The organism is Sphingobium sp. VMM, assembly GCF_056790315.1.
The window spans coordinates 1-110,834 of sequence record NZ_JBXGSI010000008.1; the positions used below are offsets into that span (position 1 = coordinate 1).

The 110,834-nt window shown below is 65.1% G+C and carries 113 protein-coding genes (1 of these 113 running past the window's edge); 55 read left to right on the top strand and 58 right to left on the bottom strand.

All coding sequences use genetic code 11. From position 1 onward, the window contains the following. Positions 1–100: 100 nt before the first annotated feature. From ACUCV3_RS11630 to ACUCV3_RS11640, 3 genes are read right to left on the bottom strand one after another with little or no spacing between them, the layout of a single operon-like run. Positions 101–532 carry a hypothetical protein gene (locus ACUCV3_RS11630; protein ID WP_279729620.1) on the bottom strand — a complete coding sequence of 144 codons (432 nt, stop codon included), beginning with the start codon at positions 530–532 and terminating at the stop codon, positions 101–103. Next, entirely contained in the window at positions 529–2,712 is a 2,184-nt protein-coding gene (gene uvrB, locus ACUCV3_RS11635; RefSeq protein WP_048936254.1) for an excinuclease ABC subunit UvrB, read from the bottom strand. Before uvrB ends, ACUCV3_RS11630 begins: the two co-directional genes overlap by 4 nt. A 50-nt stretch (positions 2,713–2,762) precedes the next feature. After that, entirely contained in the window at positions 2,763–3,212 is a 450-nt protein-coding gene (locus tag ACUCV3_RS11640) for a hypothetical protein (protein WP_279729619.1), read from the bottom strand. 189 nt (positions 3,213–3,401) lie between these two features. Here ACUCV3_RS11640 and ACUCV3_RS11645 point away from each other — a divergent pair, with 189 nt between their 5' ends. The 4 genes from ACUCV3_RS11645 to ACUCV3_RS11660 all read left to right on the top strand — a co-directional run bounded on the left by ACUCV3_RS11645 (position 3,402) and on the right by ACUCV3_RS11660 (position 5,792). Then, complete coding sequence (locus tag ACUCV3_RS11645; RefSeq protein ID WP_482240643.1) at positions 3,402–3,968, top strand: DUF3617 domain-containing protein; 567 nt, start codon at positions 3,402–3,404, stop codon at positions 3,966–3,968. Beyond that, positions 3,965–4,915, top strand: coding sequence for a hypothetical protein (locus ACUCV3_RS11650; protein WP_482240644.1), 951 nt, complete (start codon positions 3,965–3,967; stop codon positions 4,913–4,915). Before ACUCV3_RS11645 ends, ACUCV3_RS11650 begins: the two co-directional genes overlap by 4 nt. Further along, on the top strand, positions 4,915–5,205 hold the full coding sequence (locus ACUCV3_RS11655; protein WP_375284681.1) for an HNH endonuclease: 291 nt from the start codon (positions 4,915–4,917) through the stop codon (positions 5,203–5,205). The genes ACUCV3_RS11650 and ACUCV3_RS11655 overlap by 1 nt, the downstream gene beginning before the upstream one ends. 80 nt (positions 5,206–5,285) lie before the next feature. After that, positions 5,286–5,792 carry a DUF3617 domain-containing protein gene (locus ACUCV3_RS11660; protein WP_004209910.1) on the top strand — a complete coding sequence of 169 codons (507 nt, stop codon included), beginning with the start codon at positions 5,286–5,288 and terminating at the stop codon, positions 5,790–5,792. Between the two features lie 25 nt (positions 5,793–5,817). Here the strand turns inward: ACUCV3_RS11660 and ACUCV3_RS11665 are convergent, their stop codons facing one another. Continuing rightward, positions 5,818–6,498 (bottom strand): HPP family protein, encoded by a 681-nt coding sequence (locus ACUCV3_RS11665; protein WP_048936258.1) that lies wholly within the window; start codon positions 6,496–6,498, stop codon positions 5,818–5,820. Between the two features lie 101 nt (positions 6,499–6,599). Beyond that, positions 6,600–7,817 carry an MBL fold metallo-hydrolase gene (locus ACUCV3_RS11670; RefSeq protein ID WP_279729622.1) on the bottom strand — a complete coding sequence of 406 codons (1,218 nt, stop codon included), beginning with the start codon at positions 7,815–7,817 and terminating at the stop codon, positions 6,600–6,602. A gap of 198 nt (positions 7,818–8,015) precedes the next feature. On the opposite strand from ACUCV3_RS11670, the gene ACUCV3_RS11675 reads away from it, so the two are divergent. Beyond that, positions 8,016–9,368: an arylsulfatase gene (locus ACUCV3_RS11675; RefSeq protein ID WP_279729616.1), complete on the top strand. Its 1,353-nt coding sequence runs from the start codon at positions 8,016–8,018 to the stop codon at positions 9,366–9,368. A gap of 185 nt (positions 9,369–9,553) precedes the next feature. Continuing rightward, positions 9,554–10,186, top strand: a complete 633-nt coding sequence (locus ACUCV3_RS11680) for a MarC family protein (RefSeq protein ID WP_048936442.1) — start codon at positions 9,554–9,556, stop codon at positions 10,184–10,186. 56 nt (positions 10,187–10,242) lie between these two features. Here ACUCV3_RS11680 and ACUCV3_RS11685 read toward each other — a convergent pair whose 3' ends face one another. The 4 genes from ACUCV3_RS11685 to ACUCV3_RS11700 all read right to left on the bottom strand — a co-directional run bounded on the left by ACUCV3_RS11685 (position 10,243) and on the right by ACUCV3_RS11700 (position 14,952). Continuing rightward, entirely contained in the window at positions 10,243–11,331 is a 1,089-nt protein-coding gene (locus ACUCV3_RS11685; RefSeq protein ID WP_048936261.1) for a T6SS phospholipase effector Tle1-like catalytic domain-containing protein, read from the bottom strand. A gap of 114 nt (positions 11,332–11,445) precedes the next feature. Continuing rightward, a complete protein-coding gene (locus tag ACUCV3_RS11690; RefSeq protein ID WP_048936262.1) occupies positions 11,446–12,807 on the bottom strand; it encodes a methyl-accepting chemotaxis protein in 1,362 nt (453 codons plus the stop codon). 138 nt (positions 12,808–12,945) lie between these two features. After that, entirely contained in the window at positions 12,946–13,863 is a 918-nt protein-coding gene (locus tag ACUCV3_RS11695; RefSeq protein ID WP_048936263.1) for a DMT family transporter, read from the bottom strand. Between the two features lie 30 nt (positions 13,864–13,893). After that, positions 13,894–14,952, bottom strand: a complete 1,059-nt coding sequence (locus tag ACUCV3_RS11700; protein WP_279729614.1) for a DUF3667 domain-containing protein — start codon at positions 14,950–14,952, stop codon at positions 13,894–13,896. Between the two features lie 230 nt (positions 14,953–15,182). Here ACUCV3_RS11700 and ACUCV3_RS11705 point away from each other — a divergent pair, with 230 nt between their 5' ends. After that, a complete protein-coding gene (locus tag ACUCV3_RS11705) occupies positions 15,183–17,474 on the top strand; it encodes a TonB-dependent receptor (RefSeq protein WP_482240645.1) in 2,292 nt (763 codons plus the stop codon). Positions 17,475–17,560: 86 nt separating this feature from the next. On the opposite strand, the gene ACUCV3_RS11710 is transcribed toward ACUCV3_RS11705, so the two are convergent. The 3 genes from ACUCV3_RS11710 to ACUCV3_RS11720 all read right to left on the bottom strand — a co-directional run bounded on the left by ACUCV3_RS11710 (position 17,561) and on the right by ACUCV3_RS11720 (position 20,200). Next, entirely contained in the window at positions 17,561–17,812 is a 252-nt protein-coding gene (locus tag ACUCV3_RS11710; RefSeq protein ID WP_017499126.1) for a hypothetical protein, read from the bottom strand. A 109-nt stretch (positions 17,813–17,921) separates the two neighbouring features. Beyond that, a complete protein-coding gene (locus ACUCV3_RS11715) occupies positions 17,922–19,442 on the bottom strand; it encodes a fumarate hydratase (RefSeq protein WP_214863715.1) in 1,521 nt (506 codons plus the stop codon). A 101-nt stretch (positions 19,443–19,543) separates the two neighbouring features. Further along, the gene (locus ACUCV3_RS11720) at positions 19,544–20,200 is read right to left on the bottom strand and encodes a glutathione S-transferase family protein (RefSeq protein WP_279729612.1); all 657 of its coding nucleotides are present in this window, start codon (positions 20,198–20,200) and stop codon (positions 19,544–19,546) included. Between the two features lie 614 nt (positions 20,201–20,814). Here ACUCV3_RS11720 and ACUCV3_RS11725 point away from each other — a divergent pair. From ACUCV3_RS11725 to ACUCV3_RS11750, 6 genes are all read left to right on the top strand, one after another. Continuing rightward, complete coding sequence (locus ACUCV3_RS11725; protein ID WP_010336832.1) at positions 20,815–22,701, top strand: ribonucleoside-diphosphate reductase subunit alpha; 1,887 nt, start codon at positions 20,815–20,817, stop codon at positions 22,699–22,701. 61 nt (positions 22,702–22,762) lie between these two features. After that, complete coding sequence (locus tag ACUCV3_RS11730; RefSeq protein ID WP_279729611.1) at positions 22,763–23,131, top strand: endonuclease domain-containing protein; 369 nt, start codon at positions 22,763–22,765, stop codon at positions 23,129–23,131. Between the two features lie 63 nt (positions 23,132–23,194). Then, positions 23,195–24,247, top strand: a complete 1,053-nt coding sequence (locus tag ACUCV3_RS11735; protein WP_004209931.1) for a ribonucleotide-diphosphate reductase subunit beta — start codon at positions 23,195–23,197, stop codon at positions 24,245–24,247. A gap of 241 nt (positions 24,248–24,488) precedes the next feature. Then, positions 24,489–24,743: a hypothetical protein gene (locus ACUCV3_RS11740; RefSeq protein WP_010336834.1), complete on the top strand. Its 255-nt coding sequence runs from the start codon at positions 24,489–24,491 to the stop codon at positions 24,741–24,743. Positions 24,744–24,797: 54 nt separating this feature from the next. Further along, the gene (locus tag ACUCV3_RS11745) at positions 24,798–24,992 is read left to right on the top strand and encodes a hypothetical protein (RefSeq protein WP_278983449.1); all 195 of its coding nucleotides are present in this window, start codon (positions 24,798–24,800) and stop codon (positions 24,990–24,992) included. Positions 24,993–25,255: 263 nt separating this feature from the next. Next, positions 25,256–25,942, top strand: coding sequence for a glycine zipper 2TM domain-containing protein (locus ACUCV3_RS11750; protein ID WP_482240646.1), 687 nt, complete (start codon positions 25,256–25,258; stop codon positions 25,940–25,942). Between the two features lie 31 nt (positions 25,943–25,973). Here ACUCV3_RS11750 and ACUCV3_RS11755 read toward each other — a convergent pair whose 3' ends face one another. Then, positions 25,974–26,582 carry a thermonuclease family protein gene (locus ACUCV3_RS11755; protein ID WP_279729609.1) on the bottom strand — a complete coding sequence of 203 codons (609 nt, stop codon included), beginning with the start codon at positions 26,580–26,582 and terminating at the stop codon, positions 25,974–25,976. A gap of 151 nt (positions 26,583–26,733) precedes the next feature. Between ACUCV3_RS11755 and ACUCV3_RS11760 the strand changes: the two genes are divergently transcribed. Further along, positions 26,734–27,150 (top strand): globin domain-containing protein, encoded by a 417-nt coding sequence (locus ACUCV3_RS11760; RefSeq protein ID WP_279729608.1) that lies wholly within the window; start codon positions 26,734–26,736, stop codon positions 27,148–27,150. 3 nt (positions 27,151–27,153) lie between these two features. Here ACUCV3_RS11760 and ACUCV3_RS11765 read toward each other — a convergent pair whose 3' ends face one another. Then, complete coding sequence (locus ACUCV3_RS11765; protein ID WP_004209937.1) at positions 27,154–27,468, bottom strand: hypothetical protein; 315 nt, start codon at positions 27,466–27,468, stop codon at positions 27,154–27,156. A 166-nt stretch (positions 27,469–27,634) separates the two neighbouring features. Between ACUCV3_RS11765 and ACUCV3_RS11770 the strand changes: the two genes are divergently transcribed. From ACUCV3_RS11770 to ACUCV3_RS11790, 5 genes are all read left to right on the top strand, one after another. Continuing rightward, a complete protein-coding gene (locus tag ACUCV3_RS11770) occupies positions 27,635–28,015 on the top strand; it encodes a RidA family protein (protein WP_004209940.1) in 381 nt (126 codons plus the stop codon). Positions 28,016–28,048: 33 nt separating this feature from the next. Continuing rightward, complete coding sequence (locus ACUCV3_RS11775; protein ID WP_004209945.1) at positions 28,049–28,405, top strand: ArsC family reductase; 357 nt, start codon at positions 28,049–28,051, stop codon at positions 28,403–28,405. Further along, on the top strand, positions 28,402–29,448 hold the full coding sequence (locus tag ACUCV3_RS11780) for a glycerophosphodiester phosphodiesterase (RefSeq protein ID WP_279729607.1): 1,047 nt from the start codon (positions 28,402–28,404) through the stop codon (positions 29,446–29,448). Before ACUCV3_RS11775 ends, ACUCV3_RS11780 begins: the two co-directional genes overlap by 4 nt. A gap of 94 nt (positions 29,449–29,542) precedes the next feature. Next, positions 29,543–29,968 (top strand): RrF2 family transcriptional regulator, encoded by a 426-nt coding sequence (locus tag ACUCV3_RS11785; protein ID WP_004209947.1) that lies wholly within the window; start codon positions 29,543–29,545, stop codon positions 29,966–29,968. 335 nt (positions 29,969–30,303) lie between these two features. Further along, complete coding sequence (locus tag ACUCV3_RS11790) at positions 30,304–30,960, top strand: MBL fold metallo-hydrolase (RefSeq protein ID WP_482240675.1); 657 nt, start codon at positions 30,304–30,306, stop codon at positions 30,958–30,960. Here ACUCV3_RS11790 and ACUCV3_RS11795 read toward each other — a convergent pair. Further along, a complete protein-coding gene (locus ACUCV3_RS11795; RefSeq protein ID WP_026108754.1) occupies positions 30,957–31,385 on the bottom strand; it encodes an MAPEG family protein in 429 nt (142 codons plus the stop codon). The genes ACUCV3_RS11790 and ACUCV3_RS11795 overlap by 4 nt on opposite strands. Positions 31,386–31,591: 206 nt before the next feature. Here ACUCV3_RS11795 and rpmF point away from each other — a divergent pair, with 206 nt between their 5' ends. The 5 genes from rpmF (at position 31,592) to ACUCV3_RS11820 (ending at position 34,677) form a co-directional block, all read left to right on the top strand. Next, positions 31,592–31,771, top strand: a complete 180-nt coding sequence (gene rpmF, locus ACUCV3_RS11800; RefSeq protein WP_004209950.1) for a 50S ribosomal protein L32 — start codon at positions 31,592–31,594, stop codon at positions 31,769–31,771. Positions 31,772–31,837: 66 nt separating this feature from the next. Continuing rightward, a complete protein-coding gene (gene plsX, locus ACUCV3_RS11805) occupies positions 31,838–32,863 on the top strand; it encodes a phosphate acyltransferase PlsX (RefSeq protein ID WP_010336845.1) in 1,026 nt (341 codons plus the stop codon). Further along, positions 32,860–33,828 (top strand): beta-ketoacyl-ACP synthase III, encoded by a 969-nt coding sequence (locus ACUCV3_RS11810; protein WP_037490861.1) that lies wholly within the window; start codon positions 32,860–32,862, stop codon positions 33,826–33,828. The genes plsX and ACUCV3_RS11810 overlap by 4 nt, the downstream gene beginning before the upstream one ends. A gap of 125 nt (positions 33,829–33,953) precedes the next feature. After that, positions 33,954–34,250: an integration host factor subunit alpha gene (gene ihfA / locus ACUCV3_RS11815; RefSeq protein WP_004209953.1), complete on the top strand. Its 297-nt coding sequence runs from the start codon at positions 33,954–33,956 to the stop codon at positions 34,248–34,250. A gap of 82 nt (positions 34,251–34,332) precedes the next feature. Then, the gene (locus tag ACUCV3_RS11820; protein ID WP_010336848.1) at positions 34,333–34,677 is read left to right on the top strand and encodes a MerR family transcriptional regulator; all 345 of its coding nucleotides are present in this window, start codon (positions 34,333–34,335) and stop codon (positions 34,675–34,677) included. Positions 34,678–34,683: 6 nt separating this feature from the next. Here the strand turns inward: ACUCV3_RS11820 and ACUCV3_RS11825 are convergent, their stop codons facing one another. The 4 genes from ACUCV3_RS11825 to ACUCV3_RS11840 form a co-directional block, all read right to left on the bottom strand. Further along, the gene (locus ACUCV3_RS11825) at positions 34,684–35,208 is read right to left on the bottom strand and encodes a GNAT family N-acetyltransferase (RefSeq protein WP_214863694.1); all 525 of its coding nucleotides are present in this window, start codon (positions 35,206–35,208) and stop codon (positions 34,684–34,686) included. A 2-nt stretch (positions 35,209–35,210) separates the two neighbouring features. Continuing rightward, a complete protein-coding gene (locus ACUCV3_RS11830; RefSeq protein ID WP_279729604.1) occupies positions 35,211–35,753 on the bottom strand; it encodes a SixA phosphatase family protein in 543 nt (180 codons plus the stop codon). Positions 35,754–35,843: 90 nt separating this feature from the next. Then, a complete protein-coding gene (locus ACUCV3_RS11835; RefSeq protein ID WP_279729603.1) occupies positions 35,844–38,597 on the bottom strand; it encodes an ATP-dependent DNA helicase in 2,754 nt (917 codons plus the stop codon). Between the two features lie 49 nt (positions 38,598–38,646). Beyond that, on the bottom strand, positions 38,647–39,018 hold the full coding sequence (locus tag ACUCV3_RS11840; protein ID WP_010336853.1) for a PilZ domain-containing protein: 372 nt from the start codon (positions 39,016–39,018) through the stop codon (positions 38,647–38,649). Positions 39,019–39,149: 131 nt separating this feature from the next. On the opposite strand from ACUCV3_RS11840, the gene ACUCV3_RS11845 reads away from it, so the two are divergent. Next, complete coding sequence (locus ACUCV3_RS11845) at positions 39,150–40,742, top strand: lysine--tRNA ligase (protein ID WP_279729602.1); 1,593 nt, start codon at positions 39,150–39,152, stop codon at positions 40,740–40,742. Positions 40,743–40,926: 184 nt separating this feature from the next. Here ACUCV3_RS11845 and ACUCV3_RS11850 read toward each other — a convergent pair whose 3' ends face one another. The 3 genes from ACUCV3_RS11850 to ACUCV3_RS11860 form a co-directional block, all read right to left on the bottom strand. Continuing rightward, positions 40,927–41,397, bottom strand: coding sequence for an RcnB family protein (locus ACUCV3_RS11850; protein WP_279729396.1), 471 nt, complete (start codon positions 41,395–41,397; stop codon positions 40,927–40,929). Between the two features lie 173 nt (positions 41,398–41,570). Further along, positions 41,571–42,248, bottom strand: a complete 678-nt coding sequence (locus ACUCV3_RS11855; protein WP_017499101.1) for a 2OG-Fe(II) oxygenase — start codon at positions 42,246–42,248, stop codon at positions 41,571–41,573. A 100-nt stretch (positions 42,249–42,348) separates the two neighbouring features. Continuing rightward, on the bottom strand, positions 42,349–43,275 hold the full coding sequence (locus tag ACUCV3_RS11860; RefSeq protein WP_432215164.1) for an RcnB family protein: 927 nt from the start codon (positions 43,273–43,275) through the stop codon (positions 42,349–42,351). Positions 43,276–43,588: 313 nt separating this feature from the next. On the opposite strand from ACUCV3_RS11860, the gene ACUCV3_RS11865 reads away from it, so the two are divergent. The 3 genes from ACUCV3_RS11865 (at position 43,589) to ACUCV3_RS11875 (ending at position 47,506) form a co-directional block, all read left to right on the top strand. Next, complete coding sequence (locus tag ACUCV3_RS11865; RefSeq protein ID WP_279729454.1) at positions 43,589–44,074, top strand: biliverdin-producing heme oxygenase; 486 nt, start codon at positions 43,589–43,591, stop codon at positions 44,072–44,074. Then, complete coding sequence (locus ACUCV3_RS11870) at positions 44,067–46,631, top strand: HWE histidine kinase domain-containing protein (protein ID WP_279729401.1); 2,565 nt, start codon at positions 44,067–44,069, stop codon at positions 46,629–46,631. The genes ACUCV3_RS11865 and ACUCV3_RS11870 overlap by 8 nt, the downstream gene beginning before the upstream one ends. Before the next feature lie 65 nt (positions 46,632–46,696). Further along, on the top strand, positions 46,697–47,506 hold the full coding sequence (locus ACUCV3_RS11875; RefSeq protein WP_279729403.1) for a DODA-type extradiol aromatic ring-opening family dioxygenase: 810 nt from the start codon (positions 46,697–46,699) through the stop codon (positions 47,504–47,506). A 9-nt stretch (positions 47,507–47,515) separates the two neighbouring features. Here ACUCV3_RS11875 and ACUCV3_RS11880 read toward each other — a convergent pair whose 3' ends face one another. From ACUCV3_RS11880 to ACUCV3_RS11890, 3 genes are all read right to left on the bottom strand, one after another. Further along, a complete protein-coding gene (locus ACUCV3_RS11880) occupies positions 47,516–48,067 on the bottom strand; it encodes a (2Fe-2S)-binding protein (protein WP_270092070.1) in 552 nt (183 codons plus the stop codon). Then, complete coding sequence (locus tag ACUCV3_RS11885) at positions 48,064–48,540, bottom strand: DUF2721 domain-containing protein (protein ID WP_037507334.1); 477 nt, start codon at positions 48,538–48,540, stop codon at positions 48,064–48,066. The genes ACUCV3_RS11880 and ACUCV3_RS11885 overlap by 4 nt, the downstream gene beginning before the upstream one ends. Before the next feature lie 138 nt (positions 48,541–48,678). After that, positions 48,679–49,890 (bottom strand): LL-diaminopimelate aminotransferase, encoded by a 1,212-nt coding sequence (locus ACUCV3_RS11890; RefSeq protein ID WP_004209971.1) that lies wholly within the window; start codon positions 49,888–49,890, stop codon positions 48,679–48,681. 143 nt (positions 49,891–50,033) lie between these two features. On the opposite strand from ACUCV3_RS11890, the gene ACUCV3_RS11895 reads away from it, so the two are divergent. The 9 genes from ACUCV3_RS11895 to ACUCV3_RS11935 all read left to right on the top strand — a co-directional run bounded on the left by ACUCV3_RS11895 (position 50,034) and on the right by ACUCV3_RS11935 (position 61,191). Further along, positions 50,034–51,773 (top strand): PHA/PHB synthase family protein, encoded by a 1,740-nt coding sequence (locus ACUCV3_RS11895; RefSeq protein WP_037518608.1) that lies wholly within the window; start codon positions 50,034–50,036, stop codon positions 51,771–51,773. 141 nt (positions 51,774–51,914) lie between these two features. Then, entirely contained in the window at positions 51,915–52,778 is an 864-nt protein-coding gene (locus tag ACUCV3_RS11900) for a phasin family protein (RefSeq protein ID WP_279729412.1), read from the top strand. Between the two features lie 177 nt (positions 52,779–52,955). After that, a complete protein-coding gene (clpS, locus tag ACUCV3_RS11905; RefSeq protein WP_004209974.1) occupies positions 52,956–53,327 on the top strand; it encodes an ATP-dependent Clp protease adapter ClpS in 372 nt (123 codons plus the stop codon). A gap of 143 nt (positions 53,328–53,470) precedes the next feature. Continuing rightward, positions 53,471–54,076, top strand: a complete 606-nt coding sequence (locus tag ACUCV3_RS11910; RefSeq protein ID WP_279729414.1) for a hypothetical protein — start codon at positions 53,471–53,473, stop codon at positions 54,074–54,076. Positions 54,077–54,219: 143 nt separating this feature from the next. Beyond that, complete coding sequence (locus ACUCV3_RS11915) at positions 54,220–55,728, top strand: glycerol-3-phosphate dehydrogenase (RefSeq protein WP_279729416.1); 1,509 nt, start codon at positions 54,220–54,222, stop codon at positions 55,726–55,728. Continuing rightward, on the top strand, positions 55,725–57,197 hold the full coding sequence (locus ACUCV3_RS11920; protein ID WP_279729418.1) for an FGGY family carbohydrate kinase: 1,473 nt from the start codon (positions 55,725–55,727) through the stop codon (positions 57,195–57,197). The genes ACUCV3_RS11915 and ACUCV3_RS11920 overlap by 4 nt, the downstream gene beginning before the upstream one ends. A 114-nt stretch (positions 57,198–57,311) precedes the next feature. Next, entirely contained in the window at positions 57,312–58,811 is a 1,500-nt protein-coding gene (locus ACUCV3_RS11925; protein WP_037507341.1) for a catalase, read from the top strand. 129 nt (positions 58,812–58,940) lie between these two features. Continuing rightward, the gene (locus ACUCV3_RS11930; protein ID WP_482240647.1) at positions 58,941–60,722 is read left to right on the top strand and encodes a sensor domain-containing diguanylate cyclase; all 1,782 of its coding nucleotides are present in this window, start codon (positions 58,941–58,943) and stop codon (positions 60,720–60,722) included. 91 nt (positions 60,723–60,813) lie between these two features. Then, on the top strand, positions 60,814–61,191 hold the full coding sequence (locus ACUCV3_RS11935) for a MerC domain-containing protein (protein WP_004209982.1): 378 nt from the start codon (positions 60,814–60,816) through the stop codon (positions 61,189–61,191). 95 nt (positions 61,192–61,286) lie between these two features. On the opposite strand, the gene glpX is transcribed toward ACUCV3_RS11935, so the two are convergent. Then, positions 61,287–62,270, bottom strand: a complete 984-nt coding sequence (gene glpX, locus ACUCV3_RS11940) for a class II fructose-bisphosphatase (protein WP_004209983.1) — start codon at positions 62,268–62,270, stop codon at positions 61,287–61,289. A gap of 220 nt (positions 62,271–62,490) precedes the next feature. Between glpX and ACUCV3_RS11945 the strand changes: the two genes are divergently transcribed. Further along, the gene (locus ACUCV3_RS11945) at positions 62,491–62,928 is read left to right on the top strand and encodes a hypothetical protein (RefSeq protein WP_010336870.1); all 438 of its coding nucleotides are present in this window, start codon (positions 62,491–62,493) and stop codon (positions 62,926–62,928) included. A gap of 20 nt (positions 62,929–62,948) precedes the next feature. On the opposite strand, the gene ACUCV3_RS11950 is transcribed toward ACUCV3_RS11945, so the two are convergent. Together ACUCV3_RS11950 and ACUCV3_RS11955 are read right to left on the bottom strand one after the other, a co-directional pair. Then, positions 62,949–64,253, bottom strand: a complete 1,305-nt coding sequence (locus ACUCV3_RS11950; RefSeq protein WP_010336871.1) for a homoserine dehydrogenase — start codon at positions 64,251–64,253, stop codon at positions 62,949–62,951. Between the two features lie 109 nt (positions 64,254–64,362). Then, positions 64,363–65,241: a hypothetical protein gene (locus tag ACUCV3_RS11955; protein ID WP_279729425.1), complete on the bottom strand. Its 879-nt coding sequence runs from the start codon at positions 65,239–65,241 to the stop codon at positions 64,363–64,365. Positions 65,242–65,490: 249 nt separating this feature from the next. Here ACUCV3_RS11955 and ACUCV3_RS11960 point away from each other — a divergent pair, with 249 nt between their 5' ends. The 5 genes from ACUCV3_RS11960 (at position 65,491) to ACUCV3_RS11980 (ending at position 68,532) form a co-directional block, all read left to right on the top strand. Further along, positions 65,491–66,153 carry an energy transducer TonB gene (locus ACUCV3_RS11960; protein WP_004209989.1) on the top strand — a complete coding sequence of 221 codons (663 nt, stop codon included), beginning with the start codon at positions 65,491–65,493 and terminating at the stop codon, positions 66,151–66,153. A gap of 71 nt (positions 66,154–66,224) precedes the next feature. Further along, positions 66,225–66,980 (top strand): MotA/TolQ/ExbB proton channel family protein, encoded by a 756-nt coding sequence (locus tag ACUCV3_RS11965; RefSeq protein ID WP_004209990.1) that lies wholly within the window; start codon positions 66,225–66,227, stop codon positions 66,978–66,980. 113 nt (positions 66,981–67,093) lie between these two features. Beyond that, complete coding sequence (locus ACUCV3_RS11970) at positions 67,094–67,582, top strand: ExbD/TolR family protein (RefSeq protein WP_482240648.1); 489 nt, start codon at positions 67,094–67,096, stop codon at positions 67,580–67,582. Positions 67,583–67,606: 24 nt separating this feature from the next. Then, positions 67,607–68,029 carry an ExbD/TolR family protein gene (locus tag ACUCV3_RS11975; protein ID WP_004209993.1) on the top strand — a complete coding sequence of 141 codons (423 nt, stop codon included), beginning with the start codon at positions 67,607–67,609 and terminating at the stop codon, positions 68,027–68,029. A 179-nt stretch (positions 68,030–68,208) separates the two neighbouring features. After that, complete coding sequence (locus ACUCV3_RS11980) at positions 68,209–68,532, top strand: PilZ domain-containing protein (RefSeq protein WP_099232017.1); 324 nt, start codon at positions 68,209–68,211, stop codon at positions 68,530–68,532. 24 nt (positions 68,533–68,556) lie between these two features. Here the strand turns inward: ACUCV3_RS11980 and ACUCV3_RS11985 are convergent, their stop codons facing one another. Beyond that, entirely contained in the window at positions 68,557–70,344 is a 1,788-nt protein-coding gene (locus tag ACUCV3_RS11985) for an ABC transporter transmembrane domain-containing protein (RefSeq protein WP_279729430.1), read from the bottom strand. Between the two features lie 57 nt (positions 70,345–70,401). Continuing rightward, complete coding sequence (locus tag ACUCV3_RS11990; protein WP_279729432.1) at positions 70,402–71,694, bottom strand: class I SAM-dependent methyltransferase; 1,293 nt, start codon at positions 71,692–71,694, stop codon at positions 70,402–70,404. 103 nt (positions 71,695–71,797) lie between these two features. Here ACUCV3_RS11990 and dgcA point away from each other — a divergent pair, with 103 nt between their 5' ends. Further along, entirely contained in the window at positions 71,798–72,772 is a 975-nt protein-coding gene (gene dgcA, locus ACUCV3_RS11995; RefSeq protein ID WP_279729434.1) for an N-acetyl-D-Glu racemase DgcA, read from the top strand. Between the two features lie 387 nt (positions 72,773–73,159). On the opposite strand, the gene ACUCV3_RS12000 is transcribed toward dgcA, so the two are convergent. The 6 genes from ACUCV3_RS12000 to ACUCV3_RS12025 form a co-directional block, all read right to left on the bottom strand. Then, entirely contained in the window at positions 73,160–73,558 is a 399-nt protein-coding gene (locus ACUCV3_RS12000; protein ID WP_010336879.1) for a hypothetical protein, read from the bottom strand. Between the two features lie 114 nt (positions 73,559–73,672). Then, positions 73,673–74,830, bottom strand: a complete 1,158-nt coding sequence (locus ACUCV3_RS12005) for a mechanosensitive ion channel family protein (RefSeq protein ID WP_279729437.1) — start codon at positions 74,828–74,830, stop codon at positions 73,673–73,675. A 32-nt stretch (positions 74,831–74,862) separates the two neighbouring features. Beyond that, positions 74,863–75,870, bottom strand: a complete 1,008-nt coding sequence (locus ACUCV3_RS12010; RefSeq protein ID WP_279729440.1) for a DNA topoisomerase IB — start codon at positions 75,868–75,870, stop codon at positions 74,863–74,865. Between the two features lie 78 nt (positions 75,871–75,948). Continuing rightward, on the bottom strand, positions 75,949–76,662 hold the full coding sequence (locus ACUCV3_RS12015) for a hypothetical protein (RefSeq protein ID WP_125989980.1): 714 nt from the start codon (positions 76,660–76,662) through the stop codon (positions 75,949–75,951). After that, positions 76,659–78,023, bottom strand: coding sequence for a putative O-glycosylation ligase, exosortase A system-associated (locus tag ACUCV3_RS12020; RefSeq protein ID WP_010336883.1), 1,365 nt, complete (start codon positions 78,021–78,023; stop codon positions 76,659–76,661). The genes ACUCV3_RS12015 and ACUCV3_RS12020 overlap by 4 nt, the downstream gene beginning before the upstream one ends. After that, positions 78,016–78,153, bottom strand: coding sequence for a hypothetical protein (locus tag ACUCV3_RS12025; protein WP_004210005.1), 138 nt, complete (start codon positions 78,151–78,153; stop codon positions 78,016–78,018). Before ACUCV3_RS12025 ends, ACUCV3_RS12020 begins: the two co-directional genes overlap by 8 nt. Positions 78,154–78,254: 101 nt before the next feature. On the opposite strand from ACUCV3_RS12025, the gene ACUCV3_RS12030 reads away from it, so the two are divergent. After that, positions 78,255–79,478 (top strand): TIGR04063 family PEP-CTERM/XrtA system glycosyltransferase, encoded by a 1,224-nt coding sequence (locus ACUCV3_RS12030; RefSeq protein WP_482240649.1) that lies wholly within the window; start codon positions 78,255–78,257, stop codon positions 79,476–79,478. Positions 79,479–79,529: 51 nt separating this feature from the next. Next, positions 79,530–80,612, top strand: coding sequence for a hypothetical protein (locus ACUCV3_RS12035; protein WP_048936298.1), 1,083 nt, complete (start codon positions 79,530–79,532; stop codon positions 80,610–80,612). Positions 80,613–80,621: 9 nt separating this feature from the next. Here ACUCV3_RS12035 and ACUCV3_RS12040 read toward each other — a convergent pair whose 3' ends face one another. Beyond that, positions 80,622–80,993 carry a hypothetical protein gene (locus ACUCV3_RS12040; RefSeq protein WP_125989984.1) on the bottom strand — a complete coding sequence of 124 codons (372 nt, stop codon included), beginning with the start codon at positions 80,991–80,993 and terminating at the stop codon, positions 80,622–80,624. Continuing rightward, positions 80,990–81,175: a hypothetical protein gene (locus ACUCV3_RS12045; protein WP_004210013.1), complete on the bottom strand. Its 186-nt coding sequence runs from the start codon at positions 81,173–81,175 to the stop codon at positions 80,990–80,992. The genes ACUCV3_RS12040 and ACUCV3_RS12045 overlap by 4 nt, the downstream gene beginning before the upstream one ends. 115 nt (positions 81,176–81,290) lie before the next feature. Here ACUCV3_RS12045 and ACUCV3_RS12050 point away from each other — a divergent pair, with 115 nt between their 5' ends. After that, on the top strand, positions 81,291–81,959 hold the full coding sequence (locus ACUCV3_RS12050) for a S24 family peptidase (protein ID WP_069335686.1): 669 nt from the start codon (positions 81,291–81,293) through the stop codon (positions 81,957–81,959). 69 nt (positions 81,960–82,028) lie between these two features. Next, on the top strand, positions 82,029–82,946 hold the full coding sequence (locus ACUCV3_RS12055) for an XdhC family protein (RefSeq protein ID WP_482240650.1): 918 nt from the start codon (positions 82,029–82,031) through the stop codon (positions 82,944–82,946). A 14-nt stretch (positions 82,947–82,960) separates the two neighbouring features. On the opposite strand, the gene ACUCV3_RS12060 is transcribed toward ACUCV3_RS12055, so the two are convergent. Together ACUCV3_RS12060 and ACUCV3_RS12065 are read right to left on the bottom strand one after the other, a co-directional pair. Next, positions 82,961–83,146, bottom strand: a complete 186-nt coding sequence (locus ACUCV3_RS12060; RefSeq protein WP_010336890.1) for a YbdD/YjiX family protein — start codon at positions 83,144–83,146, stop codon at positions 82,961–82,963. Beyond that, the gene (locus ACUCV3_RS12065; protein ID WP_279776193.1) at positions 83,143–85,191 is read right to left on the bottom strand and encodes a carbon starvation CstA family protein; all 2,049 of its coding nucleotides are present in this window, start codon (positions 85,189–85,191) and stop codon (positions 83,143–83,145) included. The genes ACUCV3_RS12060 and ACUCV3_RS12065 overlap by 4 nt, the downstream gene beginning before the upstream one ends. A 135-nt stretch (positions 85,192–85,326) precedes the next feature. Between ACUCV3_RS12065 and ACUCV3_RS12070 the strand changes: the two genes are divergently transcribed. Further along, positions 85,327–86,565, top strand: coding sequence for an aminotransferase class V-fold PLP-dependent enzyme (locus ACUCV3_RS12070; protein ID WP_279731682.1), 1,239 nt, complete (start codon positions 85,327–85,329; stop codon positions 86,563–86,565). A 3-nt stretch (positions 86,566–86,568) separates the two neighbouring features. On the opposite strand, the gene ACUCV3_RS12075 is transcribed toward ACUCV3_RS12070, so the two are convergent. Both ACUCV3_RS12075 and ACUCV3_RS12080 read right to left on the bottom strand, forming a co-directional pair. After that, positions 86,569–86,937 carry a DoxX family protein gene (locus tag ACUCV3_RS12075; protein ID WP_482240676.1) on the bottom strand — a complete coding sequence of 123 codons (369 nt, stop codon included), beginning with the start codon at positions 86,935–86,937 and terminating at the stop codon, positions 86,569–86,571. Positions 86,938–86,963: 26 nt separating this feature from the next. Then, on the bottom strand, positions 86,964–87,398 hold the full coding sequence (locus ACUCV3_RS12080) for a pyridoxamine 5'-phosphate oxidase family protein (RefSeq protein WP_270092091.1): 435 nt from the start codon (positions 87,396–87,398) through the stop codon (positions 86,964–86,966). Between the two features lie 119 nt (positions 87,399–87,517). Here ACUCV3_RS12080 and ACUCV3_RS12085 point away from each other — a divergent pair, with 119 nt between their 5' ends. After that, entirely contained in the window at positions 87,518–88,069 is a 552-nt protein-coding gene (locus tag ACUCV3_RS12085; protein ID WP_482240651.1) for a 2'-5' RNA ligase family protein, read from the top strand. 6 nt (positions 88,070–88,075) lie between these two features. On the opposite strand, the gene ACUCV3_RS12090 is transcribed toward ACUCV3_RS12085, so the two are convergent. The 9 genes from ACUCV3_RS12090 to ACUCV3_RS12130 form a co-directional block, all read right to left on the bottom strand. Next, the gene (locus ACUCV3_RS12090; protein WP_037507361.1) at positions 88,076–88,378 is read right to left on the bottom strand and encodes an alkylphosphonate utilization protein; all 303 of its coding nucleotides are present in this window, start codon (positions 88,376–88,378) and stop codon (positions 88,076–88,078) included. Positions 88,379–88,382: 4 nt separating this feature from the next. After that, positions 88,383–89,030, bottom strand: a complete 648-nt coding sequence (gene yihA, locus ACUCV3_RS12095; protein WP_010336896.1) for a ribosome biogenesis GTP-binding protein YihA/YsxC — start codon at positions 89,028–89,030, stop codon at positions 88,383–88,385. Between the two features lie 41 nt (positions 89,031–89,071). Then, the gene (yidC, locus tag ACUCV3_RS12100) at positions 89,072–90,778 is read right to left on the bottom strand and encodes a membrane protein insertase YidC (protein ID WP_010336897.1); all 1,707 of its coding nucleotides are present in this window, start codon (positions 90,776–90,778) and stop codon (positions 89,072–89,074) included. Between the two features lie 35 nt (positions 90,779–90,813). Continuing rightward, the gene (gene yidD / locus ACUCV3_RS12105) at positions 90,814–91,026 is read right to left on the bottom strand and encodes a membrane protein insertion efficiency factor YidD (protein ID WP_004210035.1); all 213 of its coding nucleotides are present in this window, start codon (positions 91,024–91,026) and stop codon (positions 90,814–90,816) included. Continuing rightward, entirely contained in the window at positions 91,026–91,469 is a 444-nt protein-coding gene (gene rnpA, locus ACUCV3_RS12110; protein WP_004210037.1) for a ribonuclease P protein component, read from the bottom strand. The genes yidD and rnpA overlap by 1 nt, the downstream gene beginning before the upstream one ends. A 32-nt stretch (positions 91,470–91,501) precedes the next feature. After that, positions 91,502–91,636 (bottom strand): 50S ribosomal protein L34, encoded by a 135-nt coding sequence (gene rpmH, locus ACUCV3_RS12115; protein ID WP_004210039.1) that lies wholly within the window; start codon positions 91,634–91,636, stop codon positions 91,502–91,504. 170 nt (positions 91,637–91,806) lie between these two features. After that, on the bottom strand, positions 91,807–92,574 hold the full coding sequence (locus tag ACUCV3_RS12120; RefSeq protein ID WP_170978344.1) for a DsbA family protein: 768 nt from the start codon (positions 92,572–92,574) through the stop codon (positions 91,807–91,809). Continuing rightward, on the bottom strand, positions 92,571–93,917 hold the full coding sequence (locus ACUCV3_RS12125) for a M48 family metalloprotease (protein ID WP_279731684.1): 1,347 nt from the start codon (positions 93,915–93,917) through the stop codon (positions 92,571–92,573). The genes ACUCV3_RS12120 and ACUCV3_RS12125 overlap by 4 nt, the downstream gene beginning before the upstream one ends. Before the next feature lie 149 nt (positions 93,918–94,066). Then, positions 94,067–96,793 carry an Rne/Rng family ribonuclease gene (locus tag ACUCV3_RS12130; RefSeq protein ID WP_279776192.1) on the bottom strand — a complete coding sequence of 909 codons (2,727 nt, stop codon included), beginning with the start codon at positions 96,791–96,793 and terminating at the stop codon, positions 94,067–94,069. Positions 96,794–97,312: 519 nt separating this feature from the next. Here ACUCV3_RS12130 and ACUCV3_RS12135 point away from each other — a divergent pair. Both ACUCV3_RS12135 and ACUCV3_RS12140 read left to right on the top strand, forming a co-directional pair. Further along, complete coding sequence (locus tag ACUCV3_RS12135; RefSeq protein WP_279728162.1) at positions 97,313–98,593, top strand: N-acetylmuramoyl-L-alanine amidase; 1,281 nt, start codon at positions 97,313–97,315, stop codon at positions 98,591–98,593. 136 nt (positions 98,594–98,729) lie between these two features. After that, positions 98,730–101,264, top strand: a complete 2,535-nt coding sequence (locus tag ACUCV3_RS12140; protein WP_279728163.1) for a penicillin-binding protein 1A — start codon at positions 98,730–98,732, stop codon at positions 101,262–101,264. Positions 101,265–101,297: 33 nt separating this feature from the next. Here ACUCV3_RS12140 and ACUCV3_RS12145 read toward each other — a convergent pair whose 3' ends face one another. Next, the gene (locus tag ACUCV3_RS12145; RefSeq protein ID WP_279728164.1) at positions 101,298–101,732 is read right to left on the bottom strand and encodes a hypothetical protein; all 435 of its coding nucleotides are present in this window, start codon (positions 101,730–101,732) and stop codon (positions 101,298–101,300) included. A gap of 228 nt (positions 101,733–101,960) precedes the next feature. Between ACUCV3_RS12145 and prfB the strand changes: the two genes are divergently transcribed. Further along, entirely contained in the window at positions 101,961–103,088 is a 1,128-nt protein-coding gene (prfB, locus tag ACUCV3_RS12150) for a peptide chain release factor 2 (protein ID WP_004210053.1), read from the top strand. Continuing rightward, positions 103,088–103,807: a class I SAM-dependent methyltransferase gene (locus tag ACUCV3_RS12155; protein WP_279728165.1), complete on the top strand. Its 720-nt coding sequence runs from the start codon at positions 103,088–103,090 to the stop codon at positions 103,805–103,807. Before prfB ends, ACUCV3_RS12155 begins: the two co-directional genes overlap by 1 nt. 531 nt (positions 103,808–104,338) lie before the next feature. Here the strand turns inward: ACUCV3_RS12155 and ACUCV3_RS12160 are convergent. The 6 genes from ACUCV3_RS12160 to ACUCV3_RS12185 form a co-directional block, all read right to left on the bottom strand. After that, complete coding sequence (locus tag ACUCV3_RS12160) at positions 104,339–104,857, bottom strand: sterol desaturase family protein (protein ID WP_279728166.1); 519 nt, start codon at positions 104,855–104,857, stop codon at positions 104,339–104,341. 115 nt (positions 104,858–104,972) lie between these two features. Further along, entirely contained in the window at positions 104,973–105,713 is a 741-nt protein-coding gene (locus ACUCV3_RS12165) for a TorF family putative porin (RefSeq protein WP_004210057.1), read from the bottom strand. A gap of 271 nt (positions 105,714–105,984) precedes the next feature. Then, on the bottom strand, positions 105,985–107,280 hold the full coding sequence (locus ACUCV3_RS12170) for a mechanosensitive ion channel family protein (RefSeq protein WP_279728167.1): 1,296 nt from the start codon (positions 107,278–107,280) through the stop codon (positions 105,985–105,987). Continuing rightward, positions 107,277–108,485 carry a cystathionine beta-lyase gene (metC, locus tag ACUCV3_RS12175; RefSeq protein ID WP_279728168.1) on the bottom strand — a complete coding sequence of 403 codons (1,209 nt, stop codon included), beginning with the start codon at positions 108,483–108,485 and terminating at the stop codon, positions 107,277–107,279. Before metC ends, ACUCV3_RS12170 begins: the two co-directional genes overlap by 4 nt. After that, a complete protein-coding gene (gene sseA, locus ACUCV3_RS12180; RefSeq protein ID WP_136186334.1) occupies positions 108,482–109,330 on the bottom strand; it encodes a 3-mercaptopyruvate sulfurtransferase in 849 nt (282 codons plus the stop codon). The genes metC and sseA overlap by 4 nt, the downstream gene beginning before the upstream one ends. Before the next feature lie 66 nt (positions 109,331–109,396). Beyond that, positions 109,397–110,707: a hypothetical protein gene (locus ACUCV3_RS12185; protein ID WP_279728189.1), complete on the bottom strand. Its 1,311-nt coding sequence runs from the start codon at positions 110,705–110,707 to the stop codon at positions 109,397–109,399. Positions 110,708–110,816: 109 nt separating this feature from the next. On the opposite strand from ACUCV3_RS12185, the gene queF reads away from it, so the two are divergent. Beyond that, a protein-coding gene (gene queF, locus ACUCV3_RS12190; protein WP_004210067.1) for a preQ(1) synthase crosses the window boundary here: on the top strand, positions 110,817–110,834 show its start. It continues 435 nt past the right edge of the window; only the first 18 of its 453 coding nucleotides appear in the window; the start codon lies at positions 110,817–110,819; the stop codon falls past the right edge of the window.

The window sequence follows — 110,834 nt, forward strand, 5'->3', positions numbered from 1 at the left end:
GAGCAGATTCCGATCCGACTGCGTCGGCTCGACTGCTCTATCCTCCTGTTTCGACGCGTTTCCCGAGTCATCAGGTGATTCCACCTGATTGGAAAACGCTCTAGGCGACGCCCGGTCCTGATCGGATGCCGGTGATCCGCGCCAGCAATGCCATGACGCCCATCACGATCAGCGCGATCCAGGGCGATGCCATCATGATGATGCCGAGGCCGATATTCGCGCCGCCGGCAAAGTCGGCAAGATAGTCCTGCCGCAATTGCCAGACGGCAAAGGTCGCGAACAGCGCCGTCATGCTGATCGCCACCGCCCAGAGCCATCGCCGGGAACTGCCGATCAGCGCGAGTGCCAGCATGGGCAGCGCCGCGATGACGAAATGAAATAGGACGCCATCGGGCGCATCGATGAAGCCCAGGCGTCCGTTCGTGAAGGGCGTCCGTCCGACGACGATATCGGCCGCCACATTTTCGGCCAGCATGATGACGAGGCCGATGCCCAGCGCTGCACCGATCAGGAGCAGGCGGCGGCGTATCACCGTCCGAACTTCCGTGTCGTCTTCCCGAACCGTCCTTTCCGTGTGCCCGGCTTGCCCTCGGTCGCGCGGCCGCGTGGCGCCGCCACCTGCTGGTCCGCCGGCAGGCCCAGTTCCTCTGCCTCCAGCTTGCGGATCTCGTCACGGATGCGGCCGGCTTCCTCGAACTCCAGGTCCGCCGCCGCCGCGCGCATCTTCTTCTCCAGATCCTCGATATAGGCGCGCAGATTGTGGCCGACGAGATGCGGGCGATCCTCCAGCCCGGTCTCGACCGTGACCTGATCCTTGCTCGCGACATGGGCGATGATGTCGCCGATATTCTTCTTCACGGTGAAGGGCGTGATGCCATGCGCATCATTATAGGCCTGCTGCTTTTCGCGGCGGCGTGACGTCTCGTTGAGCGCGCGCTCCATGCTGCCCGTCACCCGGTCGGCATAGAGGATGACGCGGCCGTCGACATTGCGGGCGGCGCGGCCGATCGTCTGGATCAGCGATGTCTCGCTGCGCAAAAAGCCTTCCTTGTCCGCGTCGAGGATCGCCACCAGCCCGCATTCGGGAATGTCGAGCCCTTCGCGCAGCAGGTTGATGCCGATCAGCACGTCATAGACGCCCAGGCGAAGATCGCGGATCAGCTCGATACGCTCCAGCGTCTCGACGTCGCTATGCATGTAGCGGACCTTGATCCCCGCCTCATGCATGAATTCGGTCAGATCCTCGGCCATCCGCTTGGTGAGCGTGGTGACGAGCGTGCGGTATCCCTGCGCCGCGACCTTGCGGCATTCGTTGATCAGGTCGTCGACCTGGTCCTCGACCGGCTTGATCTCGACCGGCGGGTCGATGAGGCCGGTGGGGCGGATCACCTGCTCGCTGAACACGCCGCCGGTCTGCTCCATCTCCCACGGGCCGGGTGTCGCCGAGACGCTGACCGTCTGCGGCCGCATCGCGTCCCATTCGTTAAAGCGCAGCGGCCGGTTGTCGATGCAGCTCGGCAGGCGGAACCCATATTCGGCCAGCGTGATCTTGCGCCGATGGTCGCCCCGCGCCATCGCGCCGATCTGCGGCACGGTCTGATGGCTTTCGTCCACGAACAGCACCGCATTTTCGGGCAGATATTCGAACAAAGTCGGCGGCGGCTCGCCCGGCAAACGACCGGTCAGGAAGCGGCTGTAATTCTCGATCCCCGCACAGCTGCCGGTCGCCGCGATCATCTCCAGGTCGAAATTGGTGCGCTGTTCCAGCCGCTGCGCCTCCAGCAGCTTGCCCTCGGCCTCCAGTTCCTTCAGCCGCTCGGTCAACTCGAAGCGGATCGCCTCCATCGCCTGCTTCAGCGTCGGGCCGGGGGTCACATGGTGGCTGTTGGGAAAGACCTTCACATAATCGAGGCTGGCGACCTTCCTGCCGGACAGCGGATCGAACTCGACAATCTCCTCGATCTCGTCACCGAAGAAGCTGATGCGCCAGGCCGTATCCTCATAATGGGACGGGAAGATTTCCAGATTGTCGCCCTTCACGCGGAAATTGCCGCGCGCGAAACCGGCATCGTTGCGCTTATACTGCAGCGCCACCAGCTTGCGGATGATCTCGCGCTGGTCCTCGATCCCGCCCTTCTTCATGGAGAAGGTCATCGCCGAATAGGTTTCGACCGACCCGATACCGTACAGGCAGGAGACGGACGCAACGATGATGACATCGTCTCGCTCCAGCAGCGCACGGGTGGCCGAATGGCGCATCCGGTCGATGCTTTCGTTTACCGAGCTTTCCTTCTCGATATAGGTGTCCGACCGCGCGACATAGGCTTCGGGCTGATAATAGTCGTAATAGCTGACGAAATATTCGACCGCATTGTCGGGGAAGAAGCTCTTGAACTCGCCATAGAGCTGCGCCGCCAATATCTTGTTGGGCGCCAGGATCAGTGCCGGACGCTGCAACGCCTCGATCGTCTTGGCCATGGTGAAGGTCTTGCCCGAACCGGTGACGCCCAGCAGCACCTGATCCTTCTCGCCCTGCTTGGCCGCCGCCACCAGTTCGGCGATCGCTGTCGGCTGGTCGCCCGACGGTTCATAGTCGCTGACCAGGGTGAAGGGGCGTCCCCCCTCGCTCTTCTCCGGGCGCGCGGGCCGGTGCGGCACGAAGTCCTGGCCGGTTTCGGGTTCGTCAAGGCTGGTGCGGATCTGGATCGACATGGGCGTAATATGGGGCCTTTGGGCCAGGGCGCAATCCGCGCCCTGGCAAGTCAGGGCTGTAATTCGAACGCGCTCTTGGGCGGCGGCGGATAGACGACCGGCTTGTCGCCGAACCGCACCCGCAACGCGGCTTCGCGGCGCTCGCTATCGATAACTTCGACATCCACCTCTTCAGGATATCGGAAGCTGACATGAAATTTCTTCCCAGTGATCATATATTCCAACACCGACCAGCGCATGTTGGGGCCGTCGGGTTCCAGATACCAGGCTTCCCAAAGCATATCGCTGAGATTTGTGTCGCGCGGATTATAATAGCGAACGACGTCGCCTTCATCCTTGAAAACGCTGGGGCTTACCCACCCGTCTCCGATTTCCACATACAGAAACACGCCATCTGGATCGCCTCCGACCAAGCTGGCCAATTCTTGACCGATCTCGTTCATGAGCGGTCCCAGGGTATCGAGTTTATCGCTCATGACGCCGGCCTTTTCTTCGGTCATCGGTACGTCCCGCAGTCATGAACGTAACATCTAGCATCAATTTGAGAACAAAAAAAGAACGCATGGACGTTCATCAACGCCCCGCCACCCCGGATCGCAATAATCCCGATATCCAGACCCGCCGCCGCTTGCTAAGTCTGGGCCAGATAAAGGGTCGCTTCTGCCAAGACATGCCAGGGGAAGCCGGTGATGACCAAAGCCTTGACCAACGGCCTGCTGGCCTGCGCGCTCGCGGCGCTGGCCGGATGCAACAAGCCGGCCACCAGCCAGGACACACAGATCGCCGCGACCGACGCGATGAGCCATGGCGCGGCCGTCACGCAGATCGAGAAGGTGCAGCTCAAGCCCGGCCAGTGGGAAGGGCGCTTCGTGATGGAGCGGATCGACATGAGCGGCGGGGAGGCGATGCCCGCGGCGGCGCGTCAGCAGATGCAGCAGGCGATGAACCGCACCCTGCGTTATTGCGTCACGCCCGAGCAGGCCGCCCATCCCGACGGCCGCGCCTTTTCCGGCGATCCGGGCAAGGATTGCCGCTACAGCGACTTCGCCGTGCGCGGCGGCACGGTGAAGGGCAATGTCACCTGCCGCCGCGATAGCGGCACCAGGAGCATGACGATGGCCGGCATCTATGCGCCCGACAGCTATGCGGTGCAGATGGACATGCGGCAGACGGGCTTGCCCAATGGCGTCGAGATGGTGATGAAGGCAAGGTCGGAGGGCCGCTGGATCGGCCCGAACTGTTCGGAGGGTCAATGACGATGCGAACAATGCAACTCTTGTCGGCATTGCTGGCGCTGCTGCCGCTCCCACTTCAGGCACAACATCCGGTCGATGACGGCGGCGGCGACACGATCGTGGTCGACGGTCAGCGCCTGACCCGTCAGGAGGTGCGAGAGAGGGCATCCGGCTTCGTTCGCACCCTGGGCGTGGTTCAGGGTGATCGGGGCATCGCCCGCTGGATGGAGCCGGTCTGCCCCCAGGTCCGGGGGGTCGCGTCGGATATCGCCGGCCTTGTCGAAGCCAAGGTCCGCAAGATTGCGACCAGCATCGGCGCGCCCCTGGCCAAGGGGGAATGCGAAACCAATTTTCTGATCGTCTTTGTCGATGACGGACGGGAAATGGCCAGGCAGGTCGCAGCGCGCAAATCCAACACCATGTCCCAATTGCATGGGGCTGAACGGCGTGACGTCGAAAATGGCGATGCCCCGATCCGCTGGTGGTATACGATCGCTACGGGCAGCCGCACCGGAGGCAAGGCGGATTCCGTGGCGCCCTCTGCCAGTCTCGGCAATAGTGAGGGGGGTGGTTCCGCCCTCCCTGACGGTGTTCCTACCGTCAACGGCTTTTCCTCCAGCCTGATCCGGCCGATAGGAATTCGCTCGATCGATACCGCGACGATCCTGATCGACGTCAATCGCGCCGAAGGCATTTCGCTGACGGCCGCCGCCGCCTATGCAGCCTTTGTCGGCCTTGCCGAGGTGAAGGGACGGGCGGCACCGCCGGTGTCGTCGATCCTCAATATCATTGGCGACGGGGCGCAGGCTGGCGACCTGACCCTCTGGGACAACCAGTTTCTCGACCAGCTTTATGATCTGCCGCTCAACCGGTGGGGGCGAGTGCATCGGGGCTATCTGGTCCGGGCGATCGGTGAGGCTGAGGGCGAGGATGTCGAGGAAGGCGCAACCGGGCCGGTCGAGCCCTAATCCTGGCTGACTGGACACCCTGCTGGCTCTGCGCCCGGCCGCTCGGCGCGCGGATCGAATGGCATCATCCCGTGCCCAAGAGCCGGGGCGGGCGACAGATGGTGCCGGTGCATCCGATCTGCCACCGCACCATCCATGCCACCCTGTCCAACGCGGAGTTGGCGCGTGCCTATGCCGACGCCATGGCCTTGCGGAGCCATCCCGCCATCGCCCGTTTCCTCGCCTGGATCGCCGACAAGCCGGCCGATTTCCATGCGCCCACCCTGTCGGCCGGACGCCGACGGCGATGAAGGGACGGGCGCAACATTTCTACTTGCGCCCGCGCGCGCATCGGTAGAGCGTGCCGCCGTGGAACGAACGGGGAGAGGATATGCGTGACATTCTGACGCTGGGCGGCTTGCTGGCCACCAGCCTGACCCTTGCCGCCTGCGGCAGCGAACCGGCCGCTCCGCCCGCGCAGGAGGAGGAGGCCGCGCCGGCGATGATGAAGAGCGGGCAATGGACGCTCAGCCGCAAGACCACCGGCTACAACACCCCCACCGTCACGGCGGAGGAATATCAGGCCGCGCTCAAGCAGGTGAGCGAGGACAAGATCTGCATCAAGGTCGATGCCGCCGGCGTGCCCGACGCCGATGCGCTAGCCGGGGCGGAAGGCAGCGACTGCAGCTACAAGGACAAGATGGTGCGCAAGGGCCGGTTGATCGCGACCCTTGCCTGCAAGGCCGGCGCCGGCACCTCCGAAATCGTGGTCGAGGGCAATTTTACCGAGGATACGCTGACCTTCGGCACCACCATGACCAAGACGCAGGGCGGCAAGCCGGTGCTGCGCACCACCCACGACCTGTCCGGCAAGCGCGACGGCGACTGCCCGGCCTGACCGGCGGCGCCGATCCGGGTGGGCCTCAGTCCGCCCGGCGGGCCTGGGCGTGGATTTCCGCCCGCGACAGCAGCAGGTCCAAATCGGCGCGGCTGATGTCGAAATTGTCGGGCAGTTCGGCCAGCGCCTGGTCGATATCCTCCAGATGAAAGCCCGCCTCCGCGCGTATCTTTTCGGCGATCACTGGCGGCGCGACCGGCTGGTGCGGATAGCTGTGGCCCGACAGGCGGTGGAAGAAGAGGCCGAGGGACACCAGAGCGATCGAATTGATCCCGACCGGCGCAAAGGCGAAGGCATAGCCGGCATCATGAATGCCCTGGCTGCCGATCACCGCGGTCAGCGCGGCGGCGCCGCCGGGCGGATGCAGGCAGCGCAGCAGGCTCATCAATATTATCGCCAGGCCCACCGCCACGCCGGCCGCGACCATCATGTCGGGGATCAGCTGATAGGCGGCGACGCCGATCAGGCTGGACAGGATATTGCCGCCCACCACCGACCAGGGCTGGGCCAGCGGGCTCGCCGGCACGGCGAAGATCAGCACCGCCGACGCGCCCAGCGGCGCGACGATGATCGGCAGGTCGCCGGCATGCAGCGGCAACTGGCTGCACACCAATATGGTCAGGCTGATGCCGATCGCCGCGCCCAGGCCCGCGATCATCCGGTCGATCGGGCGGGCACCGGCCAGCAGCGGCTTGAAAAGATTCATTGCGGATATTCCTTTGGTGCAGCCCCATGCGCCGCCACGGGCGAAAAGGCCACCCCAGTTTTTCTTGGCCCCAATATCGCCCGGAGTCGCCCGAGGGCCGCTTATTCCAGCGCGTCGATCGCCCGCTGGTCGCAATGCCTGGCGCCGCGCGGCACCGGGCTGACATTGGGCACCAGCAGCGCCTGGCCGATCCGCACCGGGGCGAAGCGCTTTCGCTCTATCCCTTCGCAGCGCAGATATTGCTCCAGCATCCGCGGCGGCGTGTCGCGCTTCTCGTAGGAGAGGCGGAAGGTGCCCCAGTGGATCGGGATCGCGGTCGAAGCGCCCAGCCGCTCGAACAGTTCGACCGCGCGGCGCGGGCCGATATGCGCGTCCGATTCCATCTGCCCCGGCCAGAAGCGGAAAGCGCCGATCGGGATCAGCGCCAGACGGATCGGCCCGAACCGCGTCGCATCGCCGGTCCAGCCCATGTCGCCCGCGCCGGTGTCACCGGCAAAATAGATATTGCCCGCCCGCGTCTCGATCAGGAAGCTCGACCAGAGCGCCCGGTTGCGGTCGGTGAACCAGCGGCTGCTCCAATGATGGTTGCGCGTCGCATGGACCCGATAGTCCGGGCAATGCTCGTAATTCTCGCACTGGATCACCGCTTCGGGCACCAGTCCGTTCAACTGCGCGCCGGTCACCGACTGACCCCAGTCGAGCGCTACCGACGCGATGCCGTTCGCCTTCAATATCGTGTCATTGCCCAGCGCCGTGACGATCCTGGGCCGGTCGCGCTGCCACAATGCCTTCAGCGTCGGGATATCCAGATGGTCATAATGATTATGGCTGATGACGATCAGGTCGATCCTGGGCAGATCCTTCATCCTAATGCCCGGCTCCGCGACCCGTTTGGGGCCCAGCGGCGGAAAGGGGCTGGCATGGTCGGACCAGATCGGATCGGTCAATATGTTGATGCCCGCCGCCTGCACCAGCACGGTCGCATGGCCGACCCAGGTGGCGACCATGCCGCGCGGCGCGGCAAAGGGGGCGGGGCGCGCCGGTTTCACCGCCACCGCATCGGGCCAGTCGGGGCGATCGTCATTGCCCAGCAGCCAGCGGGCGATGAAGCCCTGGCGACTGGTGCCGGGCGGGGCGGGCATGTCGATCGCGCCATCGGGGTTGAACAAGCGGGCGCCGTCATAATGGCGGCTCGCCGGTCCCTCATAATAGATGCGGTCGAGGAAGGGCGGCACAATCACCGTCGCCAGACAGGCGGCGATCAGCAGGAACAGCAGCGCGACACCGACAGCCTTCATCATTGCAACCGCGCGCGCCATGCCTGCTCCCATGCCCGTCATCGCGCCGCCATAGCGGACCGGCGGGGCAGGGCAAGGCCTCCCTATTGACCCTGACCCATGTTGGCGAGTGCGCCATTCCCGGCCTCGGGCTCAAGGATAACCCCGATACCAACCGGCCCATCGCCGACCTAGCCTTGCGCCGTTCGTCTTCCCCGGTCTGACTCGCAGGAGCATCGCATGAGCAAAAAGCCGAATATTCTCATCATTTGGGGCGATGACGTCGGGATGTGGAATCTCAGCTGCTATCATCGCGGCATGATGGGCGGCTCGACCCCCAATATCGATCGCATCGCGAAGAAGGGCATGATCTTCATGGATCATTATGCCCAGGCCTCCTGCACCGCCGGCCGCGCCGCCTTCATCACCGGCCAATATCCGATCCGCGTCGGCCTCAGCACCGTCGGCCTCGCCGGCGCGCCGCAGGGCATGCAGAAGGAAGATCCCACGATCGCAGAACTGCTCAAGCCCCATGGCTATGCCACCGGCCAGTTCGGCAAGAACCATCTGGGCGACCGGGACGAGCATCTGCCGACCGCGCATGGCTTCGACGAATTTTTCGGCATCCTCTATCACCTCAATGCCGGCCAATATTCGGAAGAATATGATTATCCCAAGGATCCCGAAGTGGCGAAGGCCTTCGCCTGGCGCGGCGTGATCCACAGCAAGGCCGACGGCAAGGGGGGCCAGTCGATCGAGGACAAGGGGCCTTTCGGTTCCGAGCGGCAGAAGACGCTCGACAATGAATTCATGGTCGAATCCAAGCGCTTCATCACCGACGCGGTGAAGGCCGACAAGCCCTTCTTCGTCTGGCACAACACGACGCGCATGCATTACCAGACCCACCTGCCGCCCGAATATGACGGCGTCACCGGCTATGGTCTCTATGCCGACGGCGTGAAGCAGATGGACGATCATGTCGGCGAACTGCTCGACCTGCTCGAAGAACTGGGCGTGGCCGACGACACGTTCGTCATGTTCTCGACCGACAATGGCGCGGCCTCCAATTCGTGGCCCGATGGCGGCAACCAGCCCTTCCGCGGCGAAAAGGGCGTCGGCGGCTATGAAGGCGGCTTCCGCGTGCCCTGCGTCGTCAGCTGGCCCGGCCATGTGCAGGAAAATGTCGCCACTGGCGAGTTCATGGCGATGGAGGACTGGATGCCCACCATCCTGTCCGCGCTGGGCGAGCCGGAGCTCAAGGATGAACTGCTCAAGGGCAAGACCATCGGCAGCGTGACCTACAAGGTCCATCTCGACGGCTATGACCAGACCGAATTGCTCAGCGGCAAGGGCAAGTCGAAGCGCAAGGATTTCTACTATTTCACGGAAACCACGCTGCACGGCCTGCGCTATGGCGACTGGAAGTTCCTGTTCAAGACGCAGGACAAATGGTTCAACGGCATTCAGGAAAATCTGAACACGCCGCTCATCACCAATTTGAAGCTCGATCCGTTCGAGCGTTTCCATGAAGCGCGCGGCTTCGACGAGTGGCAGGAAAACCGATCCTGGACGCTGGCGCCGGCCACCGCGTAGATCGCAAAATTCATGAAGTCGCTTCAGGAATATCCGCCGCGCATCAAGAGCCTAGATTTCGATCTGGATGCGATGGTGGCGGACGCATCGGCCTCGCAAGCGCGCTGATCGCGACAGGCATGAAGCGGATGCCGCAGGGGCCCAAACTGCGGCATCCGATGGTTCGGCAGATAGGGGTGCGTGCCATGAATGATCTGAGTTTCGTCCTGGTCATCTTCTTCGTCACATTAGGACCGATCAAGGTGATCGCCGCCTTTGCCCAGTTGACCAGCCAGTTGCCCGATGGGGAGCGGCGCGCGCTGGCGCTCCGGTCGACCCTGATCGCCACGGCCGTCGGCTTCCTCATCCTGTTCATCGGCGACAATCTGCGCCAGAATTGGCAGATCGCATCGCCCGATCTGTTGCTGACCGGCGGCGTGCTGCTGCTGATCGGCGCGCTGGAGGCGGTCAAGAATGCGCAGCACGCCCCTGCGCCCGATGCGCCGCCGACCTCGGCCAAGGGGCTGGCCATGTCGCCGGTGACCTTCCCGATCATCATCACGCCCTATGGTATCGTGGCGCTGCTGCTGTTCGCGGCCGTGGCTGGCGATACCCGGACCTTCCTGACCGGCGTGTTCGGGATTTTCCTGGGCATGATGGTGGCCGATTTTCTGGCGATGATCTTTGCCCGCCAGTTGCTGGGCTTCATCCACGCCGGAACGCTGATGGCGTTCGGCTGGATGATCGCGGTGCTGCAGGCGGCGCTGGCGATCCACGCGATCATGTCGGGCCTGCAGCAATATGGCGTCGTGCCCGGATCGCTTCCCGTCGTCCCTTGATGCGACGGGGTGGCGGATCAGGCGCCGGCCGGCCCTGATCCGCCCCTTTTTGCGTGTTATGGCTGCAGCATGTCGGGCTTGCGCTTCGCCAGGTCGACCAGCGCCGCCGGCCGCCATTCGGGCAGCTTGTGCCAGCGTTCGATCGCCGCATCGGACAGGGCTTCATTGGTCCGCCCGGCGTCATGCGGCACGTCGATCGCACGCTCGCCCGATCCGAACAGGCGATAGAAGAAGGTCTGGGATTCGCTGACCGGGCCCAGCGGATCGGGATGGTGCGGCGGGAAACCGGGCGGCACCAGCCCGAACGGATCATCCACCGCCAGTCCCGCGAGCCGCGCGCGCGCCACCATCCATTCCAGTGCGATATCCGACAGGGCGGAATCGGGATTGCCGCCGCCGACATCGGCATGGCAGCCGGGGAACCAGCATTGCTCGACATGCTGGCCTGCGCCCTGCCCCTCGGGGATCGTCCACAATGTCGGCAGGAACGGCTTGCGATGCTCGTCGATCGCCACCGCATGAAAGGCGAAGGCGACGCTCGATGACAGGTCGGTGTCGTGAAATTCCCGGTTCACCCGGAACAGATGCTTCAATATCCCCTGGAACAAGGTGTTGGGCACGCCCAGCGACCCGACCGTGTCCCACACGCCGACGCACCGGATCGGCGTGCCGTCGGACCAGGCATAGCTTTGCCGGAACAGGCGCGACGCCTCCGATCGTGGCGCGCGGGTTCCGTCGCGCGAACGATAGAGCGCGAAGGCATCGGGGATCAGGCTTTCATGCTCGGGCCGTAATATGCCGGAATTGCGCACGAAACCGGCCAGCGACCGGGCGGTATAGGCGCCCCGGCTGAAGCCGAAGAAATAAAGCTGGTCGCCCGGCTGATAGGTGCGCACCAGCCAGGCATAGCAGGACAGCAGGATGCGGCTGATGCCATAGCCGGTGGCCCCGTCGATCAGCCGCTTGGTCCGCGACGCCATCGACCCGATGCCATTATGATAGAAGACGCGCTGCGCCGTGCCGTCCTCCGCCATCGCGGGGATCAGGCTTGCCAGCTTCACCACATTGGTCGGGCAGGGCTTGCCCTGCTCATTATGGTCGGGCTCGTTCCAGGTGCCGTCGCAACAGACCACGATGCGCTTCATCCGTGCCTCCCCATCGGCAGGAAAATGGCCGCCCTGCTCTATCGGGCGGGCGGCCATGGTCGCTGCGGGGCAGCCTCTTTTATAGGAGGAAACGGACGCGCGGGGCGGCGCGGATCAGCCCTGATCCTTATAGGCCATTTGCAAGATGCCCCAATGACGCCCGCGCACATGGATGGAGGCGATTACCTGCTTCAGCAGGATGACCTCGCCCTCGGCGGTCAGGCGGCGATAGGCCTTGATGCAGAAGGGTTCGGTGATCTTGCACTGCTCGCGCGTGTCGGGGAAATCGAACACCACGCCCTGGCGCGAAAATTCCGCATTCCATTTCTCGTCGCCCGGCCGCTGGGGCAGCGCGCGTTCCGGCATGGCGATCGCGCCGAAGCTGTTGCGATCGGTGAAGGTCATGCCGAACAAGCCCTTGTAGCCGCGCGCCACTTCCTGCTGCGCGCGCGCCTCGGCCTGCATGATCGGCTGGATCGGATGGGTGAATTGCGGCGGATTGGTGCCGCGGATCGGCGCATAATATTCGCTGAAGACATCGGCCTCGCCGATGCGGCCGTCATCCAGCGCCTGCTCGATTGCATGGCCCACCGCCTGCGCGGCGGTCAGGCTGAACCGGATATAGGGCGAATCGGGAATGTCGACGCCGCTCTCCGCCAGATATTGCAGCAGCATGTTGGTATCGTCGCTGGCGATCGACACCCGGCCAGACAGCCGTTGCAGGCCGTCGGCATTGTCGCCCGACGTGCTCGACAGCGCAGACAGGCCGGTGCGGATCTCGCTGGCGGAACCGACCATGGAGGCGATCCGCTCGGCCACCGCCTCGCTGTTGCTCGACAGGCCCTGCATCAGCGATCCCAGCCGGTCGACCAGCGCCTCGATATTCTTGGTGTCGGACAGCGCCGTGCGCGCGGTCTGCGCGCCATGGGTGATGCTGTCCAGCATGCCGCCGGCCTCGCTGGTCAGCGCGCCGATCGACCGCTCGATCGTCTGGGTCGCGCTCGCCGTTTCCTGCGCCAGCTTCTTCACTTCGGCCGCGACCACGGCAAAGCCGCGCCCCGCGTCGCCGGCCCGTGCCGCCTCGATCGTCGCGTTGAGCGCGAGCAGATTGGTCTGGCTGGCGATGCCGCTGATCACGCTGGTGACATGGGCGACGGTCTTGAGCGCCTCGCCAAAGCCGTCAAGGCGCGCATGGATGCGGCTCACCTGTTCGATCAGGTCGACGAAATTGCCGTTCGCGGTCGACAGCTGCCGTCCCGAATCATCGATGATCGCGCGGGCGGCGACCGCCTTCTCGCGCGCGTCCTGGCCGACCAGCGACACGCTTTCGCCGTCGCGCGACAATTGCGACGCGGCGCCGCTGATCGCCTCGATCGTGCGCGCCTGCTGCGTCACCCGGTCCGCGAGTTCGCTGATGTCTGCCTGAAGGTCGAGCGTACGGATACCCAGGTCGCCGGATAATTTGGCGACCTTCATTACCGCTCGTGCGACGGTTCCCGATTGCGTTTCTGTGCCCACGGCAACTGGCTAGCCATGGATGGTAAAATATCGGTTATCATACTGACACGGATGTCAGCTTCGTCAGAATGATGCCTCCGCACCGGCCCACACCCCCTACAGCGCCCCCAGCAGCGCGAGAACCACACCGCAGGCGACCAGCATCAGCCCCATCGCCTCGCTGCGCGCCATCCGTTCGCCCAGGTAGAAATGGCCGAACGCCATGGTGAAGGCGACCTCGATCTGGCCGACGATCCGCACCAGCGCGACCGGCGCGGTGGCAAAGCCGGTGAACCAGCAGGCCGATCCCATCGCCGACAGGAAGCCGACCTGGCCCGACACGCGCCAGCTGGTGAACACCTTGCGCATCTCGCCCGGCTCGCGCAGCGCCAGATAGCCGCCCTGGAGCAGCGTCTGCAGCAGCACCGTGACGCTCAGCACGATCAGCGCGGCATGGATCGGATCGCCCCCGCCCACCTGCTGCGTCGCGCGGCGGATGCCGATCGCGGTCAGTGCGAAGAAGAATCCCGATGCAATGCCGGTGATCGCCGCCGGCTGGCCCAGCGCACGCAGGAAATCCATCGGCCCCATCCGCTTGCCCCCGGTCGACAGCAGCATGACGCCGGCGACGCCGCAGCCGATGCCGGCGCAGGTCAGCGCGCTCAGCCGCTCGCCCATCAGCAGGAAGGACAGGATCGCCCCCTGCACCGCCTCGGTCTTGGAATAAGCGGTGCCGACGACGAAATTGCGATGGCCAAAGGCCATGATCAGCAAATTGGTGGCGATGATCTGGGCCAGCCCGCCGGCCAGGCAGAAGGGCAGGAACAGCCGGCCCAGCACGGGGAAGGGCGCGGGGAAGAGCAGCTGATAGCCGCCAAGCAGGATCAGCGCGAAGGGAATGCCGTAAAGATAGCGGACCAGGCCCGCCGCATTGATCGACAGCGTCTTGCCCACGCGCCGCTGCACCGCGGTGCGCCAGGCCTGCGTGGCCCCGGCCATCAGGGTGGCGGGCAACCAGATCGGGGACGTAATCATGCGCGCCCTATACAATAGGGACGCGACCCGTCACCCCATCATCATCAGGAAGGCGAAGAACAGCGACAGCGACGCACAGGCAAAGCCGTACAGCAGCGGCAGCCGCAGCAAGGTGCCGCTGCGCGAAAGCTGATAGGCATCCTTGAACTGGCGATACATGTGCCAGGCCGCGAACAGCAGCAGCACCAGCGTCACCAGCCCATGGGTGATGCCGACCGCCGTCAGGATCATCGACAGCGAGAAGAGCAGCGACATGAAGGCGATCGAATAGGTCACATAGATCGCATGGTCATAAATCTTGAACCGGCGGCTGAACGGGAACAGCAGCCACAGGAAAGGCAGCGATATGACGATCAGCAGCCAGGAGAATTTATAGGCATTGGCCTTGAGCTTGTAATAGGCGAATTCGGGATCCTTGGCCGCCGCGCTGATCGCCTTGCCGACCGTATCGGCGACGTTCTTGTTGACGCCTTCGCCGGTCAGCGAGTCGGTCAGGCCGCTCGCCAGCGACAGGCCCTTCCGCTCGTCCTGCGCGTCCTTCAGTTTTTCCTGCAATGTCTCGCGCCGGCTCGCGCTGATCCCCGGCTCGGCCAGTTGCGCCTGCACCTTGGCGATGCGGGCATCGGCCTTTTCCTCTTCCTTCTTCAGCTCGGCGATTGCCTCGCTGTTCATCTTCACCTGGTTGCGCGCGCCTTCCGGCCCATGATGGCTGGTCAGCGAGAAGATCGCGTACATCAGGAAGGCGCTGAACAGGAACAGGGCAAAGGGCGATACGAACTTGGCCCGCTCGCCATGGATATAGCGGCGCGTCAGCTGTCCGGGGCGCAGCGCCAGCTCGGGCAGGGTGGTGAAGATCTTGCCTTCGAAATGCAGCACGCCATGGGCCAGGTCATGGCCGATCGCGGCAAAGCTGCGGTGCAGATGCGCGGCCTGGCCGCATTCGGGGCAATAATTGCCCGTCACCGCCGTGCCGCAATTCAGGCAGGCGCCATGGCCCGCTTCATGGGTTTCCCCATGGCCCGGCTCGACCGCCCGTGCCAGCATGCCCCCGGTGATCGCGTCACCCGCTGCTTCGATTTCCCCTGTCATGGGCGGGGACGATAACAAGCGTGTATGACGCTTGCCAGTCACCTTGGCGCGTGGATCGCATTGTGTTGCATTGTTACAACGCTCGGCAACATTCCGACATGTTCCTATGTTGGGCAGGGCGAACGTCACCGTCCCGCCACAAATCGCGTCTAGCGGCGATGGCATCCCGGACGGCAGGCGCAGGGGCGCCGCTTTCCCGGACGCAAAAGCAATATTATCGGGGAATAACCTTGTCGAAATTCACTTTCGCACGGTCGGCGCTGCTGCTGACCTCGGCCTTCGGTGCGCTCGCCCTTGGTGGCGCCGCCCATGCGCAGGAAGCGGGCGCTGACGCCGGCCAGCTCGACGAGATCGTCGTGACCGCCGAGCGCCGCTCGGAAAATCTGCAGAAGGTGCCCGTCTCGGTCGGCGTCGTGCAGGGCGATGCGCTGCGCAACCTGACCGCCGGCGGCGGCGACATTCTCGAACTCGCCGCCCGCGTGCCCGGCCTCTATGCCGAAACCACCACCGGCCGCATCTTCCCGCGCTTCTACATCCGCGGCCTTGGCAATATCGACTTCTATCTCGGCGCCTCGCAGCCGGTGTCGATCATCCAGGACGATGTCGTGCTGGAACATGTCGTGCTGAAGTCGAACCCGGTGTTCGACGTCAACCAGGTGGAAGTGCTGCGCGGCCCGCAGGGTTCGCTGTTCGGTCGCAACACCACGGCGGGCATCATCAAGTTCGACACCATCCGTCCGTCGATGGATTGGGAAGGTCGCGCCCAGGCCAGCTATGGCAGCTATAACACCGTAACCTTCGACGGCGGCATCGGCGGCCCGATCGTCGCGGACAAGCTCGCCTTCCGCGTCTCGGCCCTCTACCAGCATCGCGACGACTGGGTCGACAATACATACACCGGCCCCAGCGCCGACGGCACCGTGTCCCCCAAGAAGGACGCGATGGGCGGCTATAATGAGAAGGACGTGCGCCTTCAGCTGCTGATGACGCCGACCGAAAATGTTTCGATGCTGACCAGCGTCCATGCGCGCGACTATGATGGCACCTCGACCATCTTCCACCGCGCCGGCCTCACCAAGGGCAGCAACAGCGTGTCGGGCGAACCCCGCTCGAAGATCGCCCTCGACGAAGCGATGAACAACCCGCAGGCCTACAAGACCTATGGCGCGTCGGAAAATATCGCGATCGACATGGGCCCCGTTACCCTGACCTCGATCACCGCCTATGAAACCACCTCGGGTTACAGCCGTGGCGACACCGATGGCGGCGCGGGCGCCGACTATCCGGTGAACGGCGTGGCCAACGGCTTCGGCCAGAGCCAGGGCAATGTCCGCGATCTCGACCAGCTGACCCAGGAAGTCCGCCTCGCCAGCAACGGCGACAGTGCCTTCAAGTGGCAGGTCGGCGGCATGTATTTCGACAGCCGCGACACCACCGACTTCTACCAGCGCGCCTATTTCCTGACCGGCACCGCCAACAATCCCAACAACTGGGTGCGTCTGCGCAACAAGAATGAAAGCTGGGGCCTGTTCGGCCAAGCGAGCTACGAAGTGGTACCGGGCCTGACCATCACCGCCGGCGGCCGCTACACCAAGGACACGAAGGAAACCCGTCTGGTCAAGGCGACCGCCAATGCGGCTGGCGTCTCGACCTATGCCGGCCGTCGCTATGTGAAGCTGACCGGCAAGGAACCGAGCTGGGACGTCAGCGCCCTGTATGAAGTCAGCCCCGAGGTCAGCCTCTACGCCCGCGTCGCGCGCGGCTTCCGTGGCCCGACCATCCAGGGCCGCTCGGCGGTGTTCAACAGCGACTTCACCACGGCGGATTCGGAAACGATCATGTCGTACGAAGGCGGCATCAAGACCAACCTGCTGGGCAACCGCCTGCGCTTCAACCTGGCGGGCTTCGCCTGGAAGGTGAAGGACATCCAGCTCAACGGCAATGACGTGAACGGCAATGGCGTGTTGTTCAACGCCGACGCCGCCAAGGCCTATGGTCTGGAAGCCGATCTGGAAGCGCGTCCGTTCGACAATCTCACTTTGTCGGCCGGCCTCAGCCTGTTGCACAGCGAGATCAACGACAAGAATGTCTATGCCCAGGTCTGCACGCTGAACAGCGTGGTCGTCTGCACCGTGGAAGACCCGACCGTCACCAACGCGCGCGGCGTCTTTGCCCAGATCGACGGCAACCCGCTGCCCAACGCGCCGAAATACACTGCCAACATCGCGGCTCGTTATGACGTGCCGCTGGGCAATGGTGGCAAGATCTTCGCGGCGACCGACTGGAACATCCAGGGCTACACCAACTTCGTCCTCTACAAGACGAAGGAGTTCTACTCGAAGGGTGACTTCGAAGGCGGCCTGAAGATCGGCTACACCGCGCCGGACGGCAAGTACGAGATCGCCGCCTTCGCCCGCAACATCACGGGCGAGAAGAACATGAAGGGCGTGATCGAAAACTACATGGCGCCGGTGTTCAACGAACCCCGCATCATCGGCGTGTCGCTCAGCGGCAAGCTGTAAGACTAAGGTTAATCCTCCCCATGGGCAGCATGGGGAGGGGCCAAAGAAAAAGGCGCGTCATCCGATGGAATGGCGCGCCTTTTTCGTCAGCTCGGCTTGATCGGCGCCAGCGTGACATTCTTCCAGTCGGGCTCATGATGCGGCTCGCGCCCCATTGTCCAGTTGCTCTGCAGTCGCACCAGCGGGTTGGGCGCACACCAGATTTCTCCGCTGTCGCTGAGGCCCGTCACCCAGATCAGATTATGCTCCTGCCCATAGTCGATGACGGCGAAGGCATAGCCTTTGCCCTTGCCTTCGATCATGACGGGCAAGGGCGGTTCGAGCTGCGTGAAGGACATGGATGAACTCCGGCTTTGGGTGCCGGACATAATGCGGCGCGCGAAACGGGGTTCCCGTCTCGCGCGCCGCCTTGATCCGTATCAATTAGATAGTTGCTGACGGGCGGTCTTACGCCCCTTCGAGCAGCTTTTCTTGTCTGATCTTTTCCTGCCACACCAGCGGGGCGAGGCGGTGGACATTCTGGCCTTCGCTATCGACGGCGACGGTGACGGGCATGTCCTCCACCGTGAACTCGTAGATGGCTTCCATGCCCAGATCCTCGAAGCCCACGACCTTGGCTTCCTTGATCGCGCGCGCGACCAGATAGGCTGCGCCGCCGACCGCCATCAGATAGGCGCTCTTGTGCTTGGCGATGCTGTCGGTGGCGGCCGGGCCGCGCTCGGCCTTGCCGACGCAGGCGGCCAGACCCTGTTCCAGCATCATGTCCATGAACTTGTCCATCCGGGTCGCGGTCGTCGGGCCAGCCGGGCCGACCACTTCGTCGCGCACCGGATCAACCGGGCCGACATAGTAAATCACGCGGCCCTTGAAATCGACCGGCAGGGTCTCGCCCTTCTCCAGCATGTCGGCGATCCGCTTGTGCGCGGCGTCGCGGCCAGTCAGCATCTTGCCGTTCAAGAGCAGGCGGTCGCCATGCTTCCAGCCCTGCACCTGTTCCGGCGTCAGCGTGTCGAGATCGACGCGGATCGCTTCCTTGCTCGGCTTCCAGTCGACCTGCGGCCATTCACTGAGCTTGGGCGCTTCCAGATAGGCCGGGCCGGACCCGTCGAGGGTGAAATGCGCGTGGCGGGTCGCGGCGCAGTTGGGGATCATCGCCACCGGCTTGCCCGCCGCGTGGCAGGGATAGTCGTGGATCTTGATGTCGAGCACGGTGGCCAGGCCACCCAGGCCCTGCGCGCCGATGCCCAGCGCATTGACCTTGTCGAACAGTTCGATGCGCAGTTCCTCGATCTTGTTCTGCGGGCCGCGTGCCTTCAACTCGCCCATGTCGATCGGGTCCATCAGGCTTTCCTTGGCCAGCGCCACGGCCTTTTCCGCCGTGCCGCCTATGCCGATGCCCAGCATGCCCGGCGGGCACCAGCCCGCGCCCATCTGCGGCACCATTTCCAGCACCCAGTCGACGATCGAATCGCTGGGGTTCATCATCTTGAACTTGGTCTTGTTTTCCGAGCCGCCGCCCTTGGCCGCGACGTCGATCGTCACCTTGTTGCCCGGCACCATTTCCACGTTCAGCACGCAGGGCGTGTTGTCCTTGGTGTTCTGGCGGCTGAAGGCGGGATCCTTCAGGATCGAGGCGCGCAGGCGGTTTTCCGGGTTGAGGTAAGCGCGGCGCACGCCCTCGTCGATCACCTCCTGCATCGACCGGCTATTATCGTCCAGCCGGCACTCCATGCCCCACTTCACGAAGACATTGACGATGCCGGTGTCCTGGCAGATCGGGCGGTGGCCTTCGGCGCACATGCGGCTGTTGGTCAGGATCTGGGCGATGGCGTCCTTCGCCGCCGGATTGGCTTCGGCCTCATAGGCCTTACCCAGTGCCCGGATATAATCCATCGGGTGATAGTAGGAAATGAACTGGAGTGCGTCGGCGACGCTCTCGATGAGGTCGGCGGTCTTGATGACGGTCATCTACCCTGGTCCCTATTCTTGCGGCCCGCCTCTGCACGGCAGGTCCCTGCAAGGCGGGGCTATAGGCCTTTGAGACGATGAGTCCAGAAGAGGGTTGCGGTTCAGGACGCAAGCGGCCCGTCGGCAAAGGGAAAATTCTGCCACCAGGGCTGCATCTCGCGCAGCACCCGCGCAAAGCTCGGTCGCGCCTCCAGCCGGTTCAGATAGGCGCCCAGCATCGGATGGCCGGCGCGCAGCGGCACGATCCTGTCGGCATAATAAAGCGAGGGCGCCGCCGCGCAGTCGGCCAGCGACAGATGATCGCCCGCCGCCCAGCTCCGCCCCGCCAGCCGATTCTCCAGCACCGTATAGATGCTGCGCAGCGCCGCCACATTGGCGGCCACGCCATGGGGATCGCGCGCATCCGCGGGCCGCAGCCGGTCGGCCACCAGCGCCTGCATCGGCCCCATCACATAATTGTCGAACAACCGGTCCATCAGCCGCACCTCGATCGCCGCGTCGCCATCGACCGGGATCGGGCGGAAGGTGCCGGGTTCGTGCCGGCCCAGATATTCGACGATGATGCTCGCCTCCGCGATCGTCGCGCCGCGCACCGGGTCGTGCAGCACGGGGAATTTGCCGAGCGGCCAGAGCGCCTGCCATTCGGCCAGGGCCGCTTCATCCTCCAGGATGCGCGGGGTGAAGGGCGTGCCATTTTCGTAGAAGGCGATCAGCACCTTCCAGCAATAGGAGGAGAGGGGATGGTAATAGAGGATCATGCCTGCCTCCCGATCGCTGCGGATGGATTCGCCTGCCTTCCCATCATCATAGCGTATCGCGCGGCGATATGCAGGGGGACGATAAAGGCAGCGATTCAACAGATTGTGGTCGTGTTCGTGCCTCTGCCCCCATGTCATGATTTTGTCGCCAATCGCGCGACGCGCGCATTTGCGTGGCAAGGCAAATTTATTTTTTAATTTCATAGGCCCCCCTTGTCTTTTCCAAGGCCCTTGGAAGTCCGCGCGTCGCTGCGCTATGGGGTGGCGCGTCAGCGACGAAACGAATCCAGGCGTCGATGAACCGAGTCCCCGAACTGTCATTTACCCTCTTGCGTGTCGGCGGGGCTGTGGCACTATCTGTGGTATCGGGACCAAGGGGGTCACGCAATAGATTGTGATTGCATTGTCAGACCTGCTTCCGGCGATACGGGGCTTTTGTCCTTGCGATCGGATCGGTTGACCCCATTTCTGTCCCGGCCCGATCGGGTTCATGCTATGATGTCTGGGTGCGCCCCGGCATCGCTGGACCGAATCGAACGGAACAGGAACAATCGGGGGCTCGCATGGACTTTCGAGATAGTGAACAAGGTGGAAACGGCGACGTGGCGACGGTAATGGACGAGCGTATCGAGGATCTGGTGGACAAGGCCGAGCCCAAGGCTGCCAAGGGCAAGGCGACCGAGTCCGCGTCGTCCAAGATTCATGAGCGTCGCTTTCATGTCGTGACGGATTCGTCGCGCGATGCGCTGCTGACCGAATTCGGCAAGGACACGCTGAACGATCGCTATCTGCTGCCCGGCGAGAGCTATCAGGATCTGTTCGCCCGCGTCGCCGCCGCCTATTCGGACGATGCCGATCATGCGCAGCGCGTCTATGACTATATCTCCAAGCTCTGGTTCATGCCGGCGACGCCCGTGCTGTCGAACGGCGGCACCGGCCGCGGCCTGCCGATCAGCTGCTATCTGAACTCGGTCGACGACAGCCTGGAAGGCATCGTCAACACCTGGAACGAGAATGTCTGGCTCGCCTCGCGCGGCGGCGGCATCGGCACCTATTGGGGCAGCGTGCGCGGCATCGGTGAGCCGGTCGGCCTCAACGGCAAGACCAGCGGCATCATCCCCTTCGTCCGCGTGATGGATTCGCTGACCTTGGCGATCAGCCAGGGCTCGCTGCGTCGCGGCTCGGCCGCCTGCTATCTCGACGTCTCCCACCCGGAGATCGAGGAGTTCCTCGAAATCCGCAAGACGAGCGGCGACTTCAACCGCAAGGCGCTCAACCTGCACCATGGTGTGCTGCTGACCGACGAGTTCATGGAAGCGGTGCGCGACGGCAGTGATTTCAACCTGCGCAGCCCCAAGGACCAGTCGGTGCGCGGCACCGTCAATGCCCGCGCGTTGTTCCAGAAGCTGGTCGAGGTCCGCCTCGCCACCGGCGAGCCCTATATCGTCTTCTCCGACACGGTGAACCGGATGATGCCCAAGCATCACCGCGACCTGGGACTCAAGGTCTCGACGTCGAACCTTTGTTCGGAAATCACTCTGCCGACGGGTCGCGACCATCTCGGCCAGGATCGCACGGCGGTCTGCTGCCTCTCCTCGATGAACCTGGAAACCTGGGATCAGTGGAAGGATCACCCGACCTTCGCGGAAGATATCATGCGCTTCCTCGACAATGTGCTGCAGGACTATATCGACCGCGCCCCGCCGGAAATGGCCCGCGCCAAATATAGCGCCAGCCGCGAACGCTCGGTGGGCCTGGGCGTCATGGGCTTCCACAGCTTCCTGCAGGCACGCGGCATCCCGTTCGAAGGTGCCATGGCCAAGTCGTGGAACCTGCGCATCTTCAAGCATATCAATGCCAAGGTGAACGAGGCGTCGATGATGCTGGCGCAGGAACGCGGGCCGTGCCCCGACGCCGCCGACCAGGGCGTGATGGAGCGCTTCTCCTGCAAGATGGCGATCGCGCCGACTGCGTCGATCTCGATCATCTGCGGCGGCACCTCGGCCTGTATCGAGCCGATCCCGGCGAACATCTACACCCACAAGACGCTCTCGGGCAGCTTCGCGGTGAAGAATCCCTATCTGGAAAAGCTGCTGGTCGAAAAGGCCAAGGATTCGAGCGCCGTATGGAACTCGATCCTGGAACGTGGCGGCAGCGTCCAGCATCTCGACTTCCTGACTCAGGAAGAAAAGGATGTGTACAAGACCAGCTTCGAGATCGACCAGCGCTGGCTGCTCGAACTGGCCGCCGACCGCACCCCCTATATCGACCAGGCCCAGTCGCTGAACCTGTTCATCCCGGCCGATGTCGAGAAGTGGGATCTGCTGATGCTTCACTTCCGCGCCTGGGAACTGGGTATCAAGTCGCTCTATTATCTGCGCTCCAAGTCGGTGCAGCGCGCCGGCTTCGCCGGTGGCGTGGAAGCGGACAACACGATCGACGCCCCCAAGTTCGAGATCGGCGAGACCACCGACTATGACGAGTGCCTCGCCTGCCAGTGATCAGATTCCCTCTCCCTGTGGGAGAGGGAGGGAGCCGCGCAGCGGCGGAAGGGTGAGGGCGATGCGCAATTACCGCGATCTGCCTTCAGGGGCCGTGGATCAGGCCCGCATTCTCCGCCGTAACGCCACGGAGGCTGAAAAACGTCTCTGGCGTGCTTTGCGTGAACAGCTTCCGACCGTGAAATTCCGCCGCCAGGTGCCCCATGGTGCCTATGTCGCGGATTTCCTCTGTTTTTCTGGCAAGCTGGTCGTCGAGGTCGATGGCGCAAGTCATGCGGAGAGCGCTGAGCAAGATGCTGTCCGAACCCGTTATTTCGAGACCCAGGGCTATCAGATCCTGCGTTTCTGGAACCATGAGGTCATGGAAAATACCGAAGGCGTCGTAGCGGTCATCGCGGCGCGCCTCTCGCCCTCACCCTCCCACGCCTGACGGCGCGGGCCCCTCCCTCTCCCGATGGGAGAGGGGAAGAAAAGATTTCGCGGAGTAACCCATATGCCCCTTCTTCAAGCCTCCAAGGTCTACAAGCCCTTCGAATATCCCTGGGCCTATGAATTTTGGAAGCGCCAGCAGCAGCTCCACTGGCTGCCCGAGGAAGTGCCTCTGGGCGAGGATTGCCGTGACTGGGCGCAGAAGCTCAGCGATCATGAGCGCAACCTGCTGACCCAGATTTTCCGCTTCTTCACCCAGGCCGACGTGGAAGTGCAGGATTGCTACCACGAGAAGTATGGCCGCGTGTTCAAGCCGACCGAGATCAAGATGATGCTGACCGCGTTCAGCAACATGGAAACGGTCCATATCGCCGCCTACTCGCACCTGCTCGACACGATCGGCATGCCCGAAAGCGAATATTCCGCCTTCCTCCAATATAAGGAGATGAAGGACAAGCATGATTATCTCGCCCAGTTCGGCGTCGACACGGACGAGGATATCGCCAAGACGCTGGCGATGTTCGGCGGCTTCACCGAAGGCCTCCAGCTCTTCGCCTCCTTCGCGATGCTGATGAACTTCCCGCGCTTCAACAAGATGAAGGGCATGGGCCAGATCGTCACCTGGTCGGTCCGCGACGAAACCCTGCATTGCGAGGGCATCATCAAGCTGTTCCACAGCTTCGTGAAGGAACGCGACTGCCTGACCGCATCGGTCAAGGACGACATCATGGACATGTGCCAGAAGACCGTCCGCATCGAGGACGCGTTCGTCGACCTGGTCTTCGAAATGGGCCCGGTTCCCGGCATGACGCCCAAGGACATCAAGAAATATGTCCGCTACATCGCCGACTGGCGCCTGGGGCAGCTGGGCCTCAAGCCCATCTACATGATCGACGAGCATCCGCTGCCCTGGCTGACCCCGCTGCTCAACGGCGTGGAGCATGCCAATTTCTTCGAAACCCGCGCGACCGAATATTCGAAGGGCGCGACCCGTGGCCAGTGGAACGACGTCTGGGACGCGTTCGACCGCCGCAAGAAGCTCAAGGGCGCCGAAGCGGCCAATGTCGACGAAAGCGATCCGGACATGTTCAAGGCCGCCGGCATCGCGGCGGAATAAGATCACAGCGCGACGCGCCATGCGCGTCGCGCTGTGATCAAGCCCGCGCGGCGCTGACGCGTTTAAGGCTGCTGATCAGCCAGCATCACGGCAGCTTGCAAAGGGCTTTCGACCTGTTCGAGGGGAGGGGAGGCGCGGGGAGCGCCTCCCCTTTTTTGTGCGCTGCTGGAGCGCCCCGCATCGCGTCCATAACGGACCAGTCTCGCGCCGGAATGGCGATGCCCTGGGCTATGGTCCGGTCATGACCAGCCCCGTCGATCCCCCATCTCCGCCATTCTACGTCTTCGTCTGCAATGTCTGCGGCAGCGATCAGGTTACGCGCGAAGCCTGGGCGGCCTGGGATGTCGCGACCCAGGCCTGGATCCTCAACACGGCCTTCGACTTTGCCTATTGCCATCGCTGCCTGGGCTATGCGCAGCTCGACCGGCTGCTGCTGACCAGCCCGCCACCCGGCTTGCCGTCCCGCGCCCCGGCCTTCCCGCCGGCGCCGGGCTGATCGACGTGGCGGGCGTGACGCTTCCTTAACCGCCGCCATGCCAGACCGGCCGCCATGTTCGGCGTCCGACTCCGCTCCCTCTTCACCAGCCGCTGGATGGCCCTGCTCTGGGCGATATTGGTGCTGCTGAGCGCGATCCAGTTCGTGGGCAGCGATGGCGGTGATCGGGCCGGCGCGGATCAGGCCGCGACCGCGGCGCTGGACGGCCTCGACAACAGCCAGCGCGCCGCCATCGCCAACGCGCTCTGAAAGGCACGGGGCGGGCGTCGCGGGCGCGCTGTCCTATTCCTTCCCGCCGGACTATATTGCCGTCCGGCGTCGGGCCTGTCTCTGACGCTCACTTGTTCCAAAATGACAAATGTTGGAAATTAAATGTCAGAATGTGCGGGAAATATGCGAAGTTAAGCGCAGCATTTCCTATTGCGGGGGAGGGGTGCTGCGCTTGGTCTCGTCATTCTGTTTCGATCATGCAACATTGTTCCCGGCAAACTGTTCTGACCCGCATCCCGTCGATGCGGAAAGTGGAGGACCGATGCGATGCCAATGTCCTGAAGGCCATGATCGCCACGCTCGCCCTTGGGGCGATGGCCATTTCCACTCTGCCTGCTGCTGCCCAGCATCGGCCGAACGATCATCGCCCCGGTGGCAGCCAGCATGGCCGTCCGGGTGGTTCCAACGCGCATCGGCCGCCCAGCCATGGCGGCAATCATGCCCAGCGACCGCCGTCGCGCCCTGGTGTCGGTCGGCCGCCCCAGCCCGGCCGGCCGGGGGCAGGCCGCCCGCCCCAGCCGGGCCGGCCCGGCAATGGTCGTCCGCTCCAATATGGCCGTCCCGGCAACCATCGCCCGCCGCCGCCCCGTGGCAACTATCGCCGTCCTGGACCGCCGGTCTATGCCTATGACTGGAACCGGCCCGATCCGCGCTATGGCGGCCGTTATCGCCCCGACCGCTATTATCGCGGCGGCTATGCGCCGATCCGGGTCGACCGCAGCATGCGCATCTATCGCGGCTATGACGACCGCTATTATTGCCGCCGTTCGGACGGCACCACCGGCCTCATCATCGGCGGCGCGATCGGCGCGCTGATCGGCGGCCAGCTCGATCGCGGCTATTCCAACACGGCGGGCATATTGATCGGCGGCGGCGCCGGCGCGCTGCTCGGCCGCGAGATCGACCGCGGCAGCCTCAGCTGTCGCTGATCGGAAAGGGGGGCCAAGACGCCCCCTTTTTTCAGCACCAGGGGTGGCGACGCCCGTCCCAGGTCCGGGCCAGCCCTTCGTCCACAAGCTGCTGGCCGATCGACTGGCCATCACGCGTCACGATCCGCAACGCCCGGCCATATTTGTCGGTCGCCCGCCCGTCGATCTCCAGCGAGAAGGGGCCGGCATTCATCAGTTGCTGCAACCGGCTGGTCGCCCGCGCGCCCAGCGCGCCTTCCTCCGGGCAGCGCGGCCCATGGGTTTCGGGCGTGTCGATGTCGGCGATCCGATATTTCTCGCCCCGGAACCAGAAAGTGTCGCCATCGACGACGCAATTGGCCCCGCCGCCGCTATGGCAATAGCCGAAATCGGCCGACAGCTGGTCGGCGCTGGCGCTCGACGGCGCGGTGCCGGTCGACGCCGTCGGCATCGCGATCTCGGGCGCCAGCCGCGCCCACCAGTCGGGCGCCTGCCAGCCGATCATCATCCCCAGCGCCAGCACCAATCCCAGTGTCTTGCCGCTGAAGCCGCTGCGCTGGGGTGCGGGGCGACGAAAGCGCGCCTGTCCGGCACGCGCCGCCTCCCGGCGCCAGAGTGTGTCGATGCGGTCGGGGGTGAATCGGTCGGGGCGTCTGGACATGGCGCGCCCCTAGCAGGTTCAGGAAAAACAGAGGGTTAAATCTGATCCGGCTTGTCGCCATTTCGGGGCGAACCGGCGTTTGATCGGGATCAATGTGGGAAGCGCAGGGGATGCGCAGGGTGCGCCGGCCTCAGCCCATGGAGATTGCCGCATGAACGCCGCCGCGCCGCCCAGCCCCTATGTCCGCATCGGCGGCGAACCGGTCGTCCGCGCCATCGCGAACCGCTTCTATGACCTGCTGGAAAGCGACCCGGCCTATGTCGAGCTGCGCGCCGTTCATGCCGCCGACCTCTCGGCCGTGCGCCACGGCCTCACCCGCTTCCTGTGCGGCTGGCTGGGCGGCCCACGCGACTGGTTCCAGCGCGGCACCTGCATCATGTCGCTGCACCGCGCCTTTCCGATCACGCCGCAACTGGCCGATCAATGGGCGACCGCGGCGGCCTGCGCGATCGCCCTGCAGGAGGATCTCGACCCCGACATTGCCGACGCCATGGCGGAAGCGCTCGGCCATATGGCGCGCGGCATGATCAATTTCGGCCTTGCGCCGGCACAGGCGCACCCCGCCTAGCGGCTAGTCGTCATCCTCGTTGAGGATTTCGTCCTCCTCGCCATCATCCTCGTCGTCCATGCGCGGCTCGCCGTCGAACGCGCCCTCGTCGATCCAGCCAGACCGGTCCATCTCGTTCATCTTGTCGACCAGGTCGGGGACATCGTCGGGGATGATCTGCGCCGGGTTGGGCCGCCCGCCATGCTCGCTCTCTTCGCTCAGGTCGCTGGTCCGGCCCAGCGCATCGTCGGCGACGTCGTTCGCCTGGGTGCCGGCATCGGCCTGTTCACTATTTTCCTCACTCTCGTCGGGGAAGGGGCGATTGTCGGACATCGTCATGGCGCGTCTCCTTGCAGGGGCATGTCCCCCCTCCAACGATCACCCCATTTTCCCGTTCCGCGCAAGCGCGCCCGGAAACGCACTGGACAGCGCGGAACCAAGGCGGCAAAGGCCGATGCGATCCTTTTCGCCCCGATCCTTTTCGCATCGCAACAGGAATCCCTCCATGTCCCGCCAGCTCATTTCCTCCGGCTCGCCCTTCGAGGCGCAGGTCGGCTATTCGCGCGCCGTCGTCCAGGGCGACTGGTGCTTCGTTGCCGGCACCACCGGCACCGATCCCGAAACCAAGATCATGCCCGAAAGCGTGGTCGATCAGGGCGTCAACGCGCTCAAGGTGATCGGCAAGGCGCTTGAAGACGCCGGCTTCTCCTTTGCCGATGTCGTGCGCGTCACCTATTATATCACCGACCCTGCCTATTGGGACGATCTGGGCAAGGCCACCGCGCCCATCTTTGGCGAGATCCGCCCGGCCGCCAGCTGCGTCGTCGCTGGCCTCATCAAGCCGGAGATGAAGATCGAAATCGAAGTCACCGCCTTCAAAGGGTAACGCCCTTGTAAAGAAAATCTGGGACCAACCATCATGATTACCATGTACGGCATCAAGAATTGCGACACGATCAAGAAGGCCCGCAACTGGCTGGATAATGAGCGCGTCGCCTATAATTTCCACGACTATAAGGTCGCCGGCGTCGACAAGGAAAAGCTGGAGGAATGGGTGATGGAGCATGGTTGGGAAACCATCCTCAACCGCTCCGGCACCACCTTCAAGGCGCTCGACGCGGGGGACAAGGCGCATATCGACGCGGACAAGGCGATCCTGCTGATGATCACCAACCCCTCGATGATCAAGCGCCCGATCCTCGACACTGGCAAGGGCACGGTCGTCGGCTTCAAGGCGACGACCTATGAAAACGCGCTGAAAGGCGTGATGGCGTGATCGGACGGGGGCTGCTGGGCATCGGGGCATTGCTGATGATGGGCCTGCTCCCCCTTTCCGCCGTCCGGGCCGCCGACCCGCTGATCATCGCGCATCGCGGTGCCAGCGGAGAGCGGCCCGAACATACGCTCGCCAGCTATGAGCGGGCGATCGATCAGGGCGCCGACTATATCGAGCCGGATCTGGTCCTGACCAGGGATGGCGTGCTGGTCGCCCGGCACGAAAATGAGATTGGCGGCACCACCGACGTCGCCGACCATCCCGAATTTGTCGATCGCAAGACGACGAAGACGATCGACGGCATAGAAATGACCGGCTGGTTCACCGAGGATTTTACCCTCGCCGAACTGCGCACCTTGCGGGCGCGCGAACGCCTGCCTGATCTGCGCCCGGCTAATGTCCGCTTCAACGACCTCTATCTCATCCCGACCTTCGAGGAGATATTGAAGCTGGTCCGCGCCAAGGAAGCGGAGCAGCATCGTCGCATCGGCCTTTATCCCGAAACCAAGCATCCCAGCTATTTCGCCGGCATCGGCCTGCCGCACCAGCAGGCGCTGCTCGATCTGCTCGGCAAATATGGCTATACCAATGCCGACGATCCGGTCTTCATCCAGTCGTTCGAGGTCGGCAATCTCAAGGCCCTGCATGAAGCGACCCGGCTGCGCCTCATCCAGCTCGTCGATGCCGAAGGCGGCCCCGCCGATGAACCCGGCACCAGCTATGCCGACATGATGAGCGTCTCCGGGCTGGAGGCGATTGCCGGCTATGCCACCGGCCTCGGCCCGTCCGCTGCCATGGTGCTGGCGCCCGAAGGGGCGACGGCTTTGGTCGGTCGCGCCCATGATGCCGGGCTTCAGGTTCATATCTGGACGCTGCGGATGGAAAACAGCTTCCTGCCCGACCAGTATAAGCGGCCGGACGATCCGCAGGGGCGGGGCGACTTTGCCGGCTATGTCCAGGCGATCGCCGCGACCGGCGTCGACGGCATTTTCAGCGATTTCCCCAGGCAGGCGCGCGACGCTCTGAGCAGCACGCAGCCCTGATCGGCAACATCGCATAAATTAAAGCGGATTTTCCCTTCTCTACCCTGCGGCTCGACTTGCCAAAGCCGGGCCGCAGGCGAATAACGAACAGACCATGCTGTCCCAGAAGACCCGTTACGCCATCCGCGCGCTCCAGCATCTTGCCGACCGCTATCGCCAGGGGCCCGTGCCCCTCAACGAGATTGCGACGCGCCAGAATATCCCGGCGAAATTCCTGACGGTGATCCTGTCCGAATTGTCGCGCGAAGGGCTGGTGGCGACCCAGCGCGGCCGCGACGGCGGCTATTGGCTGGCCTTGGCGCCGGTCGACATCAGCTATGGCGACATCGTGCGCCTGACCCGCGGCTCGCTTGCGCTCACCCCGTGCGCCAGCCGCTTCGCCCATGAAAGCTGCACCAACTGCCTGCCCGAAAGCGAATGTCGCCTGCACCGGGTGATGCTGCGCGTGCGCGACGAAACCGCCAAGGTACTCGACAGCATCAGCCTCGCCGAACCCTTCGCGGCCGAGGGGCTAGGGTAGGGGAATCCTAAACGGCGTCATCCCGAACTCGTTTCGGGATCCATTCAGCGCTGTGGGCCTGGCGTCAGCCGACGATGAACCAATAGAACATAGCCGCCGAAATGCTGGCCCAGCATATGATCCCTATAGCCAGCCCGCCCAATATGCCGATGGCTGCGTTCCAGCGACGGCTAAGAACGATAGCGCTGCCCAGTGCTGCCACTAATATTGCCAGTACGATCGCTGCTATCGCCATATCCCCTGTTTTGCAGCTCGCCCTTTTTCTCGCAAGCGATGGCTATCGCTCCGGTGCGGACGCCCTTGCGCTCGCCACGCCGCTTCGCCACATCAGCGCCATGACCACGCCGCCGCTCAAAGCCGCCCTGATCCCCGTTACCCCGCTGCAGCAGAACTGCACCCTCTTCTGGTGTACGGAAACGATGCGCGGCGCCTTTGTCGATCCGGGCGGCGACCTGCCGGTGCTGAAGAAGGCGGCGGCGCAGCATGGCGTCACGATCGAGAAGATCCTCGTCACCCATGGCCATATCGACCATTGCGGCCAGGCCGGCATGCTGGCCCGCGACCTCGATGTCCCGATCGAAGGGCCGCATGAGGAGGATCGCTTCTGGATCGACCGGCTGCCGCAGGATGGCGAACGCTGGGGCATTCCGGGTGAGCGTTTCGAGCCGGATCGCTGGCTGGTCGATGGCGACCAGGTGACGGTCGGCAATCTAACCTTCGACGTCTATCATTGCCCTGGCCACACGCCGGGCCATGTCGTCTTCCACCATGCGCCGAGCCAGCTCGCGATCGTGGGCGACGTGCTGTTCAAGGGCTCGATCGGCCGCACCGACTTCCCGCGCGGCAATCATCAGGACTTGATCGATGCGATCACCGGCAAGCTCTGGCCGCTCGGCGGCCAGACCGCCTTCGTCCCCGGCCATGGCGAGATGAGCAATTTCGCCTATGAACGGCGGACCAATCCCTATGTGGCCGACTCCGTTCTCGGTTAGACGCGGGCCATCGCCGGCGGGGCAGGCACGGCGCGAGTCGCGCCATAGGCGACATAGAGCGCCGCCACCGCCAGGCCGAGCATCACGATCCAGGTCAGCAGCGCGCCGCCCGCGCGCCAGACCGTCGGCTTGTCCGCGTCCATGCCAAAGCCATGGGCGATTCGCGCCAGCGCATAGATCATCGCCCCGATCCACAGCCACAGCGGCGCGCCGATCGCCATTTCGATCAGGCCGAAGAGAATCAGCACGATCGGCGTATATTCGATGAAATTGGCGTGCGCCCGCATCCGCCGCGCCAGCAGCATATTCCCCGAGTCGCCGTGCAGAAGCTTCGCGCCCACGCGGATTCGCGCGCAGCGCACCGCCAGCCAGAAATTGATGAGCGCACAGGCCGCAGCCAGTGTAAGCGTGATCGGCAACAACATGGGCATCCCCCTATTCGACGGGTCGCCACCATAGGCGGGGCGGGCCGGCGGGCAAGGAAGGACTTGCACCATCTGCAAAAACGGCTATAGGCGCAGGGCTTCGCGATCAACCGGGCCGCATGGTCTGCGGCACCCGTGCCGTCGGCGTCTCATTTGGAAACCGGCCAGTCGCATAACCAGATTTAATTACGGAAACAGGTGCCGACATGGCTGTCCCCAAAAGGAAAACTTCCCCGTCCAAGCGTGGCATGCGTCGCAGCCACGATTCGCTGCGCGTCGAAGCATTCCAGGAATGCTCGAACTGCGGTGAACTGAAGCGTCCCCACAATCTGTGCGACGCGTGCGGCCATTATAACGGCCGCGAAGTTATCGCCGTCGGGGCGTAAGACTTTTTCGATCTCCGCAAAGGGGTGATCTCAGTGTCCAGCCAACCGCGAATCGCAATTGACGCGATGGGCGGGGATGAAGGCGTGCGGGTGATGATGGCAGGCGTTGCGCTTGCCCGTCGCCGGCACGAAGGACTCCGCTTCACCCTTTTCGGCGACGAGACCCGGATCAAGGCGGCTCTCGACAACCACCCCAATTTGCGGGCGGCGTCGGAAGTCGTGCATTCCGATACGATCGTCGAGGGCACGGACAAGCCCAGCGTCGCGATTCGCAAGAAGAGCAGCTCGATGAGCATGGCGATCAACGCCGTGAAGTCGGGTGATGCCGGTGCGGCGGTTTCCGCCGGCAATACCGGTGCGCTCATGGCGATGGCGAAGCTGGCGCTGCGCACGATGCCCGGTGTCGATCGGCCTGCGCTGGCAGCGATGCTGCCGACCCTTGGCGACAATGATGTCGTCATGCTCGACCTTGGTGCCAATACCGAGTGCGATGCGCGCAATCTCGTCCAGTTCGCGGTGATGGGTGCGGCCTATGCCCGTATCGCCCTCGATCTGGAGCGGCCGCGCGTTCGGTTGCTCAACATCGGCACCGAAGAGCTCAAGGGCACGGACGAGATTCGTGACGCCGCCGCCGTGCTGCGCGCGGCCGACACCCTGCCATTCTCGTTCGACGGCTTTACCGAAGGCGACAAGATCGGCCGCGGCGAAACCGACGTGATCGTGTGCGACGGCTTCTCGGGCAATGTCGCGCTCAAGACGGCCGAGGGCACCGCCCGCTTCGTCGCCGACCTGCTGCGCCGCGCCTTCTCCAGCTCGCTGCGGTCCAAGATCGGCTTCCTGATCTCGAAGCCGGCGATGCACCTGCTCAAGCATCATCTCGATCCCAACAATCATAATGGCGCCGTCTTCCTCGGCCTCAACGGGGTCGTGGTGAAAAGCCATGGCAGCGCCGATGCCAAGGGCGTGGCCAATGCGGTGCATGTCGCCGCCCGCCTGCTGGAAGAGGATATCACGCGACGCATCGCCGCCGACATGGCCGGGGTGCAGGATCTGTCCGCCGTCGCGTCCAAATTGGAGCTGCCCGTCAAGTGATGCGTCGATCCGTTCTCCTGGGCACGGGCTCGGCCCTGCCCGCACGCGTCGTCACCAATGCGGAACTGGCGCAGACCGTCGACACCAGCGACGAATGGATCGTCGAGCGGACCGGCATCCGCACCCGCTATATCGCCGGCGAGGGGGAGACCACGACCACGCTGGCGACCGACGCCGCGAAGCGCGCGCTGGAGGCCGCCGGCCTCGCCGCGCAGGATATCGACCTCATCATCCTGGCGACCGCGACCCCGGACCAGACCTTCCCAGCCAGCGCCACGCTGGTGCAGGCTGCGCTCGGCATCGATGATTGCGTCGCCTTCGACGTCGCCGCCGTCTGCTCGGGCTTCCTCTATGCGATGACGGTCGCCGATTCGATGATCCGCTCGGGCGCGGCGCAGCGCGCGCTGGTGATCGGCGCGGAAACCTTCAGCCGTATCCTTGATTGGGAAGACCGCGCGACCTGCGTGCTGTTCGGCGATGGTGCCGGCGCCGTCGTGCTCGGCGCGGAGGAAAGCGCGGAAGGCCAGCGTGGCATCCTCGCCGCCAAACTTCATGCCGATGGCCGCCACAACCAGCTTCTCTATGTCGATGGCGGTCCTTCGACCACCCAGACCGTGGGCAAGGTCCGCATGAAGGGGCAGGAAGTGTTCCGCCATGCGGTGGTGAATCTCGCCACCGTTCTGAAGGAAGTGATGGCGATGGCGGAGATGACGCCCGCCGACATCGACTGGCTGGTGCCGCACCAGGCCAATGCCCGGATTCTCGACGCGACCGCGCGCAAGCTCAAACTGTCCCCGGACAAGGTCGTCGTCACCGTCGACCAGCATGCCAACACCTCGGCCGCCTCGGTGCCGCTGGCACTGGACGCGGCGACCCGAGATGGCCGGATCAAGGCCGGCGATCTGATCGTGCTGGAAGCGATGGGCGGTGGCTTCACCTGGGGCGCCTGCGTCCTGCGGGTCTGATACGGCGGCGAAACGATCTCCCCTACGTATCTGACCTGCTTGCCGAATCACCCAACATGCATCACATTTGTGTCGCAATCATTTGCCCTGGCAGATGATGCAGGGGGGCACATTGGGGATTTGCGATGACCGGCACTGGCACACTGACCCGCGCTGATCTGGCGGAGAGCGTCAATCGTCACATTGGCTTGTCCCGCGCGGAAGCGGCGGCACTGGTCGAATCGATCCTGGAACATATGTCGACTGCGCTGGAGCGCGGCGAAAATGTGAAAATTTCGAGTTTCGGTACCTTCGTCCTGCGCGACAAGAATGAGCGCATGGGGCGCAACCCGAAGACCGGGATCGAGGTGCCGATCGAGCCGCGCCGGGTGCTCACATTCCGCGCGAGCCAGACGATGCGGGACCGCGTTGCCTCGACCTGAGGCAATTCGGTCAGCTTTTGTAATATTGGCGTATATTTACCGTAGTTGACCTTTACGGGACTATGGGTGCAACATCGCGCCCATGGAAAAGGCCGAGGGCGCATTTCTGACCATCAGCGAACTGGCGACAGAGCTGGGTCTTGCCCAACATATTTTGCGCTATTGGGAAACCCGCTTTCCGCAATTGCGTCCGCTCCAGCGATCGGGCAACCGGCGCTACTATCGTCCTGCCGATGTGGCGCTGGCACGGCGCATCAACCAGTTGCTCAATGTCGAGGGCTTCACGGTCAAGGGCGCGCAGAAGGCGCTGGCCGATGGCACGGACGACATAGCGGTCGATCCGCTGCCCGCCGCGACGCCGGAGCCGGACCTGATCGCCCGGCTCGAAGCCATCCGGGCCGATCTGGCGCGCGCCTTGGGTCGCTGATCCCGCTCAGAGCGTCCGGGCATAGACAAGGTCGCGGAACGGCACGTCCCCGACCATGAAGGTCAGTTCGCCGATCTCGACAAAGTCATGCCGGGCATAGAAGCGCCGCGCCCGATCATTCTGTGGATAGACGGCCAGCAGCAGCCGGCGAGCGCCGCGTCGCCGGGCCTCCGCCAGCACCAGCGCCATCAGCGCATCGCCATTGCCGCCGCCCTGCCATCCGCTCAGCAGATAGATGCGCTTGAGTTCGACATCCGCCCGGTCGTCGGTCGGTACCGGCAGGTCGGGCGGCGTGATCAGTGCATAGCCCACCGGCGCGCCCAATGGCGTCTCGCCGATCAGGATCGTCTGGGCCGGATCGGCGAGGGCTGCACGATAATAGTCCTCGCCATGCGCCTTGCGGATATGGGCGACCAGCGCCTCGCCGGGATGGTCATGGGCAAAGCTGGCCAGAAAGGTGGCGCCGCCCAATATCGCCAATGCGGCGGCGTCGGAGGCGACAGCCGGCCGCCAGTGAATCGGCGTGGTCAAGCTCAGCGCGATCCCGGCCCCAGCGCCGGGTCCAGGTCGCGGGGGCGGGTGAAGCTCAGCAATGTGCCGCACTTGTCCGTCGTCGCGTCCCACTGGTCGATGGCGAGATCCATCACCGCTATGCTGGCGGTCGGAAATTTGATCTCCACATCCTCGCGCAGCGGATTGGCGCGATCATCGGGGACCAGGCTCAGGATCAGTTCCTCGAAACCGGGATTATGCCCTGCCATCAGCACGCTGTCCGCCTCGTCCGGCAAATCGCGCAGCACGTCGATCAGGGTCGGGGCAGAGGCCAGATAGATGCGCCGGTCCCAGCGCGCGTCCAGCGTTTCGCCATAACCGGTGAAGAAGGTGTCGAGCGTCTGCACGACGCGGGCAGCGGGGGAGGCGATCAGCAGGTCGAACCGCATATCCTTGCGCGCGGCGAACTGGCCCATCAGCAGCGCGGCCTTTTCCCCCCGGCGATTGAGCGGCCGGTCGAAATCCCGCGCGACCGGATCGTCCCAATCGGACTTGGCATGGCGCAACAGGGTCAACCGCTTCATTCTCGCTCCAGCTCCTCGCGCCTTGTCGCGGCGGGTATCTCCGGCCGACTCGCAAAAACGCAGAAAACAAAGGCGCCGTGCCCTGTCGGGTCACCGCATGCCGGGTTCGCTTCCCTGATGCCCTAACCTTGTTCGGTCGCCAAGACCAGCGTCCTGCATGTCCCGCGCCTGCATCTTTGCGCTGACGGCGATGATCGCCTCGTCCAGCGTCAGCCGGCGGATCGGCGTGCCGGGCGGGAAGGCGCTCAGCAGTCGGCTCGGCATGGCGGCGGACAGGATCACGAAACTGCCCTTGTCCTCGGCGCGGCGGATCAGCCGGCCGAACGCCTGCGCCAGCCGCGCCCGGATCAGCCGGTCGTCATAGGCGCTGCCACCCCCCGCTAGGCGCCGGGCGGCATGCAGCACGGTCGGCTTGGACCAGGGCACGCCCTCCATCACCACCAGCCGGAGCGAATGGCCGGGCACGTCGACGCCGTCGCGCAGCGCATCTGTGCCCAGCAGCGATGCGCGCGGATCGTCGCGGAAGATATCGACCAATGTGCCGGTATCCATCGGATCGACATGCTGGGCATAGAGCGGCAGGCCGGCGCGGGCGAGCCGGTCGGCGATGCGCGCATGCACCGCCCGCAGCCGCCGGATCGCGGTGAACAGGCCCAGCGTGCCGCCACCCGATGCCTCGATCAGCCGGGCATAGGCGCCCGACATGGCGGCGATGTCGCCGCGCTTGATGTCGGTGACGATCAGCACTTCGGCGCGATCGGGATAGTCGAACGGGCTGGCCGCCTCGAACCGCTCGGCGCTGTGGGGCAGGTGGGTGACGCCGCTGCGGGCTTCGGCATTGGACCAGTCGCCACCACCCTTCAGCGTGGCGGAAGTGACGATCACGCCCTGCGCGGGTTGCAGCACCGCCTCGGCCAGCGGCCGGGTCGGGTCGAGCCAGTGGCGGTGCAGGCCGATATCATATTCGCGCCCCTCGACCCGGTCGACGGTCATCCAGTCGACGAAATCGGGGTCGGCCGGGCCGCCGATCCGCGCCAGCAGCGCCAGCCAGGCGCTGATCAGGTCGCGGCGCCAGCCGAGCGATCCGATCGCCCCTTCGATCCGCGCCCGCGCCGCGCCGTCGAGCCAATCGGGGGCATCCTCCAGCACCGCTTCCAGCCGCTTGGACAGGCGGACAAGCGGCTTCAACAGCGCATCGAGCGCGATCGCCGCTTCCTGTGCCGCCTCAACCAGCGGTCCATCGGGTTCGGCCAGTTCGGTTTCCAGCCCATAGCCGGCATCCGCCTCGCCGCTGTCGGCGGCGCGCGCGAAAACGGTGCCGCGCACCGTGGCGAGCAATTCCTCCAGCGGACCGAAAGGCTCGCCGGCCAGGATGCGCTTCAGCCAATCATCGGCGGGCAAAGCGCGGGCGGCTTCGACCGCGGTGCGGATCGCCTCGCCCCCTTCCTCGTCATAGCTGGCAAGGTCCGACAGGCGCGCGGCCAGGCCCCGGCGGCGGCCGCGCGATCCGCCTTCCGGTCCCATCACCCAGCGCCGCAGTTCGATCGCCTCCTGCCCCGATAGCGCAACCGAAAAGGTCGAATCGGCGGCGTCGAACAGGTGATGGCCCTCGTCGAAGACGATGCGCTGCGGGCGCTGCCCGGTCTCGCGGCCGCGCGCGGCGTTGATCATCACCAGCGCATGATTGGCGATGACGATGTCCGCCTCGGCCGATGCCCGCGCCGACCGTTCGATGAAGCATTTCCGGTAATGCGGGCAGCCGGCATAGATGCACTCGCCGCGCCGGTCGGTCAGCGCGGTGGAGCCGTTGCGCCGGAACAGAATGGGCAGCCAGCCGGGCAGGTCGCCGCCGACCATGTCGCCATCCTTGGAGAAGGCGGCCCAGCGCGCGACCAGTTGCGCCAATATGGCGGCGCGGCCGGCAAAGCCGCCCTGCAACGCATCTTCCAGATTGAGCAGGCAGAGATAATTTTCCCGCCCCTTGCGCACCACCACGCGTCGCGCGGCGGTCGCCGGATCGGGGAACAGGCGCAGCGATTCCCGGTCGAGCTGGCGTTGCAGCGCCTTGGTATAGGTGGATATCCACACCGTGCCCTGCGCCTGCGCGGCCCAGAGCGAGGCGGGGGCGAGATAGCCCAGCGTCTTGCCGATGCCGGTGCCGGCTTCCGCCAGCAGCATATTGGGCTGGTCGCGATGCGTGCGCGGGCGAAAAGCCTCCATCGCGGCGGCGGCATAGGCGCGCTGGCCGGGGCGGGGTTCGGCGCTCGGTCCGGTCAGGCTGTCGAGCCGCGCCAGCACGGCCTCCTCCTCCATCGCGACGGTGCGCGGGGTAGGGCGGGGCGCGGCTTCTTCCCATTCGGGCAGCTTGGAAAAGAGCCAGCGTTCCGCCTCGGCCGGGCGGCTGATGCGCGGCGCGACCAGCGGCGACCAGGGCCAGCGCAGCCGGTGCAGCGCCTGCGCCGCAGTCCAGCCACCCTCTCTTTCTTTCCATTCCGGGGAATCGAGCCGGTCGAGCAGCGCGCGCGCCGCCATTTGCAACAGGGCCGGGATATCGCCTTCCTGTCCCGGCTGCGGCAGGTCCAGCGCCTCGGCCAGCCCCTTGGGCGTGGGCACCAGGAAGCGCGCGGGATGGACGAAGGCCCAGAGTTCCAGCAGGTCGAGGCCGTTGAGATCGGGATAGCCCAGCCGCTGGCCGGTCAACGGTGCATTGAGCAGCAGCGTCGGCGTCTCGGCGGTGCGGGCAATGGCCTGCCCCTTGGCGACGCCCATGGTGCGGCTGCCTTCGCGCAGCCAGATGCCGCCATGGCTGGCATGGAGGGCGGGCAGGACAGCAGGATCGATCACCCGCCCGGCTTAGGGCAAGGCGAACAAAAGGGAAACCGAAATGCGCCGATCAACTGGTCCGGCGGCCAAAACCCATGGGGCCGGAATAGACGAAGGCGGGCGCTGCCGGTCGGGGCTGGAACGCCACCGGCGCGCGGCGGGCCAGGCGCGCCATTTCCAGCTGCTCGAACAACGGCCCTTCGGTCAGGATATAGGGGAAACGGATGCCCATCCGGTCCTCTTCCGACCAGCGCACCGTGCCGAACACGCTATAGCCGTCAATATCCAGCTGACACTGGCTTCCGGTCGGCAGCGAACAGCCGACGACCTGCGCGCCGCCCGCGCTCAGATCGACGATCGTCCCTTCCAGGCTGTCGAGCACGGTCGTGATGGTGATCGCGATGTCGACGGGAATCCGTTCGCGGCTGCGGGGTGTCTGCATGGGAGCCTCCATATGACCAGACCATGGAGGAACAGGGTGAACAAAATCTAAATATGAAGCCCGGTTTAACGCGTTTTTGCCTCCAAAAGCCGTTCCCTTTCGGCCCCCGCGGCGGTAGGGGCTTTGGCATCATGACCATATCCGACATTCTCCGCACCGCCGCGAACGCGTCCAAGGCCTGGCCCTATGAGGAGGCGCGCAAGCTTCTCAAGCGTTACCCCAATGGCGCGCCGGAGAAAGGCCATATCCTGTTCGAGACCGGCTATGGCCCGTCGGGCCTGCCGCATATCGGCACCTTCAACGAAGTGCTGCGCACCACCATGGTCCGCAACGCCTTCCACGCGCTGTCGGACATCCCGACCCGGCTGGTGGCGTTCAGCGACGATCTGGACGGCTTCCGCAAGGTACCGGACAATGTGCCGAACCAGGCGATGCTGGCCGACTATCTGGGCAAGCCGCTGACTCAGGTGCCCGATCCGTTCGAAAAATATGAAAGCTTCGCGCATCACAATAACGCGATGCTGCGCGAATTTCTCGACAGCTTCGGCTTTGAGTATGAATTTGTCTCGGCCACCGAACGCTATCAGGCCGGCGCCTTCGACGAAGCGCTGCGCCAGGTGCTGCGCCGTTATCAGGCGATCATGGACATCATGCTGCCGACCCTGCGCAAGGAACGGCAGGCGACCTATTCGCCGGTGCTGCCGATCAGCCCCAAGAGCGGCATCGTGCTGCAGGTTCCGGTCGAGGTGGTCGATGCCGAGGCTGGTATCGTTCGCTTCGTGGACACTTCCGTTCCTGGGGGCGAGACGATCGAACAGTCGATCCTGGGCGGCGGTGCCAAGCTGCAATGGAAGGTCGACTGGGCGATGCGCTGGTATGCGCTGGGCGTCGACTATGAAATGGCGGGCAAGGATCTGATAGATTCGGTCACCCAGTCGTCGAAGATCTGTCGCGCGCTCGGCGGCCGCCCACCCGAGGGCTTCAACTACGAGATGTTCCTCGACGAAAAGGGCGAGAAGATCTCCAAATCCAAGGGCAATGGCCTCAGCCTAGAGCAGTGGCTGACCTATGGCCCGCAGGAAAGCCTGGCCTTCTACGCCTATCGCGAGCCCAAGAAGGCCAAGCAACTGCACATGGGCGTGATCCCGCGCGCGGTTGACGAATATTGGCAGTTCCGCGGCAATTATCCCAAGCAGGCGATCGAGCAGCAGCTGGGCAACCCGGTCCATCATATCCATGATGGCAAGCTGCCGCAGGGCGAGCTGCCGGTAACCTTCGGCCTGTTGCTTAATCTGGTCGGCGTGATGGGCGATGCCAGTCGTGAGCAGGTGTGGAGCTATCTGCAGAATTATGTCCCCGGCGCCAGCGCGGAAACCTATCCGGAACTGGACGCGCTTATCGGCCATGCGCTCGCCTATCATCGCGATTTCGTCGCGCCGACGCTCCAGCGCCGCGCGCCGCACGCCAATGAAGCGGCCGCACTGCGTCAGCTGGACGAAGAACTGGCCGCCTTGCCGGCCGATGCCAGCGCGGAGGATATCCAGAATATCGTCTATGCCATCGGCAAGGATGAAGCCTTTGGCTTCGCCGAACTGCGCGACTGGTTCAAGGCGCTCTACCAGACGCTGCTGGGCGCCGATCAAGGGCCGCGCATGGGCAGCTTCATCGCGCTCTACGGCATCGACAACAGCCGCAAGCTGATTGCGCAGGCACTCGCCGCCTGATCGGAACGAAGCGCGGGAACCATCGCGCGCGCAGGGCGTTTCGCGAACGGTCCACCCCCCTTTCGGACTGATGGCGTGCCTGGCACGGCATCGGCCGCGCCAGCCCGGAAACGGGGGGCGCGGCCAAGGGGGTAAAGAAAGGCCCCGGACATCGCTGTCCGGGGCCTTTCCTGTTTCGATCGGCTTACCAGAAGAAGCCGCGATGGACGGTCATCACCCGGCCGGTGCGCACATTCACCAGCATCACGTCATTATAGTGGCGGACCCAGCGCTGATTGGCGGCCGGGCGCGGCAGGCGATAGCGATAGGGATCGGCGATATAATAGCGCGAGCTATAATAAGCCGGGCGAAGCTGGGCGCCGGCATTCCAGCGCGAATAGCGGAAGGGCGCATTCCAGTTGCCGCCGCGATAGACGTCGCGATGGCTGCGGCGATAATCCTGCCAGTCTTCGCGCGCTTCCTGGCGGGAGTCGCGGACGTCGCGACGGGCTTCCTTCACATCGCGGCGATCGCCATAGCGCTGGGCCGCGCGCAGGTCGCGCTGGTCTTCGCGCAGCCGCTGCTCGCTGCGGCGGGCTTCGCCATAGGACTGGGCGGAAGCGACGCTGGGGACGACGGTGGCCGCAAGAAGGCCAAGGATGATGATCTTGCGCATATTTCTACTCCCATCAATCTGGAGGCTCGGGGACGCTTCCAACCGCTTCAAGCGGGGCAGGTTCCCTTACCAACATGTTGAATATGGAGTGGATTCGCTGAACCGTCCGGGAACGGCGCTGTCAGGAACCAGTCATTTATGTCGCAAAGTGTAATGGCGCGCGACGTTTTGGGTCAGCGAACCCAGGGGCGTTCGCGAAACCATTTGGTGACGACATATTTGGTGCCCTGCGCCACCGGCCGGGCGGCGTGCAGGCTATAGGGGTTGGGCGCGCCGTCGGGCTTCAGGTTGTTCCAGATCAGGATCATCCCCTCGATCGGCGGCACCATGAATTCGCAGCGTGGAAAATGGGTCTCGCCCCCGCCCTCGACCGGCGACAGATAGATCATCGCCGTCCAGTTACGCTGGCCGCCGGTCTTGCGCATCTCGGGCCAATAGCTGGCATTGACCGGGAAATAGTCGCAATGGACCTTATATTCCTGGCCTTGGGTGTAACGCTGCCCCTGCAATGTCTCGCCATGGTCGGGCTCCAGCCCGGTCATCGCACAGATGCGGGCGCTGATCGCATGGACCAGCGGGTCTTCCCGGTCGAGATTGCAGCTGTGGCTGGTGCGATAATCGGCATTTTCCCGCCCGGTGAACAAAGTCGATGGCTGGGCGCCGGCGTCGATGATCGCGCGCATCACCGCGCATTCTTCGGCGCCCAGGAAATCCTGCCGCCCATAGATTTCCAGATGGGGGCTGTCGATGCGGCTGACCAGCGGGTTGCGGTTCAGTTTCTCGCGCACCCGATCGCCGATCGCGGCGCGGGCGGGCGACGCGGTGCCGCCATCATCCACTATCTCGTTCATGCCGCCTCCCTGCCATTTCCGGCCGGCGCCACGCAATGAAAAAGGGTCCGGTGCGGTGTCGCACCGGACCCAGTGTCCTGAAGGCCAGTTCAGGAGGCTGTCACCAGAAGAAGTTGCGGATCACGTCGACGACATAGCCGTCGCGGATATCGACCAGCAGCGCATCGTCATAATAGCGGATCCAGCGCATCGTGCCGTAGGCGGGCGGCAGGCGGTAATAATAGGGATCGTTCAGCCAGTAATTGCTGCCATAGAGCGGACCCGACAGGAACACGCCGATCGAGAAGCTGCGATAGCCATAATTCCAGCCCGACGGCGCATAATAGCGGCCCATGCGGTAACGGTCGCCATAGCGGCTGCGATAGCCATACCAGTCATAACGCCGATCCTGGCGCCAGCCATTGTCCCAGCGGCGCTGGTCGGCCCAACGGGTGCGATCGTCATAGCGGCGGCCATCATTGTTCCAGTTGCCCGGATAGCCGGGGCGATCGCCGCGCCGGTCATTGTCGCTCCAGCGCCGATCGTCGGGGCGGCCGTCGCGATTGCGGTCATTCCAGTCACGACCGTTGCGATCCCGGTCGTTCCCGTTGCGATCGCGGTCCCAGACCTGCCGATTCCAGTCGGCGCGACTATCCGGCCGCGCGTCTACCCTGCGCCCATCGCCGCGCCCATCGGGACGATCGGTCGGCTGCATGCCGGGGTTCGGATTGCCGGGACGCTGCCAATTGCCATTCGGGCGATCAGCGCGCTGATCGGGCCGCTGGTCCGGCCGGCTTACCCGCTCGGGGCCGCCTTGCCAGCGCTGTGCGGGCACCGCCATTTGCGGACGTCCGCCAGCATTGCCATTGCCGCGATCACCGCCACCCTGCCAGCGGGTGCCGCCCTGGGGCCCGCGCATGTCGCCGCCCCGGTTTCCGGGATTGCCTGCGCCACGCTCGCCGCGCGGACCGCCGCCATTGTCGCCACGCTGGGCATAGGCCGGTGCCACGCCGCCCAGCAGCGTCGCACCCATCAGGCCGGCCAGCATCCATTTCCTCAGCATCGTTCCGATTCCTCGTGCGGGAACCATCTGTTCCCTTCATGCCGCATCTCTACGCGGATGGCGATGTCGCGATGCTGAACTCTTCTGTCAGCGATTTGAAAGATTCTGTCCCGTAACAATGGACAATCTCGATCATTCCATCCATCCCACCATCTTGCATCGGAAAAGCCCGGTAAATGGGCTGTTCGGCGCAAAGCTGATCCAGATCAGTGCAGTGCCGACAAACAACCATTAGGACCAACGGGTGATAAGAACCGCCGATGCCGGCCGCATAAGACAGGCCCTGCGCGCCGCGACGATGGAGAGCCATCAACGGGTCGATGACCTGTTTTCCCATTTTTCGCTCGCTTCCGCGCCAGATTATCGTGCCTTCCTGCGCGCCCATGCCCGCGCGCTGGCCACACTCGAACCGGCCGCACAGCCCGATTCGCCGCGCCTCTCACTGATGGCGCAGGATCTGGCGACGCTGGGCGATGCCATGCCTGCTCCGTTGCCTATGCCGTCCACGGGCGGCGACGGCTTTCGTTGGGGCCTGCTTTATGCGCTCGAAGGATCGCGCCTGGGCGGCGCGATGCTTGCGCGCCAGGTCGCGCAGGATCTGCCCCGCGCCTATCTGTCCGCCGTTCACGGCAAGGGCGGCTGGGTCGCCTTCCAGCAGCAACTGGACGACGCCGCGGCTGAGGGCGATGCAGCCTGGCTGGACGATGCGATCGCCGGCGCCCGGACGGCCTTCACCCTGTTCGAAGCCGGCGCGCGCGCCGAACGGGAGGTCGCCTGTGACTGATGTGACCAGCCCGGACGTGCAGGGCTTTACCGTCGACATCAATAATTGCGATCGCGAGCCGATCCATGTGCTTGGCACGGTCCAGCCGTTCGGCTTTCTTGTCGCCCTGACGGCCGACTGGCTGGTATCGCGCGTCTCGACCAATAGCGCCGACCATATCGGCCTGGCGCCCGACCAGATGCTGGGCCAGCCGATCAGCGCGCTCTTCACCGCCGATGCGATCCACACGCTGCGCAACCGCATCACCCTGTTGCGCGGCCCCGATTCGGTGGAGCGGGTCTTCTCGCTGCCGCTGGTGGAGGGCGGTGCGCCCTTCGACGTGGCCGTCCATTTCTCCGGCCAACTGGTGGTGATCGAGGCGGAACCCGCCGTGCCCGACGAGATGGAGGCCAGTTCCATGGTCCGCTCGATGGTCGCGCGGCTGGCGCAGGCGGACAGCATGACCGCCTTCCTGCGCGATGGCGCGCGCCAGGTCCGGGCGCTCACCGGCTTCGACCGGGTGATGGTCTATCGCTTTGCCGACAATGGCGATGGCGAGGTGGTGGCGGAGGCGCTGCGTCCCGGCATCGACAGTTTCTTCGGCCTGCATTATCCGGCCTCCGACATCCCGGCGCAGGCGCGGGCGCTCTACATGCGCAACATCTTCCGGGTGATCGCGGATATCAACGCGCCGCCGGTGCTGGTCATCCCGACCCTCGATCCCGCCGGGGCCGCGCTCGACATGTCGCTGTGCGTCACCCGCGCGGTGTCGCCGATCCATATCGAATATCTGCGCAACATGGGGGTGGGGGCTTCGCTCTCCATCTCGATCATCGTTGATGGCAAGCTGTGGGGCCTGTTCGCCTGCCACCATTATGCGCCGCGCCTGCCCAGCTTCGCGCAGCGCAGCGCCGCCGAACTGTTCGGCCAGATCTTCTCGATGATGCTGGAAGGCCGCGAGCGGGCGGAAACGGCGAGCTATGAGGGCAAGGCCCGTCAGGTCGCCGACCGGCTGCTCTCCGCCGTCGCGCAGGATCATGACCTGATGTCCAACGCCCGCTGGCTGGGCGACATCATCTTCGACACGATTCCCGCCGATGGCGTGGGCATCTATATCGACGGGCAGATGACCCTGTCGGGCCTGACCCCGGACGAGCCGTCCTTCGCCGCGATCGTGTCGATGCTCAACCGCACCGCCGCCAGCCAGGTCTATACCACCGACAGCATCGCCCGCATCATGCCGGAAGCGCTGGCCCATGCCGATCGCGCCGCCGGCTTGCTCGCCATTCCGATCTCGCGCCGGCCGCGCGACTATGTCGTGCTGTTCCGCGCCGAACAGCTGCGCTCGGTCCGTTGGGCCGGCAAGCAGGACAAGCATATCGAATATGGCCCCAACGGCCCGCGCCTGACCCCGCGCAAGAGTTTCGAGGAATGGTCGGAACTGGTGAAGGGCACGGCCGTCGCCTTCATGCCAGCCGAACTGCGCGTCGCCGAAGCGCTGCGCACGGCGCTGCTGGAAGTCATCCTGCGCCTGTCCGATTCCGCTGACGAGGAACGGCAACGCGCGCATGAGAAGCAGGAATTGCTGATCGCGGAACTCAACCACCGTGTCCGCAACATCCTCGCGCTGATCCGTGGCCTGATTTCCCAGACCCGCGACAGCGCCATGTCGGTCGACCAGTTCATCGGCACGCTGGAAAGCCGCGTCCATGCGCTGGCCCGCGCCCATGACCAGATCACCGCTGATCGCTGGGCGCCCGCGCGTCTCTATGACCTGATCGAGGTGGAGGCTGGCGCCTATCTCGGCGACCGACGTGACCGGGTGAAGCTCACCGGTCCCAATGTGCTGCTGACCCCCGCCGCCTTCACCGTGCTGGCGCTCGTCATCCACGAACTGCTGACCAATGCCGCCAAATATGGCGCGCTGTCGGACAATGGATCGGTGGCGATCGACTGGCATGTCGATGCCGAGGGCAGCCTGCTGCTCCACTGGCTGGAAAGCGGCGGCCCGGCCGTCGTCGCGCCCTCGCGCCGGGGCTTCGGCTCGACCGTGATCGAGCGTTCCATTCCCTATGATCTGGATGGCCGGGCGGAGGTCAATTATCGGCTGGCGGGGCTGGAAGCGCGTTTCTGCATTCCGTCCGCCCATGTCGCCTCGATCCTGCCCGACGTGGCCGGGACCGATCGCGCCAAGCCGGCGCCCGCTCCCTCGCCGCATCTGCTCAAGGGCCGGCAGATATTGCTGGTCGAGGATAATATGATCATCGCCATGGATGGCGAGGATGCGCTGCGCGACCTCGGCGCGCAGGTGGTCACCGCCGCCAGCATCGGCCGCGCGCATGAGGCGATCACGCTCAATCCGGTCGACCTTGCCGTGCTGGACTTCAATCTCGGCAATGAAACCAGCCTGCCGATCGCGGACATGTTGGCGGAACGCGGCGTGCCCTTCCTCTTCGCCACCGGCTATGGCGACGGGCTCGACCTGCCGGATCGATTCAGCGACGTCATCCTGCTCAAGAAACCCTATTCGGGTGCGACCCTGGCGCAGGCGATCGCCCCGATGCTGGCCAGGGGCTGACGGGAAACAGTCGGTTTCCGCCTGGCGCGTTGCGCGGGCGGCGCCGACGTCCGATCTAGGCGGGCATGAAACAGCCAGCCTTGTTCATCCCCCATGGCGGTGGTCCCTGCTTCTTCATGGACCCCGCCGATCCCCAGCACCCGCATAGCGACGCCATGTGGCAGCCGATGCAGGATTATCTCGCCGGCCTGATCGCCGACCTGCCGGAACGGCCGCGCGCAATCCTGCTGGTGTCTGGCCATTGGGAAACGCCCGGATTCACTGTCCATGACGGTAGCCAGCCGCCCTTGCTGTTCGACTATTTCGGCTTCCCGCCGCATACTTATCAGCTCCGCTGGGACGCGCCGAGCGCGCCCGCGCTTGCCGATCGCGCGGCCGAACTGCTGGAACAGGCCGGCTTTCCCACAGCGCGCGAATCCGAACGGGGCTGGGACCATGGTGTCTTCATCCCGATGAAGGTCGCGCTGCCCGATGCCGACATTCCGGTCGCCCAATTGTCGCTGCGCCGCGATCTCGATCCGGCCGCCCATATCGCCGCCGGCCGCGCGCTGGCACCGCTGCGCGATGAAGGTGTGCTGATCGTCGGATCGGGCATGAGCTTCCACAATCTGCGCGTGCGCGGCGCGATGGCGACGGCACCTTCGCTTGAGTGGGACGATGCGCTGCGCGATGCGGTGACCGATCCCGATCCGGCTCGCCGCGCGGCGCGTGTGGCCGCCTGGGATCATCTGCCCCACGCCCGTTTCGCCCATCCGCGCGAAGAGCATCTGCTGCCGCTGATGGTGGCGCTGGGGGCGGGCGGCGAGGACGCCGCCATCTGTGCCCATCGCAGCACGGTGCTGGGCTGGACGGTTTCCGGCTATCGCTTCGGTTAAGGCCGATATTTACGGCTTGCGCAGCGCCGGCACGGTGCGCACCGCCTCGTCCGGCGTGATGCCGGGCGGCGGTGCGGCCTGGATCGGATTGTCGCCGGCCTGATCCTCGCCGCGCATGATCCGGCCAGCACGCTTGATCGCGCCGCGCAGCCGGGGATAGACGCCGCAGCGACAGATATTGGTGATCGCCGCATCGATCTCCGCATCGCTCGGGTCGTTGGTCCGCCGCAGCAATACCGACGCCGCCATGATGATGCCGGACATGCAGTAACCGCATTGGGAGACATTCTCGGCCGCGAACGCCTGTTGCAGCGGATGGCCGCGATCGGGCGACAGCGCCTCGATCGTCGTCACGAACCGGCCCTCGGTCTTGCCGATCGTGACCTGACAGGACCGCACCGCCTCACCATCGATATCCACGGTACAGGCGCCGCAATCGCCCGTGCCGCAGCCATATTTGGTCCCCGTCAGGTTCGACGCGTCGCGCAGCGCCCACAGCAAAGGCGTTTCCGGATCCATCCGATATTGCACCGGCCGGTCGTTGACGGTGAAGCGCGTCATGCCGCCTCTTCCTCCTCCACCTTGTGGTAGAGCACCTCGTTGCGGATATGGATGGTACGCGACGCCAGGCGGATTTCCTGGATGAAGGTGCCGAACGCGGCGGCCTGCAGCACCATCGCCAGGCTGAACAGGATCGCGACCGGCGTGCCGAGATGGGCGTTGAACAGATTGCCCGCGAACAGCAGGATGACGACCAGACAGACCGCGCAGGCCGACGCCACCGACAGGAAGATCGCGCCATTGACCACGCTCATGCGCCGGTCGAGCACACGGATCTCGCTCACCATCCGGTCATGTTCCTTGCCACGCGTGCTCAGCACCCATTCCTCGACTGCGCGGGCGCGATCGATGATGCGAGCCAGCCGGCTGACGCAGACGTTCAGGAACGCACCGATACCGGCGAGCAGGAAGACGGGGGCAAGCGCCAGCTGAATCGTCTGGGCGACCTGGCTGACCTGCGGAAGGGGGATCATCGACTTGGTCCTCTCATCCCTCGCTTCTATCCTTGATCGCGGGCCAAGGGGCAAGGGGGCCTAAAGCAAACGCCGCCGGACAAACCAATGTCCGACGGCGATCATGGTCATGTTTCGGGCGCGCAAGGCGCGTGAAGGTCAGGCAGCGCCCTTCGACGAGGGCGTGTTGACGCCCATCGACTTGAGATACTGCTTGATGTTGCGCGCCGCCTGGCGGAGCCGTTGCTCATTCTCGACCATGGCGATGCGGACATAGCCTTCGCCATCCTCGCCATAGCCCACGCCCGGCGCGACCGCGACCTTGGCATGGGTCAGCAGCTGCTTGGAAAATTCCAGGCTCCCCATGTCCTTGAGCGCGGGCGGCAGCGGCGCCCAGGCGAACATCGACGCGCGTGGCGCGGGAATGTCCCAGCCAGCGCGCGAGAAGCTCTCGACCATCACGTCGCGGCGCTTGTGATAGAGTTCGCGATTCTTGGCGACGATGTCCTGCGGGCCGTTGAGCGCGGCGCAGGCGGCCGCCTGGATCGGCGTGAAGGCGCCATAGTCCAGATAGGATTTCACCCGGCTCATCGCCGCGATCAACTGCTTGTTGCCGACCGCAAAGCCGATGCGCCAGCCGGCCATCGAATAGGTCTTGGACAGGGACGTGAACTCGATCGCGACATCCTTGGCGCCCGGCACCTGCAGGATGGAAGGCGTCGGATTGCCGTCATAATAAAGCTCGGAATAAGCGAGGTCGCTCAGCACCCAGACCTTGTTCTCCTTCGCCCAGGCGACGAGCCGTTCGTAAAAGGCCAGGTCCACCGTCTCGGCGGTCGGGTTGGACGGATAATTGACCACCAGGATCGACGGGCGCGGCACGGTGAAGGCCATGGCGCGGTCGAGCGCGCGGAAATAATTCTCGTCCGGCGTCGTCGGCACCGATCGGATGGTGGCCCCTGCGATGATGAAGCCGAACATGTGGATCGGGTAGCTGGGGTTGGGCGCCAGCACCACGTCGCCCGGCGCGGTGATCGCGGTGGCGAGGCTGGCCAGCCCTTCCTTCGACCCCATGGTCACGACGACTTCGGTTTCCGGGTCGACATCGACGCCAAAGCGGCGGCCATAATAATTGGCCTGGGCCTTGCGGAGGCCCGGAATCCCCTTGGACTGGGAATAGCCATGGGCGTCCGGCTTGCTGGCAACTTCGACCAGCTTGGCGATGACATGATCGGGCGGCGGCAGGTCGGGATTGCCCATGCCCAGGTCGATAATGTCCTCTCCCGCGGCGCGGGCTGCGGCTCGCATCGCGTTCACTTCGGCGATGACATAGGGCGGCAGGCGCTTCATGCGGTAGAATTCTTCGGACATTATAGGGGCTTTCCTGAAAGCTCTCGGTAAGGAATAGTGCGTGGCACGCATTCGGCGTGTCACAATCTGGCTATAACCCGCCAGGCTGCGGCGCGCCAGTGAAAGCGGCTGATATCGGCAATGCCAGGAGGAGGAAGGTGGCCATGGAAACGCAGGATGTCCTGGAGCCCCATCTCCCGACCCTGGCGGAGATGCAGAAATGGACCCAGGTGCTGGGCCGCGCGCAGCAATTGATGCTGGAGCAGGCTGCGGGCGCGACCGGCCGGGTGCTGCCCTTCGATCCCGAAACCGTCGCCCGCATCCAGACCAGCTTTGCTGATGAAGGACTGGCGCTGTGGCAGCGCTTTCTCGATTCCGGCGGCCTGCTGCGCGACCAGCCCGATCCGCCGCCCGCCGACAGTCCGGCCGCGCGCAAGGACCGGCGCTTTGCCGATCCCGCCTGGACGACCCATCCCTTCTACGACCTGATCCGGCAAAGCTATCTGCTGATCTCCGACTATCTGATGAACTTGGCCGATGCGGTCGACGGCGTCGATCCCAAGGCGAAGGCCAAGCTGCGTTTTGCCACCACCGGCATGCTCGACGCGATGGCACCGTCCAACTTTCCGCTGATGAATCCGACGGTCGTGGAAAAGACGATCCAGAGCGGCGGCGAGAATCTGGTGAAGGGCCTCCAGCATATGCTGGCCGACATGGAGAAGGGCCAGCTCACCCATACCGACGGCACCCAGTTCGAACTGGGGCGCAACATCGCCGCGACGCCGGGCAAGGTGGTTCACGAAACCCCGCTCTACCAGCTGATCCATTATGCGCCCTCGACGCCCAGGGTGCTGGCGACGCCGCTGATCATCTTCCCGCCCTGGATCAACCGTTTCTACATTCTCGATCTCTCGCCGGAGAAGAGCTTCGTCAAATGGGCGGTGGACCAGGGGATCAGCGTCTTCCTCGTTTCGTGGAAATCGGCCGACGCCTCGATGAAGGACATGGTCTGGGACGATTATATCCTCAGCGGCCAGGTCGACGCGATCGACACGGTGCGCGACCTGCTGAACGTGCCCAGCGTCCACACCATCGGCTATTGCGTGGCGGGTACGACGCTGGCCGCCACGCTGGCCTTGCTGGCCGCGCGGGGCGAAGCGGACAAGGTGGCGAGCGCGACCTTCTTCACGGCGCAAGTGGATTTCAGTGCGGCCGGCGATCTTACCCTGTTCGTCGATGACGAGCAGATGAAGCTGGTCGACCGTCTCTCCTCCAGCGGCTTCCTCGACGGGCGCTACATGGCGGCGACCTTCAACCTGCTGCGCGGGCGCGACCTCATCTGGAACTATGTCGTCAACAACTACCTGCTCGGCATGGACTATCCGCCCTTCGACCTACTCTACTGGAATGGCGACACGACCAACCTGCCGGCGCGCTGGCATCGCGACTATTTGACCCAGCTCTATCGCGACAATATGCTGGTGGTGCCCGGCGCGATCAGCGTCGCGGGCACGCCGATCGACCTGACGCAGATCCACACCCCCGCCTATGTCCAAGCCGGTAAGGAGGATCATATCGCCCCGCTCGAAAGCGTGTGGAAACTGACCGAGCATCTCGCCGGGCCGGTACGCTTCCTGCTGGCAGGCTCGGGCCATATCGCCGGCGTCATCAACCCGCCGGTCGCACAGAAATATCAATATTGGACCGCCGACGCGCCGCAGCCGACGCTGGATGATTTTGTTGCGGCTGCGCGCGAGACCAAGGGCAGTTGGTGGCCCGACTGGGCCGAATGGCTGCGCGGCATCGATTCGCGCGAAGTGGCTGTCCGCGGCGCGCGCAAGCCGGGCGGCGGCAAGCTTCGGGCAATAGAAGATGCGCCCGGACGCTACGTAAAAGCCCGTTAGAGGCGCGGATTTCAGCCATTCCCCATTGGCCGCTGATCAGTGCCGAAACATCAATATGTCTGATTTGTTGCACTGCACAATGGGCCTTGTAATCCTTTGGGATAAGGCTTATTGTGCAGTGCAACAAACGGAGGATGGTCGATGGCCGTTACCCCTAAGTCTGCGCGTGCCAAGCCGGTCGCGAAAAGCGGTTCCGCAACCTTGTCTGCCAGTGAGGCACTCAAGGCGGCTGAGTCCGCCCTGGGTGAAAAGCCCGCGCCCAAAAAGCCTGCCCCGCGCAAACCCGTCGCCAAGGCTGCTCCTGTGAAGGCGTCCGCGCCCAAGCCGGTAGCGAAGAAGCCGGCGCCGGTCGCTGCTGCTAAAGCCCCTGCTGCGGAACCGGCACCCGTTGCCGATCCGGTGGCGGTGGTCGCGGCGACGACGGCGGTGGATGCCGCACCCGAACCGATTGTTGAAGATGTTGAGGCGGTAGTGGCTCCGGAGCCTGTGTCCGCCCCGAAGACCAAAGCGAAGACGCTGCCTGCCACGGAAGGAACATTGATCATGAACGATATCCTCGAAACCGGTAAGAAGTTCGCCGAAGATACCAAGGCCAAGATGGAAACGGCCTATGCCGACCTGAACGAAAAGGCGAAGGCCGGTGTCGAAAAGTCGACCAAGGCGATGGAAGAGCTGAGCGACATCGCCAAGGGCAATGTCGAAGCGCTGGTGGAATCGGGCAAGATCGCGGCCAAGGGCTTCGAGACGCTGGGCCAGGAAGCCGTCGACTACAGCCGCAAGAGCTTCGAGAAGGCGACCGCCTCGATCAAGAGCTTCTCGACCGCCAAGACCCCGACCGAATTCTTCCAGCTGCAGAGCCAGTTCCTGTCGAGCAGCTTCGACGAGTTCACCAAGGAAGCCGCCAAGAGCAGCGAAGCCTTCATGAAGCTGGCCGGCGACATCAGCCAGCCGCTGACCGCGCGCGTGACCCTGGTCACCGACAAGGTGAAGTCGCTCGCCGCCTGAGGCGGGCTGATTTTACAGCCGAATTTCCGGGCCGATATCCGGCCGGGATGACGAACAAGGGCGATGCTCCGACCGGAGCACCGCCTTTTTTCTCGCCGGGGAAACGTGGTTACGCAGCGATGGCATGCGGTCGGCCCCCTTGCCTTGGCAGGACAAATCGCCATATTCTTCTGCATCATGAACCATCTCTTCAACGCATCGGCAGGCGCGCCCTTCAGGGCCGGTCCGGATCAGGACGATACGGGCGACAATGACCCGAACATCGGCGTCGCCACGCGTACCCGCACCCGCACCAAGAAGCCGTCGCTCTACAAGGTGCTGATGCTGAACGACGATTACACCCCGATGGAGTTCGTCGTGCATGTCCTCCAGCATTTCTTCCGCATGGATATGGAGGAAGCGACGCGGGTGATGCTGCACGTCCATCAGCGCGGCGTCGGCGTGTGCGGCATCTTCAGCTATGAAGTGGCCGAGACCAAGGTGAACCAGGTGATGGATTTTGCCCGGCAGAACCAGCATCCGCTGCAATGCACGCTGGAAAAGGCCTGATATCATCGGGTAAGGGCGCGCGCTTAACCTTTCCTTGGTCAGTGTAGCGCCTCTATTTCAATCAATTACATGATTGAAATACAATGTTTTTTCAGACTTATTCGGCATGAATGGTCCCGCTAAACGAAGTGGGGACTTCCAGCATGACGACTATCAGCAGTTACAACAGCATGACCATGCCGCCATCGCCGCGCATGTCGATGACCAATCGCATCGACGCCGCGGTGGAGGCCGGTTCCATCTCGGAAACGGATGGCGACGCGCTCGAAACCGCGCTCGATTCCATCGACTCCGCGCTCAGCACCTCCGCAAGTTCGGGCAGTTCACGGCTCGATCCGTCTTCCATGAAGGACCGGATCGATTCCCTGATCGATGACCAGGTATCGGCCGGCACCCTGACCGAGGATCAGGCGGCGCAGTTGCAAAGCCTCTTTGCCCAGGGACCGGGCGGCGCGGGGGCGTCGTCCGATGGCGAAGACGGCATGAGCATCGACGGCCTGGCCGCCATGGACGGGATGCAGGGGCCGCAGGGCATGCGCGGTCCGCCGCCGCCGCGCCCGGCCGAGGATAGCAGCGATGACGACAGCAGCACCAGCGAGACGAGTGCGACCAGCGCCACCGATCAGCTGGATTCGATCATCGCCTTCCTCGAAAATCTCCGCTCCAGCCTCAGCCAGTCGCTCTACGGGTCGACCAGCAGCGCCACGAGCAGCAGCAATAGCGGCCTGGTGGTCGACAGCCTCGCCTGACGACATGCCCTTCTGACGAGCGTGGGGGCTCGCAGACATCCGGCCGGCACCATGGGCTATCGTGCGTGGCGCTGGCCGGATGAATTTTCACGATCTTGCCTTCGTTAATATCGGGGGCAGCATTTTGCCGCTAGAACGGCGGCGTGACGCAGGAGATGGCCCCTTTCATCCACGACCTTGCCGTGATCGGCGGCGGGGTGAACGGGTGTGGCATTGCGCGCGATGCGGCGGGGCGGGGTGCCAGCGTGTTGCTGCTCGAACGGGGCGACCTGGCACAGGGCACTTCCTCGGCCTCGACCAAGCTCATCCATGGCGGGCTGCGCTATCTGGAACATCGCGCCTTCGGTCTGGTCCGCGAATCCCTGGCTGAACGGGAAAGGCTGTGGCGCATCGCGCCGCACATCATCCAGCCGATGCGCTTCGTCCTGCCCTGGGTCCAGGGGCTGCGGCCGCGCTGGCTGCTGCGCCTCGGCCTCTTCCTCTACGATCATATCGGTGGCCGCCGCGCCCTGCCGGCGACGGAGGCGATCGACCTGCGCCAGCATGTCGCCGGCGCGCCGCTGCGGGCGGGGTTCGGCCCAGCTTATGTCTATTCGGACGGCTGGGTCGACGACGCCCGGCTGGTCATCCTCAATGCCCGCGACGCCGCCGATCATGGCGCCGATATCCGCCCCCGCACGCAGGTGCTGCGGCTGGAACAGGCCGGCGATCATTGGCGCATCCATGCGCGCGATGCGGCCGGGCAGGCGCAGACCTTCCATGCGCGGGTCGTGGTCAATGCCACCGGTCCCGCCGTGCTCGACCTGCTGGACCGCGCCGATCGCCGCGCCGACCGGCTCATCCGGCTGGTGCGCGGGTCGCATATCGTCGTGCCGCGCCTGTTCGACCATGGCATGGCCTATTTCTTCCAGTTGCCCGACGGCCGCATCTTCTTCGCCATCCCCTATCAGCATCTCTACACGCTGATCGGCACAACCGACCGCGATCATCAGGACGGCGTCGATCCGATCGCGGCCAGTGCCGAGGAAATCGCCTATCTGTGCGAGGGTGCGAACCGCTATTTCGCCCGGTCGATCAGCCCCGCCGATGTCGTCTGGTCCTTTGCCGGCGTCCGGCCGCTGATCGACGATGGATCGGCCCGGCCGGAATCGGCGACGCGCGGCTATCATCTCGACCTCGATCGGGAGGAGGGCGCGCCGCCGCTGCTCAGCATCTATGGCGGCAAGATCACCACCTATCGCAATCTCGCGGCGGAGGCGATCGCCCTGCTGAAGGCGCTCCTGCCTTCGCTCGCAGGCGATGACTGGACGGCGGACGCGCCGCTCCCCGGCGGCGATTTCCCGATGACCGGCCTGGCTGATCTCGTCGCCGCGCTGGCGGGCGACTATCCTTTCCTTGATCTCGACACTGCCGAGCGGATCGGCTGCGCCTATGGCACTCGCGCCCGCGACTGGCTGGGCGCGGCGCGCGACTGGTCGGACCTGGGCCGGGATTTCGGCCATGGCCTGACCGAAGCGGAGCTCTGCTACCTGCGCGCGCGCGAATGGGCACAGACCAGCGAGGATATTCTCTGGCGCCGGACCAAATTGGGCCTGCGCTTCGACGCCGCGCAACTGGCCGCGCTCGATGCCTGGCTTGAGGAGAGGGCATGACCGACCGCTATCTGCTGGTGCTGGACGAAGGGACCACCTCGACCCGCGCGATGCTCTATGCCCCCGACGGCCGCCGCATCGCGATGGCGCAGGCGGAACTGACCCAATATTATCCACGGCCCGGCTGGGTCGAGCATGACGCCGCCGAAATCTGGACCCGCACGCGCGATTGCGCCCGCCAGATGGTGGATCGGGCGGGTGGCGCCGACCGGATCGCGGCCATCGGCATCACCAACCAGCGCGAGACGGTGGTTGCCTGGGACCGGCGCACCGGCGAACCGCTGGCGCCCGCCATCGTCTGGCAGGATCGGCGCACGACGGCGCAATGCACGACGTTGCGTGAGGCCGGCCATGAAGCGATGCTGCAACAGCGCACCGGCCTCGTCGTCGATCCCTATTTTTCCGCCAGCAAGATGCGCTGGCTGATCGACCATGTGCCGGCCGTGGCAGAGGCGGGGGATAGGCTGGCGCTCGGCACGATCGAAAGCTGGCTGGTATGGAAACTGACCGGTGGCCTGCATGTCAGCGACGCCAGCAATGCCAGCCGCACCCAGCTGGTGGCGCTCGACGGCACCGATTGGGATCCGGCCTTGTGCGACCTGTTCGGCGTGCCCCGCGTCGCACTGCCCGAAATCGTCGACAATGCCGGCGCCTTTGGCGAGACGCTGGCAGAGCTGTTCGGCGGCGCCATCCCGATCCGCGGACTGGCCGGCGATCAGCAGGCGGCCAGCATCGGTCAGGCCTGCCTGACGCCGGGCGATGCCAAGGCGACCCTGGGCACCGGCGCCTTCATCCTCGCCAATATGGGCGCGCAGATGCCGGCCTCGCGCCATCGCTTGCTCGGCACCCTGCTCTACCGGATCGGCGACCAGCGCATTTACGCTCTGGAAGGATCGATCTTCATCGCCGGCAATCTCATCAAATGGCTGCGCGATCAGCTCGGCCTGATCGGATCGGCGGCGGAGACGGAGGCGCTGGCCCGTTCCGTGCCCGACAGCGGCGGCGTGCTGATGCTGCCGGCGCTGGCAGGGCTGGGTGCGCCGTACTGGCGGCCCGATGTGAACGGCGTCATCGCCGGCCTCACCCAGGGATCGACCCGTGCGCACATCGTCCGCGCTGCGCTCGAATCCCTCTCGCATCAATTGTCCGACCTCGCCACCGCCTTCGCCGCTGATGGCGCGCCCTGGCGCCAGCTGCGGATCGACGGCGGCATGAGCGCCAATGACTGGATCGCCCAGGATATCGCTGATATGCTCGATGTCAGTGTGGATCGTCCGGCGGATGTGGAAACCACGGCGCTGGGTGCGGCCATGCTGGCAGGGCTGGGGGCTGGATTGTTCCGCTCCCTGGACGAGGCCGCGACGATGGCAGGAAAGACGACTCGATTTGATCCGGCAATGCTGCCGCAGCCGCGCGATGCGCGACTGTCGGCATGGCACCGCCTGCGCGATCGGGCGCTGACCTCCTGACTCGGGCGATCTTCAGATTAACCGTAAAAATCGATCACCCAATCCGATTTAATCAGTTTTTCTGAAACTTCGCGGGGCCTTAGCCTGTTCTCATCCAAAGCTGAGGAGGACGACATGGTCGATAAGCCAGTGATGACGACGAGCGCGGGTGCGCCGATTGCCGATAACCAGAACAGTCTGAGCGCAGGTCCGCGCGGACCGCTGCTGCTCCAGGATTATCAGCTGCTCGAGAAGCTGGCGCACCAGAATCGCGAACGCATCCCCGAACGCGTCGTCCATGCCAAGGGCTGGGGCGCCTATGGCACGCTGACGATCACTGGCGACATTTCCAAATATACCAAGGCAAAGGCGCTCCAGCCGGGCGCGCAGACGCCGATGATCCTGCGCTTCTCGACCGTGGCAGGCGAATTGGGCGCCGCCGATGCCGAGCGCGACGTGCGCGGCTTTGCGATGAAATTCTACACGCCCGAAGGCAATTGGGATCTGGTCGGCAACAACACGCCGGTCTTCTTCGTGCGCGATCCGCTGAAATTCCCCGATTTCATCCACACGCAGAAGCGCCATCCGCGCACCAATTTGCGCTCGCCCACGGCGATGTGGGACTTCTGGTCCTTGAGCCCCGAATCGCTGCACCAGGTGACGATCCTGATGTCGGATCGCGGCCTGCCGACCGATGTGCGCCATATCAACGGCTATGGCAGCCACACTTTCAGCTTCATCAACGACGCCGGTGAGCGTTTCTGGGTGAAGTTCCACTTCAAGACGATGCAGGGCCATCGCCACTGGACCAACGAGGAAGCGGCGGATGTCGTCGGCCGCACCCGCGAATCCACGCAGGAGGATCTGTTCGAGGCGATCGAGAAGGGCGACTTCCCCAAATGGAAGATGCAGGTCCAGATCATGCCGGAACTGGATGCGGACAAGACGCCCTATAATCCGTTCGACCTCACAAAGGTCTGGCCGCATGCCGATTATCCGCCGATCGACGTCGGCGTGCTGGAGTTGAACCGCAACGCCGACAATTATTTCGCGGAGATCGAGCAGGCCGCATTCTCGCCGTCCAACATCGTGCCGGGCATCGGCTTCTCGCCCGACAAGATGCTCCAGGCACGCATCTTTTCCTATGCAGACGCGCACCGCCACCGGATCGGCACCCATTATGAAGCGCTACCGGTCAACGCCCCCAAATGTCCGGTGCATCATTATCACAAGGATGGGGCGATGCGCTTCTTCCCGAACAATCCGAACCCGGCCGCCTATTATGAGCCCAACAGCTTTGGCGGGCCGGTCGAGGATCAGCGCTTCCTGGAGCCGCCGCTGAAGATTTCGGGCGATGCCGATCGCTATAATCATCGCGAAGGCAATGATGATTTCGGCCAGCCGCGTGCGCTGTTCAACCTGTTCGACGATGCGCAGAAGGCGCGCCTCTTCGCCAATATCGCCGCCGCCATGGGCGATATCCCGGACGAGATCGAGGAGCGCCAGTGCAAGCTCTTCGATCAGGTCCATCCCGACTATGGCGCCGGCGTGCGCCAGGCGCGGGCCACGATCAAGGATCGCAATCCGTCGATTTCGGCCCCGACCGATGCGCTGTTGGCTGACGCATCCAGTTGAATAGACTTGTAATATTGTAAAAACAGGCCGCGGTGATGATCACCGGGGCCTGTTTTTATCTATTCGCTGTGAAATAGTCGGCGGCATAGGAATATATATTAACATTGTCCGCTTAACCCGGATGGGAACATGACGCGGCCCGCCCTTCGCCATATTTCCCTGAAAATGTCGGTATTTACCGGCCTGCTTTACTTTGCGGTCGCGTCGCTTGCCCTGCTGACCTCGCGATTCGAAGGCGGCTTGGCCTTCATCTGGGGCGCCAATGCCCTGCTGATGGCGGAAATGATGACCGCGCGCATGCGCGCCTGGCCGCGTCTCATCCTCTCCTGCATGGTCGCCAGCACGATCGCGACGGCGCTGTTCGGCATCGGCGCAATGGCGGCGGTGCCGATGGCGATCCTCAACGTCGGGGAGGCGCTGGCGGTTGCCTATATCTGTCGCCGGCTGGGCGTCGGGCGACAGATCGCTGCATCGATGCGCGAATTGTCCATCTTCATCTGCGCGCTGGCGGGCGTTGCCAATGTGCTTGCCGGTATCGGCGCCGGGCTCGTGGTCTCCATTTTGCTGGGGGGTAATTTCCCCCATATCTGGCTGCAATGGTATAGCGGCCATGTGCTGGGCGGCCTCATCTGCACGCCGCTGCTGCTGATCCTGCTGCAGGGCGAGGTGAGCCGCTGGGCGCGCCAGGCCCGGCCGATCGAGCGGCTGGAGGCGTTCGGCCTGCTGTCCGCCTTCGCCCTGTGCGCTTGGTGGATATTCTATCGCGTCGATTATCCGATGCTGTTCGCCTCGCTGCTGCCGCTGGTGCTGATCGCCTTCCGCACCGGCTATGCGGGGTCGGCGGCGGCGATCGTCATCCTCGCCCTGATCGGTGGCACGGCGACCATGACCGGCCATGGACCGCTCCGGCTGGTCGCGGCCAGCATTCCCGAACGCATCCAGTTCTTCCAATTCTATCTGGTGCTCAGCTTCCTGCTGTCGGTTCCCGTGGCCGCCGAACTCAACAGCCGTCGCCGGCTGATCCGCATGCTGCGCGACAGCGAGGCGCGCTATCGCGCCTTTGCCGAACATAGCGGTGACGGCGTGGTCAATCTCAGCATCGACGGCATCATCCAATATGTCTCGCCTTCGGCCGTCGACCAGATCGGCATTGATGCAGACAAACTGCTGGGCCAGTCCGCCGTCGACCTGATCGATCCGGAATATCGGCCCTTCGCGATCGTCACCCATCGCCGCGCGATCGCCCATCCGGGGGAGGCGCATGCGGTCGAATTTCGCCCCAACCGGCCGGACAATGATTTCGACTGGTATGAGATGCTGGTCCGCGCCGTGCTGGACGAGCAGGGGCGGGCGATCGGCGTCATCAGCACCGTGCGCGACATTTCCCGCCACAAGGCGCGCCAGCGGGCGCTGCACCAGGCGGCGGCGCAGGATGCCCTGACCGGCGCCGACAGCCGCCGCGCATTGCAGGAAAAGCTGGACGACCAGATAGCCCGCGTCGCGGCCGGCGGACAGGCCTGCCTGCTGCTGATCGACATCGACCATTTCAAGTCGGTCAATGACCGCCATGGCCATGCCGCCGGCGACAGGGTGCTGGTGGGCTTTGTCGAGCGGCTGCGTCAGGCTCTGCGTGGCACCGGCAGCATCGGGCGCCTGGGCGGCGAGGAATTTGCCGTGCTGCTGCCCGATGTCGATCTGGAACGGGCCGAGCGCATCTGCGAGCATCTGCGCACCCGCGTCGGGGTGCGGCCTTTCCCGCTCGGCAATGGCGAGGATATCGCCATCACCTTCAGCGCGGGCCTTGTCGAACTGGACGGCAGCGCCAGCGCCGCGACCCTGATGGAGGCGGCGGACAAGGCGCTCTATGCCGCCAAGGGCAGCGGTCGCAACTGCCTGCGCTTCGCCGCCTGACGGTCCGGCGGAACGGGAACGTCTTTCCCGCCGGAAAAATCGGTGATGTTATGTTGTAACTTATGCCGGTCTCGACTATGTAGCACGCACCATGCTGCTCAGCTTCCGTCACGCCCTGGAATCCGGACGCCTTGATCGCCTCGCGATGGCGCTTTCGGGCCTGTGCGTCGCGCATTGTTTCCTGACCGCAGTGGTGCTGGGCCTGCTGGCATCGGCCGGCGGCATTTTCGACAGTCCGATCTTCCATGAAGCGGGGCTGGCGCTCGCCATCCTGATGGGCGCGATCGCGCTCGGCCATGGCGCGCTCGTCCATCGCTTCATGATGCCCGCCGCGATCGGTTCGCTCGGCCTTGGCATCATGGCCGGCGCGCTGACCATGGATCATGGCTGGCAGGAAAGCGCCTATACGCTGCTTGGCGTCGCCATCCTCGCGCTCGGCCACGATCTCAACCACCGCGCCAGCCACTGACCGCCGGCGATTAGCGGGGGCCGATCTTCCCGCATCGATGACCACGAAAAAGGGGGCCTTTCGGCCCCCTTCGTCTTTCCGTCCTGTCCGCCCGATCAGGCGTCCTTGCGCTCGACGCGATGCTCGCCCTTGACCCAGCGCACGGTGCCGGTGCTGGCGCGCATCACCACGCTCTCGGTGGTCAGCTTGTCGCCCGGCAGATGCTTCACGCCCGCCAGCAGCGATCCGTCGGTCACGCCGGTCGCGGCAAAGATGCAGTCGCCCTTGGCCAGTTCCTTGAGGTCATAGACCTTGTCCAGGTCGGTGATGCCCCACTTGTAGGCGCGCTGCTTCTCGTCATCGTTGCGGAACAGCAGGCGGCCCTTGAACTGGCCACCCACGCAGCGCAGCGCGGCACAGGCCAGCACGCCCTCGGGCGCGCCGCCCGAACCCATATAGATGTCGATCGTGGTTTCGGGATTGGTGGTCGCGATCACGCCGGCCACGTCGCCGTCCGGGATCAGCATGATGCCGCAGCCGATCGCGCGCAGTTCGGCGATCAGCTTCTCGTGGCGCGGGCGATCCAGCACGCAGACGATGATTTCATGCGGATCGACGCCCTTGGCCTTGGCCACCGCCTCGACATTTTCCTTCACCGACTTGTTGAGGTCGATGATATTGTCGGGATAGCCCGGACCGACGGCGATCTTGTCCATATAGACATCGGGCGCGTTGAGCAGGCCGCCTTCTTCCGAAATGGCCAGCACGGCCAGCGCATTGGGGCCGGCCTTGGCGGTGATGGTGGTGCCTTCCAGCGGATCGAGCGCGATGTCGATCTTGGGGCCCTTGCCGATCGCATTGCCGACCTTCTCGCCGATATAGAGCATCGGCGCCTCGTCGCGCTCGCCTTCGCCGATCACGACGGTGCCGTCCATATAGAGGTCGTTGAAGGCCAGGCGCATCGCCTCGACCGCAGCGGCGTCGGCGGCCTTCTCGTCGCCCCGACCGACCAGCTTGGATGCGGCGATTGCAGCCGCTTCGGTGACGCGCACCATTTCGAGTACCAAGACGCGATCGAGAATCGAACTAGCCTGCACCATAGCCACTCCTCTGCTGTAACTGATAGAGCAGGGCGATAGGATGTCCGCCTCTGCTTGTCGACCCAACTTGCCCGGCTCGCAAAGCTTTTCATAGTCGTGATGCCACGGATGGACGCGCCTTTGCCTTATATGCCATTCCGCAGCGTCCAGCCGCTGCCATCATCCCGCCATGTTCGACTGTTCAGATGTCGTCATGCGGTGGGTCTTGTCTTTCCCTCTTTTGCTGATCGGCCTGCCGCTGGCGGCCGCGCAGGATATCGTGCGGGTGGATGAAGCGCCGCTCGCCCAGCGCACCGCGATGGAGCAATATCAGGCGCGCACCGCCGTCGTCCGACCCTGCGATCGCAGCGGCGGCGGCATCGTCGTCTGCGGCAGCCGGGCGGAGCGCAATGCGAAGGAAAGACTGCCGCTGCCGCGCGAGCCGGTCGAAGGGCGACCGCTTGCCGGTGACACGCCGCGCGCGTCCGCTGCCGCACCCAGGCAAGGCGCCTGCGGTGTCGTCGGCGGGCAGGGGACGGGCTGCGTCGGCGGTGGCGTGCCGATCCTGGGCGCGGCGATGCTGGCCGGCAAGGCCATCACCCATTTGCTCGACCCCGACGCAGACATGGCGCCACCGCCGCCCCTGCCGGATTCGGTCAAGGGCGCCGGCCAGCACTGATCCCACCGGTCCCGGCGCGATCAATCCAGAATATGCATGACCATCGGCGTGTCGAGTAGGCTGTCGGAGCCGGCCAGCCGCTCCAGCGTCTCGCGCACGCAGCGTTCCTCGCCGGCATGGGTGACGATCGCCACCAGCACGCCATCGGCCTGGTTGGCGCCGCGCTGGATCATGCTCTCGATCGAGACGCCGGCATCGCGGGTCGCGGCGGCAATCTCGGCCAGCACGCCGGGACGATCCTGCACCTTGAAGCGCAGATAGGCGCGGCCGATCCGCTGGCCGGCGTCTGCCGGCTGCTGCGGGGTCAGGGCGGCGACCGGCATCGCGAGCGCATCGCCATATTCGTCCCGCGCCACGTCGATCAGGTCGGCGACCACCGCCGATGCGGTCGGGCCGTCGCCCGCGCCACGCCCCTGGAAGAAGAGACGACCGACGAAATTACCCTCGGCCACGACGGCATTGAGCGAACCGTCGACATGGGCAAGCGGATGGTCGAGCGGCACCAGCATCGGATGGACGCGCTGGAACAGGCCTTCCGGCCCATTCTCCGCCATGCCGACCAGGCGGATACGGAAGCCCAGCGCCGCCGCCTCGGCAATGTCGGCGGCGATCACATGGCGGATGCCGGTGGTGGCGACATGGTCGAAGTCCAGTTCGGTGCCAAAGGCGAGGCTGGCGAGGATGGTCAGCTTGTGCGCGGCATCGACGCCGTCAATGTCGAAGCTCGGATCGGCCTCGGCATAGCCCAGTTCCTGCGCTTCCTTCAGCACCTCGTCAAAGCCCCGGCCTTCCTTCTCCATGGTGGTCAGGATGTAATTGCAGGTGCCGTTGAGGATGCCATAGACGCGGCTGATCTCGTTGGCGGCCGCGCCTTCGCGCATGCCCTTGATCACCGGGATGCCGCCGGCGACCGCCGCTTCATATTTGAGCGCCACGCCGGCCTTCTCGGCGCGGCTGGCAAGGTCCAGGCCATGATGGGCCAGCATCGCCTTGTTCGCGGTGACGAACGGCTTGCCGGCGGCCAGGCACTGGCGGGCGAGGGTGAGAGCCGGGCCATCGGCGCCGCCGATCAGTTCGACCACCACGTCGATATCGTCGCGGGTCGCCAGCGTCGTCATGTCGTCGACCCATTCATAGGGCGACAGGTCGACGCCGCGATCCTTGTTGCGGTCACGCGCGGAGATGGCGACGACCTGCACCGGACAACCGGCACGGCGGGCAATCAGGTCGCCATTGGTGTTGAGCAGGCGAATGACGCCGCCACCCACCGTTCCGAGGCCAACGAGCGCGACGCGCAGCGGGGCATGGCGGTGGAGATTGGTCATGGTGTTTCCTGGTCCTTCGCACTGTAAGAGCCGCGCTGATAGCGGCCCGAGCGCCGCTGTCCAAGGAAAAGCACAGCGGCGCCCGATTGAAAGATAAGTGCGTAGGGGGTCAGCTCGGCTTTCGATTGCGTGCGCAGCGACCGAGTGCGTTCAGGACGAACTGGTAATCGGCGCGGGCGGCTTCGGCGTCCTGCACTGCCAGGGTGCGGACCGACCGGGCCGGCAAAGTGGCCGGCAGGCTGCAGCTCAACCGATACCAGAGCAGGCTGCCGGGGGCAGGGGCGCGGGCGGCTTCGTCGACGATTTCGCCCAGCGCCACGGCCCAGCTGGGCTGTTGTCCGGGGCGGCGGATGATCGACAGCGACACCGGGTCGCCATTTTCGGTGCGCAGGAAAATCTGGGTCTCGCCTTCGCCTGCAATCGTGCCGGCAACATGGAAGGCGTCGCCCAGGCCGATGATTCGCGGTGCGGCATCGGGTGCGACCAGGGCGGATAGCACCGCCTTCACCCGTTCTACCTCGGCGGGGGTGGCGGCGATCTGCGCATCGCGCGCGATCAGCTGAATCTGGCCCGGCCGCCCGCCCGGACGGGCAAACAGCAGCACCTGTGCCTTTTTCAGCTTGGGCATCTTACCCTTCGAATCGAGGCGAGCGTCATAGAGGTAGCCGACGGTCGGGCTTATGCCCCCTTCGCCGCGAATCAGTGCTGTCACTTCGGCCTCGACATAGACCCTGCGATAGCCCGCAGGGACGTCCGGAGCCTGTTCGGGCTTCAACGGGACGATGTTGCTAATGCGCACGTTGGCAACCAGCGGGGCCGCATCGGAAAGGTCGGCAATGTCGGCATAGGTCAATCCGGCGGCGACCGTCGATGATTGCGCTGTCATCGAATTTGTCTGAGAAAATGCCGGAAAAACGGCGGTATATGAGGCGGAAATGAGGCACAGCGAGGCGAGTGTCTTCATGGCGATGGTGGATTTCTTCTGCATCTTCGTCCTATGCTGTCAGCCCGTGGCAGGGATGTCACAGGCAAGTCATTCCGGTGTGTGATGGTAAACGCAAGCCGGTAGTTCGATAAAGCGTTTGCGTGCCACGATGCGCCGCGATAGGAGTTCGCACGGTAGCAAATGGACGGATAAGGGCCAAAGGTGGTCGGGGATACCCCCGGGCAGCTCGGGCCGTTTTTGGCTGATTTGTACAACCCACTGGTAAGATGAGTTAAGGAGTGTCGTTGCCGAATGGCCTATGCTGACCACTCGCAAGGATCGAGTCGCACGATATCGATCGTCATCGTCGCCCTGATTCACGCTGTTCTCGGCTATGCCTTCGTCACCGGTCTTGGCATGAAATATGTCAAAAAGGCGGCGGAACAGCTGAACGTGATCGACGTGAAGGAGGAGCCCCCGCCACCGGACGAGGAGCCGCCGCCGCCGCCGCCGGACAAGCCGATTGAGCCTCCGCCGGTCGTCGCGCCGCCGCCGATCGTCCAGACCCCGGCCCCAGCGCCGCCGATCCAGACGGTTCGGACGCCGCCGCCGGTGTTCAATGAGGTTCCGGTGCCCGCACCGCCGCCGGCCCCGCCGCCGCCGCCCGCTGCAAAGCAGGCTGCAAAGGGCGTGTCGCCGCGTGGCAATCCGGGTTCCTGGGCAACCACTGAAGACTATCCTTCGCGCGCTCTGCGTGAAGAAAAGCAGGGGACCACTGGTTTCCGTCTTGAAGTGGGCGCCGATGGCCGTGTCACGAGCTGCACCGTTACGCAGTCGAGTGGCTCGCCTGAACTGGACGACGCAACTTGTAAGCTGGTTTCCCGCCGCGCGCGCTTTAGCCCCGCGGAAGATGACCAGGGTAACAAGATCCCGTCGACCTACGCGAACCGCATTCAGTGGCGGATCCCGCAGTAATTTAAACGGGAGGGCAGGCGCCCGGCGCCGCTCTCCCCTTTCACGATCCTTTTGAGAGGGAAGTCTTGAACATGTTGATGTATCTCGCAGCCGCGGCGCCCAAGCCGGAAAACCCGTACGGCCTGATGGAAGCCCTGGAGCAGGGCGGCACCATTGCCTGGACCGTCTTCATCATCCTCTGCGCCATGTCGGTCGGCACTTTCTACATCCTGTTCACCAAGCTGATCGAACAGCAGAAGGTGATCAGCCAGGGCAAGAAGATCCGTGCGACCTTCTGGCGCGCCGCTTCGCTGAAGGAAGCTTCGGCCAAGCTCGAAAAGAACTCGGCCTACAAGCAGATCGTCGATGACGGCATCAAGGCTCAGGAAGAGCATGGCAAGCTGAAGGATCCGGTCGAAGCACATGACTGGCTGCACGGCTCGCTGGCTCGCTCGGAAGCCGCGATCAACTCGTCGCTCGGTGGCGGCCTGGCGTTCCTCGCCACCGTCGGTTCGACCTCGCCGTTCATCGGTCTGTTCGGTACCGTTATCGGCATCTACCGCGCTCTGATCAAGATCGGTGCTGCCGGTCAGGCCTCGATCGACGCCGTTGCCGGCCCGGTCGGTGAAGCTCTGATCATGACCGCGCTGGGTCTGGCCGTGGCCGTTCCCGCCGTTCTGGCCTACAACTTCCTGCAGCGCCGCAACAAGGCGATCTCGGAACAGCTGAACGGCTTCACCGTCGACCTGCTGGCCTACCTGGTTTCGGACGGCGCCGTGAAGCCGACCGTTGCTGCCGCTCCGGCCGCTGCTGCTGCCAAGCCGGCTGCTGCGCCGACCAAGGCCTGATCGCCTTAAGACGCCGGTTCGGGCGCCGGGTGGCGGCTGCGACCACCCGGCCCCTGCCGGACAGGGGCCCCGGTTAACGGGGCACCTACGACACCAAGGTTAGGATTGTATCAATGGCAATGAGTGTTGGCTCCGACGGCGGTGACGACAAGCCGATGTCCGACATCAACACGACGCCGCTCGTCGACGTCATGCTGGTGTTGCTCATCATCTTTCTCATCGCGGTCCCGGTCGTCGTCCAGACGGTCGATCTGCAACTTCCCAAGGTGGCGTTCGAGCCGACCACGACGAAACCCGAAAATGTTTCCTTGTCGGTCACCTCGGCGCCCGACGGCAGCTGTGCGGTTTACTGGAACCTGACCAAGGTCAGCTCCGACGAACTGCTCGATCGCGCCGTCGCCAAGCTGGAAGCGGACATCAAGAGGGCTGGTGGTGTTGAAAATCTGACGCCCGAGGATCTGCCCGAAGTGCATATCCGCGGCGACATCAATACCCCCTATCGTTGCATCGGCGGCACCATCTACACGATGCAGCGCGCCGGTTTCCCGAAGGTGGGCTTCATCTCCGAACCGGAACCCGGTTCGACGACGACCCGCCTCTGATCGGCCGCATAAGGAGAATTCGTTATGGCCATGAGCATGGGCTCCGATGATGGTGAGCCGATGGTGGAAATGAACACGACGCCGTTGATCGACGTCATGCTCGTTCTCCTCATCATGTTCATCATCACCATTCCGATCCAGACCCACGCGGTTAAGATCGATCTGCCGCAGAGCGCGCCTCCGAGCGACAATGTGGTCGACCCTGTCAAGAACAAGGTCGCGATCGATGCCGGCGGCGTGATCAGCTGGAACGGTGCGCCGATCGACCTGCTGACCCTGCGTCAGTATCTGCAGCAGTCGCTGCGTCTGCCCGTCGAGCCGGAACTGCAGTTCCAGCCCAACGCGCAGACCCGCTACGTCGTCGTTGACGAGGTGCTGGCGGAGATCAAGCGTGCGGGCGTGACCAAGCTGGGTTTCGTCGGCAACGAGCAGTATAGCTCGTTCTGATCCCTGATCGTCCGGGGCCCGTCGGTCTCAGACTTCCCGTCTCCGACCCGTCGGACGATCAATCGGACCACAGACCAGGGGCTGCTTCGGCAGCCCCTTTTTTGTGCCCGTCCGTCTCCCGCTTAACATTTCCCTTACCTTCCTGCGCGATGCTGAAGGGGAATGGGTGGATGTGGACCATGGGCGCTGAACGACTGACCGAATTGGAACGCAGGGGCCGGCTTGCCGAACGGCGCGACGTTGTGATCAGCGTCAAGGTGCGGCGTCCGGGTGAGACCTGGTTCACCAGCAATATCGCCGACATGTCGCTCACCGGCTTTCGCCTGCACAGTTTCATGAAGCTCACCGTCGGCAGCGAATTGTGGATCATGCTGCCGGGTTTCGAGGGCCGTCGCGCCCGCGTTCAATGGGTGCGCGCGCATGAATCGGGCTGCACCTTCGAGCGCCCGCTCCATCCCGCCATCTTCGACTATATCATCCAGCGCAGCCTGTCCGGCCGCTGACGGCGCGTCCAGTCGGACGGCGGTTCAGCCGTCCAGCTGGTCCTGGAACTGCAGGCTGGCGAGCCGCGCATAAAGGCCGCCCAGCGCCACCAGCGTCGCATGGTCGCCCTGTTCCACGATCCGTCCCTGATCCAGCACGATGATCCGGTCGGCGGCGCGCACGGTCGCCAGCCGATGGGCGATGACGATCGTCGTGCGCCCCTGCATCAGTCGGTCGAGTGCATCCTTGACCAGTTGCTCCGATTCCGCGTCCAGCGCCGACGTTGCCTCGTCCAGCAGCAGGATCGGCGCATCGCGCAGCAGCGCGCGGGCGATCGACACGCGCTGGCGCTGCCCACCCGACAGCCGTGCGCCGCCTTCGCCCAGATGGCTGTCCAGCCCCTGGGGCAGGGCGCGCAGAAAGGCCTCGGCATTGGCCGCCCGCGCCGCTGCCCATATCTCCTCGTCGCTCGCATCCCATTTGCCGTAGCGCAGATTGTCGCGGGCAGACGCGGCGAAGATCACGCTGTCCTGCGGCACCATCGCCATGGCGGCGCGCAGCGCTGCCGGATCGGCGGCCGGCAGCGGCACATCGTTCAGCCGCACTTCGCCCTGGTCGGGATCATAGAAGCGCAGCGCCAGCTGGATCAGCGTCGACTTGCCGGCGCCCGAAGGTCCGACCACCGCCACCGTCTCGCCCGGCGCAATGTCGATCGTGACGCCGTTCAGCGCCGCCTGGTCGGGCCGGGTGGGATAATGGAAATGGACATTGTCGAAGCGCAGCCGCGCGCCCTGCGCCAGCGTCGGGATCGCGACCGGTACAGCCGGCGCAGCGATCGCCGGCTCGGCCACCATCAGTTCGTCCAGCCGGCTCGCCGCCCCGGCGCCACGCAGCAGGTCGCCCCAGCTTTCCGACAGCGATCCGAAGGCACCGGCCACCAGCCCGCCGGTCAGCACGAAGGCGGCGATGCTGCCACCCGACAGCCGCCCGGCTGCGACGTCGATCGCGCCCAGCCACAACACGCCGGTGATCGATCCGAACACCAGGGCAAAGGCGATCGCGGTCATCACCGCGCGCAGCAATATGCGCTGACGGGCGGTAGCAAAGCCGCTCGCGACGGTCGCATCGAACCGGGCCGCCTCGCGACCTTCCTGGCCAAAGCCCTGGACGATCTTCATCGCGCCCAGCACCTCGGTGGTGACGCTGCCGACTTCCGCCAGCCGATCCTGGCTGGCGCGCGACAATTTGCGCACCCGCCGGCCCAGCGTCACCAATGTCAGCACGATCACCGGTATGCCCAGGATCAGCAGCCCCGCCAGCTTGGGCGCCAGTATGAACAGATAGATGAGGCCACCAATGCCGGTGACCAGGTTGCGCAGCGCGACCGACACGGTCGACCCCACCACCTGGTCGATGATCGCGGTGTCCGCCGTCATGCGCGACGCGATCTCCGACGGCCGGTTCTCCTCGAAGAAGGCCGGCGCCTGGCGCAGCAGATTGGCCTGGGTCGCGCTGCGAATGTCGGCGACCACCCGCTCGCCCAGCCAGGACACGAAATAGAAGCGCAGCGCGCTTGCCAGCGCCAGGATCACCACCAGCAGGAACAGATATTCGAACCAGCGGCTGATATCGCCACCGCCGGTAAAGCCCTTGTCGATCACCAGGCGAAAGCCGCTTGGGATCGCTAGCGTCGCTGCGGAAGAGACGATCAGCGCGGTCAGCGCCCCGGCGATCCGCGCCGGATAGCGCGTCGCAAAGCGCCACAGCATGGCCAGACTCGACAGGGCAGGGCGATCGGCGCGGCGCGGCGCGGGTGCGGTGGCATCCTCCATGTCGGGGCGTTAGCAGCGCGGCGCGCCCGCCTCAATGGGCGGGCGTGATCCCGCCGCTCAGGCCGCCGGTGCGATCCGTTCGGCCAGCGCCATCAGGCGCGGCGTATCCGCCTTGCCGGTCAATGCATAGGCCATGTCGCCCGCCTCCCAATAGGCGACCGTGCCGTCGCGCCGCTCCGCGATCAGCGGCTGCCCTTCCGCCGGCGTTTCCGCCCGGTCGGCGAACAGCGACAATTGCTCGCCCTTTTCGGTGGTCAGCGCGATCGCGATCGCCGGGCTGTCGGCGGTCGGGAACAGTTGCACGTCCCTTACCTGCCAATTGGCCGGCAGGCGCGGCAGTACGATGCCGGTCGACCGCCGGATTTCGGCATCGTCCAGCTTGGCGCTCTCGACCTGCGACGCCATCTGCTGGCGCAGCAGGCCAGCGCGGCGCGAAGCGGCCGCCTCGTCCAGGAAGGTGCTGGCCTGCGCCGCCTGGGGAAATTCCCCCAGCGCCCCCCGGCTGATCCACCCCGTCGCCAGTAGCGCGGCGATCGCCGCCGCCCGGCCGACATGGCGCCAGCCGCGCCCGGCCTCATTGTCATTGGCCACCGGCTGCGACATGTCGCGGCGCCGACCGACCAGCGTTCCCTTGGTGCCGTCATGCTTCAGGCGGAAATCGATATGCGGCCAGCGCTTGCGCCAGCGGCGCGCGACCAGCCGTTCGCCCGGCCGCGCGGCATCGTCCAGCAGCACCACGCCATTGGGCGAGAGGCGCGCGAACAGGCTGTCGGCGGCGCCCCGCACCAGCGGATGCACGCTCCAGGGCGGGCCATCGATGATGATCAGGTCGATCTGCTCGGGCAGCCGGTCGATCGCATACCAGCGACCCGGCCAGTCGGCGCTTTCGTGCGTCAGCGGCGCATGGCGGATATCCACGTCCAGCGCATGGTCGGCCAGCCATTGCCGGGTCGCGTCGACAAAGCCGCCATGCTGGTCGAAACTGTGCAGCTGTCCGCCGCCATGCAATTGCAGCGCGCGTGCCGCGATCAGCGAGGATGCGCCCGCGCCCAGTTCGACGACATGCGCCGGCCGCAGCCGCGCAATCTCGCGCACGATATGGCGCAGGAAACCGACGTCGGCCTTCCAGCTTCCCAGATGGGGCAGCGCATCATGGGGCAGTTTGAGTTCGTCCAGCAGCGCGCGTTTGTCCGCCTTGCGCCCGCCCGACAGGCTGGCGAGCAGCCAGGGCCAGCCGATCGCGCCAAAGGCCAGGCGCCATGCCATGTCGGAAGTGCGGCGGGACAGGTCATCGGTCACCGGTTCGGATTCATGCAGCGAGAGGAAGCCGGTCAATTCACGGGAAGTCACGGGGAAATACGCTCCTGTCGCAAAGGCGGGGACTATGCCGGCCGTCCTGTTTCACGCATATGACGCCGGTCGAATTGGTCAAATCATCACGCAGGAAACGCCGATGACCCGTATAATTTCCGCGACGGTCGAACGCTGGCCGGTGGCGGGCGCCTTCATCATCAGCCGCGGTGCCAAGACGGAGGTGGACGTCGTCGTCTGCACCGTGGGCGACGGCGATCATGTCGGGCGGGGCGAGGGCACGGCCATTTACTATGAGGGCGAGACGGCTCAGGGCTGTGCGGCGGCGATCAACGCCTATGCCGGGCCGCTGGATCGTGAGGCGCTGTTGCAGGCGATGCCGCGCGGTGCCGCGCGCAACGCGCTCGACTGCGCGCTGTGGGATCTGGAGGCGAAACGGGCCGGCGTCCCGGTCTGGCAACTGGCCGGCCTTGCTGCACCGACGCCGCTGCCCACCGCCTTCACCATCAGCCTGGGCGAACCGGAGCGGATGGAGGCCGATGCCCGCGCCGCCGTCGCGCGCGGCTTCGGCCTGCTCAAATGCAAGCTGACGGGGGAGGGCGATCATGCCCGCATCGCCGCCGTGCGTGCCGGCGCACCCGACGTCCGGCTGATCGTCGACGCCAATGAAAGCTGGCATGACCGCGACATCGTGGCGGAGGCGGCGGCGCTCGCCGAACTGGGCGTGGAAATGGTGGAGCAGCCGATCCTGCACGGGCGGGAGGACAGGCTGGCCGGCCTGCGTGCGCCGCTGCCGCTCTGTGCCGACGAAAGCTGCCACACCCGCGCCGATCTCGACCGGCTGGGCGATTTCGACGCGGTGAATATCAAGCTCGACAAGGCTGGTGGCCTGACCGAAGCGCTGGCATTGGCGCAGGCGGCGCGGGCCCGCGGTTTTCGCATCATGGTCGGCTGCATGCTCGGCACCTCGCTCGGCATCGCGCCTGCCGCCTTGGTGGCGCAGGGCGCCGACTGGATCGATCTCGATGGCGCGCTGCTGCTGGCGAAGGATCGCGACGGCGCCCTGCCGCTGCGCGACGGCCTGCTCCACCCCGGCACCCTCTGGGGCCAAGGCTGAAATCATTCCTCCCCGCGTGCGGGGAGGGGGACCATCCGCAGGATGGTGGAGGGGGCAGGCCGCCTGAAACAAGCGGCGCCAACCGGCCACCGCTTTCCTATTCGGCCATTCTCTGGTCTATCCTCGGCGATGCAATCCGCGTCATCGCCCGTCGCCCATGGGAGGCGTGACCCAAGTGTCGCCGCGATGGCGCGTCACCGTTTCCTGGTCGTGACCCGATCGACAGGCAGCTGTGACCCAAATGTCGCGCCGGCGTCGCGTGACAGGGGCGTGGGTGGTGCATATCCGGTGCAAACGGCCCATTTTGCTCGACGACACTGTGAACTTCGGGGCTGTCGCGTCGGCGTGACCCAGCCAGGCCCGCCGATCGCGGCAGATTGTCTTGGCTCAGTAACCCAGCGTCAGGCCGACGCTATAATATTTCGGACCGACATTGGCCTTGGCGCGCAGCTTGGGGATCAGCGGCATCGCCAGCGTCGCATAGGGGCGGGTATTGTCGCCGCTGAAGCGCACGCCGGCACCGATCGAGACCGACATGGGAATCGTATAGGCCGCCTCGACCCGGCCATAGAGCTTGGTGTCGCCATCGCGCAGATAGACGCCGCCGCCCGGCGTCAGGCTGAAGCCCGCCATGTCGAGCGCATAGCCGGCGCCGATCTCGGTGCCCCAATGGCCGTCGGCGCGGCCATAATTGACTTCAGCGCCCAGTCCCTCGGCATGGGCGGCAGGCGCCATAAGGGGGGCAGCGATCAGCAGGCCAAGGGCCGCCATCCGGTTCATTTTCATGGCAAATCCATATCAGTCATTGGTGATGGATGGGTAAGGGCGCGGCCGATCCCCGCCGGCAAGCGGAAAGGGGACCAGCCGAATCCGTCGTGCGGTGAAGCGAGGCGTTTCATTCTATCCGTCGACGCGGCGCACTGGCTGCACCTCGGCATAGGGCATGATCGCCTTGCCGTCGGGGGCCGCGGTGAAGCTGGTCTGGGTTGGATAGGCGAACTCGATACCCTCGGCATTGAACCGCTTCCAGATGGCCAGGCCGATGCGATGGCGCATCTGGAAATAGTCATGATGGTCGGGATCGGGCACATCGAAATTGAGCTGATAGTCCAGGCTGCTGGCGCCAAAGGCGATGATCCCGGCATTGACGAAGATCATGCCTTCCGCCTCGACGATCTCCTTCAATATGGTGGGGATCGCCTCGGCCTGTTCCTCCGACGTCTGGTAGATGATGCCGATCGCATAGGTGACGCGGCGCTGGATCAGCGTCTGCAGGCTGGTAATTTCCTTCTGCAGCAGATTGGCGTTGGAAATCACCTTCTTCTCGCCGCTCATCGCCCGCAGCCGCGTCGATTTCAGGCCGATCTTCTCGACCCGCGCGGTGGTCTGGTCATAGGTGATGATCTCGCCCTGGCGGAACGGCTTGTCGAAGATGATCGACAGCGCCGCGAACAGGTCGGAGAAGATGCCCTGCGCGGCAAGGCCGATCGCGATGCCGCCGATCCCCAGACCCGCGACCAGGCCGGTCACGTTGACGCCCAGATTGTCGAGCACCACGATTGCGGCGATCGCGAACAGGGCAAAGGTCACCAGGATGCGGATCAGGCCCATCGCATTGGCCAGCGTCTCGCCCTGGCCATCGTCGGCCAGCGTCTTGCGCTCGATCAGGCCCAGGATGATCTCCCGTGCCCAGATCGCGGCCTGCAACACGGTGGCGATGGTGAAGAAGAAGGTGACGGTCTTGCTCAGCGACGCCGGCGCATCGGCGAACACCACGACCAGCCGCGCCGCGACCATGATCATGAAATATTGCGTCGTGCGCGCCGCCGCCCGGCTCAGCACATTGCCCAGGCCCAGCGGGTCGCCACGCCGGCCGCGATGCTTGGTGCCGATCCGGCGCAGCGTGGCGAGCGCCAGATAGATGATCGTGGCCGCGCCGACGGCGATCAGGATCTGGATATAATGAAGCTGGAACCAGGCGATGGTCGAATGCCACATTTCCGTGAGGTTGGGCGCACGCACATTGATGTCGATGCCGGGGTCGTTCTTGTTGGCCATGCTGATCCTTGATTGATGGTCCGTGGGCTCGATCAGGCTGCTGCTGCCAGCGGGGGCGCGTTGGCCAGATCGTCGAGGAACGCGATCAGCCCGCGTTCGTGACGCGACAGATAGCGCGTCCGGCGCGGCAGGCGAAGCCCCTGCCGCCATTCATCCTGTCCGTCCTTGCACAGGTCGATCAGGGCGGGGTGGATATAGGATTTGCGGCTGATCGCCGGCGTGTTGCCCAGCGCCGCCGCGACCGGCTCGATCATCTCCTTGAGCGAGACATGGCCCGCCGCCAGCGCCTCGAAGGCGATGGTCGACGCGCCCCAGGTGCGGAAATGCTTGGCGGTGAAGTCACCGCCCATGGCTTGCGCGATATAGGCGTTGACGTCGCTCGAACTGATCGGATGCGCCTCGCCATCCTCGTCCAGATATTGGAACAGATGCTGGCCCGGCAGATCCTGCACCGCCCGCACAAATCGCAGCAGGCGGCTGTCGGTGATGCTCAATTGCTGTTCCTTGCCGGACTTGGCCCGGTAGCGCAGGGTCAGGCTGCGGCCATTCAGGTCGACATGCCGCCGCCGCAGCGTGGTCGCGCCGAAGCTCTTGTTGGTGGTGGCATAATGTTCGTTGCCGACGCGCAGCTTGGCGAGGTCGAGCAGTCGTACCACCGCCGCGATCGTCCGCGCCTTGCGCAGGCCGCGTCGCGACAGATCCTCCTCCATCTGCGCTCGCAAGCGTGGCAGGGCACGGCCGAAGGCAGGGCAGCCGGCATATTTCTCTGCCTCGCGCGCGGCCCGGAAATCGGGGTGATAGCGATATTGCTTGCGCCCCCGCTCGTCATAGCCGGTCGCCTGGATATGGCCGTGGGGGGAGGGGCAGAACCAGCAGTCGCGATAGGCCGGCGGCATGGCGATCGCGTTCAGCCGGTCGATCTCGTCCCGGTCGGTGATGCGGCTACCGTCCGCCGCGCGATAGGCCCATCCCTGCTTCAGCGCGCGCCGGCTTATACCGGGCATGCCGTCATGGCTGTGGATGATGGCGGGGGACGACATGGGAACCGGGCGACCTTCTTTCTTCCGGTCCAACCCGTGATGATCGGCTTCGTTCCGCGTGCAGCCTGCCCGGCGCTGTCAGGACGGGCGCGATCGCAGCCGCTGCAACCAGCCGGTGCCCGCGCCATAATGGCCGGTCCAGGGCAGCAATTGGCGGCGCACCGTCGTCGCCTGGGCGCAGCCGACGATCAGGCTGATGACCGCCAGCGGGAAGGCCAGCATCATGGTGGCGGGCATGGCAAAGGCGAGGGTGATCGCCGAAAACCCGCCGCCAAAGGCCGCGAGCGTCGCCCGCAGGTCGCCGTCGGGGCCGCGCAGCCAGAACAGGCAGCCCGTGACGCCCAGCGCGAACATGGCGATATTCTGCATCGCGCCGGCCGGCACGATGGCGCAGGCGGCAATCAGCCCGATCATCGCCAGCGCGGCACGGCGCCACTGCCAGCCGCCGATCAGGCGGGTGAGCAGCGGATAGAGCAGCAATTCGCAGGTCAGCGCCGCCAGCAGGATCGCGCCGGGGGCCGCCGCGCCCGCACCGTCCGCGATGAAGGCGACGACGGCACTCGCCGCCCAGGGCAGCATCCGCGACGGCGCCATGCGGATATGGCTGATCCAGCCGGTCATGCCCGGCCGCAATGCCCAGCGCCGGTCGGCCTGCCGCAACTGGAAGGCGGACAGGGCAAACAGCATCTGCACGCCCCATGGCATATAGGCGGGGGACAGCAGCGGGGCAGCCAGGATCAATCCCAGCATCAGTCCCTGAAGCCAGCCCAAAATCCGCAATTCCATGGTCATGCCGTCACTCCCGCCTGTGCGCCAGGCTGTTCGAAGAACGGCACGCGTCCGGCGTCCTTGCGCTTGCGGGTCAAATAAGTGTCGAGGCCGATCTGGAGCGAGAGCATCATGAAGATGAAAGGCTGATAGGCGATGCCCACGAACAGCGACCCGATCATGTAGACGACATGGCCCTGCTGCAGCGCCACGGCGAAGGGCGCGATCCAGGCCTCATCCGGTCCGTCGCGCTTGCGATACATGCGCCGGATCGATTCGGTGCGGATGAAGCAGCTCAGGTGCAGCAGCGCCCACAGGAAGAAGCCGAAATAGCCCTGCTCGCCCAGCATCTCGAAATAGGCACTGTGATAGGCACGGCCCTTGTCGGTGACCAGGCGGCGCTCGATCCGCTTCTCGTCGCCATCGCCGACCTCGCTCTGGGCGAAATAGGTGAAGCTGTTCTGGAGATAATTGTCGAAGCCGCCGCCGCCCGGATGGGTCTTCACATAGTCGAGCGTCCACATCCACACCGCGACGCGGGTGGACGCGCTTTCGTCGCCCTGATGATTTTCGATTGTCTGCATCCGCTTGGTGAAGCTGGCGGGCAGGAAGGGGATGGCGGCCAGCGCGGCAAAGGCCAGCAGCGGGCCATAGACGAACTTGCGCTTCGACCGCATGAGCATCATGCCGGCCAGGATCACCAGGCAGACCAGGCCCGTGCGTGCCTCCGTGCCGACCGGCATCAGCATGCAGGCCAGGCACAAGGCATAGGCAAAGGCCTTCACCTTCCAGTCGGGCGGAAAGATGGTGCCATGCTGAGTGAGCCACAGGATGATCGGGATCAGCGCGATCGCCACGCAGGAAATGATGCTACCCTCATACAGGCCGCTATTATTGTCGACCATCAGATTGAGCACGCCATAGCCGCCGCCCGACAGCGCGGTCTTCATGCCGCCATTGATGATGATCGTGCTCGCGCACAGCACCATGAACAGCGCCAGCGCCTCGATCCGCAGCCGCGTGCGCAGCACCAGCGGCAGGAACACGGCAAAGACGATCGCCTTCCACACCCAGGCCCATTTGGTCGCGGCGTTGATCGGGAAATCGGCGGTGGCGGTCGTATAACCGCACCAGGCCAGCAGGACGAGCAGCAGCACCTGCCGCGCGGAAAAACGGCAATCCTTCTTGTCGTCGACCACTATCCAGGCACCGACCGCACAGACGAAGGCGATCAGCGAGATCGGGATCGAATTGAGCAGATAATAGCAGAGCCGCTGGGGCGAAACGATGTCGATATAGGCGTAGATGATGACCAGAAGGAACGGCCGCTTGAATCCCATCAGGAAGAAGGCGCCCAGGAAGGCGATGAAGAACAGGTCACGCATCGGCGGCGTCTCCGTCCGGCGATGCCGGCGGGGTGTCGATGTCGCGATCCAGGTCCGGGCGCGACAGCAGCCGCCAGGCGGCCAGCAGGATGACGCCATGGCTGATCAGCAGGGATAGGGTATCAATCATTGCGTGTTTTGATCTGCCGGTTCTGGACTCTTGCCCCGTAAAATCCCTAGCGTGACAGAGTTGACGGGGCGTTAAACCTTTTTCGGCAAAAAGTTACCGCTATGACTCGTATCCTTCACGTTCTCGATCACAGCCTGCCGATGCACAGCGGCTATACGTTCCGCACGCGGGCGATCCTGCGCGCGCAACTGGCAAAGGGCTGGGACGTGCGCGGGCTGACCGGCCGGCGCCATGTCTCTGCGGGACCGCAGGAGGAACTGGTCGACGGCCTGCATTTCCACCGCACGCCGGGCGAAGCGGCCGGCGGCAATGCGCTGCTGCGCGAATGGCGCGACATTTCCGCCCATGCCGATGCGATCGAGTCGCTGGTGCGCCAGTGGCGGCCGGACATCATCCATGCCCATTCGCCGGTGCTCAACGCCATGGCCGCGCAGCGAGTCGCGCGCCGGCACGGGATTCCGCTGATCTACGAGATTCGTGCCTTCTGGGAGGATGCGGCGGTCGGCAACGGCACCGGGACCGAAGGCAGCCCGCGCTACTGGCTGACCCGCCAGCTTGAAACCCATGCGGTCGGTGCCGCCGATGCGGTTGCCGTCATCTGCGAAGGGCTGCGGTCCGATCTGGTTGCGCGCGGAATCGACTCGGCCAAGATCACCGTCTCGCCCAATGGCGTCGATCTTGATCAGTTCGGCGCGCCGGTGCCGCGTGATCCGGCTCTGACCGCGAAGCTGGGGCTCGAAGGGGCGGATGTCGTCGGCTTCATCGGCAGCTTCTATGATTATGAAGGGCTGGACGATCTGATTGCCGCCATGCCGCGACTCGTGCGCGCGCGGCCCAGGGCGAAGCTGCTGCTGGTCGGCGGCGGGCCGATGGAACAGGCGCTGCGCGATCAGGCGCTGGCCTCGCCCTTCACCGACCATATCGTCTTTGTCGGCCGGGTGCCACACGACCAGGTCGAACATTATTATGCCCAGGTCGATGTCCTCGCCTATCCGCGCAAGGCGATGCGCCTTACCGATCTGGTGACGCCATTGAAGCCGCTGGAGGCGATGGCGCAGGGCCGACTCGTTGCTGCGTCGAGCGTCGGCGGCCATCGCGAACTGATCGAGGATGGCGTGACCGGCACCCTGTTCGCGCCGGACGACCCGGCCGCGATCGCGCAGGCGCTGGCAGGCATGTTCGCGGATCGCGGCTTCTGGGATGAACGCCGCATCGTGGCGCGCGATTTCGTCGAGAGGGAGCGTAACTGGTCGTCAAACATTTTGCGTTATGAGCCTGTTTACCAGCGACTTCTGGGACGCGACTCGACCGCAAAGGCGGCCTGAGGAACGGCGGCGATGCCGAAGTTCACACCGTCCATGCGGAGACTGGCCATCATGGCATTGGCCGCGGCAGGCTGCGGTGCCCTGGTGGTGCTGACCCTGCCGGTCGGCTGGATGGAAATGCTGGTCGCGTCGAGCGGTCTGAGCGAGACGATCCCGGCGGCCGGTCCGCCGCTGGGCATGAAGGCAAGATTGCTGCTGGCCGGTTTTGCCGCGCTGATGAGTGTAGGAATTGTGGCCGCGGTGCGGCGAAATGGATCGGATGCGCCGCACAGGCGCTTGAGAATAAGCGGAAGGCGTCATCCAGACGCCCAAGGAGCAAGAAAAATGGGTTTCGCATTTGCCAAGCTGACCGCGCTTGCCCGCGGACGCAATGTGCCCGCTGCCGAAGAGGCTGCACCCGCGCAGCGCCGCGCCGACGCACATCCTGATGCGCCGCCCCGTCCTCCGATCTTTGCCAGCCGCGATTTTGGCGGCGCCGATATCTTCGCGCGCCCGGAATCGGGGCGTCGTCGTCTGGTGGTCGATAGCGATCCGGTGGAGCCGGTGGCGGCGACGGTGGTGCGCATGGAGACGCCGGCCGCCTTTGCCATGCCGACCCCGCATGAAGAGGCGCCGGTCGAGGATATGGCGATCGCGCCCGCGCCCGCCTTCTCGCGTCCGTTCGACGCCATGCCGGCCCTGTCGACCAATCCGATCCCGCTCGGCCGCGCGCCGTTCGCGCCGCCGGAAGACGCTATATTCGAGCCTTGGGAAGAAGAGGCAGTGGCGGAATGTGCCGCCTTTGACGAAGAGCCGGTCGTCGAGCAGGCCCCTGCCTTCGTCCCGGAACCGGTGATCGAAGAACCGATCCAGGCGTTCGATCCTGCGCCCGAACCCGCACCTTTCGTTCTGAGGGCGGAGGCATCGCCCGTCCCGAGCGCGCGCAGCATCGACAGCCTGTCGATTACCGAACTGACCGAGCGGCTGGAGCGGGCGCTGGTCCAGCGTGGCCGACCGGCGACCGCGCCGCGCGTCATCGCCGACATGCCGATCGCCTCGGCGGTGCCGGTGCGTGAAGCCGTGTCGGAAGATGTCGAGGATGCGCTGCGTGCCGCACTCGGCACGCTGCGCACCATGACCGGCCGCCCGCGCTAAACGATCAGGCTACCAGTCGCGGATGGTGAGGGCGGACAGCTCAATCCATTCGCCCTCCGCATCGCCGCGCAGGTCGTCGATCACCATGTCGGCGACGAAATGGCCTGGCAATGTCCATTCCGCTTCCTGCAATTCGCTGGCCAGCGCCTCCCGGCGCGCGCGCAGGCTGCCGCCCGCCACCCGCAACAGGATGACATGGCGGCGCCCCTCGAACAGGGCGCTGGCCCAGGGGCGGCTGACCGCACGCTCGACCGTCGCCGGTTCGCCGATCCGGGCGATCAACTGGACCAGCAACTGGGCCAGCGGATCGGCCTCGCGCCGTTCTCCTGCTCGATTACGGACCAGATTCGCGCTCGTGCGCAGCATGTCGGCGCTTGTCATTGGCTCACGCTCCTGCGATATTCGTTCATGAAATGTTCTACGCGTCTCTTTACTCGATCGCCCGGATCGCGCCCCATGCGCAGGTCGAAGACCAGGCGCGGATCGCGCACGGCGTCGCGACCGAAACGGGTCGGCGCTATCTGATAGTCTCGCAGGAATTTCTCGATCGTGCGCAGCAGCATGGACGGACCTCTCCTTTGTCGAGCCGATTCGCCCCCTGCGAATCAATAGGCAATTTCCTATCTCATATTCATTTTCCTACTTGTCTAGGAAAATTCCTATCATTATGGATGCAACATGGATGAAGCGCAGGACGCCCGGACTGCCCTCGATCGGCTGATCGTCGAACGCGGGGAAAATTATGCCGATCTGTCACGGCTGATCGGGCGCAATCCCGCCTATATTCAGCAGTTCATCAAGCGCGGCACGCCGCGCAAGCTGGACGAGGCGGATCGCCGTATTCTGGCGCGCTATTTCGGCGTGGCGGAAACGATGCTGGGCAGCCCGGTGCCGGTCGGCGCACCGATCCCGCGTGTGCGCGGCCTGCCGGCGGTGGTGGCAGTGCCGCGCCTGTCGCTTGGCGCTTCGGCCGGCGCGGGCTCGCTGGATGAGGATGAGCGTACCGCGGGTGTGATGGCGTTCGACGCGCAATGGCTACGGCATCTGGGCGTGCGGCCGCAGCGCGTGTCGATCATCCGGGTCGATGGCGAATCGATGGCCCCCACGCTCAACGATGGCGATGACATCATGGTCGATCATGAGGATGACGCCGATCGCCTGCGTGATGGCGTCTATGTGCTGCGGCTCGACGGCGTGCTGATGGTCAAGCGGGTTGCGATGGGGCCGTTGCGCGGCCGGTTCAGCGTATTGAGCGACAATCCCCATTATCCCGACTGGACCGATATCGATCCGGCGATGGTGGCGATCGTCGGCCGGGTCGTCTGGACAGGCAGGCGGCTGGTCTGAGAAGCCTGGTTCGTCTTTGAAAGGCGCCGTGCCTTTCCTATGTCTAGGAAAACAGGGGAAGGCTGGATCATGAACGATAATGGCGCGGTGATCCGCAAGGCGATCGAGTGGCGCGGTGCGCCGATGGCGCTGGCGACAGTCGTGTCGACCTGGGGATCGGCGCCGCGCCCGCGTGGCAGCCACATGATCGTCCATCAGGATGGCCGGCTGGAGGGCAGCATATCGGGCGGCTGCGTCGAGACCGATGTGTTGCAGCGCGCCGCCGAGGTGATTGCCGGCCAGCCAGGCCATGTCGCGCGCTATGGCGTGGCCGATGGCGATGCGTGGGAGGTCGGCCTGCCCTGTGGCGGGGAGATCAGCGTGCTGGTGCAGCCGGTGGGGGAGGATGGCTTTGCCCCCGGCCTTTTTGATCGGATCGCGTCGGAAAGCGCGCGCGGCCGGGCGCTCACGCTCTCGACCGATCTGGACAGCGGTATCACCCGTGAGGCCGTGGTCGAGGGCCAGTTCCTTAACCGCTATGATCCGCCGCGCCGGCTGCTGATCGTCGGCGCGGTGCAGATCGCCCAGTCGCTTGCCGCGCTGGCGCAGGCGATCGACGTCACGCCGGTGGTGATCGACCCGCGCGGCCGCTTCCTGACGGCGGAGCGTTTTCCCGGCATCGAGCTGGACGATCGCTGGCCCGACGCGGCGATCGCCGCGCGCCATCCCGGCGAATCCACCGCTGTCGTGACGCTCAGCCATGACATCAAGATCGATGATCCCGCGCTGATCGCGGCGCTCGCCGCCCCGACCGGCTATGTCGCGGCGCTGGGCTCCCGGCGCAGCCATGCCGCGCGGCTTGAGCGGTTGGCGGCGCAGGGCTTCGGCGCGGACGACCTCGCCCGGATCGACGGGCCGGCGGGGCTGGACATCGGCGCGATCGGCGCCTCGGAAATCGCCCTGTCGATCACCGCCGGCATGGTCGCAGGATTCAACGCCAAACGCTGATCAAACGCTGCTGATCAGCAGCATTTTCCGCCATTCTTGCCGCCATAGCGCGCCTCCTGCCGGTTCCGGAAAAAGGCGGTGCGGTCCATCGGCGCATGGCCGGGATGATGGTCGCGCATATGGCGCAGATAGGCGTCATAGTCGGGCTGGCCGACCATCAGATGCGCCATGCGCCGCAGCGTCTGGAGAAATTGGCTCATGGCTTCGTGACCAGTTGAGCCGGAATCTCGCGCGCGGTCGGCGTGGCGAAACCGCGTGCGGCCAGGCAGGTGCGGATGGTGAAGACCAGCAATGACAGCACCACGGCCAGGAAGATCGCCACCAGCCCAGCATCGACATAATCGTTGAACAGGATCTGGCGCATTTCCGCCATCGACTTGGCCGGCGCCAGAACCTCGCCCTTGTCCAGCGCCGCGCTATATTTGGCGGCATGGGCCAGGAAGCCGACCTTCGCATCGGCCGAAAACAGCTTCAAGAAGCCGGCCGACAGCGTGCAGATCAGCAGCCAGGCGGCCGGCACCATCGTCACCCAGGCGAAGCGGTCGCGCTTCATCCGGAACAGCACGGCGGTCCCCAGCATCAGCGCGATCGCGGCCAGCATCTGGTTGGAGATGCCGAACACCGGCCATAGCGTGTTCACCCCGCCCAGCGGATCGGTCACGCCCTGATAGAGGAAGAAGCCCCAGGCCGCGACGCACAGGCCCGTGGCGATGAAGCCGGGCAACTGGCTGTTGCTGTCCTTGAAGCTCGGCACGGCGAGCGCGATCAGATCCTGCAGCATGAAGCGGCCGGCGCGGGTGCCGGCATCGACGGCGGTCAGGATGAACAAAGCCTCGAACAATATGGCGAAATGATACCAGAAGGCCTTCATCGCCGGGCCGCCGAACACATGGCTGAAGATTTCCGCCATCGCCACGGCCAGCGTCGGCGCGCCGCCGGCCCGGCTGATGATCGTATGCTCGCCGACATCTTTCGCCGTCTGGACGATGACGTCGGGACTGATCGGGAAGCCCATGGCGGTGACGGCGGCGGACACGCTGGCAGGATCGGTGCCGATCACGGCGGCCGGGCTGTTCATCGTGAAATAGATGCCGGGGTCCAGGATCGATGCGCCGACCAGCGCCATGATCGCCACGAACGCCTCCATCAGCATCGCGCCATAGCCGATCAGCGGCGCGTCGCTTTCGGTCGCGATCAGCTTGGGCGTGGTGCCGCTGGCGATCAGCGCATGAAAGCCGGACACGGCACCGCAGGCAATCGTGATGAACAGGAAGGGGAAGAGGCCACCCGACCAGACCGGGCCGCCGCCGGCAGCGAACTGGGTGACGGCGTGCATCCTGAGCGGCGGGGCCATGATGACGATGCCGATCGCCAGCGCGGCGATCGCGCCGATCTTGAGGAAGGTCGAAAGGTAATCGCGCGGCGCCAGCAGCAGCCAGACCGGCAGCACCGACGCCACCGCGCCATAGCCGATCAGGATCCAGCAGAGCTGCACCGGGGTGAAGGTGAAGATCGGCCCCCAGACCGGCGATTGCGCAATCGCCTGGCCATAGACGATCGCGGCGAGCAGGCCGATCAGGCCCAGGATCGACACTTCGCCGATGCGACCGGGCCGAATCCAGCGCGTATAGGCGCCCATCGCCATGGCCAGCGGCACGGTGGCTGCGACGGTGAACATGCCCCAGGGGCTTTCCGCCAGTGCCTTCACCACGATCAGCGCCAGCACGGCGAGGATGATGACCATGATCATGAAGGCGCCGAACAGCGCGATGGTGCCCGCCACCTGGCCCATTTCCATGCGGATGAGTTCGCCCAGTGACTTGCCGTCGCGGCGCATGGAGATGAACAGGACCATGAAGTCCTGCACCGCGCCCGCCAGCACGACGCCGGCGATGATCCACAGCGTGCCGGGCAGATAGCCCATCTGTGCCGCCAGCACCGGCCCGACCAGCGGCCCCGCGCCGGCGATCGCTGCGAAATGATGGCCGAACAGCACGGTGCGGTCGGTCGCGACATAGTCGAGCCCGTCGGCGCGGCGGATCGCGGGGGTGGGCCGGGTCGGATCGAGCCGCATCACCTCGCGCGCGATGAACAGCGCATAGTAACGATAGGCGACTAGGAAACAGCTGACCGATGCGACTACGATCCACAGCGCATTGACCGTTTCGCCGCGCGAGACCGCGACGACCGCCAGCGATACCGCGCCCACCAGCGCAGTCAGGATCCATGGAATGTGCCGGGTCATCGCTCTCTCAACGGTTCGGGATAGGGATTGGGCGCCACACTAGGCCGCTCCCCCCGAAAGACAACCGCCTGTCGGGATTAGGGGATTTGCTGCCGGTTATTCGTCAACGGGTTGGAACAGGGCAGGAGGCATCGCATGACCGACCGGAGCAAGGACGTTTCGCGCAGGGGTTTGTTGCAGGCGGCGGCGGTCGTGGGGGCGGCGCTGCCGCTGGCGGCGCGGGGCGCGACAACGGGCAATGCGATGCGCGACCAGTTGCTGCTGGCGCCCGACATCCATTATTTCAACGCCGCCAATATCGGCCCGGCCTTCCGCAGCGCGATCGCCGCGCATGAGCGCGAGACGCAGGCGTTCCAGGCCAATCCCTCACCCCAATATCGCACCAGATATCCGGTTGCCGCCGACGCCCTGCGCGCGCGCCTGGGCAAGCGGATGAACGTCAGCGCGCAGGAAATCGCGCTGGTCCGCAACAGCAGCGAGGCGAACACGGTCGCCGTGCGCGGCCTGGCGCTCAAGGCCGGGGACGAGGTGATCCTGACCGATCACAACCATCCCTCGACCCTGGAGACATGGAAGCTGCGCGCCGCGCGCGAGGGGCTGGTGCTCAAGATTTTGCCGGTGCCGGTCTATGCGACCTCGGCCCAGACGGTGGTCGATCTGTTCGCCGCCGCAATCACGCCGCGTACCCGCGCCATCTTCCTGTCGCACATGTCGAACGTCACCGGCATGATCTTCCCGCTGGCGCAGATTGCTGCGCTGACTCGGCCCAAAGGCATCTGGCTGCATGGCGACGGCGCGCAGACCTTCGGCTGGTTGCGGCTCGACCTGCCGGCGCTCGGCGTCGATTCATATTCGGGCAGCACCCATAAATGGATGATGGGGCCGCTGGAGGGCGGCATCCTCTATGTCCGGCGCGAAGGCCAGGCACAGCTCCAGCCGATCATGCTCAGCCATGGCTATTGGCTGACCGATGAGAAGAATCTCGATACCGCGCAGAAATATGAAATTCTCGGCCAGCGCGACGATCCCAAGCTGATCGCGATCGACGCGACGCTCGATGCGCTGGATGCGATCGGCGAGGCGGAAGTCGAGCGGCGCGCCTTCGCCATCGGCGACCAGATGCGCGACATGGTGCTGCGCCTGCCCGGCGCGAAGCTAGTCGGCACGACCACCAAGGGGCTGACCGGCCCGGTCATCACCCCGACCTTTGCCGGCAAGGATGTGCTGGCGATCCGCGATCATCTGTGGGCCCAGGGCAAGGTGGTGGTCGCGCCGTCGAAGGCCGACGGCAAGCCGACCATCCGCTTCTCGCCCCATATCTACAACAGCGCCGACGAGATCGCCCTGATCGCGGACCTGCTGGCGAAGGTCTGACCGCTATCGTCGGCGGAATGGCCAGTCGATCACCGCCCCGGCCCATAGCGCCCACCAGATGATCACCGGCTGCAGCGCCAGCCGGGGGCCATGATACCACCAGCTCAGATGCACCCCACCCAGCGGGATGTCATGCAGGGCATGGTTGAAATTGGCCGGCCAGACGCACAGCGCATAGAGAGCGAGCGCGATCGCAGCGGCACGGCGCGTGGCCGGGATCATCAGCCCGACGGCTCCGGCCAGTTCGGCGGTGCCGGTCAGGGCGACGACGGTTTGCGGCATCGGCACCCAATGCGGCGTGATCGCCACGAAACCGGCCGGTCGCGTCAGATGCGCCGTGCCCGCAACCGCATAGGCAAGCGCCAGCCCGATCCGGGCGACGGTGCGCGTGGTAACGACTACAGCTCCAACTCGCCTTCATCCTCGCCGTCCCAATAATGGGCGCGTTCGGCATGAACCTTGATCATGACCAGGCCGGGCGTGTCGGCGCCCTGCGCGAACCAGCGCTCCAAGTCCGGATTCCAATGCGCTTCAAAGGCGCTGCGATCGCGGATGAGGTCGGCGCGGCCCTCGACCGCGATGAACAGGGGGCGCTGCCCCAACAGGCCGCCCTTGCCATGGAAGGACAGGCCGACCCGTGGATCGCGCTCGATATCCTTCACCATCAGCGTGTCTTCGGTCGTGAAATAATAGCTGTCGCCGCCATAGGCGACGTCCTGATTGTTGCTCATCGGCCGGGCACCGATCTGTCCGTCTTCGGTATGGGTGGACAGCATCGCGAAATCGATCTGCTGCATCTTCTCTGCCAGGGTGGCGATGGTCTGCTGGGCCATGGTCGCTCTCCTCTTCTGCCCGGTTCAACGCTGACAGAGCGGATTCGGATGCGTCGGATTCGTCAGGATGAAGAAAAGAACATATAGTGAACATTAGTCCGATTCGGAGGAGGTCCGCCATGCTTGCCCGCACGCCGTCGCTCTATCGCCTGATCGTGGCGCTAAAGCCGCCGACCCACATCACGCGGCAGATCGACCATTTCGCCGAGACGCTGGCGCCCGATGCCCAGCGCATCCTGCCGGCGCACCAGCATATCACGCTGGGGATCACCGACGACTGGCCTGACTATCCCTATGCGCTGGTGAAGGCGATGCACCGCAGTTTTACCGGCATCCTGGCCGATCCGTTCGACCTGTCGCTGGATCAGTTGAGCGAGGGCGGCCGATCGGCCGCGCTACGGCCGGCGCATGCACTGCCGCCCCTCCGGGAATTGCAGCGCAAGGTGGCACTGGCGATGAAGCGGGCAGGGGTGGGCGCCCGTCCGGGCTGGAGCTTCAACCCGCACCAGACGCTCTATTATCGCGACAGTGCCCCGGCCACCCAGCGGATCAGCGGCTTTCACTGGCGGGTGGAGGATTTCGTGCTGCTATGCAGCCATGTCGGCCGCACCCATCATGAGCTGCTGGGGCGATGGCCGCTGCGCGGCAGCGGCCAATATAGCCTGTTCTGATCACGCTCAGCGCTTGCGCACGAATTCCGCGCGCAGCACGAGCCCCTTGATGCCGTCATAGCGGCAGTCGATTTCCTGCGCGTCGCCGGTCAGGCGGATCGACTTGATGAGCGTGCCGCGCTTCAGCGTCTGGCCGGCGCCCTTGACCACCAGATCCTTGATCAACGTCACCTGGTCGCCATCGGCCAGCAGATTGCCGACCGAATCGCGCACTTCCACGGCATCGCCGGCATCGGCCCTGGCGGCGGCATCAGCCGCGCTGATCCATTCGCCGCTCGCTTCGTCATAGACATAATCATCGTCGGCCATCGGCTTATCCCTGGCTTACGGATTCGAGCACGGCGGCGCGCAGTTCGGGGATGCCCATGCCCTTCTCGCTCGACGTGGCGATGATCTCGGGATGGGCGGCCGGGCGCTTGCGGATCGCATCGGCGGTGCGCTGCGTCACGGCGACCAGTTCGCTCGCCTTGATCTTGTCGCTCTTGGTCAGGACGATGCGATAGCTGACCGCCGCGCCGTCGAGCATGTCCAGCATGTCGGTGTCGACATCCTTGATGCCATGGCGGCTGTCGATCAGCACCAGCGCGCGCTTGAGCGCAGCACGTCCGCGCAGATAGTCGTTCACCAGGAACCGCCACTTCTTGACCAGATCCTTGGGCGCCTTGGCATAGCCATAGCCCGGCATGTCGACCAGGCGGAAGCGCAGCGGATCGCCGACGTCGAAGAAGTTGAGTTCCTGCGTCCGGCCCGGCGTGTTGGATGTGCGAGCCAAGCCATTGCGGTTGGTCAGCGCGTTCAGCAGCGACGATTTGCCGACATTGGAACGGCCGGCAAAGGCGACCTCGTTCACGGCCATGTCGGGCAGATAGTCGAGCGTCGGCGCGGATTTGAGGAAGCTGATCGGCCCGGAAAACAGCTTTCGGGCTTCCTCGATCAGGGCGGTGTTGTCGTCTTCTGTCATATCGAAAAAATCCCCCCCTTTCGGGGAGGATTTCCTTTTCCTTACTTGGTGGCCGTCGCGGTGTTCAGCACGGGGTGGCGCTTGTACAGCCACCATTGCTGCGCCATCGACAGGCAGTTGTTGGTGATCCAGTAGACCAGCAGGCCCGCGGCGAACGGCGCCATAATGAACATCATCATCCATGGCATGATCGCGAACACCTGCTGCTGCATCGGGTCCATCTGGGCCGGGTTCAGCTTGAACTGCAGCCACATCGAAATGCCCAGCAGCAGCGCCAGCACACCGATCGCCAGGAAGGAGGGCGGGGTGAAGGGCAGCAGGCCGAACAGGTTCAGGATGTGCAGCGGGTCGGGCGCGGACAGATCCTTGATCCACAGCACGAAGGGCTGGTGGCGCATTTCGATCGTCAGCTGCAGCACCTTGTACAGCGCGAAGAAGATCGGGATCTGGATGAAGATGGGCAGGCAGCCGGCCAGCGGATTGACCTTCTCCTGCTTGTACAGCTCCATCATCTTCTGCTGCAGCTGCTGCTTGTCGTCCTTATATTTCTCCTGCAGCGCCTTCATCTTGGGCTGCACCGCGCGCATCGCCGCCATGCTGGCGAACTGGCGCTGGGCGACCGGGAACATCAGGGCGCGGACGCAGAAGGTCAGGCAGATGATGGCGACGCCGAAATTGCCGAGCGTCTCGAACAGCCAGTGCAGCAGCGCGAAGATCGGCTGCTCGAACCAGTAGAACCAGCCCCAGTCGATCGCGCGGTCGAACAGCGGCACGCCGGCACGCTCATAGGCCTGCAGCGTCTTCACTTCCTTGGCGCCGACGAACAGCCGGTTGGTCTGGGTCATCGCCTTGCCAGGGGCCAGCATGACCGGCGCCAGCGCGATGTCGGTCTGGAACTGGGTGCCTGCACCCTTGCGCATCTGGCCGGTGAAGGCGTCCTTCTGGTCGGGGATCAGCGCCGACAGCCAATATTTGTCGGTGAAGCCGATCCAGCCGCCGGTCGACTGGAAGCTCTGGCTGGCCGGACCCTTTTCCAGATCCTTGTAGTTCACGTCATAATTGGCGGCGCCGTTGAACACGCCCATCGGGCCGACATGGATGGTCCAGGTGTCGGGATCGGCCGAGGGAGCGGCACGGCTGACATAGCCATAGGATTTGACCGCGATCGCGCCGGTGCCGCTGTTCGACACCTTCTGCGCGGCGGAAATCATGTAATTTTCGTCGATCGAATAGCGGATCTCGAAATTCTGGCCCGCGCCATTGTTCCAGCTCAGCGTAACCGGGCTGGTGGGGGTCAGTTCGGTGCCGCTGGCGGTCCAGACGGTGTTGGCGTCGGGGGTCTTGATGCCCTCGCCCTGCCAGCCGAAGCCGGCGAAATAGGCATCCTTGGTGCCGCTCGGGCTATAGAGGCGGATCGCCGGCGAATCCTTGGCGATCGTTTCCTTGTAGGTCGGCAGCACGATATCATCGATGCGCGCCCCCTTCAGGTTGATCGAGCCTATGATCTTGGGCGTGCGGATGGCGACGCGCGGCGTTTCCTTCAGCACCAGCGCACGATCGCGGATTGCGGTCGACGCGTCCTGCGCCGGGGCCTCGCCCGCCGGGGTCAGCGGGGTGGTCTTGCCGCCCTCGATCTTCGTCGCGGGCGGATTGGCCGCCGGGAAGAAATGTTCGGAGATATAGGGCCAGCCGAACAGGATCGCGGCGGTCAGCAGCACCGCCAGAATGATATTCTTCTTGTCGTCCACGCTATTCGGCTCCGCCGTCTATACTCGTCAATGTCTCAGGGGACCGGGTCATAGCCCGAACCACCCCATGGGTGGCAACGCATTAGCCGCTTGAACCCCAGCCAGCTACCCTTGATCGCACCATATTTGCCGACCGCCTGGATCGCATATTCCGAACAGGAGGGGGCATAGCGACAGGTGGGGGGGAGGATGCGGGACGGACCCAGCTGCCAGGCGCGCGCGATCAGGATCAGCAGCCGGGCAATCATCACTCCTCCCCGCTGGCGGGGAGGTGGCGCGCCGCAGGCGCGTCGGAGGGGGAGGGCCGCTTGGCGTGATTCGTCGTTGCCGGGCTCGCGCCCTTGCGGCGGGGCGGGCGGCCCTGGCCTTCGGGCCGGGTCAATATCTTGCCCAGCGCTTTTTCCAGTTCGCCGCGCAGCAGCGCGAAGTCGCGCTCCACGCCTTCGGCACGGCCGATCAGCACATGGTCGGCACCAGCCACACCATGCACAGGCAGCAGTTCGCGTGCCAGGACGCGAAAACGGCGCTTCATCCGATTGCGGATGACAGCGCCGCCTATCTTCTTGGTCACCGTGATGCCGATACGCATCGCCGGATCGCCGTCGCCGCGCTCACGCACCAGCAGGACGAATCCCGGCATGGGCGCGCGTCGGCCCCGATTCGCCGCCAGGAAATCCGCGCGCTTGCCCATGATGGCAGGCGCGGCCGGCGGCGTCAGGTCGCTCAGGCGCTCAGGCTCTTGCGGCCGCGGGCACGACGGGCGCGCATGATGTTGCGGCCACCGGGGGTCGCCATGCGAGCGCGAAAACCGTGACGGCGCTTCCGAACCAGATTGCTCGGCTGAAAAGTGCGCTTCATCGTTCATTCCTCAAACAAACTAGAGAATCAGGTATGACAAAAAAGGGCCGCCACACGGGGCGACCGCAAGTCAGGGGCCGTCCGATAGGGAAATGGGGCGGGGAAGTCAATGGCGCTGCGCCGCGCTTCCCCGCAAACCCCTGCTTGTCCCGCTCGAACCGCCGTCGGGCTTATTTCCCGCGGGCGCTCGTCACCGCGTCCTTGAGCGAATCATAGCCGACCGCGCCGTTCAGCACCTGATTGCCGATGACGAAGGTCGGGGTGCCGCTCGCCTGCAGCTTCTGGGCGAGGGCGATGTTCGACTGCAGCTCGGCATCATATTTGCTCGACGCCATCGCCGCTTCGGCATCGGCCTTGGTGATTCCGGCCTGGGTGGCGGCGCCGATGATCGATTCGCGGGTCACCTTGCCCGCGCCATAAAGTGCCTTGTGATAGGCCATGTAGCGATTGCGCTCGGCTGCCAGCAGCGACACCTTGGCCGCGTCGGAGCTTTCCTCCGACAGGATCGGCAGTTCGCGATAGACGATCTTCACCTTGGCATCGGCGCCGACCAGCTTGGCAAGGTCGGGCAGCGAGGCGCGGCAATAGCCGCAGGCATAGTCGAAAAATTCGACCACGGTGACATCGGCATTGGCCGCGCCTTCCCATGCACCGGCATAGGGCGTCTCGATCGTCTGGCGATTCGCGTCGATCGTGCCTTCCATCCGCTTGGCCTGCAGCTTTTCGATCGCCTGCGGGATGATCTCGGGATGCTCCAGGATATAGTCGTGGACGATCTTTTCGATCGCGGCCTTGTCGCCGGTGGAGACGCTGCCGGGCGCCTGCACGGCAAGGGCGGTGCCGGCGGCGCCAGCGATCAAGGCGAGGGCGCCCAGGGTCATCTGCATTTTCCTGTTGGATAGGGCCGCACGAAAGCTGGGCCGGGTCTGATCTGTCATCTTCTCTTCCGCTTCTGCTCGACGGCAGCCCGCGAGACCATCGCGATATCCTGCGCCCGCAGATAGTCAACCGTTCCGGGCTTCAAACCCTGCATCGCCGCGTCCGCGCTGCGTAGTGCCATACTGTCCTGCCCGATCATCGAAAATCGCTCGGCGCTGGCCAGCGCGGCACGGGGCGTATCGCCGCGATGCTCATAGACGACGCCCAGTTGATACCAGGCGAAGGGATTTTCGCGGTCCCGCGCGATCGCATTGCGCAGCACGGTTTCGGCCTCGGCGTAATTTTTCTCATCTTCGGTCGCGATCAGGGCATGGCCCAGCAATACCGCGATCAGCGGTTGCTGCGTCTTGGCGACGGCCTCGCGCAGCGGTGGGATCGCCTCGCCCGGTCGCCCGCTCTCCAGCAGGATCTGGCCCTTCAGCTCCAGGAAATAGGGATCATGCGGCGCCGCTGTCAGCAGCGCGTCCGCCTCGCTCAGCGCTTTCTCGGGATAGGCGCTTTTATGCCAGGCATAGGCGCGCGCATAATGGGCCGGGATCGACCGGTCGCTCTCGGGATATTTGAGCAGAGTCTGCTGCGGTTCGGACACGAATCCGATCAGCTTCGCCTTGATCCGCTCGAACCGCGCTTCCAACTGGGGATTGGGTGGCGTGTCCCAGGCCGGATCGACCGTATAGACCTCGCGCAGCACATTGATGCGCTCGCCCGACAGCGGGTGGGTGCGGCCATAGCTGTTGTCCTGCGGGATCGCGAGGCGATATTCCTGATTCTGCAGCTTCTTGAAGAATTCCAGGCTGCCCTTGCCGCTCAGATGCGCGCCGCTCAGATAGCGCGCGCCGGCAAGGTCGGCGGAGCTTTCCTGCGCGCGCGAGAAAGCCAGATATTTGGACATGCCGACCTGCTGGCCCAGGCCCATGATGCCCATGCCGGCCTCCGCGCCGCCTGCCGCGATCGCCGCTGCGCCCAGCACCAGGCTCAGCAAGGTGATGCTGGTCGCTTCCTTGATGCCGTCGGTGCGGATGACATGGCCGCCCTCGATATGGCCCAGTTCATGCGCGACCACGCCCTGCAACTGGTTCACATTGTCGGCCTGCGCGATCAGCCCGCTATGCACCCAAACATATTGGCCACCGGCGACGAAGGCGTTGATCTCCGGATCGTTGATCACCATCACCTGGACATTGCGCGGCTGCATGCCGGCCGCCTTGACCAGATCGCCCGACATGTCCGCCATGAAGGCTTCGGTCTCGGCGTCGCGCAGGATGCTCTGGGCCAGTGCTGGCCGCGCCATCAGCATCAGCGACCCCAGCAGGAGCGCGACAAGGCGCAGCCACCGCGTCATCATGCAAAGCCTTGATGGAGAAGGGGAACAGGCATTGGCCTGATTTATGCCCTTCTCGCCCTGAACATCAAGTGAAGCCACGAAAAACGCCGCCATCCGACCCCTGGGGCTGGATGGCGGCGTGTTTCATTCAGGTCTGTGTCTTGGCCTTACTGGCCGAAGGTGCGCTGCCACCAGCCACGGCGCGGTTCGCCATTCTCGTCGCTCTCCGCCTCGGCGGCGGGGTCGGCGGTGACGGCTTCGCTGGCCGGTGCAACCTCGGCCGGCGCTGCAGCGACTTCGGTCACGGCCGGTGCGGCCTCGACGGCAGCTTCCTCGGCGACCGGTTCGACCTTCTTCTTGCGGGTGCGCTTGGGCTTGGGCTTTTCGGCCACTTCCTCGGCAACCGCTTCGACGACGGGCGCTTCGGCTGCCGCAGCGGCTTCGGCCTCGACATCCGCCTTCTTCTTGCGGGTGCGCTTGGGCTTGGGCTTTTCGGCCGCTTCCTCGGCAACCGGCTCGGCGACGGGCGCTTCGGCAACGACTTCGGCCGGGGCTTCGGTCGCTTCGACAGCAGCCGGTTCGGCGGCTGCGTCCTTGGCCTTGCGGGCACGGGGGCGGCGGCGCGTCTTGGGCGCTTCCTCGGCCGGGGTTTCTTCCGGCGCCGCTTCGGCAACCGGAGCTTCCTCGGCAGGTGCGGCCGCTTCGGCTTCGATCACCGTTTCAGCGCCGTCCTCGCCAGCGGTCTCACCGGCTTCGGCACCCGCTTCGCCACCTTCGCGACGGCGACGACCGCCACGGCGGCCGCGGCGACCACGACGGCGGCTGCCGCCTTCGTCCTCGCCCTCGGCGGCCGGCTCGGCTGCCACAGCTTCGGCATCGGTCTCGACGTCGGCCGTTTCCTCGCCTTCCTCACCGTCTTCGGCGCCATTGTCTTCGCCGGTCTCGCCCTGCGCATCATCGCGCTGGCCACCACGGCGACGGCGACGGCGGCGACGGCGGCGACCGCCTTCGCGTTCCTCGCCCCGGTCACCGCGCTCGCCACGCTCCTGGCGTTCGGGGGCGGCTTCTTCCTCGATCTCTTCCTCTTCTTCCTCTTCCTCGATCACGTCGAGGTCATCCTCTTCCTCCGCGAGCGGGGCATAGGTGACGACGCGTTCGGGACGCGGACCGCTGGGCTCGACCGACATGCGGGCGCCCTCGATCTCGCCATCGGGCAGGACGACGATGCGCACGCCATAGCGCTGTTCGATCTCGTCCAGTTCGCTGCGCTTATTGTTGAGGACGTAGAAGGCGGCTTCCTGGCTGGCGCGCAGCGTGATGACGCTGCCGCGGCCACGGGCGGCCTCTTCCTCCAGCATGCGCAGCGCGCCCAGGCCCGCCGACGATGCGGTGCGGACCAGGCCCGTGCCTTCGCAATGCGGGCACTGGCGGGTCGATGCTTCCAGCACGCCGGTGCGCAGGCGCTGGCGGCTCATTTCCATCAGGCCAAAGCCCGAAATGCGGCCGACCTGGATGCGGGCGCGATCGTCCTTCAGCGCCTCCTTCATCGCCTTCTCGACCTTACGGATGTTGGAGTTCATCTCCATGTCGATGAAGTCGATGACGACCAGGCCTGCCATGTCGCGCAGGCGCAGCTGGCGGGCGATTTCGCGCGCCGCCTCCAGGTTGGTGGCGACCGCGGTCTGCTCGATGCCATGTTCGCGGGTCGACCGGCCCGAGTTGATGTCGATCGACACCAGCGCCTCGGTCGGGTTGATGACCAGATAGCCGCCGGACTTCAGCTGAACGACGGGATTGTACATCGCCGCCAGCTGGTCCTCGACGCTGGCGCGCTGGAACAGCGACACTGCGTCGGCATATTGCTTCACGCGCCGGGCATGGCTCGGCATCAGCAGCTTCATGAAGTCCTTGGCGGCCTTGTAGCCATGCTCGCCCTCGACGATCACTTCCTCGATATCCTTGTTGTAGATATCGCGGATCGCCCGCTTGATGAGGTCGCTGTCGTTATGGATCAGCTCGGGCGCGGCGGCGCGCAGCGTCTTCTCGCGAATCTCGTCCCACAGCCGCGCGAGATAGTCGAAGTCGCGCTTGATCTCGGGCTTGGTGCGCTGCAGGCCGGCGGTGCGGACGATGCAGCCCATCGACGAAGGCAGCGCCATTTCGGCGATGATCGACTTCAGCCGCTTGCGATCGGCCGCATTGCTGATCTTGCGCGAAATGCCGCCACCATGGCTGGTGTTGGGCATCAGGACGCAATAGCGACCGGCCAGCGACAAATAGGTGGTCAGCGCCGCACCCTTGTTGCCGCGCTCTTCCTTGACGACCTGCACCAGCAGCACCTGGCGGCGCTTGATGACGTCCTGGATCTTGTAGCGACGGCGCAGCGCCATGCGCTTGCGGCGCAGCTCGTCGGCTGCGTCGTCGCCCTTTTCACGCTTGCGCCGGTTGGGGCGGCCGCCTTCGTTGCTTTCGCCTTCGCTGGCTTCGGCTTCGTGGGCGCCTTCCTCATCGTCATGATGGGTCGCTTCCACGACCTCGACGCCATCGTCGCCGGCTGCGTCCTCATCCTCGTCATAGTCGGCGCGCAGCGCGGCCTCTTCCTCGGCATGTGCGCGTTCCTCGCGCAGCAGTGCCTCGCGGTCTTCGCGCGGGATCTGGTAATAGTCGGGATGGATTTCGCTGAAAGCGAGGAAGCCGTGGCGATTGCCACCATAATCGACGAAGGCCGCCTGGAGCGAAGGCTCTACGCGGGTGACCTTGGCGAGGTAGATATTGCCCTTGAGCTGCTTGTGCTCAGCGGATTCGAAGTCAAATTCCTCGATCCGGTTTCCCTTGACGACCGCGACCCGGGTTTCTTCCCGGTGGCGCGCATCGATCAGCATACGCATTGTCATTTATGTGTCTCCGGCGACGGCGGCCGCAGGCATGAAGCCGGGCCGCCGCGCGATAGTGATGGGACGGCCGTGCGCGCGCCGGGTTCGGCGCGCGAGGCGGCATCGTCCAGGTTTGAAGGAAGAATTGCGTGTCTGCTGCGTCGGCAGGGCCGGACAGTGCGCCGGGCCGGACCATCCACGCCACAGCACCCGGTATCGGGGCCAGCGTGGAAGGAAAGTCATGCCTCATGCAGCGTCAACCTGTTGCGCATCGGCTCGAGCGACAGGCGCGCGCCGATGCAAATAATCAAGATCCGCAAAGGACCTTATTGATATGGTCGGTCCTCCCGGAATTTGAAGGGGTAGCAGTCATGGACGCGGGGAGCAACGGTCCCTGAAAAGATTATGTCTTTATGATGACCTTGATCGGCCGGTCGGCGATTCATGCTGAAACCGATGTTAACCGTTTCATTTTACCCCGTCACAACAGCCGATGCTTAATCCGAAATTCAGCGTGGGGACGCTGGACGGATAGACGTCATGAAAATTGGCTGGACGGCCGATGGGCGCGCGTTGCACAAGCGGCGCATGCTCAACATAATTGCGCTGGCAACGACGATGCTGGCAGCGACCCCCGGCGATGCCGGCGGCATCGCGGCCGTGGATGTGCAGGGCGACCGCGTCACCGTTCGGTTCGACGATCGGGTGGAGGGCGCGTCCGCCTTCCTGCTCGACGGGCCGCGCCGCATCGCGCTGGATGTCGCCGGTGCGCAGGCCGGTGCCAGCCGCTATGCCGGTTCTAATGCAGCGGTCAGCGGCATTCGTCAGGGCCAGCTCAGCGACACCATGGCGCGCATCGTGCTTGACCTGACGACGCCAGCGACGCTCGGCGATCCGCAGATCGCGGCCGACGGCAAGTCACTCAGCTTCTCGCTCCAGAATGTGACCGACGGCCGGTTCCGCACCGCCGTGGGGCAGGGGCGACTGCGCTTCGACGCGCCCGCCAATATGAGCGCCCGGCCGCAAAAGCGCATTCATTCGATCACCGTGCCGATCCCGCCGGTCGCGCGCGGCGTCGATCTGCCCGCGATCGAGGGCGTGCGCGACGGATCGCGCCCGCTGGTGGTGATTGATGCCGGCCATGGCGGTCATGATCCGGGCGCCATCAACAAGGATAATGGCAAGCGCGAAAAGGATGTGACGCTGGCGATCGCGCAGGCGATCCGGGACCAGCTGGTCAAGTCCGGCCGGGTGCGCGTGGCCCTGACCCGCGGCGATGACCGCTTCCTCGTGCTGCAGGAGCGCTATGGCATCGCCCGCAAGCTGGGCGCCGATCTCTTCATATCGGTCCATGCCGATTCGGCGGAAAATGCCGACGCCCATGGCGCCACCGTCTACACCCTCTCCGAAACCGCGTCGGACCGGGAAGCGGCCCGGCTCGCCGCGCGCGAGAACAAGGCCGACGTGCTGAACGGCGTCAATCTCGGCAACCAGTCGGGCGACGTCTCCTCGATCCTCATCGATCTGACGCAGCGGGAATCGATGAACATCTCGGCCAATTTCGCGCGGCTGCTGCAGCGCGAGGCTGCGCCCTATGTGCCGTTCCGCAGCGCCTATCACCGCTTCGCCTCGCTGATGGTGCTGAAGGCCCCGGACACGCCCTCGGTCCTGTTCGAGACCGGCTATATCAGCAATGCGGATGATGCCCTTTTCCTCTCCTCGCACGAGGGGCAGCAGGCGATCGCGCGCGGTGTCGCCCGCGCCATCGACGTCCATTTCGCCCGCAAGCTCGCCATGGGCAGCGGCCGGTCGGGTGGCTGACGCGCCTATCCGCGCATCGGTGCTGGTATTGAAGGACTTTTGACCGGGATTCAGGATGTAGAGCCTGATTCACGCCATCGATGGAAACGCAAAGCGCTTCCATCTCAGGCGATCAGGCTCTAGAGCCTCTTCCACCATGGAAGAGGCCCGTTCCAATCCGCCCGCATCGTCCTTCGCCTATCGCCTGCGCCGTGGCGCCGGGGGTATTGCCGACCGGTTGAAGCCCTTGTGGCAGCGCCGCCTGTTCCGCTGGGCCGCGATCCTGCTGGGCGGCTTCCTGCTCGCCATCTTCCTGTTCTGGCTGATCTTTGCGCGCGGCCTGCCCGACGCGACCTCGCTGCTGGAATATGAGCCGCCGCTGCCGACCATGGTGCGCGACATCAATGGCCAGCCGGTCCACAGCTATGCGCGCGAACGCCGCGTCCAGCTGCAATATAGCGATTATCCCCAGCAGCTGATCCACGCCTATCTGGCGGCCGAGGACAAGACCTTCTTCGAACATCATGGCGTCGACATTCCCGGTTTTGCCGGCGCGGTGTTCGATTATGCCAGCAAGCTCGGCTCGGGCCAGCGCGCCCGTGGCGGCTCCACCATCACCCAGCAGGTGGCGAAGAATCTGCTGATCGGCGACGAATATTCGCCTACGCGCAAGGTGAAGGAGATGATCCTCGCCTGGCGCATGGAAAATGTCCTCACCAAGCAGCAGATCCTCGAACTCTATCTCAACCAGATCTTCCTCGGCCGGAACGCCTATGGCGTGCAGGCGGCGGCGCGGGCCTATTTCGACAAGGACGTCGCCGATCTCCAGCTGCATGAAATGGCCTATCTGGCGATCCTGCCCAAGGGGCCGGCCAATTATCGCCCGGAAAGCACCACCGGCCATGCCCGCGCGATCGACCGTCGCAACTGGGCGCTGGGCGAGATGGAGAAGAATGGCTGGATCAGCGCGGCCCAGCGCGACGCCGCCATCGCCCTGCCGCTCGGCACCGTTGCCGCCCATGGTTCCAGCTTCGACGCCAATGCCGGCGGCTATTATATGGAGGAGGTGCGTCGTCGCCTGATCCAGCAGTTCGGCGAAAAGGCGGAGGATGGCCCCAACAGCGTCTATGCCGGCGGCCTGTGGGTGCGCAGTCCCTATGATCCGGTGGCGCAGGACCATACCCAGACCGCGCTGCGCAACGGCCTGTTGCGCTTTGGTGCCGGCCGCGGCTGGTCCGGCCCGGTCGGTCATATCGACCCCGACAAGGGCTGGGAACGCGAACTTGCCGCCAGCTTCATCAGCGTCGATTATGCCGGCTGGCGCGTCGCCGCCGTCATCAGCCGCGACCGCAGTGGCGCGCAGATCGGCTTTGCCGACGGCACCACCGGCACGCTGCCCGCCAGCCTGGCGCAGCTGCCCTATCGCCGCACCGGTGGTCCCGCCATCTCGGCGATGAAGCCGGGCGACCTGATCATCGTCGCCCGCGACGGTGCCAGCTGGGCGCTGCGCAACATTCCCGAAGTGTCGGGCGGCATGGTGGTGGAGGAAGTGCATTCGGGCCGCATCCGCGCGATGCAGGGCGGCTTCGACTATCGCCTTTCCTCCTACAACCGCTCGACCCAGGCGCAGCGTCAGCCCGGCTCGACGATCAAGCCCTTCGTCTATGCCGCCGCGCTCGACAATGGCATGACGCCGGCCTCGATCATCGTCGACGGTCCCTTGTGCGTCTATCAGGGCGCGGGCCTTGGCCAGAAATGCTTCCGCAACTTCTCGGGCGGCAGCGCCGGTCCGCAGACGATGCGCTGGGGCGTCGAGCAGTCGCGCAACCTGATGACCGTGCGCGCCGCCAGCCAGACCGGCATGGACCGGGTCGTGCGCACCATCAAGAATATGGGCATCGGCGACTATCAGCCCTATCTCTCCTTCGCGCTGGGCGCGGGCGAGACGACGGTGGAGCGCATGGTCAACGCCTATGCCACGCTCGCCAATCAGGGGCGGCAGTTCGCGCCCAAGCTGATGGACTATGTGCAGGATCGACGCGGCAAGGTGATCTGGCCGGAACGCTGGCATCCCTGCGACAATTGCAACATGGCCAATTGGGACGGCAAGCCGATGCCGCGCTTCGGTTTCGAGGGGCGTCAGGTGATGAACCCGATGACCGCCTATCAGGTCGTCCACATCACCGAAGGCGTGATCCAGCGCGGCACCGCGACCGTGCTCGCCGACCTCAAGCGCCCGCTGTTCGGCAAGACCGGCACCACCAACGGTCCGACCAATGTCTGGTTCGTCGGCGGCTCGCCCGACCTCGTCGCCGGCGTCTATATCGGCTATGACCAGCCGCGCAGCCTGGGCGGCTGGGCACAGGGCGGCCGCATCGCCGCGCCGATCTGGAAGGAGGCGATGGCCCCGATCCTGGAGACCATGCCCAAGACGCCGTTCATCGCCCCGGCCGGTATCCGCATGGTCGCGATCGACCGCCGCTCGGGCAAGCGCGTCTATGGCGCCTGGCCGACCGATGAGCCCAAGCCCGCGGTCATCTGGGAAGCGTTCAAGCCCGAATCCGAACCGCGCCGCACCATCCGCAAGGAGGAGGCGGAGGCGCAGGCCAAGGTCGCGGCCAAGGCCGACGCGGTCCGTACCCGCCAGCGCAACGACGCCGACTTCCTGCAGGATCAGGGCGGTATCTATTGAGGGGCGGGCGCGTCGGCGCCCGCCCTCTTATCCTCAGCAGTGGCGCGGATTGGCGTCGCAGATCGACAGGCTGGTGGCGCCGCGCCGGCCTTCCAGCGCCTGCGCCAGCAATATCTGGGTCGATCGCACCGCATAGCAGAAGGCGCAGGCGATCGCGTCGCTACAGGCATAGGGAACGGGGCCGGTCCAGCGCGCCTGCAACAGGTCGATCAGCAGATTCTCGTCCTCGCTCAATCGCGGCCCCCGGCCGGTGCGCAGCCCATGGCCGGTCACCTGCTCGCCCAGCCGCAACAGGCTGTCGAGCGCAGGGGAAAGCTGTTCGCAGCCATAGCGCCGCAGCCGCAGGTGCAACTGGGCCATTGCCGGCTGGCGTCGGCGTCGCGCCGCTGCCCAGCAACGCACGGCGTCGAGCAGGATATAGAGGGTGGCCGGGCTGTGCGTCGCCGGCATGGGGGTGGTCGGGTTCATGGGATCGCCTTTCATGGAAAAAGGTTTTCCCCCTTGATGCGCCGCCCTCGCGCGGGGCGGTCTGCGCCATCGGGCTAAGATGCCATTATGTCCGGCAGATTTCGGACCGTTACCACGCCGGCCCTCCGGCGGATTGATCTTCCCAAAAAGCCCGGCCTGGGATAGGGGCAGGCGTTTGATGCGTTCGGGTAGCTGACGCTGGACGCCACGAGATTCTGGAGACCTCCCATGCGCGCCGAAGCGCAGCAATATATCGACCGTATCGACGCCGCGCTGGACCTGCTGCGCCGCTTCCTCGACTGGGACCGTGCGCTGCGCCGGCTGGACGAGCTGAATGCCCGCGTCGAGGATCCGACCCTGTGGGACAATGCCAAGCTGGCGCAGGAGGTGATGCGCGAGCGCACCCGTCTCGACAGCGCGATCGGCGCTACCCGCGCGATCGAGGCCGAAAAGACCGACAATGCCGAACTCATTGAAATGGCCGAGGCCGAAGGCGATGAGGATATGGTCTCCGAAGCCATCGCCGCGCTGAAGGCGCTGGCCGAGCGCGCCGACGAAGACAAGATCAAGGCGCTGCTGGCGGGCGAGGCCGATGCCAGCGACACCTATCTGGAAATCCACGCCGGCGCCGGCGGCACCGAAAGCCAGGACTGGGCCGAAATCCTGTCGCGCATGTATCGCCGCTGGGCCGAACGGCGCGGCTATAAGGTGGAACTGGTCGACTATCAGGCGGGCGAAACTGCCGGCATCAAGTCGGCCACCTTCCTCATCAAGGGCGAGAATGCCTATGGCTATGCCAAGACCGAAAGCGGCGTTCACCGCCTGGTCCGCATCAGCCCCTATGACAGTGCGGCGCGCCGCCATACCAGCTTCTCGTCGGTCTGGGTCTATCCGGTGATCGACGACAATATCGATATCGAGGTCAAGGAAAGCGACCTCAAGATCGATACCTATCGCGCCTCGGGTGCGGGTGGTCAGCACGTTAATACCACCGACTCCGCGGTCCGCATCACCCACGTCCCCTCGGGCATCATCGTCGCGTCGCAGAATGACCGGTCGCAGCACAAGAACCGCGCCACCGCGATGAACATGCTGAAGGCCCGCCTGTACGAGGCGGAACTGCGCAAGCGCGAGGAAGCGGCGTCGACCGACTATGCCGCCAAGACCGAGATCGGCTGGGGCCACCAGATCCGCTCCTATGTGCTCCAGCCTTATCAGCTGGTGAAGGATCTGCGCACCGGCGTCACCTCGACCGCCCCCGACGATGTGCTCGATGGCGCGCTCGATCCGTTCATGGCCGCTGCCCTGTCGCAGAAGGTCACGGGCGAGAAGGTCGACGTGGAGGATGTCGACTGATGATCCGCATGGTGCTGGCGGGGCCGTTGCTCCTGCTGGCAGCCTGCGGGCCGCTGGCAGGCGGCAACCAGTCGGAACGCGCGGCCGGCGCCGCGTCCTTCCCCCGCGCCGACCGGCCGGTGGCGCCGATCGTGTCGACCCGCTGGTCGAGCGAGGAAGCGCGCGACCGGGTCAATGAGGCGGAGGACATCATGGACCGGGCCGGCATCCGGCCGGGCATGACCATCGCGGATATCGGTGCTGGCGAGGGCTATTATACCGTGCGCCTGGCCAAGCGCGTCGGCGTCAAGGGCCGGGTGCTGGCCGAGGATATATTGCCCGAGGTGATCGATGCGCTCAGCCGTCGCATCACCCGCGAAAACTGGACCAATGTCAGCGTGAAGCTGGGCGCGCCGGAAGATCCCAAGCTGCCTGAAAACAGCTTCGACCGCATCTTCATGGTCCATATGTATCATGAGATCGCCGAACCCTATGCGTTCCTGTGGCATCTCAGCCCGGCGCTCAAGGCCGATGGCGAACTGATCGTGGTCGATGCCGACCGGCCGACCGACCAGCATGGCACGCCCCGCCGCCTGCTCACCTGCGAACTGGCGGCAATGGGCTTCCGGCTGGAGGAGATGATCGCCAAGCCAACCGCCGGTGGCTATATGGCCCGCTTCCGCCGCAGCACTGCCCGCCCCGATCCGTCCAGCATCGTCCCCTGCGCGCTGCGCGGCTAGGGGCCTGCCCAGTCCGGTTCGCGACGCGACAGTTTCATATCCGCCGAAGTTCACACCGTTATCGGGGTGATTCACCCTATTTGCGGCAGATATGCGCCTGCCGCGCGCCGGTGGCGCGCCTGCAACGCGACAGCCGGGCAGAACGCGACGCGTCGCTGACGCGCGCCCGAAGCGACAGTGACGCGACAAGGGCGCGCCAGTCAGGCGTCGGCCAGCCATTGGCGGGATGTCGCGCATGGATTGGCGGGCACTCTCGTCCATGGACAAGGGTGGAGCAGAGAATGACCGAATAGGAAAGGGCGGCTGACGACCATTTTCCCCCGTTCCTTCTCCCTTGGAGGGAGAAGGATACGAAGCCTTGCCGCATAGCGGCTAGGCGAAGTTGGATGAGGGGGGCTATGTTGCTCCATTCATGCGAGGCGGCATCCCCCTCACCCAGCTACGACTAGGCAGCAAGCTGCCAAGTCTGCGCAGCCCTCTCCCTCAAGGGAGAGGGGTAGAATGTCCCCTTACCACCCATATCGCGCGGATCTAGTCCCGCGTGCCGGGCTGCCAATCCCTTGCGGCGCGCACGCCGGCCCGGCCGCGCCGCGCCAGTTCGCGTTTCAGGTCCGTGGGATGGGGCGCGATCAGGAAGCCGAAGCTGACGGTCCCTTCCTTGGTTTCGACCGCATGGTGCAGCCGATGCGCCTGGACGATCCGCTTCATGTAGCGCGAGCGGGCGACATAGCGGTGGCGCACCCGCTGGTGGACGATGATGTCGTGGAAGCCGAGATAGATGGCGCCATAGGCGGCGACGCCGGCGCCCACGGCCGTCGCCCAGTTGCCCCAGCCCCATTGCACCCCGCCCAGCAACAGCAGGATGGAGGGCATGGCGAAGATCACGAAATAGAGGTCGTTGGCCTCGAAGAAGCCGGTGCGGGGGCGGTGGTGGCTGGCATGGAGGAGCCAGCCCGGCCCATGCATCACCCAGCGGTGCATCACATAGGCAAAGCCCTCCATCAGCGCGATCGTGACGACGAAGAGCAGCAGGAGGGCGATCGGAGGCATCGGCGCCTTATAGGCAGCGGCGCGGGCCAAGGCGACCCGTAAACACCGCATATAGAACAGGGCCGCGATCCCCCCTGGAGAGCGCGGCCCTGTTCATCCCCGAAGGGAAGGCGGATCAGAAGGAGGCGGTGAGCGAACCGAGCACGCCGGCCTTGCTGATATTGTGGCCTGCCGACGAATAGAGCGACTTGTCGGTGTCGACATAGGATACGCCGAAGGTCAGGTGACCCCAGGTGTAGGTCGCGCCGATATTCCAGTCGGTATATTCCTTGCCGATGGTGAGGTAGCTCGGGCCGAAGCTGTGGCCCAGATGCGCCGACACGCCCAGCGGGGTGTTGGGGATCGAGGCCGAGACGTCGCCGGCGAGGTAGAGATTGTCTTCCTTGCCATTGCCGACGGTCAGCGCCTTCGCCTTGGGGGCGTAGTTGGCGGTCAGCTTGGCGGTGGCGGGGCCGAACGTGCCCTTGATCGAGGCATAGGGCTCGACGAAGTCGGTGTTCGCACCGGCATTGCCCGGATAGTAATAATAGAGAACGCCGACGTCGATCGTCGCGCCGCCGACCGTGGTCGAATAGCCGCCGATCAGGTCGAGTTCCTGGTCCGAGCCGTTGGCGACATATTCGTCGATCGAGCTGCCCCAGGTCGAGACATAGAAGCCCGATTCATGGGTGACGGTGATGCCGCCCTGCAGCGCGAACTTCTTGTTGGTCTGCGAAATGCCGCGGAAGCGATAATCGCTGACGACGGCGGCATTGCCGGTGACGGTTACCGCGGGAGCGGGCTCATCCTGGGCCATGGCGGGTGCCGACAGCGCAACAAGAGCGAAGGCCGAGAGGCCGAGAATGGACTTACGCATGATAATCCCCTTGATGGTTCTGCGATCGTCCCGCCTGCGTTCAGGCGCCTGCCTCTATGCTTCCCCCAGGGGAAGTGGGCCAGCTTGCCTCAACAAGTTTGGCCATGCCTGCGCGCGCTGCGGCGCACAAGATATTATTGCTGTTTCATGTCTTTTACGTCTTTTGTTGTTGCTACGGCGCAACAAGGTGCGCGGCTGCGTTCGCCGGATGCCCGGCATATCTACATGATAAGGCGTGATTTATTGGATATTCGAACGCTGTTGCGGTCGCTCAGGACGGGGAATGGTCCGAAATGTCGGGCTCATTCATTGCTAGATCATGTCTATCCTGCGGCTGCCGCACTTCGATGATCTGGCGCGGATAGGGGACGATGATGCCCTGGGCCTTGAACTTGTCCAGCACCCGCATCAGCACGTCGGAGGTTACCCCGCCCACGCCATTTTCCGGATCGTTGATCCAGACGCGGATCTCATGCTCCAGCCGATATTGGCCGAGCGCGGTCAGCCATACCTTGGGCTCGGGATGCTTGAGCGCGCGCGGGCTTTCCTTGGCCGCTTCCAGCATCAGGTGCTGGGCCAGCGCGATGTCGCTGTCATTGCTGATCCCCACCGGGATGCGGACGCGGATATTGCGGTCGGAATAGGACCAGTTCTCCACCTCCTGCGTCATCAGATTTTCGTTGGGGATGAGATGCTTCTTGCCGTCGCGGGTGATGATCGACACGGCGCGCACGCCGATCTTGCTGACCCAGCCGAAACTGTCGCCGACCGCGATCACGTCACCCGGCTTGATCGACCGGTCCATCAGCAGGATGATGCCGGCGATCAGATTGCCGACCGTCTTCTGCAGGCCGAAGCCGACTGCCAGGCCCAGCGCCCCGGAAAAGACGGTGAAGGCGGTGAGGTCGATGCCCAATATGTCGATGCCGATGAAGAAGGCGGCGATGATGACGGCGATGCCGGCCAGCTTCTGGCCCAGCAACTTCTGGGTCGGGTCGAGATCGGGCGCCTTCTGGATGCTGCGCCGGATCAGCCGGTTGGCAAGGCGGATGCCGGCAAGCAGCGCGACCAATGTCGCCGCAACCGACAATAGGTCGAGCAGGCTGATCCGCCGCTTGCCGAGCGTCAGCGCGACGTCGTCGAGCATCGAGCCTACCGGCGCGATGCCGCCGCTGCTGCCCGATATCACCATGACGAACAGCAGCAGGGCGAGCGGGGTAATCGCCCAGCGCGGGAAGCTGAGCGCCTGCAGCAGATGCAGCGCGAACAGGGCGACGGCGAGGGCGAGCGCGGCGCCCAGGATCAGATGGGCGATGCTGTCCGCCGGCCACAGCGCCAGTGCCGTCGCGAACAGCGGCGCGCTGATCGCATGACGCAGCATCGGGCGGACATGGGTGGATGCCAGTTCGCTGAGGGCAGGCAGGCGCTCGCGGATGCGCGGGGCCAGCAGCCGCGCCAGGCCATAGGCCATGGCATGGAGCAGCAGCGCGATGCCGATCGCGATCAGCGGCTGGGTGATGTCCGCATTGCCCGGCAGCCGGGCCAGCCATGCGGACAGCTGCGTCATCCGCGCGCTGCCCGGAAGCGGGCGAGACCGGCGTCAAGGTCGGCGATCAGGTCGGCGGGATCCTCCAGCCCGATCTGCAGCCGGATGACCGGGCCTTCCGCCTGCCATATGGTCGCGGTGCGATAGCGGGCCGGATCGACCGGCAGGGCCAGGCTCTCGAACCCGCCCCAGCTATAGCCGATACCGAAATGGGCGAGCCCGTCGATCAGCGCAGCACGGGCCGCCTCGTCGCCGCCCTGCAGCACGAAGCTGAACAGGCCGGTCGAGCCGCTGAAATCGCGCGCCCACAATTCATGGCCGGGGCAGTCGGGTAGCGCCGGGTGCAGCACGCGGGCGACATCGGGCTGCTCGGCCAGCCACTGCGCGATCGTGAGTGCGCTCGCCTGATGCTGGGCCAGGCGGACGCCCAGGGTCCGCAGGCCGCGGCTGGCAAGCCAGGCATCGTCGGGGCTGGTCATCTGGCCGAACAGATAGGCAGACTGGCGGACCTTCGAGAACAGCGCCGCGGCGGCGGTGATCGACCCCATCATCACGTCGCTATGGCCGACAATATATTTGGTGCAGGCGAGGATCGAAATATCGACGCCATGGGCCAGCGCCGGGAAGAAGAGCGGCGTCGCCCAGGTATTGTCGAGCAGGGTGGTGATGCCGCGATCGCGCGCGATGGCAGTGATCGCAGGCACGTCCTGCACCTCGAAGGTCAGGCTGCCGGGGCATTCCAGGAAGATGGCGCGGGTGCGATCGGTCAGCAGCTCGGCGATGCCGGCGCCGATGGTCGGATCATAATAGAGCGTCTCGACGCCGAAGGGCTTCAGCACCTGCTCGCAGAAATTGCGGGTCGGGTCATAGGCGCTGTCGACCATCAGCAACTGGTCGCCCGGCCGCAGCACCGCCATCAGCGCGCAGGCGATCGCCGCCACGCCCGAGGGGAAGAGCATCGTGCCCTCCGCGCCCGGCTCCATTTCGGTCAGCGCGTCGGCCAGGCTCCAGCTGGTCGGCGTGCCCTTGCGCCCATAGAAGAGCCGCTCATGCGTGCTGCTGCCCGCCGCCTTCCGCAAATGGGCGACATCGTCATAGAGGATGGTCGAGGCGCGCCACACGCCCGGACTGACGATCGCGCCGGGTTGCCCCGGCATGCCGGTCCAGTCGGCGCGACGGCCGGCCTGCGCCAGCTTCGTCAGCGGCCTTCTGCTGTCCTCGCTCATGCGGCCGGCCCGGTCGCCTTGGGCGTGGCGGGATCGAACCCCCATTCCGACCAGCTGCCGTCATAGAGGCTGACGTCGCGCTTCCCGAGCGTTTCGAGCGCCGCGAGGATGATCGCGGCGGTCACGCCGCTGCCGCAGGTGGTGATGATCGGCCGGTCGAGATCGGTGCCGGCGTCCAGCAGCAGGCGGCGCAGTTCCTCGCCCTGCTTCAGGCTGTTGTCGGCGGCGAAGAAGGCGGAGGAGGGGATGTTGCGGCTGCCGGGAATATGGCCCGACGCCATGCCGGGGCGCGGTTCGGCCTCCGCGCCGGTGAAGCGCCCCGCGCCGCGCGCGTCGAGCAGTTGCGCGGTGCCGCTGTCGAGATTGGCGAGGATGTCCGCTTTGCTACGGACCTGTGTGCGGTCGAGCCGGGCGACGGCGTTGCCCGGCGCCATGGCGGGCGTGCCGCTGTCGACCTGGCGGCCTTCGGCGACCCATTTGGGCAGGCCGCCATCCAGGATCGCAGCCGATGCGCCCAGGCCATAGACGCGCATCATCCACCAGCCGCGCGCGGCGCTGTGGGTCGGGCTGTTGTCATAGATGACGATGCGGCTGTCGGCGTTGACGCCCAGTGCCTGCATGCGCTGCGTCATCAGCGCGTCGGGTGGCAACTGGCCCGGCACCGGATCGGCGGGATCGCTGAGGCTCGGCAGGTCCATGAAGGCGGCGCCGGGAATATGGGCCGCGTCGAACTCGGCGCGCGGGTCGCGCGGCGTGCCGGGTAGGAACAGGCTGGCGTCGAGAATGACGAGATCGGGCTTGCCGATTTCGCCGGCCAGCCAGTCGGTGGAAACGAGAATGTCCATGCGGCCCCTTTTGCCTTGTCCGACAGGCACTTTAGGAGCGCCTGGCCGGACAGGAAAGGGAAATGCTCAGGCCGGCGGCACTTCGGCGGCGGCGCGGGCGGCCGGCCGGCGATATTGGCGCGGCCCCTGGTCGAGACGGAAGGGCGACAGGCGCTCGGCGGGCGGATCCTGTTCCTGGCCGACGATGAAGGCGCGACCGGTGCGGCCGGTACCTTCGGGCGCTTCCTCATCCTCGCCCCAGCGATAATGGGCGTCGAAGGCGGCGATCGGCACCAGCAGCGACCGTTCGCCCATCGTCACCGGCACGATCTCGTCCTGGGCCAGGCGCAGCTCGTTGGTCATGCGCACGGTTTCGCCCGGCGCGATCGAGACGATCGAATGCAGCGGCATGCCGGTCTCGCCACCGAAGAAATGGCGCAGCAACGCATCCTGCTGCGCGCCCGCATTGCCCAATATGCCGCGCACCATGATGTCGCGGGCCGGGCAATCGCCGCGATTGTGGAGCAGCAGCGTATAGCCGATGGTCACACCGATCAGCGAGGAGCGGGCGAGGCTGATGTCGAGGCCGAGGTCGATCCAGGGGCGATCGCCGGCGTCGCTGGCCGGCGCCGATGCCACGGGTTCGGGGGCAGGTGCTGGCGTGGGCGCCGGCATAGGCGCGGGAGCAGGCGCCGGAGCCGGCGGGGGCGGCGCAACGGGGGCTGGGGCTGGTCGGGGCGCTGCCGGGGCTGGCGCGCTCGCCGGCTCGGCGTCGACCTCCGCCGCCACACGACGGCGCCGCATCAGCAGAAAGCCGGCGATCACCGCCAGTGCGGCGATGGCGGCGGCGATCCAGGGCCAGCTCAGCCCCTGCGCTTCGGCGTCCGGCGCGGGTTCGGCAGTGGTGACGCTGTTGTCGGCCGTGACCGGCTCGGGCGCGGGCAGGGCGGCCGGCGGCGGTGTTTCCACCGCGTTGGCGGCATTGTCCGGCTCCGCCACAGCGGGCGCCGGGCTGGGCTGCGCCGGCGTGGTGTCGCGCGCGGCCGGGCGTTCGGCCGGGGTAGGGGCGGGCGTCGTGCGCGGTGTTTCGGTGCGCGTCGGCGCCGGCGTCGGTGCCGGGCGCTGCGATGCAGGGGCAGGCGTGGTCGTGGGCGCGCGCTGGGTCGGTGCTGGCGTCACCGTGGGGGCGACGATCGGCGGCAACGACGGCGTGGGTGTCGGGGTCGGCGTTGCCGTGCCCCGGAACACGTCGAGTTCCGGGCCTTGACGGCGCGGGTCATCGGCCGGCGGCGGCGGCGCGGCGCGCTGCAGATTGACGACCGGATCGCTGCCGGTGGCTTGCTGTGCCAGCGCGGGTGTGACTGCCAGCAGCGGCAGGGCGGAAAGGAACAGACGCATAGACCCCATGGCCCTGCCAAGGCAGAAATTTTGCTGAACGCCAGATGAACGGGTGGCCTTGCGCGCCGGACCGATGACAAATTGCGTGTAATCGACTACATGCGCCCTCATGACCGATACCCCGCTC

Excerpts from the sequence above, each read along its gene's own strand:
- uvrB (WP_048936254.1), bottom strand. The coding sequence starts at position 2,712 with ATGTCGATCCAGATCCGCACCAGCCTTGACGAACCCGAAACCGGCCAG.
- ACUCV3_RS11640 (WP_279729619.1), bottom strand. The coding sequence starts at position 3,212 with ATGACCGAAGAAAAGGCCGGCGTCATGAGCGATAAACTCGATACCCTG.
- ACUCV3_RS11645 (WP_482240643.1), top strand. The coding sequence starts at position 3,402 with ATGACCAAAGCCTTGACCAACGGCCTGCTGGCCTGCGCGCTCGCGGCG.
- ACUCV3_RS11650 (WP_482240644.1), top strand. The coding sequence starts at position 3,965 with ATGACGATGCGAACAATGCAACTCTTGTCGGCATTGCTGGCGCTGCTG.
- ACUCV3_RS11660 (WP_004209910.1), top strand. The coding sequence starts at position 5,286 with ATGCGTGACATTCTGACGCTGGGCGGCTTGCTGGCCACCAGCCTGACC.
- ACUCV3_RS11665 (WP_048936258.1), bottom strand. The coding sequence starts at position 6,498 with ATGAATCTTTTCAAGCCGCTGCTGGCCGGTGCCCGCCCGATCGACCGG.
- ACUCV3_RS11670 (WP_279729622.1), bottom strand. The coding sequence starts at position 7,817 with ATGGCGCGCGCGGTTGCAATGATGAAGGCTGTCGGTGTCGCGCTGCTG.
- ACUCV3_RS11675 (WP_279729616.1), top strand. The coding sequence starts at position 8,016 with ATGAGCAAAAAGCCGAATATTCTCATCATTTGGGGCGATGACGTCGGG.
- ACUCV3_RS11680 (WP_048936442.1), top strand. The coding sequence starts at position 9,554 with ATGAATGATCTGAGTTTCGTCCTGGTCATCTTCTTCGTCACATTAGGA.
- ACUCV3_RS11685 (WP_048936261.1), bottom strand. The coding sequence starts at position 11,331 with ATGAAGCGCATCGTGGTCTGTTGCGACGGCACCTGGAACGAGCCCGAC.
- ACUCV3_RS11690 (WP_048936262.1), bottom strand. The coding sequence starts at position 12,807 with ATGAAGGTCGCCAAATTATCCGGCGACCTGGGTATCCGTACGCTCGAC.
- ACUCV3_RS11695 (WP_048936263.1), bottom strand. The coding sequence starts at position 13,863 with ATGATTACGTCCCCGATCTGGTTGCCCGCCACCCTGATGGCCGGGGCC.
- ACUCV3_RS11700 (WP_279729614.1), bottom strand. The coding sequence starts at position 14,952 with ATGACAGGGGAAATCGAAGCAGCGGGTGACGCGATCACCGGGGGCATG.
- ACUCV3_RS11710 (WP_017499126.1), bottom strand. The coding sequence starts at position 17,812 with ATGTCCTTCACGCAGCTCGAACCGCCCTTGCCCGTCATGATCGAAGGC.
- ACUCV3_RS11715 (WP_214863715.1), bottom strand. The coding sequence starts at position 19,442 with ATGACCGTCATCAAGACCGCCGACCTCATCGAGAGCGTCGCCGACGCA.
- ACUCV3_RS11720 (WP_279729612.1), bottom strand. The coding sequence starts at position 20,200 with ATGATCCTCTATTACCATCCCCTCTCCTCCTATTGCTGGAAGGTGCTG.
- ACUCV3_RS11725 (WP_010336832.1), top strand. The coding sequence starts at position 20,815 with ATGGACGAGCGTATCGAGGATCTGGTGGACAAGGCCGAGCCCAAGGCT.
- ACUCV3_RS11730 (WP_279729611.1), top strand. The coding sequence starts at position 22,763 with ATGCGCAATTACCGCGATCTGCCTTCAGGGGCCGTGGATCAGGCCCGC.
- ACUCV3_RS11735 (WP_004209931.1), top strand. The coding sequence starts at position 23,195 with ATGCCCCTTCTTCAAGCCTCCAAGGTCTACAAGCCCTTCGAATATCCC.
- ACUCV3_RS11740 (WP_010336834.1), top strand. The coding sequence starts at position 24,489 with ATGACCAGCCCCGTCGATCCCCCATCTCCGCCATTCTACGTCTTCGTC.
- ACUCV3_RS11745 (WP_278983449.1), top strand. The coding sequence starts at position 24,798 with ATGTTCGGCGTCCGACTCCGCTCCCTCTTCACCAGCCGCTGGATGGCC.
- ACUCV3_RS11750 (WP_482240646.1), top strand. The coding sequence starts at position 25,256 with ATGCGGAAAGTGGAGGACCGATGCGATGCCAATGTCCTGAAGGCCATG.
- ACUCV3_RS11755 (WP_279729609.1), bottom strand. The coding sequence starts at position 26,582 with ATGTCCAGACGCCCCGACCGATTCACCCCCGACCGCATCGACACACTC.
- ACUCV3_RS11760 (WP_279729608.1), top strand. The coding sequence starts at position 26,734 with ATGAACGCCGCCGCGCCGCCCAGCCCCTATGTCCGCATCGGCGGCGAA.
- ACUCV3_RS11765 (WP_004209937.1), bottom strand. The coding sequence starts at position 27,468 with ATGACGATGTCCGACAATCGCCCCTTCCCCGACGAGAGTGAGGAAAAT.
- ACUCV3_RS11770 (WP_004209940.1), top strand. The coding sequence starts at position 27,635 with ATGTCCCGCCAGCTCATTTCCTCCGGCTCGCCCTTCGAGGCGCAGGTC.
- ACUCV3_RS11775 (WP_004209945.1), top strand. The coding sequence starts at position 28,049 with ATGATTACCATGTACGGCATCAAGAATTGCGACACGATCAAGAAGGCC.
- ACUCV3_RS11785 (WP_004209947.1), top strand. The coding sequence starts at position 29,543 with ATGCTGTCCCAGAAGACCCGTTACGCCATCCGCGCGCTCCAGCATCTT.
- ACUCV3_RS11790 (WP_482240675.1), top strand. The coding sequence starts at position 30,304 with ATGACCACGCCGCCGCTCAAAGCCGCCCTGATCCCCGTTACCCCGCTG.
- ACUCV3_RS11795 (WP_026108754.1), bottom strand. The coding sequence starts at position 31,385 with ATGTTGTTGCCGATCACGCTTACACTGGCTGCGGCCTGTGCGCTCATC.
- rpmF (WP_004209950.1), top strand. The coding sequence starts at position 31,592 with ATGGCTGTCCCCAAAAGGAAAACTTCCCCGTCCAAGCGTGGCATGCGT.
- plsX (WP_010336845.1), top strand. The coding sequence starts at position 31,838 with ATGGGCGGGGATGAAGGCGTGCGGGTGATGATGGCAGGCGTTGCGCTT.
- ihfA (WP_004209953.1), top strand. The coding sequence starts at position 33,954 with ATGACCGGCACTGGCACACTGACCCGCGCTGATCTGGCGGAGAGCGTC.
- ACUCV3_RS11820 (WP_010336848.1), top strand. The coding sequence starts at position 34,333 with ATGGAAAAGGCCGAGGGCGCATTTCTGACCATCAGCGAACTGGCGACA.
- ACUCV3_RS11830 (WP_279729604.1), bottom strand. The coding sequence starts at position 35,753 with ATGAAGCGGTTGACCCTGTTGCGCCATGCCAAGTCCGATTGGGACGAT.
- ACUCV3_RS11840 (WP_010336853.1), bottom strand. The coding sequence starts at position 39,018 with ATGCAGACACCCCGCAGCCGCGAACGGATTCCCGTCGACATCGCGATC.
- ACUCV3_RS11845 (WP_279729602.1), top strand. The coding sequence starts at position 39,150 with ATGACCATATCCGACATTCTCCGCACCGCCGCGAACGCGTCCAAGGCC.
- ACUCV3_RS11850 (WP_279729396.1), bottom strand. The coding sequence starts at position 41,397 with ATGCGCAAGATCATCATCCTTGGCCTTCTTGCGGCCACCGTCGTCCCC.
- ACUCV3_RS11855 (WP_017499101.1), bottom strand. The coding sequence starts at position 42,248 with ATGAACGAGATAGTGGATGATGGCGGCACCGCGTCGCCCGCCCGCGCC.
- ACUCV3_RS11860 (WP_432215164.1), bottom strand. The coding sequence starts at position 43,275 with ATGCTGGCCGGCCTGATGGGTGCGACGCTGCTGGGCGGCGTGGCACCG.
- ACUCV3_RS11865 (WP_279729454.1), top strand. The coding sequence starts at position 43,589 with ATGGAGAGCCATCAACGGGTCGATGACCTGTTTTCCCATTTTTCGCTC.
- ACUCV3_RS11875 (WP_279729403.1), top strand. The coding sequence starts at position 46,697 with ATGAAACAGCCAGCCTTGTTCATCCCCCATGGCGGTGGTCCCTGCTTC.
- ACUCV3_RS11880 (WP_270092070.1), bottom strand. The coding sequence starts at position 48,067 with ATGACGCGCTTCACCGTCAACGACCGGCCGGTGCAATATCGGATGGAT.
- ACUCV3_RS11885 (WP_037507334.1), bottom strand. The coding sequence starts at position 48,540 with ATGATCCCCCTTCCGCAGGTCAGCCAGGTCGCCCAGACGATTCAGCTG.
- ACUCV3_RS11890 (WP_004209971.1), bottom strand. The coding sequence starts at position 49,890 with ATGTCCGAAGAATTCTACCGCATGAAGCGCCTGCCGCCCTATGTCATC.
- ACUCV3_RS11895 (WP_037518608.1), top strand. The coding sequence starts at position 50,034 with ATGGAAACGCAGGATGTCCTGGAGCCCCATCTCCCGACCCTGGCGGAG.
- ACUCV3_RS11900 (WP_279729412.1), top strand. The coding sequence starts at position 51,915 with ATGGCCGTTACCCCTAAGTCTGCGCGTGCCAAGCCGGTCGCGAAAAGC.
- clpS (WP_004209974.1), top strand. The coding sequence starts at position 52,956 with ATGAACCATCTCTTCAACGCATCGGCAGGCGCGCCCTTCAGGGCCGGT.
- ACUCV3_RS11910 (WP_279729414.1), top strand. The coding sequence starts at position 53,471 with ATGACGACTATCAGCAGTTACAACAGCATGACCATGCCGCCATCGCCG.
- ACUCV3_RS11920 (WP_279729418.1), top strand. The coding sequence starts at position 55,725 with ATGACCGACCGCTATCTGCTGGTGCTGGACGAAGGGACCACCTCGACC.
- ACUCV3_RS11925 (WP_037507341.1), top strand. The coding sequence starts at position 57,312 with ATGGTCGATAAGCCAGTGATGACGACGAGCGCGGGTGCGCCGATTGCC.
- ACUCV3_RS11930 (WP_482240647.1), top strand. The coding sequence starts at position 58,941 with ATGACGCGGCCCGCCCTTCGCCATATTTCCCTGAAAATGTCGGTATTT.
- ACUCV3_RS11935 (WP_004209982.1), top strand. The coding sequence starts at position 60,814 with ATGCTGCTCAGCTTCCGTCACGCCCTGGAATCCGGACGCCTTGATCGC.
- glpX (WP_004209983.1), bottom strand. The coding sequence starts at position 62,270 with ATGGTGCAGGCTAGTTCGATTCTCGATCGCGTCTTGGTACTCGAAATG.
- ACUCV3_RS11950 (WP_010336871.1), bottom strand. The coding sequence starts at position 64,253 with ATGACCAATCTCCACCGCCATGCCCCGCTGCGCGTCGCGCTCGTTGGC.
- ACUCV3_RS11955 (WP_279729425.1), bottom strand. The coding sequence starts at position 65,241 with ATGCAGAAGAAATCCACCATCGCCATGAAGACACTCGCCTCGCTGTGC.
- ACUCV3_RS11960 (WP_004209989.1), top strand. The coding sequence starts at position 65,491 with ATGGCCTATGCTGACCACTCGCAAGGATCGAGTCGCACGATATCGATC.
- ACUCV3_RS11965 (WP_004209990.1), top strand. The coding sequence starts at position 66,225 with ATGTTGATGTATCTCGCAGCCGCGGCGCCCAAGCCGGAAAACCCGTAC.
- ACUCV3_RS11970 (WP_482240648.1), top strand. The coding sequence starts at position 67,094 with ATGGCAATGAGTGTTGGCTCCGACGGCGGTGACGACAAGCCGATGTCC.
- ACUCV3_RS11975 (WP_004209993.1), top strand. The coding sequence starts at position 67,607 with ATGGCCATGAGCATGGGCTCCGATGATGGTGAGCCGATGGTGGAAATG.
- ACUCV3_RS11980 (WP_099232017.1), top strand. The coding sequence starts at position 68,209 with ATGGGCGCTGAACGACTGACCGAATTGGAACGCAGGGGCCGGCTTGCC.
- ACUCV3_RS11985 (WP_279729430.1), bottom strand. The coding sequence starts at position 70,344 with ATGGAGGATGCCACCGCACCCGCGCCGCGCCGCGCCGATCGCCCTGCC.
- dgcA (WP_279729434.1), top strand. The coding sequence starts at position 71,798 with ATGACCCGTATAATTTCCGCGACGGTCGAACGCTGGCCGGTGGCGGGC.
- ACUCV3_RS12000 (WP_010336879.1), bottom strand. The coding sequence starts at position 73,558 with ATGAAAATGAACCGGATGGCGGCCCTTGGCCTGCTGATCGCTGCCCCC.
- ACUCV3_RS12005 (WP_279729437.1), bottom strand. The coding sequence starts at position 74,830 with ATGGCCAACAAGAACGACCCCGGCATCGACATCAATGTGCGTGCGCCC.
- ACUCV3_RS12010 (WP_279729440.1), bottom strand. The coding sequence starts at position 75,870 with ATGTCGTCCCCCGCCATCATCCACAGCCATGACGGCATGCCCGGTATA.
- ACUCV3_RS12015 (WP_125989980.1), bottom strand. The coding sequence starts at position 76,662 with ATGACCATGGAATTGCGGATTTTGGGCTGGCTTCAGGGACTGATGCTG.
- ACUCV3_RS12020 (WP_010336883.1), bottom strand. The coding sequence starts at position 78,023 with ATGCGTGACCTGTTCTTCATCGCCTTCCTGGGCGCCTTCTTCCTGATG.
- ACUCV3_RS12025 (WP_004210005.1), bottom strand. The coding sequence starts at position 78,153 with ATGATTGATACCCTATCCCTGCTGATCAGCCATGGCGTCATCCTGCTG.
- ACUCV3_RS12030 (WP_482240649.1), top strand. The coding sequence starts at position 78,255 with ATGACTCGTATCCTTCACGTTCTCGATCACAGCCTGCCGATGCACAGC.
- ACUCV3_RS12035 (WP_048936298.1), top strand. The coding sequence starts at position 79,530 with ATGGCATTGGCCGCGGCAGGCTGCGGTGCCCTGGTGGTGCTGACCCTG.
- ACUCV3_RS12040 (WP_125989984.1), bottom strand. The coding sequence starts at position 80,993 with ATGACAAGCGCCGACATGCTGCGCACGAGCGCGAATCTGGTCCGTAAT.
- ACUCV3_RS12045 (WP_004210013.1), bottom strand. The coding sequence starts at position 81,175 with ATGCTGCTGCGCACGATCGAGAAATTCCTGCGAGACTATCAGATAGCG.
- ACUCV3_RS12050 (WP_069335686.1), top strand. The coding sequence starts at position 81,291 with ATGGATGAAGCGCAGGACGCCCGGACTGCCCTCGATCGGCTGATCGTC.
- ACUCV3_RS12055 (WP_482240650.1), top strand. The coding sequence starts at position 82,029 with ATGAACGATAATGGCGCGGTGATCCGCAAGGCGATCGAGTGGCGCGGT.
- ACUCV3_RS12060 (WP_010336890.1), bottom strand. The coding sequence starts at position 83,146 with ATGAGCCAATTTCTCCAGACGCTGCGGCGCATGGCGCATCTGATGGTC.
- ACUCV3_RS12065 (WP_279776193.1), bottom strand. The coding sequence starts at position 85,191 with ATGACCCGGCACATTCCATGGATCCTGACTGCGCTGGTGGGCGCGGTA.
- ACUCV3_RS12070 (WP_279731682.1), top strand. The coding sequence starts at position 85,327 with ATGACCGACCGGAGCAAGGACGTTTCGCGCAGGGGTTTGTTGCAGGCG.
- ACUCV3_RS12080 (WP_270092091.1), bottom strand. The coding sequence starts at position 87,398 with ATGGCCCAGCAGACCATCGCCACCCTGGCAGAGAAGATGCAGCAGATC.
- ACUCV3_RS12085 (WP_482240651.1), top strand. The coding sequence starts at position 87,518 with ATGCTTGCCCGCACGCCGTCGCTCTATCGCCTGATCGTGGCGCTAAAG.
- ACUCV3_RS12090 (WP_037507361.1), bottom strand. The coding sequence starts at position 88,378 with ATGGCCGACGATGATTATGTCTATGACGAAGCGAGCGGCGAATGGATC.
- yihA (WP_010336896.1), bottom strand. The coding sequence starts at position 89,030 with ATGACAGAAGACGACAACACCGCCCTGATCGAGGAAGCCCGAAAGCTG.
- yidD (WP_004210035.1), bottom strand. The coding sequence starts at position 91,026 with ATGATTGCCCGGCTGCTGATCCTGATCGCGCGCGCCTGGCAGCTGGGT.
- rnpA (WP_004210037.1), bottom strand. The coding sequence starts at position 91,469 with ATGGGCAAGCGCGCGGATTTCCTGGCGGCGAATCGGGGCCGACGCGCG.
- rpmH (WP_004210039.1), bottom strand. The coding sequence starts at position 91,636 with ATGAAGCGCACTTTTCAGCCGAGCAATCTGGTTCGGAAGCGCCGTCAC.
- ACUCV3_RS12120 (WP_170978344.1), bottom strand. The coding sequence starts at position 92,574 with ATGACAGATCAGACCCGGCCCAGCTTTCGTGCGGCCCTATCCAACAGG.
- ACUCV3_RS12125 (WP_279731684.1), bottom strand. The coding sequence starts at position 93,917 with ATGACGCGGTGGCTGCGCCTTGTCGCGCTCCTGCTGGGGTCGCTGATG.
- ACUCV3_RS12130 (WP_279776192.1), bottom strand. The coding sequence starts at position 96,793 with ATGACAATGCGTATGCTGATCGATGCGCGCCACCGGGAAGAAACCCGG.
- ACUCV3_RS12135 (WP_279728162.1), top strand. The coding sequence starts at position 97,313 with ATGAAAATTGGCTGGACGGCCGATGGGCGCGCGTTGCACAAGCGGCGC.
- ACUCV3_RS12140 (WP_279728163.1), top strand. The coding sequence starts at position 98,730 with ATGGAAGAGGCCCGTTCCAATCCGCCCGCATCGTCCTTCGCCTATCGC.
- ACUCV3_RS12145 (WP_279728164.1), bottom strand. The coding sequence starts at position 101,732 with ATGAACCCGACCACCCCCATGCCGGCGACGCACAGCCCGGCCACCCTC.
- prfB (WP_004210053.1), top strand. The coding sequence starts at position 101,961 with ATGCGCGCCGAAGCGCAGCAATATATCGACCGTATCGACGCCGCGCTG.
- ACUCV3_RS12155 (WP_279728165.1), top strand. The coding sequence starts at position 103,088 with ATGATCCGCATGGTGCTGGCGGGGCCGTTGCTCCTGCTGGCAGCCTGC.
- ACUCV3_RS12160 (WP_279728166.1), bottom strand. The coding sequence starts at position 104,857 with ATGCCTCCGATCGCCCTCCTGCTGCTCTTCGTCGTCACGATCGCGCTG.
- ACUCV3_RS12165 (WP_004210057.1), bottom strand. The coding sequence starts at position 105,713 with ATGCGTAAGTCCATTCTCGGCCTCTCGGCCTTCGCTCTTGTTGCGCTG.
- ACUCV3_RS12170 (WP_279728167.1), bottom strand. The coding sequence starts at position 107,280 with ATGACGCAGCTGTCCGCATGGCTGGCCCGGCTGCCGGGCAATGCGGAC.
- metC (WP_279728168.1), bottom strand. The coding sequence starts at position 108,485 with ATGAGCGAGGACAGCAGAAGGCCGCTGACGAAGCTGGCGCAGGCCGGC.
- sseA (WP_136186334.1), bottom strand. The coding sequence starts at position 109,330 with ATGGACATTCTCGTTTCCACCGACTGGCTGGCCGGCGAAATCGGCAAG.
- ACUCV3_RS12185 (WP_279728189.1), bottom strand. The coding sequence starts at position 110,707 with ATGCGTCTGTTCCTTTCCGCCCTGCCGCTGCTGGCAGTCACACCCGCG.